Below are 100,236 nucleotides of genomic sequence, written 5' to 3'. Positions count from 1 at the left end.
ATGAATAAAACAGTAGGTGTAGTTATCCCAATCTATAATGTAGAAAAGTACTTAAAAGAATGTTTAGATAGTGTTATTAATCAAACTTATAAAAATTTACAAGTTATACTTGTAAATGATGGTAGCACAGATGAAAACTCATTTAATATAGCTAAAGAATACACTTTAAAAGATGAAAGATTTATACTTTTTGATAAAAAAAATGGTGGCTTAAGCAGTGCTAGAAATGTCGGCATAGAATATTTTAGTGGAGAATATATACTTAAAAATAAAACTCAAATTTTAGAAACAAATTCTTTAATAGAATTTAATATAGAAGGTAATAATCCCTATGAAATTTATACAGTATATAAAAGCTATAAAGCTTTTCATACTACTAAAGATTTAGCTGATTTTATTTATCCTAGTATAGACTATATTATCTTTTTGGATTCTGATGATTATTGGGAGCTTGATTGTATAGAAGAGTGTGCAAAAAGAATGAATGGGGTTGATGTGGTATGGTTTAATTCAAATTTAATATTGGATGGCGTAAATAAAACCGAATATAGAACTCGTATGTCTTGGAGTGGCTATGACAATTATTTGGAGTGTGTTATTTCAAGAGAAGATTGGATGCAACATCATTTAAAAAATAAAATTACAGCTTTTTGGTTTGGATGGGAGGGTATGATAAAGTTTGAATTTTTACAGAAAATTAATCTTAGATTTACAAATGGTATGTTATTTGAAGATAATTTCTTTGGAATTGCTTTATTTTGCCAATTGAATTATATTTATATTTTACCAAAAAAAATACATAATTATCGTATTCGTCCCAATAGTATTTTAACAAATCAACAAACTAAAAATTTAAATGTAAAGTATCACTATGATGCAAGTTGGGTGCAAGTGTGTATCGATTTGGCAAATTTTGCCAAACAGCAAAATAATGCATATTTTTATAATTTTTTTAAAAAAGCTGGCTTTATAAATCATTATTACTATCATCATGATGGTAGTAATTTAATTTATTATTCTAAAGATCCTTTAAATCTTATCCCTCAGTTAAATTTGTTGAAACCTTATTTTGAAGATATTGCATTTTATTATGGTGCAAAAAAAAGAATGAGAAATGAATTATTTTATTTGCTAGGAAATATATTATTAGAAACCAAAAGTTTTGTAAAATTTATTCAGCTACCTAGAAATATAGTTAAAACAGTTAAAATTTATAAGCAAGGAGTTCGAAATTATAATATTAGAATAAAACAATATCCTTTTATTGCTTTGCCGGATATAAGAAAGTATGCTGATTATGACGAAGCTTTGAATGATATTCAGAAACATCTTACTTATAAATTAGGTCAAGCTATCAAACAAACAATGAATTTTTGGTTTTTAGGGGCTGTATTTATATTACCATTTTGGATTTTATATATTATATTAAAACATAAGTATATTAAAAATAATAAAAAAACGGACAATAATGAATTATTGAAAATTGTTCTGCAGCAGAATTGCAGTTTAGTTGAATTGAAAAAACAAACTGAGAATAAAGATTCTTTTGATTATTTAATTAATAACATCAAAATCAAAGAGGAATATAAATTTATATTTTATAAAATTTTAAATATGAAAAATAAAGTTATTATTGATGGAACCAAAAGTTGTTTAGATTTAGCAAAATTTAGTTATTTTGATCAAAATACTTATTTTTATGGATTTGAGGTTAATCCCACTAGTTTTGCGTTATTAAAAAAAGAAATGAAGATAAATAATAAAATTCGAATCATGCATTATTATCCATATGTTAAGAATACGATGTTTAGAGTGTTGCATAATGCAAATGATAGCTCTAAGTTAAATTTGCATTTAATGCCAGATATAGATATTCCCAACTCTGAAAAAATTAGAGCTATAAATTTTATAAAATTTTTATTTAATATTTTTAATAAACATGATTTTATTACTCTTTTAATTTTGGATATTAATAGAGATAATTATGAATTAATTTTGAATATTATTAATAATGAAATTTATCAAAAAATAGCTTATATTGTTTGTAAAATGGATGATATAATAATAGATTCTCAGGGGAATTATCAAAAATTGTATAATTTAATAAAATCTAAAAATATTAATAATATATTTTTAGATTTTAACACACAAGAAGGTTAGTTATAAAAAAAGGATTTGTGATGCAAAATAGAAATACTATAAAAATTTTAGTTGGATATCATAAACCCGGCGTATTGTTAAAGGATGAAATTTTCACTCCTATACATTTAGGAAGAGTTTTAGCTACTGAATTTTCTAAAGATGGAGAAATATCTCGAGAAGATTTTGAATGGATGTGTGAGAATATGATAGGAGATGATACGGGTGAAAATATTTCTTGTCTTAATAGATATTTCAATGAACTAACCGGAATATATTGGGCATGGAAAAATTATGAGAAATTAGGCAATCCTGACTATATAGGATTTGTACACTACAGAAGACATTTTATATTTGATCAAAATATAAAATTAGGATCTTTAAAGAAACATTGGACAGGTTACTCTTATTTGTTTCAATATTTTAATGATGATTATAAAAATATAATTAATCCTAAATTATTGGATAATATCACTTTATATGACATTATTGCTCCGCAAAAGCTTACATTTGAACAAGATGTAGTTTGGACAAATAAAAAAGTTAAAATGCTAAAAGAATGTTTTTTATCTTATAATGAGGATGATAGTATACTTGAAGAAATTCAAAAATTAATTTACGATTTAAAACCAGAATATAAAGATCTGGCTCTCCATTTTAAAGAGCAGTTATTTTACCATCCAGCAAATATGTTTATAATGAAAAGAGAGTTGTTTTTTGAAATGTGTAATTTTGTATTCACAATCTCTTTACCTTTGTACGATAAATTAAAAGATAGACTAGAAAATGGAATTTTATGGTCTAGAAGATATCTTGCTTGGGGTACTGAATATTTAATTTCTTTATTTATTCAAAAAAAAGATTTAGAAAATAAAAAAATTAAAGAATTCCCGATTTCTTTTATAGATGATACCAGTAATATAGATGGTATAAGATGTGAAATAGATTCTTTTACCGTTGTTTTCTCTGCCAATAATGATGAGATTTATAGCTTAGCTGTTTCAATTCAATCATTGATTAGTAATATAAATGCAAAAAACAATTATCAAATTTATATTTTATATCAGGAATTATCTCATGTTTTTCAAAAAAAACTTAAGTATCTAGTTCAAGAATTTCATAATGTGAGTATATTTTTTATAGATATCGGTTGTTATATTAATCACTTTGATATATTGCAATGGAAGAATCAATTTGCAACATCAGATTACTCTAAATTATTGATACCGCATATTTTTCATCATTTTTCTTATGTTGTTTATTGTAGTTGCGAAATGATTTTTTTCGATGATATTTCTAAAATTTTTTTAAACACAAATATGGATTTTAGCATTGGAGCTGTAAGACATGTAAAAGCAATAGATACTTTTTTTAGAGAGAAAGTTTGGTCTCAAGATAAGAGTAAATATCAAATTGACAAAGAAGAACAAGTAGTTAAGTTATTTAGTACTAATATTTTGCTATATGATATTTCTAAAGCTTTTAATAAACTAAATATCAATATTTTTTATAGTTTATACAATCAAATTAATAAAGATGATATATATAAATGCTCATATTTTGATTTTATTTTTAATAAAATTTTTGAAAATGATGTTATGTATTTAGATTTATCTTGGAGTTTGGATTGGTATATTAGCTCTTATTTGGGTGACATATATGGTTTATTTTTACCTAATCAATTAGCAATAAAATATTATGAGAGTAATGTTAAATTTAATGCTATTTATTTTAATGGCAATGAAAAACCTTGGATAGCTCCGCATATACTTAAGGCAGATATATGGTGGTATTATGCAAGAAAAACTTCAATATATGAGGAAATGATATGTAGTTTTGGAAATAGGAATGATCGAAATAATATCTTAAATGGATCTAGTGAAAGAGTTAAAAATTATTTAGCCTATCAATTAGGAAATGAATTATTAAAGACTATAAAAGGAAAAAATATTCTTAAAGTATTATTATTACCATTTAAGCTGTTGATTATTATTCGAAGATATAAGTATAATCATAAAGTATTTAATGCAATTACACAAGTAAATCCGAATTTAGCTTTGCCGGATATAGAAAAATACGGTGATTATGAGGAAGCTATAAAAATAAAAAGACATCTTTCCTATAGACTTGGGGTAGCTTTGGTTAAACATCCTTTTACGTTTGTTTTTAAAGCAAGTGATATTTATAGACAGTGGAGTAAAGGAGAGTAAAATATGATTTGGAAGGATATAGATCTAGTTGATATTAAAAAAAAATATATTAAAGAAGAAGACTATGAAGAATATAAAGTATTTTCTTTAAAAATAAAAGTTAAACCCGAAATTATTAAATTTTATTGCAAATTTAATATGGTATTAAAAGAAGAGCCAAAAATAGAAATATCTAAAGATCGAGAAAATTGGTTTACTTGTAAGGATTTTTTTTTATCGGATAACATGTTAGAGTTATATTTTTATGGAAAAAAAGATGTGCAATTTATAAGAATTGATAGAGAGATATTTAAAAATGCGGAGATTACAATTTTTGTGCGCAAATATTTAGGTATTTTTATGATGCAATCTTGTTGTGGATGGGGCGATAGAATGCTGGCGTTATTAAATGCCATGTATTTGGCTCAAGAAACAGGTTTTAAATTTGGTTTTACTTGGGATCAAATGACATTAAATATAAAAAATAAGCAAATTCATTCTGGGCAAATACCATATGAACAAGAGTTGTTTGATGAGCAGTTTTTACGAGATTATTCATATACAAATAATTATACAGCGCCAGATAAGGAAAAATTCCTTAATAATCAGTGGATAGATAACTACGTTGTTTATGTTAATAAAATCGAGGATTATAATAATATTGAAATGCAATATTATTGGGGATTTAATACAAATCATAGTAATCTTATATGGACTGTGAAAGAAATAAATAAAGAATACTGTAAAAATTTCCCAGATTTATGGAAAAAAATACAATTTACAGATCTGGTTAAACATATTTTTTTAGAGGTTGATCGCCAAATAAATAAAATTATGGACAATCAGGTTGATGTTTTGGCAATTCATATGAGAAGCGGTGATATTGTTTATCCTGAGGATAAAGGTTATATTTATAATGGAACGGGTCATGATTATTTATGGCAAAAAGCCATGCCCGTGGAAATTCTTATGGAGTTAATACAAACTCAATATAAGCATAATAAAATTATATTATTTGGAGAGGATGTTCCTACTTTAAAAAAAATTATTTCATATTTTATGAAAAAAAATATTTTTTTATATATGGCAGATGATTTAGTACCTTTTGAATATAAATATGGATGGCAAAGAGATATGTTTGATTTAATTTTAATGTCAAAAGCTAATAAAATTATTGGAGGAACTTCAGGTTTTTGTCGTCTTGCAAGTTTAATTGGTAATGGTAGGGAGCCATTTTTTTGGAATGATTTGTTTAACGAAGAGGCTAGGTATAAAATTTTTAAAAAGTATTACGGAGTTGTGGAGGTTCATCCTTTGCAAAATGCTTTTTCTCTTCAGCATATGTACATGGGGTGTTACTTAAAAAGAGATTTTATAAGAATGAAAGAATTGGTTTTAAATGCTATAAACATTGATCAGGTTAGAGAATTTCATCATATTGCATTGATTTATTGTTATTTGGAGCTTAAGGAATATAATCAAGCTAATATATATTTAGAACATATATTAAAAACAAGAAAAGAAAAATTTACTTATATTATTTTAAGATGTATTTTCAATTTAAAGCTGAAAGATCTTTTATTGTCTCATTTGGAATGCTTGGAATATCCGAATATTGCTTATTTGTTTATACAATTTACAAAGGAAGATGTAATAGATTTTTTTAACAAAAAAACAGATGTAATTTCATATTATTATGATGATACGGCAATTTTTCGCGTTAAAAATTCGTTATCCTATAAATTAGGAAATACCATTTTAAAAGTAAAAATATCTGAAGTTTTGTTTTTGCCTCTAATAATATGTAAAATTGTTTTTCATTTTAAGATTCAGCAAATTATTTATAGATATGTTGTTAAACAGAATCCGAAATTAAAATTAAAATCTTTAGAACAATATGATGATTATATGGAATCTTTAAAAATTAGAGAGCATTTATCTTATAAGCTAGGAAATGCTTTTATCAAGCACCCTTTTAGTTTTATATTTAGAATTAATGCAATTTATAAGCAATGGAGAAATAAGGAGATTGAATGATAGAATTTGATATACAAGAATCAAAAATTTTAAAAGGAGTGTATATCATAACTCCTAACAAATTTAGAGATTTAAGAGGTGAAATTTGGACAGCTTTTACAAGTGAAGCTATAGATAAACTCTTGCCAAATGGATTAAAATTTATACACGATAAATTCATACATTCTAAACATAATGTTATCCGCGGTATCCATGGCGATGTAAAAACTTATAAGCTTGCAACTTGTGTTTATGGGGAAATTCATCAAGTTGTGGTAGATTGTAGAAAAGATTCTCCAACTTATTTAAAGTATGAAAAATTCATCATAAATCAAGATAATCAGCAAATCATCTTAGTGCCAGCAGGTTTTGGAAATGCTCATTATATTAGTAGTGAAAGTGCAGTCTATTATTATAAATGTGCATATAAAGGAGATTATGCGGATGCACCTGATCAATTTACTTATGCATGGAATGATGAAAGAATTGGTATAGATTGGCCAACAAATTCTCCTATCCTTTCAGAGCGTGATATTTTAGCGATGATCAAGGATAAATGATGCAAAAAGATTCTAAAATTTATATAGCAGGGCATGGTGGTACTTTAGGAAAAACTCTTTGTAGTACACTTAGAGATGAGGGTTTTAATAATATTATCATAAAAACAAGAAAAGAATTGGATTTAGTAGATCAAAAAGCTGTGGCTGATTTTTTTGCAAAAGAAAAACCAGAATATGTTTTTTTATGTGCTGCTAAGCTTGATACTTTAGGGCTTTTTACTCCAGCTGATGTAATCTATGAAAATAGTGTACTTCAAGCAAATATTATTCATTCATCTTATCAAAATAATGTTAAAAAGCTTATTTTTTATGGTTCTGCTTGGGCTTACCCTCAAAAAGCTATAAATCCTATTAAAGAAGAGAATTTATTAGATGGAAAGTTAGATTTAAAAGCTGTTGCATATGGTTTGCCAAAAATTATAGGAACAAAAATGTGCGAAAGTTATAATTTGCAATATGGAACAAATTTTATCACTTTATATCTTGCAAATTTATATGGAGAAACAACCGAGTTTGATTTGCAAAAAGCAAAAGTTTTACCAGCTTTGTTGCGTAAATTTCATTTAGCAAAACTTTTAAATGAAAATAAAATTGATGAGGTTTTAAAGGATTTGCAAATGAATTCCTTAGAACAAGCAATGGAATATTTGCAAAAATTTGGTGTAAGTAAAGATAGTGTAGAAATTTGGGGTGGTGGTAGAGTAATTAGGGAATTTATTCATGCAAAAGATTTAGTTGACGCTTCTATTTATGTGATGAAAAATATAAATTTTAAAGATATTGCTTCATCTGATGAACCGCATCTTAATGTAGGAAGTGGGGAATTTTTAAGCATAAAAGAACTTGCCTTTTTGATAAAAAATATTGTTGGATTTAAGGGTGAAATTGTGTTTAACAATTCAAAACCAGATTCTACAATGGATAGAATGTTAGATAGTTCAAGGTTGCAAAATTTAGGCTGGAAACATGAAATTGATTTAGAAAAAGGAATTCAAATGATGTACGAATGGTATAAAAATAACAATAGGGGGGGGGTATTAAACTTTGAATACTTCATCTTTACAAATATCAAGTCTCTTTTTACAAATAATATTCGTAGTTTTGCAAATTCTACAAAAAGGGTTTGCAATGCTTAAAGATTCTAAAATTTATATAGCAGGGCATAGAGGGTTAACAGGTTCGGCAATTGTAAAAAATTTACAAAATAAAGGTTATAGTAATTTAATTTTTAGAACTCATTCAGAGCTTGATTTAACAAATCAAAAAGCTGTGGCTGATTTTTTTGTAAAAGAAAAACCAGAATATGTTTTTTTATCCGCAGCAAAAGTTGGTGGAATTGGAGCAAATAATACCTATAGAGCGGATTTTATTTACCAAAATTTAATGATACAAAACAATGTTATTCATCAATCTTATTTAAATGGAGTTAAAAAGTTATTATTTTTAGGGACTGCTTGTATTTATCCTAGAGAATGTCCGCAACCCATAAAAGAAGAATATCTTTTAACAAGTAAATTAGAATACACAAATGAACCTTATGCCATAGCTAAAATAGCAGGTCTTAAAATGTGTGAAAGTTATAATTTACAGTATAAGACTAATTTTATTTCAGTTATGCCTTGTAGTTTATATGGAGCAAATGATAATTTCAATTTAGAAACATCACATGTTTTACCAGCCTTTATAAGAAAAATGCACTTAGCTAAAGTATTGCAAGAAGAAGGCGTTACTAAAGTGCAATATTTATTAAATCTCAATGATGAAAGTGAAGTTAAAAATTACTTAAATAGATTTGGTATTACAGAAAATTCAGTTGAAATTTGGGGTAGCGGAAAGGCTATGAGAGAATTTTTACACGCTGATGATATAGCTGATGCTTGTGTGTATGTTATGGAAAAAGTAAATTTCAGTGATTTATATGAAAACAATGAAGTTGAAATTAGAAATACGCATATAAATATAGGTTCAGGCAAAGATATAAGTATTAAAGAGTTAGCAGAACTTGTTAAACGCATTATCGAATATCGTGGTAATTTAGTTTTTAATACAAATAAACCAGATGGAACAATGAAAAAATTAGGAAGTTGCAAGAAGATTAATTCTCTAGGCTGGAAGGCAAAAATCAAGCTTGAAGATGGCATTAAGATGATGTATGAATGGTATTTAAAAGAGCAAAATATAAGACAATAGGAAAAATTATGAAAAAAACAGCGTTAATTACAGGATTTACAGGGCAAGTTGGCTCGCAAATGGCAGATTTTTTGCTAGAAAACACAGATTATGAAGTTATAGGAATGATGCGTTGGCAAGAGCCTATGGACAATATCTATCATTTAAGCGACAGGATAAATAAAAAAGATAGAATAAGTATTTTTTATGCAGATTTAAATGATTATTCTAGTATTCAAAAACTTTTTGAAAGCAAAAGACCTGATGTAATCTTTCATCTAGCAGCTCAGTCTTATCCAAAAACTTCTTTTGAAATTCCTATTGAAACCTTGCAAACTAACATAATAGGCACGGCAAATATCCTAGAAAACATTAGAATTTTAAAGGCAAAAGATGGCTATGAGCCTGTAGTGCATATTTGCTCTTCAAGTGAAGTTTATGGCAAGGCAAAAGTAGGCATTAAACTTAATGAAGAAACAGCCTTTCACGGTGCAAGTCCTTATAGCATAAGCAAAATCGGCACTGATTATTTAGGAAGATTTTATGGTGAAGCTTATAATATTCGCACCTTTGTTACAAGAATGGGAACGCATAGTGGCCCAAGAAGAAGTGATGTGTTTTTTGAAAGCACGGTGGCAAAACAAATTACACTCATTGAAGCGGGTTATCAAGAGCCTATTATTAAGGTTGGAAATCTCTCAAGCATAAGAACTTTTCAAGATGCCAGAGATGCCATAAGGGCTTATTATCTACTTTCATTGGAAAGTCAAAAAGGTAATATTCCTTGCGGGGAAGCTTTTAATATAGCAGGAGAAGAGGCTTTTAAGCTCCCTGAAGTTATAGAAATTCTTTTATCATTTTCTACAAGAAAAGATATAAAAATAGAGCAAGATGAGCAAAGACTGCGCCCAATTGATGCGGATTATCAAATGTTTGACAACACAAAAATCAAAAGTTTTATTGACTGGAAACCCCAAATTCCAGCTAGAAAAATGTTTGAGGATCTATTAAATCATTGGAGAGATGAGATAAAAAAAGGAAGGATACCATTAAATAGATGAAAACCATACGCACACAAACTCCTCTGCGTCTTGGTTTAGCAGGTGGTGGAACTGATATTAATTTGTATTGTGATAAATACACAGGTTATGTTTTAAATGCGACTATATCTTTATATATACATTGCACTTTGATCGAAAGAGAAGATAGAAAAATCATTTTTGATTCTCCTGATACAAATTCTTACTCTGAGTACGAAAGTAAAGAATTCTTAGAAAATGATGGAAAGTTAGACATCTTTAAAAGTATTTATAATCGCATTGTAAAAGATTTTACAAAAAAACCTTTGAGTTTTTCTTTGCATACTTATTCGGATGTACCAAGTGGTAGTGGACTAGGTGGAAGTTCAACTCTTGTTGTAGGCATCATAAAAGCCTTTGCAGAATGGCTTAATCTACCTTTAGGAGAATATGAAATCGCTAAACTTGCTTATGAGATAGAAAGAGAAGATTTAGGCATAGTAGGCGGAGCACAAGATCAATACGCCGCAACTTTTGGTGGTTTTAATTTTATGGAATTTTATAACAATAAAAGAGTTATTGTTAATCCTTTGCGTATTAAAAACTGGATAGCTAGTGAGCTTGAAGCTAGAACTGTGCTTTATTTTACAAATATTACAAGAGAAGCAAAAGATATAGAAGAGCATAAAAAAGGAAAGCTTGGAGATGAAAAGTCTTTAGAGGCAATGCATGCTATAAAGCAAGATGCTATAAAGATGAAAGAAGCTTTATTTAGAGCTGATTTTGATACTTTGGCGCAAATTTTAGGTAAGTCTTGGCAGTCAAAAAAAATCATCTCAGAAATCGTTAGCAACGATGAGCTTGAAAGAATTTATAAACTCGCCATAGATAATGGAGCTTATAGTGGCAAAACTAGTGGAGCAGGAGCAGGTGGATTTATGTTTTTCTTCGTAGATCCTACTAAAAAATATAATTTAATCAAAGCTTTAAGTAAAGAGCAAGGTTATGTACAAGATTTTTCATTTACCAAAGAGGGGGTTAAATCATGGAGAATTTAAATTCCTATATAAAAGAACATTTTCAAGAATCGATTTTGGTAAAAGAGCAAATTTTAAAAGATGAGAATTTGATAAATCTTATTAAAAATGCTTCATTAGAAGTCATAAAAGCTTATAAAAATGGTAACAAAACTTTATTAGCAGGAAACGGTGGTAGTGCAGCAGATGCACAGCATATCGCAGGAGAATTTGTAAGTAAGTTTTATTTTGATAGACCAGGGATCGCAAGTATTGCACTTTCAACGGACACGAGTATATTAACTGCTATTGGCAATGATTATGGTTATGAAAATTTATTTGCTAGACAAGTACAAGCTCAAGGAGTTAAGGGAGATGTTTTTATAGGTATTTCTACAAGTGGAAATAGTAAAAATATCTTAAAAGCTCTAGATCTTTGCAAGCAACAAGGAATCATAAGTATAGGCTTAAGCGGAGCTAGTGGCGGAGCTATGAATGAACTTTGTGATTATTGTATAAAAGTGCCTTCAACTTGCACTCCAAGAATTCAAGAAGCACATATTTTAATAGGGCATATTATTTGTGCTATCATCGAAGAAGAGCTTTTTGGCAAAGGTTTTTCTTGCAAGCAATAATACTTTGCGGTGGCTTAGGAACAAGGCTTAAAAGTGTTATAAAAGACATTCCAAAGCCTATGGCACCCATAAATGATAAGCCTTTTTTAGAATTTATTTTTGAATATCTTAAAAAGCAAGGCATAAAAGAAGTTATCTTAGCAGTATCATACAAATATGAAGTGATAAAAGAGTATTTTAAAGATGAGTTTTTAGGTATAAAAATAAAATACAGCATCGAAAAAGAGCCTCTAGGAACAGGTGGAGCTATAAAAGAGGCTTTGAAATTTATAAAAAATGAAGCTTATGTTTTAAACGGCGATACTTTTTTTGATATAGATTTAAGTAAATTAAAGCTAAATGAAAGTAAAATTTGCCTCGCTTTAAAACAAATGAATGATTTTGATAGATATGGCACAGTAAATGTTAATGAGCAAGGTTTTGTGATTTCTTTTGAGGAAAAAATATTCAAAAATCAGGGTTTAATCAATGGTGGAATTTATCTTTTAACTAAAGATATTTTTAATGAATTTGATTTAGAGAAAAAATTTTCTTTTGAAGAGTTTTTACAAGAAAATTGTGAAAAATTAAAGGCTAGAGCTGAAATTTTTGATGATTATTTTATAGATATCGGCGTGCCTGAGGATTATTATAATTTTACAACCAACCAAAGCCATTTTTAAAGGAGAAACCCTATGTATAACCCAAACTCAGCTATAGAAAGAGTAAAAAATCATCTTGCTTATAAACTAGGTCAAGCTATGATTGACTTTACAAACAATGGGGGGGGGTATATAGCATTATTTAAAAAACTCTATAAAATTAAAAAACAACACAAAAAAGAACAAAAAATTTATCAACAAACTATACAAATCTTTCCTCAACTCAAATATCCAAGTTTAGAAACATGCAGTAATTATGAGCAAGCTTTAAGATATAAATTTCATTTGTCCTATATGCTAGGTGAAGTTTTAATCAAAGCTGATAAAACTTGGTATAAAGGAAGTGGATTTAAATTAAAAAATGATATTAAAAAAGCTAAAAAAGAATTTCAAATTTTTAGAGAAATTTTTAAAGAATTTGATCAGATTAACTCTAGTATTCTTCAGGGATTGATAAATAATAAACAACTATTCCTAAAAGAATTTCCGAGAATAAAAAATATATTAAAAATTCATCAAGATTATCAACCTATATTAGATAATATTTTTCATAATTTTAATTATTTCATACAAAATTTTGATCTTATAGAAGAATGGTTATTATCAGATGATTTTAAAGAAAGATACAAAAAAGAAAATCATCCTTATCCTTCATTGCTTGATCCTAAAAAATTAAATGATGAAAATGAAAAAATTAATTACCATAACATACCTGCTGAACTTGCTTGGGAGATGAATTTACCTTTACCTGAGAATAAATATAAATTTTTTCTAATAACTTTTGGAGCCAGTGCGCATTATACTTATATTGATTTTTTTAAAAGATATTTAAAATTAAATATATGTGAATTACATTTTAATTTTTTTGATTCTATTGATTTTGATAATTTATATAGATGTTGTGAAAAAAGAGACATATTAGTATTATGTATTTGGTTTTTGACTTATAATGCAAGTGAATTATATAAATATAAGATATTTTATATAATGCAAAATATTTCTTTTATTATTGTTACTCGGGATCCTATATCAAGACTTAAAACAATGATTAATCATGGTGGTAGCAATGAAAGCAATAAATTGAAAATTTATGAAAATTATATTCATTGTGTCCATAGAAAGAAGTTCCCATATTTAAACAATGGAGTGATTTGTTATAAAAATGTTCCAGATATTACCGCAGCTGAAATATTTATTAATGGTAGTAAATATGTTAATTATGATTATTCAAAGATTGCTAATATTTGTAGAAATAATACATACTATTTTGATGCTTCAGAAATAGATCCAGATAATGTTTTTCAAAGTATGATAAAATTTTCTTCCTTTTTTGATAAGGAAATAGATAAGAAAGTTTTAATAGAAGAAATGGAATATTTAAGAGAAAAAAAACATACAGACTTATATGCAATATTACCAATTATTATAACTTTTAATAATGAATTTGAAATTATTATTGATATTAATTACATTACAGAGTATCACCCTTATAATATAACTTATGAATTGTTTGATAATAATATATCTCGAGATTTTAAAATTTGTACAAATAATTATGATTACTTTTATGAAAATATATTACATAACTCATCTTTATTAAAAAATATAAAAGATTATTTATCTTTAGTTATAAAAGAAATTGAATTGGTAAAAAATAATATTTTGGAACATAAGATTTTAGAAAACAATATTTTAAATTATTTTCGATCACATCGAAATATATACTGTGTGTTCAAGAGTATTTTGGATATTGGATTATCTCATATTAAACAACATCGTCCAGATATAGTAGCATCTTGGAAATACTATCAAGAATTTGAAAAAATGTGCAAAGAGTTGGATGACGATATTCAGAAGAAAGATTTGTAAATTAATAAAAAAAAAGATATAATTGTGTTTAAAATTAGAGAAAGGAATTAATATGAAACAAGGAGATTTTACAGAAGTTGCAAAACATTATCATAATAGACCTGCTTATAGTCTATTTTTACTTGAAAAACTTGTATCTTGTATCAATGATAAAAATAAAAATTTAAAAGATTTAAATATTGTTGAAGTAGGAGCTGGAACTGGAAAACTTACTAAGATGCTGGGAGAAATGTTTGGATGCCAAATTAGTGCTGTGGAACCAAACGATAATATGCGTGAAGAAGGGCAAAAATTTACACAAAATTTATCAAATATTTCTTGGCACAAAGGAAGTGGTGAAGAAACCTGCATGAGCAATAATCAAGCTGATTGGGTCATCATGGCTAGTTCTTTTCATTGGACAGATCCTAAAAAATCTCTCCCAGAATTTAATCGTATATTGACAGGGGGGGGGTATTTCACTGCGATTTGGAATCCTCGCCACATTGTAGAGGGTTCGGTTTTTGATGAAATCGAAAAGGAGATTAAACATATTGTTCCAGAGCTTGCTCGTGTAAGCAGCGGCACTCAAAATGTTAAAAAATGGGAAGAAATTCTTGTTTCAACAGGAGATTTCACAGATTGCTTTTTTATGGAGTGCGACTATAAAGAGTTTTGGGATAAAGAGCGTTATCTTGGAGCTTGGCATTCTGTAAATGATATACAAGCACAAGCAGGTGAAAAAAGATGGAAGGAAATTTTAGAGATGATAGAAGCTAAAATTTCTCATATGCAAAGTATAGAGATTCCTTATAAAATAAGAGCATGGACAGCTAGAAAAGCATAAAATACCTCCTTTTTTTCATCAAGCTTGTCAAAGATGAAAAAAGGAAATAAAATGCAAAAACTAGTAGAACAAGTGTGGGATTATACCAAGCATGCTAAATTTTATAGCTATAGACCAAATTATGCTCCAAAAACTATAGATATGTTAATTAGTCTTATTGGAAAAAAAGATATCAAGGTGGCTGATATCGGTGCAGGAACTGGAAATCTAAGCATTATGCTTTTAGAAAGAGGATGTAAGGTAGTATCTGTAGAACCAAATGATGCGATGCGTGAGATTGGGATAGAAAGAACTAAAGGTGAGAAGATTGACTGGGTTAGAGCAACAGGCTTAAACTCAACACTTCAAAATAGTGAATTTGATTGGGTAACTTTTGGTAGTAGTTTTAATGTAATGGATAGAAATGAAGCCTTAGAAGAGGCACATCGCTTATTAAAATCAGAGGGATATTTTTCTTGTATGTGGAATCACAGGGATTTAAACGATCCTGTACAAAAAATAGCTGAAGATACTATTGTAGAATTTGTACCAAATTATACAAGGGGAACAAGAAGAGAAGATCAAAGACCAATTATAGAGAGTCGAAAGGATCTTTTTGATAATATTGTTTATATTGAAGAGGATTTTTATTTTCGTCAAAGCATTGAAAATTATATTAATGCATGGAAAAGCGTTAAAAATCCTTACTGGGATTTGGAGACTGATGAAGGAAATGAACTTTTTAATAAAATTAGTGATAAAATTTCACAAAGACTTCCTAAGGAATTTAGCATAAAATATACCACTCGTTGTTGGAGTGCTAAAAAAATATAAAACTAAGGAAAAACATGGCGGAGTTAAAATTTAAAACCAAAGCACAAAATTTAAAAAATTTACAAACAAAATTAAAAAAAGCAAAAGTTCTACCTTTGGTTTTAACTTCGCTTGAAGAATTAATATCAAATGAAGATAAAGTTTTACAGGGCATTCAAACTTTAAAGGCTAATAGACTCATTATAAGAAGTTCTTCTTTAAGTGAAGATAGTATGAAAAACTCCAATGCAGGCGCTTTTCTTTCTTTGGCAAATATTAAAGCTGATTCTAAAGATGAGTTATTAAAAGCTTTATATGAAGTTGCCAATTCTATGCCATCAAAAAGCGATGAAATTTTAGCTCAACCTATGCTTGAAAACATTATTCTTTGCGGTGTTGGTTTTAGTGTTGATAAGGATAATTTTTCCCCTTATTTTTGTCTTCAATATGATGAAAATGGTTCAAATAGCTCTATTACAGATGGAAGTAGCAAGAGTGCAAAAACTTACTATCATTACAGAGATTATTTAGAATTTAAAGATATTAGACTTCAAAAAATTATAGAACTTATAAAAGAATTAGAAGTTTTATATGATTATCATTTTTTAGATGTTGAATTTGCATTTGCTATTCAAGATAATAAGGAAGAACTTTTTTGCTTGCAAGTGCGTCCTTTGGTTATGCATGAAAAAAATAATTTATTTCATTCTTTACCAAAAGAAGCTTTATATAGATTTTATAAACGTTTTGAGTCTTTAAAAGAATCAAGATCTAGAGTTTTGGGAGATAAAGCCATTTTTGGGGTAATGCCTGATTGGAACCCAGCTGAAATCATAGGGTTAAGACCTAAGCGTTTAGCTTTTAGTTTATATAAAGAAATCATTACGGATAATATCTGGGCGTATCAAAGAGATAATTATGGTTATAGAGATTTAAGATCCCATCCTTTAATACATTCTTTTTTAGGCATTCCTTATGTGGATGTAAGATTATCTTTTAATTCTTTTATACCAAAAAAATTAGATGAAAATATCGCGCAAAAACTTGTCAATTTTTACTTAGATAAGCTTAATAAAAATCATGAATTGCACGATAAGATTGAATTTAATATTGTTTATTCTTGTTATGACTTTAATAGTTCTAAAAAATTACAAGAACTTTTAAATCATGGTTTTAATGAAAATGAAATCAAAAGATTAGAATTTTCATTATTAGAACTTACAAATAAGATTATTAATCCTAGATCAGGGCTTTATTTAAAAGACATACAAAAAGCTTATAAGCTAAAAGAAAGATATGATGGCATTATTAATTCTAATTTTTCTTTAATTGATAAAATTTATTGGCTTATTGAAGAATGCAAGCGTTATGGAACATTGCCTTTTGCGGGAGTGGCTAGGGCTGCATTTGTAGCAATGCAACTTTTAAATTCTTTAGTTGAGATTGATTTTATAACTAAAGAGGAAAAAGATGATTTTTTAAATTCACTCAATACAGTGAGTAAAAATTTAAGCAAACAAACAAACCATCTTAATTTTCACAACAAGGATCAATTTTTGAAAGATTTTGGACACTTAAGAGCAGGAACTTATAATATTTTATCTCCAAGATATGATGAAGATTTTGAACTTTATTTTGATGTGGATCAAAAAGATAGTAAAGTTTATTTACAAGATAAAGCTTTTGTTTTTTCAGAAGAAAAGACAAAAGCTTTAAATGCCTTACTTAGAGAACATGGACTAGAGATTAATGCTTGTGAATTTTTTGATTTTTTAAAGCAGGCTATCGAGGGTAGAGAGCTCGTTAAATTTGAATTCACTAGATTGCTTTCTAAGGCTATAGTTTATATAGAAGAATTAGGCAAATATTATGGTATTGAAAAAGAAGATTTGGCTCATCTTGATATAAAAAGCATTTTAAATCTTTATTCTAGTCTTTATTCTATAAATCCAAAAGAGCAGTTTGTAGAAGAAATTAATCGCAATAAAAAAGAATATGAACTTACACAAGCTATAAAACTTCCTTCTTTACTTTGCAATGCCGATGAAATTTTTTCTTTTTATAATCATAGTATTATTCCAAATTTCATTACACAAAAGAACATCACTGCATTTACGGCGAAGGAAAATGATAAAGATTTAGAAGGAAAGATTGTTTTAATTTATGCAGCAGATCCTGGATATGATTATTTATTTACAAAAAATATAGCAGGACTTATTACATGTTATGGGGGTGCTAATTCACATATGGCCATTCGTGCCTCAGAACTTGGAATGCCTGCTGTTATAGGAGTTGGAGAAGAAAATTTTGAAAAATATTTAAAAGCTAAAAAAATAAATATAGAATGTGAAAGTGAGCAAATATTTTGTTTATAGGTATTACTCAAAGGCTTATTTGCAACGAAAGTTATCATGAAGAAAGAGAATGTTTGGCTTTGGATTGGGGAAAATTATTTAATAAAGATTTATTTAAAAATTTTACTCCTCTTCCTCTTAGCTATGAAATAGATTTTTCTCATTATAAACATCTAATAAAAGCTGTGATATTAAGCGGTGGCAATGATTTAAGTTTTTATAGTCCTAATGTTTTATCTAAAAAGAGGGATTTATATGAAAAGCAAGTTATAGAAATTTGTTTAGAAGAAAAAATACCACTTTTAGGAATTTGCAGAGGGGCTCAGATGATAGCTCATTATTTTAACAGCCATATAAGTCCTTGTGAAAATCATATAGGCAAACATGAAGTATTTTTCTCAAAAGAAAAATTTATAAGCAATTCTTTTCATAATTTTGCTATTGAAAAATTAGGCGAAGATCTTGTAGAACTTTGCTTAGCAGAAGATAATACCATAGAAGCTTTTAAACATAAGTATGAAAATATTTTTGGTATAATGTGGCATATTGAAAGAGAAAATGGGCTTAATAATATTCAAATTTTAAGAGAGTGGTTTAGTTTAATCAAGGAATAATATGAATGCAATTATCTTAGCAGCAGGTTTTGGATCAAGGCTGATGCCTTTAACAAAAGATCAACCAAAGTGTATGGTTGAGTATAAGAATAAAAAAATCATAGATTATGAAATCGAAGCTTTAAAATCAGCAGGTATAAATGAAATAGCTGTTGTGGGTGGATATTTAAACGAAGTGCTAAAAAATTATCTTAATAAATATGATATCGAGCATTTTTTTATTAATTCAAAATATGATAAAACCAATATGGTTCATACTTTTTTTTGCGCTAAAGATTTTATATTAAAATGCATCGAAGAAAAACAAGATTTGATTATTTCTTATGCGGATATTGTTTATTTTCAAGATTGCGTGCAAAAGCTTATAAATGCCAAAGAAGAACTTGCTATAGTAGTTGATAAGTCTTGGCGTAAGCTTTGGAGCAAACGCTTTGCAAATCCTTTAGAAGATGCTGAAACATTAAAGATGACAAATGGTTATATTATAGAACTTGGAAAAAAAGCTAATGCCTATGATGAGATAGAAGCTCAATATATAGGACTTTTTAAATTTTCTTATCAATTTCTTTCCGAAGTTATTGCTTTTTATGAAATGCTTGATCGAGATATTTTATATGATAATAAAAATTTTGAAAATATGTACATGACAAGTTTTTTGCAAGCTTTAATTGAAAAATACAACAACGCAAAAGCAGTGGAAATTGATGGCAATTGGTGTGAAATTGATTTTATGAGTGATTTAGAGGTGCAAATTGATAAATAGTCCTTATATTATTTGGCTTACTGGTTTAGCTGGAAGTGGAAAAACAACTATAGGTCAAGCTTTGTATGAGAAATTAAAACTAAAATATAAAAATCTTATTTATCTCGATGGAGATGAGTTAAGAGAAATATTAGGACATTATGCATACGATAAACAAGGTCGCATAGATATGGCTTTGAAAAGAGCTAAATTTGCAAAATTTTTAAACGATCAAGGTATGATAGTTATTGTCACTACGATTTCAATGTTTAATGAGATTTATGATTACAATAGAAAGCAATTAAAAAATTATTATGAAATTTATATAGAATGCGATATGCATGAATTAATGCAAAGAGATCAAAAAGGGCTTTATACTAAGGCTTTAAATAAAGAAATTAATAATGTAGTTGGTGTTGATATAGAATTTGATAAACCAGAGGCTGATTTAGTGATTGATAATTCTTGTCGAAATAATTTAGAAGAAAAAGTTGAACTTATAATAAAGAAATTGGCATTGTGAAGTATTACTCAGCATCAAAAAAACTTATTGCTAATGCTAGAAATTTTTATACTATTTCTTTGTATAAGAAAAATTTAAAAATCAAAAAAGATGATCTTTTCTTTGGTTGGGGACGCAAAAAATCAGGTTTAAAAGCTATGAATTTAGCTAAAAAATATAAGGCTAAATTCATACTTTTAGAAGATGGATTTATCCGCTCATTAAACTTAGGGGTTGAAAATAGCCCAAGTTTTTCTATGGTTAAAGATGATATAGGCATTTATTATGATGCAACAATGCCTTCAAAGCTTGAAAATCTTTTAAATACTTGTGAATTTAAAGATGAAGAAATCAAGCAAGCTAAAAAAGCTATAGAGCTTATCAAAAAATATAAAATTAGCAAGTATAATAACAATCTCGATATTCCAGATAATTATTTTCAAAAAGATGAAAAACGCGTTTTAATCATCACTCAAACGGCCAATGATGCCTCTCTTGAATTTGGGCTTGCTAAAGATTTTAAAACTCTTGATATGATAAAAGATGCCATAAAAGAAAATCCTAAATCTACAATTTATATAAAAATCCATCCAGATGTTTTAAGTGGTAAAAAACAAAGTGATTTAGATTTAAATTCCTTACCTAAAGAATGTATTTTAATCACTGAAAATTTTAATCCCATAGCCTTGCTTGAGTTTTTTGATAAGGTTTATACCAAAACTTCTGGTATGGGTTTTGAAGCTTTGATGCAAGAATGTGAGTGTATTTGTTATGGCATGCCTTTTTATGCGGGCTGGGGTCTAACAAAAGATAAATTAGAGTGTAAAAGAAGGATGCAAAAAAGAAGTTTAGAAGAAGTTTTCTATGCTGCTTATATACTTTATGCTGAGTATTTTAATCCTTATTTAAATCAAAAAAGTAATATTTTTGATACTATTCAAACTTTAGCAAAATATAAAGATATAGAAAAGGTAAATTCTAACAAGCTTTTTATGCTAGGCTTTACCCTATGGAAAAGGCATTTTATCAAGCCTTTTTTTAAGGCTAAAGATAATGAAATTATTTTTTTAAATTCTTTAAAATCTTTAGCTAGATATAAACTTAAAGAAAATGATAAATTTTTCATTTGGGGTAAAAGGATAGATTATAACGCTCTTAAAACTACTCTTATAAAAAAAGCGCAAGATGAGAATTTGCTCCATTTTACTCCCAAAATTTCTTTAGTTGAAGATGGATTTATTCGCTCAATCTCTTTAGGTTCTGATCTTACGCGCCCTTTTTCTTTAATTGTTGATGATAAAGGACTTTACATAGATCCAAATAAAGCAAGTAAATTAGAAGAGCTTTTGCAAAACGAAATTTTTGATGAAAATATGCTAAATAGGGCAAAAAATATTATAAAAATCTTACTTGAGAACCGCTTTTCAAAATACAATGGCTTAAAGCATGAAGACTTAAAAATCAATGCCAAAATAGGACAAAAGATTATTTTAATCCCTGCTCAAGTTGAAGATGATGCTTCGATGATTTTAGGGGGTTTTGGCTTATCTACTCTTGATTTGCTTAAGGAGGTGCGTGCTAAAAATCAAGATGCTTATATCATCTTTAAACCCCATCCTGATGTGTTAAGCGGTAACCGTGTAGGTTTAAAAGATGAAACACTCATCTTGGAATTTTGTGATGAGATTGTAAAAGATTGCAGTATTGATAGCGCTATAAAAATTGCTGATGAAATTCACACTATTACTTCTACAAGTGGTTTTGATGCTCTTTTAAGGGCTAAAAAAGTTTTTACTTATGGTATGCCTTTTTATGCGGGCTGGGGTTTAACAAAAGATAAATATAGATGTGAAAGAAGAATAAGAAAACTAAGCCTAGAAGAGCTTGTAGCAGGTGCTTTAATCATATATCCAAGATATATAAATCCTAAAACAAAAACTTTATGTGAAATTGAAGTTTGTTTAGATATAATGCTAAATTTACAAAAAGCTTATTTTTCAAAAAAATATATAAAATTGGCAATAGATTTTAAAACTTTTATGCTTAGAAAAATAAGAAGATTTTATGAATTTTTAGCAAAGAAATGAGATTTAGCACTAAAATTAAAAAAGAATTTAGCGGTAAAAATGTTTTACTCTTGCAAGGGCCTGTGGGAAATTTTTTTCATCATCTTGCAGTGAAAATGAGAAAAAACCAAACCAAAGTTTTTAAACTCAATTTTAACGGCGGAGATTTTTTTTTCTATCCTAGCGGAACGAGGTGTAAGTGTGATGAAAAAGATCTTGAAAATTTCTATAGAGATTTTTTTCAAAATAAAAAAATCGATGCTATTTTAATGTATAATGATTGTCGCATTATACATGCTAAGGCTATTAAAGTGGCTAAAGAATTAGGAATTGAAATATGGATTTTTGAAGAAGGATATTTAAGGCCTTATTGTATTACTTTGGAAAAAGATGGGGTGAATGCAAATTCTTCTTTACCGCGTGATAAAAATTTTTATCTTTCTCAAAATATTTTTACCAAAGAAAGCATAAAAGAAATTCCAGGTGGATTTAAATTTATGGCTTTTGATGCTTTTTTGTATTGGTTGTTTGCTTTTATTTTGGCTCCATTTTTTAACAACAAACTTCATCATCGCACTTTATATCCTTTTGAATTTTTATTTTGGTTTAGATCATTGTATAGAAAGTATCTTTATAAGATTACAGAAAAAAAACTAAATGAAAAGATTTATAATTTAGAAAAAAAGTACTTTTTGGCGATTTTACAAGTTTATAGCGATACGCAAATTAAATATCATTACAAAAAAAGCATAGAGCACTTTATAGAGGAAACCATACTTTCTTTTGCAAACCATGCAAGAGCTAAATCTTATCTAGTTTTTAAACACCATCCCATGGATAGGGGCTATAAGAATTATTTTAAACTTATAAATGATTTAAGTCGAAAATATCATGTAGAAGGAAGGGTTTTATATGTTCATGATACCCACTTGCCAGTTCTTTTAAGAAAGGCTTTAGGTTGTATTACTATAAATTCAACAGTAGGCCTTAGTGCTATTTTAGAAGGCTGTCCGACTAAGGTTTGTGGCAATGCTTTTTATAATTTTGAAGGCTTATCTTATCCAAAAAAACTTCAATTTTTTTGGCGTGAAGCTCATGCTTATAAACCCAATCCTGTTTTGGTATGTAATTTTAAAAAATATCTTTTACAAACTAATCAATTCAACGGCAATTTTTATAAAAATTTCTTTTTAGACAAATAAGACTAAAAAGCTTTGATTAAGAGAGCTTTTAAAGCAAAGTTGTTATAATTAAAAGCAAAAAGAAATATTGTATGGATAGGGAAGTATTTTATATAGCAGGATATGATCCTAAAAGTTATAGATTTTATTATGATTTATTTAAAAAAAACCTAAAAGATTATTCTCATACTTTTAATATTAAAGCTGATTTAAGTAAAATTGAAAAAAATGAGCAATTTCCTTTTTTTAAAATTTCTTGCGAGGGAGTGCAAACTAAATATCATTTTTTAACATGGAATGATATTGTTAAGAAAAATTGGTCGGAAAATTACAAAGATGCCTTAGCGGATTGTTATAGTTTTTTTAGAATTTATACTATCACAGGACTTTTTATCAAATTTGGTAAAGAGTCGATTTATCAACTTATCACAGGTTATTATCCTTTTTTTTATGTGTTATTTTCTTTACTATTTTCTTTGGTTTTAGCTTTTGGAAGTTTTGCTTTTTTGCAAAATTATATGCATTTTTCTTTAGCTATCATCATAGGATGTTTTTTAGGATTTTTGCTAAATCATTTTTTATTTAAATTAGGTAAGAAATTAGCTGTATTTTGGATAGCAAGAATTTGTGCTTTTTGTGCTACTTGGCAAGATAAAAAAACAGGCACTATGCAAGAAAGAATCAAGCTTTTTGCAAATACCATAGTAGATAAGCTAAAACAAAATGAAAATAAACAAGATTATGAACTTGTTTTAGTAGCACATAGTGTTGGAACTATAGTTTGTATAGAAGTTTTGGAGTGTATTTTAAGACAAAATTTAGATTTATCTTTACTTCATAAGTTAAAAATTCTTACTCTAGGAGAATGCATTCCTTTAGTGAGTTATCAAAAAAAAGCGGATGAATTTAGAAAGAAGCTTGAATTTGTTTCAAGGTTTGATTTAAAATGGTATGATTACACATCGATTATTGATGGAGCATGTTTTCCTCAAGTGGATTTTTTCCGCACGAGTGGCGTAAATGCTAAATTTACACCTCCATTTTTAAGTGCTAAATTTCACACTTTATATGAAAAACATGAGTATAAAAAAATAAAAAGAGATAAAAACAAAGCGCACTTTTTATATCTTTATAGTATTAGTGTTAAAGGTGATTATGATTTTTTTTCTTTCATCATAATGCCTAAATTTTTAGAAGAAAAGGTAAAAATATGAGTGAATGCCCCTTTTTTCCAAAACCTTATAAAAATAAAGCTTCTACGCTCTTAACTTTTTTGTTAAAGCGTAGATCTTGGCTTGACGGGCTTTATGAGCGTAGTTATAAAATGCAAACAGGCTATGTGAAGATGCCAAATTTTGATCTTTATGTCATAAATGATACTAAAGAAGTTAAAAGAATGATGGTTGATGAGGTTAGAGAATTTCCTAAAAGTGCATTTTTACATGAGCTTTTAAGTCCGCTTTTAGGGGAGAGTATTTTTACTACAAATGGTGAAGTTTGGAAAAAACAAAGAGAACTTTTGCGTCCAAGTTTTGAAATGACTCGTATCAATAAAGTGTTTAATCTCATGAGTGAAGCTGTGGCAGATATGATGGATCGTTTTAGCAAGTATCCAAATCATGCTGTTATCGAAGTAGATGAAGCTATGACTTTTATTACCGCTGATGTTATTTTTCGTACCATTATGTCTTCAAAACTCAATGAGGAAAAAGGTAAAAAAATCTTAAATGCCTTTGTGACTTTTCAAGAGCAAAGTGTGCATACAGCCATGCGTCGTATGTTTCGTTTTCCAAAATGGCTTTCTTATGTATTAGGAGATCGTAAGCGTGCTAAGGCCGGAGATGTGATTAGGCAGGTTTTAAGTGACATCATAAAACCAAGATATGATATGGCAGATAATGCAGAATTTGAAGATATTTTAGGATCTTTGCTTTTAGTAGTGGATGCGGATACGAATAAGCGTTTTTCTTTTGAGGAAATTTTAGATCAAGTAGCTATGCTTTTTTTAGCAGGACATGAAACCACAGCAAGTTCTTTGACATGGACGCTTTATTTGCTTAGTCTTTATCCTAAGGAGCAAGAAAAAGCTTATGAGGAGATTACTCAGGTTTTACAGGGTGGAGCCATTGAAATTTCGCATCTAAGACAGTTTAAATACTTAATAAATATTTTTAAAGAATCTTTAAGGCTTTATCCTCCTGTTGGATTTTTTGCAAGAGAGGCAAAAAAAGATACCCAAGTTAGAGATAAGCTTATTAAAAAAGGTTCTGGGGTGGTGATTGCTCCTTGGTTGATACACAGACATGAAGAATTTTGGACAAATCCGCATGGATTTAATCCTTCTCGTTTTGAAGGAGAATACAAAAAAGATGCTTATTTGCCTTTTGGGGTAGGGGAGAGAATTTGTATAGGACAAGGTTTTGCTATGCAAGAAGCGATTTTGATTTTGGCTAATATTTTAAAAACTTACAAACTAGAACTTGAAGAAGGTTTTGTACCTGATGTAGTAGGGCGTTTAACAGTGCGTTCGGCTAATGGTATGAGGATAAAATTTAGCAAAAGAGAGCTATGAAAAGAGTTAGAACTAAAATTCGTGCCAATTTTCGTCGTCGTGTAAAACGCACCTTAAAAGGAAGCTTAAAAGAAAAATTAGCAGGGACTATCCTGCTTTGTGCAATAGTACCTTTAGCAGTTTTAGGATATCTTTTTATCGTGATTATAGGAACTTTTTTTAATACCGCACGAGCAAGACAGGGTGTTAGAGCCTTAGATCATTTTGTAAATGCAAGCTTGTTTAATGGCTATGCTTGGGAGAGCGTTTCTTCTCATGCGTGGCGTGAAAGAAATCGCAAAAAATGGGCAAGGATTGTTATAAAAATCACAGATTTTTTTCAAAAAGATCATTGTAAAAGAGCAAATAAAAGAGAACAACCTGTGGTGGATTTCATACTTTCAAGAAATTTAGACAAGCAAACTATAGGAAAATAATCAAACTATAGCCACTATGGCTATAGCAAAACCATTATCATGAGAAATACTTAGGGAAGTTTGAGTGATATTAAAATCTTTTGTAATTTTTTGAGAATATTTTAATTTAGGCGCGTTTTTTTCATCTTTTGATATTTCAATATCAAAAAAACTGCATAATTCACAAATTCCAACACCTAAAGCCTTGCTAGCGGCTTCTTTAGCAGCCCAAAGACCTGCCAGAGTTGCTGGATTTTTAATGAGTATTTGTTCTTTTGGGCTTAGAAATTTATCCAAAAAATTTTTGCCATGTCTAGAATGAATTTTTTCTATCCTAGAAATGGCGATGATATCACAGCCTACACGCATTAAGAAACTACAAAATCCGTAAAATAAACATTTTTAATAAAGCCATCGGTTAAAATTTCATTGATTTTTCCAACTAGCTCATCTTTTAAACGTTCTTTGCCTTTTTGTGTGCTTACTTCTTCAAAAGTTTTAGCTGTTAATGTACGAATAATAATATCACGGATCACTGGAACTTTTTTGTCAAGTTCAGGTTTTAAAAGCTCGCTATTTTGTTCTAGTTCTATAGTGCATTTTACATATCTTGAACCACTATCGCTAAGTAAATTTAGGGTAAAAGGATCAAGTGGATACATAGGACCTATATTAGCAAAATCACTACCTCGCTGAGTAGGAGCTGAAACTTTAGGTTTATCGGCTTTTGCCTCTTCTTTTGGAGCTTCTTTGACTTCACTTTCATCACTTGAACTGCTTGAAATAAGCCAAGCAATCACTCCCATAATACTAAGAAGTAAAACAAAAAGTAAAATAACAATAATAATTACAAGTGAACCACCTTTTTTCTTTTTCGTTTCTTCGTTTTCTAATTCTTCATCCATAAATTTTCCTTCATTTAGTGAAATTAATGTAAAATTGTAGCAAAAATTTCTTTTCTATCCAAATTTGCTTTAGAAAAACGATAAATTTAGGTTAAAGAAGAGATGAATTTGAAGGAAAATAATGTTAGATGTGATTTTTAGAGAATATGATATAAGAGGACTTTATGGCAAAGAACTGAATGAAAAAAGTGTTAAGGCTATAGGTTTTTGCTTAGGACAAACCATGCTAAATAAAGGCTGTAAAAATGTAAGTGTGGGTTATGATGCAAGATATAGTGCAAATGAGCTTTTTAATTATCTGGTGAGTGGACTTAACAAAGCGGGAATAAAAATCTATGATATAGGGCTTGTGCCAACTCCATTGGGGTATTTTAGTCTTTATGAGGGCTTGAAATTTGATGCAAATGTTATGATAACAGGCTCTCATAACCCAAAAGATTATAATGGTTTTAAAATCACTATCAATAAAGAAAGTTTTTTTGGCGTAGAGTTAAAAGAGTTTTCAAAAGAAGTTTATAAGTATTTAGATGATGATATTGAAGAAAATTTAGAAGTAGAAAAATACGATATTTTAAACCTTTATGTGAAATTTATGTGCGAGCAATTTAGCTTTTTAAAGGATTTTAATTATAAATTTGGTGTTGATTGCACAAATGGTGCGGCTGGAGTAGTGATAGAGCCTTTAATTAAAGCTTTAAATTTAAAAGCTCATGTAATGTTTGCAGAGCCTGATGGACAGTTTCCAAACCATGCTCCAGATCCTACAGAAGAAGAAAACTTAAGTGCGATTAGAGAATTTTTAAATCAAAATCAAGATTATTCTTTAGCTTTTGCTTTTGATGGGGATGCTGATAGAATGGTTGCTTTGAGTAAAACTCATGTATTTTGTGGGGATGAGCTTTGTTATTTGTTTGCTAAAGATATCCCTAATCCACGCATTTTAGGTGAGGTAAAATGTTCTAAAAATCTTTTTGATGAAGTGGCTAAATTTGGAACTATTTTTATGGGAAAAACAGGACATTCTAATATCAAAAAAATGATGAAAGAAAAAGATATTGATTTAGCTGCTGAAGTGAGTGGGCATATTTTCTTTAAACATAGATATTTTGGTTATGATGATGGAATTTATGCATTTTTAAGAGCCTTGGAGCTTGTTTATAAAGGTTTTGATCTAGAAAGTATGATTAAAGCTTTACCAAAACTTTATACTACACCTGAAATTAAAATTCCTGTAAATGAAGAAGAAAAATTCAAACTTGTGGAAGAATTTCAAAAAGAGATTGAAAAAGGAGCTTTAAAAGGTGTTAAAAGTCTTTGTGAAATTGATGGAGCTAGGATAGATTTTGGCGATGGATGGGCTTTACTTCGTGCATCTAATACCAGCCCTTATCTTATCACACGCTTTGAGGCAACATCTTTAGAAAGAGCAAAAGAGCTTGAAAGTATGGTATTTACTTTGTTTAATGATATAAAAGCTAGATTTAAGAATTGATGAGATAATATTTCGCGATTTAAATTTATCTTAAAAAGGAATAAAAAATGAAAAAAATACTTGTTCTACTTACGCTATGTGCTTTTGCTTTTGGTGCAAGTGAATGCGATAAAAAAATTGATCGTATTAATAAAGAAATCAGTTTTTCTAAAGCACATAATGACACAGCTAGAACTTTAAGTTTAGAACTTGCTTTAAAGCAAGTGCAAAATGATTGTACTAAAGATCCTATGTTTTATGATAAAAAACTAGAAGCTAAAAAACTTAAAGAACAAGAAGTGGAAAAAATCGAAAAAGAACTCGATGCTTTACATGATCAAAAAGACTATATGAGCAAGGTTGAGTATAAGGCTAAGAAAAAAGCTTTAAAAGAGCAAAAAGAGAAAATTAAAAAAGAGATTGAAGAATATATCGATAATCTCTAAAAATTAAAAAGGCTAATTAAATTTTAGCCTTTTTAAACCCTGCCTTTTTTAAGGTTTTCTAGTAATTCTTCTATATTATAAATTCCTCTGTGTTCTGGTGTTAAAAGATGGATTAAAATATCGCCAAGATCAATCACGCTCCATTCTTCGCTACTATCTATGTTTAAAAATTCCTCACCTTTGGCTTTAAGTTGTGTTTTAAGCTCATCGATCAAGGATAGAGCGTGTCTTTCTCCTAAAGTAGCTGCAATAATGACATATTTTACAAAGTATTCTTGCTCGCTCATGTCAATGGTTTTGATATTTTCAGCTTTTTTTTCATCTAAAATTTTAACGATTAAATCTATTCTTTCTTGCATTATTGTCCTTTAATTTTTGAAATTGTATCAATTTTTTTGTAATTTTTCATAATATTTTTTTACTTCATCTTTAATTTCTTCACAAACCTCATTTGTATTTAAAGTGTCGCGTATGAAAGAAGAAGCGATTTTTTTATTGGTTTTTAAATCTTTGAAATTCTTAGGAATTCCTATATCATTGCGATTGGCAATAACAAATTCTACTAAAGAATTGAGTTTTTCAAAATCATGCCAAAGATGAAGTTTTTCTAAATGATCTGCGCCAATTAAAAGATAAAATTTACTAGGATTATAAAGCTTATAAAGATACTTAATACTTTCTATGCTAGGAACAGGGCGTTTTTGCCTGATTTCAAAATCGCAAATTTCAACTTTTGGTAAATGTCCCCAAAGTTTTTTAACCCATAAAAATCTTTGCTTTTCATCAGCACTAAAACTTTTTTTAAAAGGATTGATATAAGTAGGCATAATAATAAGTTTATCAATATCTAATTTTTCCAAAGCCTCTAAAACAACGCTATTATGTCCATTATGTGGTGGATCAAAACTGCCACCAAAAAGTGCTATCTTCATTAAAATTTTAACCTTTTTTTTGTAGAATATTAACATTATATTTTGCAAAAGGAAATTAAATGGCTGTAAAAGTTGCTATAAATGGTTTTGGACGCATAGGCAGATGTGTTGCAAGAATCATCTTAGAAAGAAATGATATTGAGCTTGTGGCGATAAATGATACTACGGATATTGAACTTACAAAATACCTTTTTAAATACGATACAGTACATGGTGAATTTAAAGGCAGTGTTGATAGTGAAGGCGATGATTTAGTGGTAAATGGTAAAAAAATCAAAGTATTTAAAAGTCGCAATGTAAAAGATCTTGACTTTGCAAAACACGGCGCACAAATTGTTTTAGAGTGTACAGGAGCGCATTTAACTATGGCAAAATGTCAAGAATTTATAGATATGGGAGTGCAAAAAGTGATCATGAGTGCTCCTGCAAAAGATGATACACCTACTTATGTTTTAGGAGTAAATTCAGAACTTTACAAGGGTGAAAGCATTATTTCTAATGCAAGTTGTACAACAAATTGTTTAGGTCCTGTTTGTCGTGTTTTACAAGATAATTTTGGTATAGAAAAAGGACTTATGACAACAATACATGCTTATACAAATGGACAAAGTATTATTGATGCTAAGGCCAAAGATAAACGCCGTTCTCGTGCTGCAGCGCAAAATATCATTCCAACTTCTACAGGCGCAGCAAAAGCTATGAAACTTGTTATGCCTGAACTTAATGGCAAGCTTCACGGACAAAGTATGCGTGTGCCAGTGATTGATGTATCAAGCGTGGATTTAACTGCGCAGCTAAGCCGTAAAGTCAGCAAAGATGAAATCAATGAAGCTTTTAGAAAAGCTGCAGCTACAAATTTAAAAGGCATTTTAATGGTGGATGATGATGAAAGAGTTTCAAGCGATTTTATCACTTGTTCTTATGGAGCTATTGTAGCAAGTGATTTAACTCAAGTGATTGCGGATGATTTTATCAAGGTGATTGCTTGGTATGATAATGAATGGGGTTATTCAAGTCGTCTAGTAGATATGGCAGTATATATTGCAAATAAGGCTTAATCATGAGTGATATTATTTCTATAAAAGACATTGATTTAGCTAAGAAAAAAGTTTTTATAAGATGTGATTTTAATGTTCCTCAAGATGATTTTTTAAATATCACTGATGATAGACGCATAAGATCAGCTATTCCTACGATAAGATATTGTTTGGATAATGGATGTAGTGTGATTTTAGCCTCTCATTTAGGGCGTCCAAAAGAAATTAGCTCCAAGTATTCTTTAGAACCTGTTGCTAAGCGTCTTGCTAGACTTTTAGATAAAGAAATTGTTATGGCAAAAGATGTTATCGGCGAAGATGCAAAAACCAAAGCTATGAATTTAAAAGTGGGTGAAATTTTACTTCTTGAAAATTTGCGTTTTGAAAAAGGCGAAACTAAAAATGATGAAAATTTAGCCAAAGAACTTGCTTCTATGGTTCAAGTTTATATCAATGATGCTTTTGGAGTATGCCATAGAGCACATTCTAGCGTGGAGGCTATTACTAAATTTTTTGATGAAAAACACAAAGGTGCAGGATTTTTACTCCAAAAAGAAATTGATTTTGCAAGCAATCTTATCAAACATCCAGCACGTCCTTTTGTCGCTGTTGTTGGAGGTTCAAAGGTAAGTGGAAAACTTCAAGCATTGACAAATTTATTACCAAAGGTAGATAAATTAATCATAGGCGGAGGTATGGCATTTACTTTTTTAAAAGCCTTAGGTTATGATATAGGAAATTCACTTTTAGAAGAAGAACTTTTAGAAGAAGCTAATAAAATTCTTACTAAAGGTAAAAATTTAGGAGTGAAAATTTATCTTCCAGTAGACGTTGTAGCCGCTCCTGCGTGCTCACAAGATGTGCCGATGAAATTTGTTCCAGCACAAGAAATTCCAAATGGTTGGATGGGTTTAGATATAGGACCTGCGAGTGTGAGACTTTTTAAGGAGGTGATTTCTGATGCGCAAACGATTTGGTGGAATGGACCTATGGGTGTTTTTGAAATTGATAAATTTTCAAAAGGTAGCATTAAAATGAGTCATTATATCAGCGAAGGACATGCAACTTCTGTTGTTGGAGGCGGTGATACGGCTGATGTGGTTGCGCGCGCAGGTGATGCAGATGAAATGACTTTTATTTCCACTGGAGGTGGCGCTTCTCTTGAACTTATAGAAGGTAAAGAACTTCCAGGCGTAAAAGCTTTAAGATCTAAGGAAAATGAATGATCTTTGCTGCAAATTTAAAATGCAATCACACAAGAGCAAGTTTTAAAATTTATGCTGAAATTTTAAATAAAACTATAGGGGTAAAATGCGATGATATTATCGTTTTCCCACCTAGTGTAGCATTTTTAGAAAAAGAAAATAACTTCATACAAGGAGCCCAAAATTTTTATCCTTGTGTTAATGGTGCTTTTACAGGCGAGCTTGGAAAAGAACATTTGGACGAATTTGGGATCAAATGCGTTTTAATCGGGCATTCTGAAAGAAGAGCTTTAGGAGATGAAGAATTTATTAAGGCTAAATTTGATTTTGCTAAAGAGCATGGTTATAAAATTGTTTTTTGTATAGGTGAAAATTTAGATACAAAAAATTCAGGCAAGACTTTAGAGTTTTTAAAAAAACAACTTGAAATTATTGATTTAAATTATGAAAAACTCATTATCGCTTATGAGCCTATTTATTCTATAGGAACGGGAGTGAGTGCACAAAGTACAGATATCGCTAAAGTGCTTGAATTTTTAGCGAGTTTAACCAAGGCACCTTTGCTTTATGGTGGAAGTGTGAATGAAAATAATATCAAAGAAATTTTAAGTGTAAATCATTGTGGTGGAGTTTTGATAGGCTCTGCAGCTTTAAAAGTAGAAAATTTTATAAAATTAATCAAAGGATAAAAGATGATTATGAAGGGTAAAAAAGGCCTTATTGTAGGGGTTGCAAATAATAAATCTATCGCTTATGGCATAGCAAAAGCATGTTTTGATCAAGGAGCCGAGCTTGCTTTTACTTTTTTAAATGATGCTTTAAAAAAACGTGTAGAACCTATAGCACAAGAGTTTAATTCTAATTTTGTTTATGAGCTTGATGTAAATAATAACGAGCATTTAGATTCTATCGCTGAAAAAATCAAAAAAGATTTAGGTGAGATTGATTTTGTAGTACATGCGGTTGCTTTTGCTCCAAAAGAAGCTTTAGAAAATTCTTTTTTAGAAACTTCAAAAGAAGCTTTTGATATAGCTATGCAAACTTCTGTGTATTCTTTACTTTCTTTAACACGTGCGGTTTTACCTATTTTAAAAGATAAGGGTTCGATTTTGACTTTAAGTTATCTTGGTGGGGTTAAATATGTACCTCATTATAATGTTATGGGTGTAGCAAAAGCCGCACTTGAAAGTTCTGTGCGTTATTTAGCAAGAGATCTAGGAGTAAAAGGAATTCGTGTTAATGCTATTTCAGCAGGTCCTATTAAAACTTTGGCAGCAAGTGGAATAGGGGATTTTAGAATGATTTTAAAATACAATGAAATCAATTCTCCTTTAAAACGCAATGTTAGTATAGAAGATGTAGGCAATTCGGCTATGTATTTACTTAGCGATTTAGCAAATGGTGTTACAGGTGAAATACATTATGTTGATGCAGGATATAACATCATGGGTATGGGCGATGTTGAAAAAAATGAAGAAGGGCAAACTGTTCTTTGTTGGGATAATCAAAAAGGATAAAAAATGGCAAAGCTTAGCAATGAAGAATTAAAAAATATACTTGAAGATCGCATTAAAAAACTTGAGAATTCTACTTTAAAAGAGGATAAGGTTATCAATGAAGAAAGTGTAAAAATTCTTGCTAGGCATTTATCTTTAGGCAATGAAATTCCAGCTCTTGCTCAAAGATTTTTTCAAATCGCACCTAAAACAAAGTTAGTATGGCTTCATCTTTGTGAATGTACAGGGTGTAGCGAGAGTTTGTTGCGTTCTGAGTTGCCAAGTTTTGATGAGCTTATTTTTGATTTTTTTTCTTTAGAATATCATGAAACTTTAATGGCGGCAAATGGCACTAAGGCTGAAGAGCTTTTAGAGTATGTTTTAGAAGAAGATTTTATTTTAGCGGTTGAAGGTGGTGTTGCAGCCATTGATACCTTTTTTCTTACTATAGGAGCGCAAGGAGAGAGTGGCTATGAAATTTTAGAAAAACTAGCCGCTAAAGCCAAGGCTATCTTTGCAGTGGGTACTTGTTCAAGTTATGGTGGTATTCAGGCTGCTTATCCAAATCCTAGTAAAACTTGTGGTATTAGCGAAGTTTTAAGTCAGAAAGTAGTAAATATTCCAGGTTGTCCTCCAAGTGATATAAATATCATTGCGACTTTAAGTTTTTTTGCTTTATTTGGAGTTTTGCCTGAACTTGATGAGCAAAATCGTCCTGTGTGGGCTTATGGTAAATGTTTGCATGATATGTGTGAAAGAAAGGCGAAATTTGAAAGTGGGATTTTTGCTGAACATTTTGACGATGAGGCTGCAAAGAATGGGGCTTGTTTATTTAAGATAGGTTGTAAAGGACCTTATACTTACAACAACTGTCCTAAAGTGAAATTCAATGCTAAAACTTCTTGGCCAGTGGCTGCAGGACATGGTTGTATAGCCTGTAGTGAGAAAAATTTTTGGGATGAGTTTGGGAATTATGAAAAGCCTATGGCAAATATTTTTTCTTACGCTAAACTTTGTAATGAAGAGTTAAAACAAGAATTTTTTCTAGAAGAGCAAATTAAAATTTTAGAACAAATAGATTTTGAATTTGAAAGCAATATAAAACTTATTTTACAAAATATAGCTAAAAATAAATTAGGTACTTTGCTTGTAGAAAATTATAAAAAATCTTTTGAAAAAAACTATGCTTTTATAGAACAAAATTTTGATGAAAATCCTATGCCTTCAAAAGATTTTTGGAAATATCTTGAGATAAGCTTTATTTTAGTTAAAGGCGAGTTTTTAAAAGATAAGAATGATTTTTTAATTGCGGCAAAAAATTACGCTTTTAAACATGCAAGTCCTTATGATTTTAAGTTAAATATGAACGCTGAAAAACCAAAGCTTGATGTGAGTAAATCTTTTCGTATGACTTTAATCTATCTTTGCGGCGGACTTGATTTTGAAGGTGTTGCTTATAGCATTTTAAAAGCTTTTGAAGATAATATCGCTAAAATTTCATCATTAAAAGCAAGTTAATTTAATAAAATTTTAGCAATATGAAGTCCTATAAAAGCTACTATATAAGCACTTGTACAGGTAAAAAGAAAGAGAAAGAGAGTGTATTTTAGCTTTCCACTTTCTTTTGAAAAAACTATAGTTGCTGCAAAGCAAGGATTATAAATCATTACAAATAAAATAAAAGCCACTGCACTTGGTATAGGTATATTTTTGGCAATAATTCCTTTTAAATCATTATTTGTTTCATCTACATCTTTTCCTAGTGAATAAAGTACTCCCATAGTTGAGATCATCACTTCTTTAGCAGCCAAACCACTGATTAAAGATACGCTTAATTTCCAATCTAACTCAAGGGGTTTAAAAATAGGTTCTATGCCTTTGCCAAATTGTCCTAAATAACTTTGTTCTATAGCTCTTTCTTGAGCATTAAAATCATTTAAATTTTCTTCACTTTTTGGAAAATTACTAGCAAACCATATAAGCAAAGAGGCCAAAAGTATGAAAGTTCCTGCTTTTTTAAGATACATTTTGGCTTTATTATAAACCATAAACCAAATTAAATGCCAATTTGGCATACGATATTTTGGCATTTCCATAACAAAAGGTTCATCAAGTCCACGAAATGCTGTCATTCTTAAAAATTTTGCAGCAAAAAGTCCTAAAATCGCACCTAAAATATAAATTCCAAAAAGATAATTTCCTGCTTTTTCACTTGGAAAAAAAGCACCGATAAAAAGCACATATACAGGAAGTCTTGCCCCGCAACTCATAAAATTGATCACAAAAAGAGTTAAAAGTCTATCTCTTTTGTTCTTAAGAGTGCGTGTAGCCATAAAAGCAGGTACCGAACAACCAAAACCAGTGATTAGCGGAATAAAGCTTTTACCATGCAAACCAAATTTATGTAAAATCCCATCAAGTAAAAAAGCTACTCTTGACATATAGCCTGTGGTTTCTAAAAGAGCTATGCCTAAAAATAAAATCATTATATTAGGCAAAAAAAGTATCACAGCACTAACACCTGCGATAATCCCATCAGCCAAAGCTGAAGCGATAAAGGTATTAGAAATATTGTTTTTAACAAATTCACCTAAGGCATTAAAGCCTGATTCTATATAATCCATAGGAATTTGTCCTAAGCTAAAGGTGAGTTGAAATAAAAGCCACATTAAAAATAAAAATATAGGTAAGCCAAAGAATTTATGGATAAGTAAGGCATCGATTTTTTTGGTTAAATTTCTTTCTTCTTTTTTGTGCGTGATAATTTTTTTTGAAAGTTCATTAATAAAATATAATAAATCTTCTTTTTCTGGACTTTTTTCGCAAAGCGGAGTGTAAAATTGGGATCTTGGAATAAATTTACTTTCAAATAAAATAATAATTTTTTGCAGCAAAAGTTCTAAATTTTCTTTTGTTTTTGCTGAAATTTCAACAACTTGACTTTGAAATTCTTGGCTTAAAATAGAAGTGTCAAGCTCTATGCCTTCTTTTTTGGCTTCATCGCACATATTTAAAGCTAAAAGCATTTTTTTATTAAGGCTTAAAAGTTCTGCACTAAGGATAAGATTGCGTTCTAAATTGGTAGAATCTAAAACATTAATAATAACATCATAGTCATTTTGATTTAAAAAATGACGTGTGATTTTTTCTTCTTCGCTATATCCATCTAAAGAATAAGTTCCTGGTAAATCAATGACTTCAAATTCATAGTTTTTGTAAAAAGTTTTTGCACTTGCTTTTTCTATAGTAACTCCGCTAAAATTTCCTACTTTCATATTGGCTTTGCAAAGCGCATTAATAAGAAGACTTTTGCCTACATTAGGCTGACCTACAAGGGCTATTTTGATTTTTTTCATATAAGATTCACTTCTATGGTTTTAGCTTCATCAGATCTTAGGATAACACAACTTGTATCAAGTTCTACCATTATGGTGGCATTTTTTAAAGAGGAGTGAATTTTTTTCAAGTTTTTATTTTTAATAAATCCAAAGCTTAAAAGTCTATTTTTGAGTTCTTTGTGAGCGTTTAAATTGACAATAATAGCCTTTTGTCCATCTTTTAACTCGTTTAAAGTCATTGTAATTCCTAAATTAATAATAAATATTATAATAAAAAAGTGTAATGAAATTATCCTTCTTGTAAAAAGAAGGATAAATATTTAAAAAGAAAAGTGGTTTAAATTTTCTAGATTGATGATTTGATCTAGAATTTTGTTAGCTTTAGCATTATCAAGGTAAATTTGTGCATTGGCTAAAAATTTAGCTTTTAATTCTTCAAAACTTAGTGGATTATCAAAATTACCTTTATTGATAAAAACATCTTTTTGGATTATGTGTCCATCTTGCAAACTGGCTTCTAAATGCCCTGGAAAATATTTTGGAAAGCCTTGAGATTTCCTTTTTTCGTAACTGATTTTTTTAGCAAATTCTAGTACTTCTTCACGCTTTAAATTTTCATAAGAATTAAGAGTGATTTTGCCATCAAAGAATCCTAGAGCCATTAAAAAAGGCATGGAAAATTTAGCTTCATAAGCACTATTTGGAGTGTATTTTGCTTCCAAAGGATCACAGATAAAAGAAATAGGAACTTCATCTACAAAACAATGAATACTTTTAATTTCATCAGCTTTTAAACCATCATTTTTTAAAGCAATAGCACAATCAATAAGCCCATGAGCAAAATGACAACTTGGATAAGGCTTGATTGAAACTTGCATAGTTTGCCAAATTTCTCCTAAGGCTTTGTTAAGTTCTGTTTTATCGCATTCTTCTTCTATGCCAAAACATTTAAAGATATTATCCCTACCTTCAAAAATACTCAAAGGTCCACTCATATTGTTTTTAGCAAAATGAGCTACCATAATGCCGTTTTTAATAGCATTGGCAATATGTAAAACTTTTGAATTGGATCCATTGGATAAAAACTCATTAACCCCACTTGCAAAACTTCCTGCAAGTCCTAAAGCATTGATGATTTGTTCTTTGTTAAGATCTAGTAAGATTGCACTTGCACTCACGCTTCCAAAAATTCCTGCAATAGCAGTAGTATGAAAACCACGCTTATGAAAAGTACCTTTGCTTGCAATGCCTACTCTAGCTGCAATTTCCCAGCCTATTATAAAAGCTTTGATGATTTTTTTCGCATCTTTGCTAACATGAAAACCATAACTTAAACAAAGTGGAGTTAAAATCGCACTTGCATGCAAAATCGCTTCTGTATGCGTATCGTCAAAATCTAACGCATGAGAAGCAATGCCATCTAGCATGGCTGCGTATATAGGATCTAATTTTTGATCATTTATCCAAATAGGAGTATTTTTTTCTGTGCTTAAATTTTCAAAAGCTTTAAAAGCATTTAAAACACATTCTTCTTTGCTTGCTGCTATAGCTGTTCCAAGGCTATCAAGCATAAGCTCTTTAGCCCTTTGAACAACTGCATTAGGGATATTTTCATATTTAAGATTGAAAATAAAATCCGCTAAAATTTCACTATAGAACATGATTTTTCCTATTTTAAGATAGCGCTATTTTTGATTTTTGCCAAAAATTCATCTACAAGTTTTGGTGCATATCCTACATAACTTGTTGCATCAAGTAAAGCATCGATTTCTTTTTCTTTCAATACCTTAGATACTCTTTTATCTGCAAGTAAAACTTCTTTAAAAGTTTTTTGTTTTTCTATACCTAGCATAGCATTTTCATAAACAATTTCATGGGCATGTTGTTTTCCATAATGATCGCTTAATGCAAACATAACACGCTCTGCTAAAACAAAACCATTAAGAGTATTTAAATTTTTAAGCATTTTATCTTTTTTTACTTCTAAATCGCTAAGAGCGAATTTCATATTTGCTAAAACCACAGAAAGCATTAAAAACATTTCAGGTAAAAGCTTCCATTCCATTTTCCAAACTTGACCATCTCTTTCATGTTCATGTCTTTCAATATCACTTAAAATGGCTAAATTTGCTTTAAAAGCATTGCTTACTGTAACTGCATTTTCACTTACTGCAGGATTTCTTTTGTGTGGCATAGTGCTTGATCCTACTTGTCCTTTGCCAAAAGGTTCAGCAACTTCATCAATTTCATTATGCGAAAGGATTAAAATTTCATGAGCGATTTTGTTAAAGGTTGTGTTGATATTACCTAGTACAAAACCAAGTTCTATAAAGCGATCACGTGCAGGTTGCCAAGAAATATTAGGCACATCAAGTCCTAAATTTTCTAAAGTGAGTTTTTCTACTTCATTGCACTCATCACTTAAACTTGCTTTAGTTCCTACAGCGCCTACTATACTACCTACATAAAGTCTTTTTTCAAGTTCAAGTATTCTTTCAAAATGACGCTCAAGTTCGCTTAACCAAATAGCCACTTTATGTCCAAAAGTAATAGGCAAAGCTTGAAGTGCTAAAGTTCTTCCCATCATAGCAGTATTTTTATGGGTTTTAGCTAGTTTTGCTAGGGCTTTTGCGATAGCTTTTAATTCGCTTTTTATAAGAGTCATTGCTTCTTTAAATTGTAAAACCAGTCCTGTATCGATGATATCCTGAGTGGTTACTCCAAAATGTACATATTCGCCTAAATTATTATCGCAAGCTTTTTCTAATCCTCTTACAGTAGGAACTAAAGGGTGTTTGGTCTTTTTAAATTCAGCAAAGATAAAGTCCATATCCATAAATTTATAATGAGCTTTTTTTGCGATCTCATCAGCTGCTTTTTTAGGGATAATTTTAAGTTTTGCTTGTGCTTTTGCTAAAGCTGCTTCAACATCGAGCCATTTTTGTATGCGGTTTTGTTCGCAAAAAATAGCACGCATTTCCTGCGTGCTCCATGAGTCTGCTAGTAATCTATGATCAAATACGCTAATTCCTGTCATCTTATCTCCTTATTTTTTAATACTATCAAAAGCTTGTGTTAAATCAGCAATTAAATCTTTAGTATCTTCAAGACCTATATGAAATCTTACAAATGGTCCTCTTGCACTCCAATCTGTTGCAGTTCTAGGTGGAGTAGTTACGGTGGCTAAGCTTTCATATCCACCCCAGCTAGCACCAATTGAAAAGTATTCTAGTTTATCTACAAATTTAATAGCATCATCTTTGCTATAACCTTCTGCAAATTCTATGGTAATCATACCATTTGCACCTTTATGATCACGCATGAAAATTTCATGATTTGGGTGGGATTTGAGTTTTGGATAGAAAATTGTTTTAATTTCTTTTCTACTTTGTAAAAACTCTACAATTTCATCAGCACTTTTTTCATGGGCTTTCATTCTTACATCTAGTGTTCTCATACCACGAAGTACTAAGTAAGCATCATCAGGACTTGTTGTAAAGCCTAAAGCTTCTGGAAGTTTGTCAAAATTTTTCCATTCTTTTTCGTTGATTACTACTATACCCATGGTTACATCAGAGTGTCCGCTAAGATATTTTGTAGCGGCGATAACTGAAATATCCACTCCAAGTTCTAAAGGATTTAGAAAATATCCACTAGAATAAGTATTGTCAATAGCTACAGGGATATTATGTGCATGGGCAATTTTGCAAAGTTTTGGTAAATCTATGATTTCATAAAGTATAGAACCTGGACTTTCACATAAGATAAGCTTGGTATTAGGTTTGATTTTTTCTTCTACATCACTTGCATCAGCTTTTAAAAAATCAATTTCAACTCCCATTTTGTCTAAAAATAATTCGCAAATCGTTCTTACAGGCCCATAAATTGCATCGGTGATTAAAAAATGTGCATCTTTGCTTGCATAGTTTAAAAGCACCATAGCTAATGCTGCAAGTCCTGTTGGGAAAAGTTGTGCTCTATAACCACCCTCTAGAGTGCAAATAAGTTTTTCAAGTTCAAAATTGGTTGTTGTTCCTCTAGCTCCATAACTTAAAACACGATCTGTTTTTCTTAATTCTCTGTATTTTTGCCAAGTTGCGTGATCTTTAAAAAGTATGGTTGATGCACGCATAAGTGTAGGATTAACTGATCTTACTTCAGCGCCTTGATCGCCTCTGCCACAATGAATAAGTTTAGTTTTTGAGTTCATTTTTTCTCCTTTTTAAAGATAGATATAAGTCATAATAACATTTACAATAGCCGCTACAAGCATAGGAATAGCTGTTCTTTTAACCACGGCAAAAGGACTTACTTTTGTAATAGCTGAGATAGCTAAAATCGCTGGTGCAATAGGACTAACACATCTTCCAAAGCCTGTCATAATTTGAATTGGTGCTATTATGGTGATAGTTTCAACTCCAAAGTGTTTTGCTATATTTGGGATAAGTGGAGCAAAGCTAAAAAATGCCGCATTTCCTGAACCCATTAAGAAAGCACAAACCGCAAGCAAGATTGAAACGGCGATAATAATAGCCAAAACTCCAAATCCTGCATTTTTGCAAAATTCTATTAAAGTATCTACAAAACCTACAGATAAAAGACCACTTGCAAATACTTGACCACAAACGATGAGTGAAACTGTGATAACAAATAAATGTCCCATTCCTTTAAAGAAAATCATAATAGAATTAAGAGTTTCTACTATACTTTTATAGCGTATCATTTCAAAAATAATAGCCACAAAAGTTGAAATCACCATTGCTACTGGAACATTCATTTTAATTGCAGTGCTAGCAGCTGCTTTAACTTCTTCAGCACTACTTATTCCCATTAAAACCAAGATGCTATCAAGCACGGAACTAAATCCTAGGATTAAAACCAAAGGAATTATAGGTAAAATCGCATAAATTCTAGGAGGCTTTTTAAGTTCTTTTTCTTTACCTTCATTTTCATTTAGTTCTTTTTCAATTTCTTGTGCATTGAAGACAAAATTATCTTTTTTGTCAAAAAATTTATTGCAAAGATATATGGCAATACCTACAGCTATAATGATAGGCAAGGTTGTAGGGAGTTGATAATGAACAAAATAAATTGCAGGATCAACTTCAGCTACTTTTGATGCCATAATCACATTTCCACTTCCAGGTCCATGATCGATATATTGACAAATCGCAATCACACTTAAGGCAGAAAGTTTTGAAACACCAGAACGTACAAGTATAGGATACATAGTAACCATAAGTAAAAGTGCCAAGCCTGCGTGAGAAGGGATGAAAAGAACTAAAAATTGCACGATAAAATAAGCAACTATGAGTAAAACATAAGGAGATTTTACGGCTTTTAAAGGTTTTTCAAAAACTTTAAAAAGTGCATAAGAAGCCCCTACATGATCCATATAAGCAGAAAAACCTGCTATAGTCATAAGTGTAAGTCCAAGCCCTGCTAATGTACTTGACATGGTTTGATTGAAAACTTGAAAAATATCAAAAAAACCTAAATTTAAAGAACCTTTAGCGACAATGTGTGGAGAAAGTCCAAAAATAGCAGCTAAGGAAAGTAAAAGTAAACCACTTAAAAGTAATGCCATGTGAGCATTGATTTTTTTATAAAGCATAAAAACAAGTAAAAAAACACTAAATAAAGAAAAAACAATACCTAGCATGTTTTATCCTTTTTGAGCGATGATCTCTATCTCTACTTTAGCTTTTTTTGGCAGATCTTTTATTGCAAAAGCACTTCTTGCTGGATAAGGAGCTTTAAAAAATTCAGCATAAATTTCATTAAATGCTATAAAATCATTAATATCAGCTAAAAAGCAAGTGGTTTTAATCACTTTATCATAACTGATACCATTTTCTTCTAAGATAGCACCGATATTTTTTAAAGATTGTTTGGTTTGTTCTTTGATATCAGAGCTTTCTATTTCTCCTGAAGCAGGGTTGATAGGAAGTTGTCCTGATATAAATAAAAGTCCATTTGCTTCCCTATAAGCTGAGTATGGACCAATGGCCTTTGGATAGTTTGACATGAATTCTCCTTTGTTAAATATAGATTAAACAGAATGCATTTTATCACTACAATAATAATTTGTCAATAGTTTATTATCATAATAATAAAATTTTATTTTTAAGAAATGTTTTAAAGTATAAAGAGTAGAATTTAATATTATATTAATTTTTTATTGAAGGTAGTTTTATGGATGAGGGACAAAAACAACAATTTATAAAGTTGACATATTTTTTAGGAGAAGTTTTAGGTGAGCAATATGAGATAGTTTTTCATGTAATTACTGAAGATGGGGCTTATATTGCGGCAATTGCTAACAATCACATTAGTGGGAGAAGTTTAGATTCCCCCTTGACTGCTTTTGCAAGTGAGCTTATGCAAAATAAAAAATATTTAGAAAAAGATTTTTTATGTGATTATAAGGCTCTTGTTGGAAAATCAAAATTAATTAGAGGATCTACTTTTTTTATTAAAAATCATGACAAATTAGTAGGTATTTTGTGTATCAATCATGATACTAGCATTATGAGAGATTTAATATGCAAGATGATTGATTTAGAAAAAATTGGAGATATGGGTGATATTTTAGGAAATATTAGTTTTTCTCAAAATGATTCAAGTATAGAAACATTAAGTCACTCGATAGAGGATATTTTAGTTCAAAGCGTAGATTCTAGTTATTTAAATTCTGATTATCAATTAAGCATTACTCAAAAAGAAGAAATTGCTGAAAAGCTATATGAAAAAGGTATTTTTAATATAAAAGGGGCGGTTCCTATCGTAGCAAAATTTTTAAAAATTTCAGAACCTAGTGTCTATAGGTATCTGAAGAAATTTAAAAAATAACTAAAATTTTTTGATAAATTTTAGTATTTTTAGGCTTATTTTCTTTAAAAAATTATTTTTAGATTTTTTGAGTAAAAATTCTGCCACATCTTTGCGTCCAAACATAATAGCAAAAGTATAAGGTGTCATTCCTAAACCATTGTTTTCATCAATATTTGCTCCATATTTAACTAAAAGTTCACACATAGGTAAGTATCCTTTAAAACAAACTCCCGCTAATGGGGTTTGTCCACGATCGTTTTTTTCATCTACTTTTGCACCTTTTTCTAAAAGCATTTTAGCGCTTTCATAAGAATTATTATAAGCTGCAAGCATAAGCAAGCTATCGCCTTTATGAGTTTTTAAATTTACATTTAAACCTGCTTCTATCATGATTTTAAGATTTTCACATTCATTATTTCTTGCAAAATTAAAAGCCATTTTGCAAAGCTCTTCAAATCTTTTTTCTTCTTCTAAACTAAGAGTTGTCATTGTTTTTCCTTAATTATTATAATCTTTAGTTTGCCACCAAAAGTGGCAAGTAAAAATTATTTTTCTAAAGCTTTTTTAATTCCTTTTGCATAATCAGGTGAAATTTTTTCAAAATGTTCTAAAGCTCTAGTGATAATTTTTTCATCAACTCCCTCCATAGAAGCGGCGATATTATGAAAAAGTTGAGTTTTTTGATCATCATTCATAAGATTAAATAAAGCTCTTGGTTGAGTATAAAAGTCATTATCTAGTGGAGCATATCTTTGTGCTACGCCTTCTAAGACTAAATCAGGTTCAAGATAGCTTTTGTCTTCTTTTGGGCTATTATCATAGCTGTTTGGTTCATAATAAGCAGCATCATTTTTATAACTATCAAAATTCATAGCACCAGCGACATTGTAAGTATTCACTTCGCTTTTTGCACGATTTACTGGTAAAAGATGATAATTAGTTCCTATTCTATATCTTTGTGCATCAGGATATGAAAAAATTCTAGCTTGCAACATTTTATCAGGGCTAAAGCCAATTCCAGGAACGATATTGCTTGGACTAAAGGCAGCTTGTTCAACTTCATTAAAATAATTTTGAGGATTTTTGTTTAGAATCATTTCGCCTATATCCATCAAAGGTACAAAACTATGAGGCCAAATTTTTGTTAAATCAAAAGGATTAAATCCAAGTTTTTCTATATCTTTTTCAGCAAGAATTTGAACTTGAACTTTCCATTTTGGAAAATCTTTATTTTCTATAGCATTATAGAGATCTCTTTGATGACTTTCTCTATCTTTTGCTATAAGCTCGGCAGCTTCTTGGTTGGTAAGATTTTTAATCCCTTGTTGGGTTTTAAAATGGAATTTCACCCAAAATCTTTCATTTTTATCATTAATAAAACTATAAGTATGGCTTCCAAATCCATGCATATGACGATAACTTGCAGGAATTCCTCTATCGCTCATAAGAATGGTTACTTGATGTAAACTTTCAGGACATAAACTCCAAAAATCCCAAGCAGCATTATTACTTCTTAGATGAGTTCTTGGATCTCTTTTTTGAGTATGGATGAAATCAGGGAATTTATAAGCATCGCGGATGAAGAATGTCGGAGTGTTATTTCCTACCAAGTCCCAGTTTCCTTCTTTAGTGTAAAATTTAATAGCAAAACCTCTCACATCGCGTTCAGCATCTGCTGCACCTGCTTCACCTGCTACTGTTGAAAAGCGTAAAAATAATGGAGTAACTTCGCCTTTTTGAAAAATTTTAGCTTTGGTATAAGCACTTAAGTCTGCTGTAATTTTTATTTCGCCATAAGCTCCACTTCCCTTAGCATGAACGGTTCTTTCTGGAATTCTTTCTCTATTTTGATGAGCAAGTTTTTCAAGCAAAAGATAATCTTGCATAAGTAAAGGTCCTTTTGCGCCTGCGCTTAATGAATTTTGGTTATCAGCTATAATGTTTCCAAAATCGTTAGTCAATTTTTTCATTGTTTTCTCCTAAATAATAAATTTTATTAATTAGTAAATTATATCTATTAAAAATTAAAATTAACTGAATAATTGCATTTTATTGATAATAAATTTCAAAATAAATTTAGTTTTTTTATATTATAATAATAATTATCAAAATATATTTTAAAAATCACAAAGGAGAATTTATGTCAGTTTTGGTTATTGGTGCAGATGAAATCACTCCTATTAGAGCTGTTTTACATGATTTAGGTGCTAAAAAAATAGAACACTGGGATGCACGTAATGAAAATAGAGTTAATCGCAAGCCGATTCCTTGTGATACAGAATGTATAGTAATGTTAACAAGCTTTTTAAATCATAATACTATGAAAAAAATCAAAAATGAAGCTAAAAAGCGTAAAATTCCATTAGTTTGTGCAAAAAGAAGTGTAAGTTGTGTGTATTGTGAATATTGTAAAATTTTTAATCTTAATAAAGAATTTTCTTGCTATAAAGGTTAAAGATGTTATTTGGATTTGATGATAAGCAAGAATTTATACCGCAAATTTATCGCTATTTAAACAATCAAGAGCTTATGTTGACTTTTTTAACTCAATATAATGCGAGCGTTGATAGTGCTCTAAAAATTCCTCTTTTATATGCAAAAAATACCAAGAGTTTAAAAATGATATTTGGAAATTTTTTGCATAATATAATGCATGTTTCATTTGGTAAGATTCAAAATATAAATATCAAGCTTAATACATACGCTTTTTACTTTCAAAAAAGAAAAAGCTTGATTTTTAATACTAAAATATCTAAGAATGTCGATCTTTTAAGACTTTTAAGAATTTATCTTTATGGCATTTGTTTTGATGCGCAAATTTTATTTAGCTCCTATGTTTATGATAAGGTTTCTTTTCAAAATAATGGAAAAAATATAGATCAAGATGGTGATCTTATTATAATAGATAAGAAATTTGCAATTTTGCCACTTTGCAAAGAGATTAATACACATAATTTAGAAATTGAAAATGAAATTTATGAATTATTGAATTTAATAAAAGAAAATAATTTTGAAAAATTTTATATTGTTTGTCCGCGTAACAAAAATTTCACACATTTTATTGAAATAAAACATTTTTTGTGTGATTTAAACAAAACTATGTTAAAATTAGTTCCGTATAAAATATCAAATCAAATTATAAGGAGAAAATAATGTCAGTAGCAGTAATCTATGGTAGTGCTATGGGAAATACAGAAGGAGCGGCTAATACAATTGCTTCAAAACTTGGAATTAGTGATGTTTTTAATATCTCAGATATTGATGCAGCTAAAATGAATTCTTACGATAAATTAATTTGTGGAACTTCAACTTGGGGAAGTGGTGATTTACAAGATGATTGGGATGGTTTTGATTTTTCAGGGCTTAGTCTTGGTGGAAAAACTGTAGCTGTATTTGGTATGGGTGATAGTGAAAGTTATTCTGACACTTTTTGTGGCGGCATGGGTAAATTAGCTCAAAATTTAAAAGATGCAGGTGCAAATTTGGTAGGAGAAGTTTCAACTGATGGTTATACATTTGAAGCAAGCGATGCGGTTGTAGATGGTAAATTTGTTGGACTTGCTCTTGACAATGATAATCAAGAAGATCAAACTGAATCAAGAATTGATGCTTGGGTAGAACAAATCAAACCTTATTTTGCTTAATAATTCTTAAAATCAAGAGTTTTTATACTCTTGATTGTCTTTTCTTAAAAATAAAAAAACTCACTATTTGATTTATAATTTTATTTTCTAAAGATAATTGACAGCGTTCTTTATTTCCAAGATAAGCTGTTCTTGCAAGAAGACTTGTTTTTTGAGAATTGTGATTTTTAGAGTTGATTTGTAAATTAACTTGCATAGTATAGTAGTTTTCTACCATCCATTCTCCATCACTTTCCAAAGGATCAAAATCATAAAAAAATCTTGCTGAAGTTGTGATTTTTTGAGCATAAGAATGCTTTTTCATATCTACAAGATTGATTAAAATTTCATAATCTGCATTCTCTTTTACTTCTTTTAAGCCTAAATTTTTAAGTTTTAAAGCCAAATCTCTATCCAAAGTAGTTCGAAGTTGACTAGGATTTTGAAAGGAAATTTTAAAACTTTGTTGTTTTTGCGATCTGATAAAAATGCCTTCATTGCTTGTTTGAATAAAGCTTTGTATGAAAGTTGCATTGGTGCAAGCACTCATAAAGAGTGCTATAAAAAAGCTTAAAATTAAAGCAAATTTAGACATTAGGTTTATTTAATAATAGTTGGAGTAGCGCTAAGACCTAATGAGCGATATTTTTCATATAAGGAAAAAACTTCTTTTAATTCTGCATCACTTACTTTTGGATAATTTTTGATATTTGCATCATAGTATTTGTTTAAAATTGCGATTTTTTCTTTATCATTTTTTGCTTTTTTTGCTTCTTTGTAGATTAGAGCGGATTTTTCAAAAGCAGATTTTCCATGTACTGGAGTTAAAATATAATTAACTTGATAGTTTTTAAGTTCATCATCAATTTGAGCTAAATGTTCTCTACAATAAGGGCATTCAGGATCCGAAAAAACATAAATTGCAGGTTTATTTTTATCTCCCAAAGCTATTACCATGGTTTCTTTTTGTGCTACAGCTTTAGCATTTTTTGTAAAATTTTCTCTTGCTTCTTGAAATTTTTTCATTTCATATTCTTGAGCATAAGAAATTCCCGTTTTCAAGTCGATAAGATCAGGGGTAATAAGACTATCTTTTGTAAAAAGAATGTTTTCTTGTTTTTGTCCATTTAATTCAACGCTTACAATAACACTTTCAAAACCCGTATTACCAACCTTTTGACGATTTGATACACTAACGGTAGCATTTGGAAATTGTGCTTTAATGCTTTTTGAATAAAAATCACTAATTTCTGAATTACTTGCAGCAAACAAAGATGCTGAACAGGCAAGAATTAAACTTAATTTTTTCATAGTTTATAAATCCTTTAAATAAATTATGTTTAATTCTATAATGATTTTCTAAATATTTGTTAAAAATCTTTTTTCAGCTTCTTTGCTTACTTGAGGAAATTTGTCTAAGTATTCTAAATAAGCAATAGCATATTTTCTTGAAAGATTGAAATATTCTTTCATACTTTGCACATCAAGACTTTGATTTTTTAATAAATTTAAACATTCTTGCATAAGTTTTTCAAGAGCTTGTTTTTCTATAAAAAGATTGTGTGAAAGTCTTACAACCAAGCCTTTTTGGGTAAGTTTTTTGAGTATATTATCTCCGCTTTTTCTATCAAGTTCTAAAAAATCATAAAGATTATAAGGAGCTTCGGGTTTAATACCTTGTTTTTTTAAAATTTCATACATTTGGTTATTATTTTTTTCTTGAAGTTTTTCAAAATCTATGCCTTTTTTAAAATAAATTCCATTTTGAAAATCCAATAAATTTGACATTTCTTTAAGTCCGAGTTCGCAAAAATTTTCACTTGCCCAAGTAATCCTTAAAGCTAAAGAATGTGCTGAAAGCATGGCATAAGGATTTTTTTCAAGTATGAATTTGATGAAATTTTTAATTTCTTCTAGACTTTGTAAATGATATACATTAAGATTTTTTTCATCGACAAATACTTGATTTAATTCTTTCGCTAATTTCAATGCTTTTTGATGAGAGAGTTTAAATCTCTGATAGCTTGAAAGCAAACCAAAGCCGTATTTATGTGCGTCTTTTAAGAAAGAAAAAGCTGCTTTAAAATCTTTATTTTTCAAAAACATTAAAAATTTATTTTTTTGTTCTTTTTTTAAAGGTTCGCTTAAAGGATTTAAAACCTTACCACCGCCTATAACACGATTATTTTGTAATAAAATAAAAGCCTCATCAAAACTTAAAAATACATTTTTATCAAAACTAAAATGCACAAAAAATTCATCATTTTCTAGTTTTTTTAATATATTTATTTTGCATTCTATTTGTCTTGAACCTACACAAAAAATCATTTTGCTATTTTGTAAATTTTTTGCTTTAACTAAAGCATCGCATTCTTTAAAGGCTTTAAAACAACCTTTTTTACTTAGCAAATAACCTTTTTTCAACTCTTTATAATCACAATTTAAACTTAAAGCCACACGGTTACAAGCTTTGATTTGCTCTAAATTAGTATCGTGGTTTTGTATATTTTTAACAATGAGTTCTTTTTGAGTGTCTAAACAGATGATTTTTTCATTTAAAGTGATGCTTCCTTCATTAAGACTGCCTGTAACGACAGTTCCTATGCCTTTTAGAGAAAAAACTCTATCGATATAATAATGAAAAATCAGTTCTTCATCGTTTTCTTTGTTTTCTATGGTATAAAGATAATTTTTTAATTCTTCTATGCCTTGATTATTTTTTATACTGGTGTGAAATACTTTTAAAATGGGATAATCTAAATTTTTTAACTCTTCTAAAATTTCTACACTTTTTTGCTCTATATTTTCACAAAGATCACATTTGCTAAGCACTAAAATGATATTTTTAATATCAAGAATTTTTAAAATTTCTAAATGTTCTAAACTTTGTTCTTTTAAACCTTCGTTAATATCTACGACAAATAAACAAACACTAAAGCCAAAAGCTCCACTTACCATAGTTTTAACCAAATCTTTATGTCCTGGAACATCGATAAAAGAAATGTTTTTATCTTTTAATTTAAGATTTGAAAAACTTAAATTAATGGTGATTTGTCTTTCTTGTTCTTCTTTTAAACTATCGCCTTCAAAACCATTTAAAGCTTTAATGAGTGAAGTTTTTCCATGATCAATATGTCCTGCGGTTCCTATAATAACAGATTTCATAAGTTTTCCATTTGATTGATTGTAAGAATAAGTTTTTGAAGTTCATTTTCTCGTATAGTTCTAAAATCAAGAACAAATTCATCATTTTCAATGCGTCCTATGATATTTTCTTTTCTAAATCGAGTTTGTAGTTTTAAAGCATCTCCTTGAAAAGTTAGTATATAAGTATCTAAACTTTTATCAGGCATAGAACCTCCTCCTACTAAACTTTTGCTTTTTTTAAGCTGGGTTTGAAATTTTAATTCTTTTTGCACTCTTAAAGCTTTTTTCTCTATAAAGGATAAGTCATCATTTAAAAGTTTTAAGGTAATAATTTTTTCATAATCTTTTTGTAAATAAGCTTTTAAGCTTTCGTTTAAAAAAGATAGGGTTAATTTATCCACTCTTAGCATTCTTAAAAGTTGATTTTGTTTAAGTTTTTCTATGAGTTCTTTTTTTCCAAGTATAATGCCCGCTTGTACGCTGCCAAAAAGTTTATCTCCGCTAAAACTTAAAATATCACATTCTTGCACGAGTTTTCTGATTTTAGGTTCATTCTTAATCAGCTTTTCATTTAAATTTTCACACCAGCCAGAACCTAGATCATAATAACTCAAAAGCTCTTTTTCTTTTGCTAGTTCATGTAGATCTTTTATATTTACTTCACTGTGAAAACCCATAAGAGCGAAATTAGACTTGTGGGTTTTTAAAATTAGAGCGGTATTTTCATTGATAGCTTGTTCATAGTCTTTTAAGTGTGTTTTATTACTAGTTCCAACTTCGCAAAGCTTTACACCTGCAGCTTTTATCACTTCAGGCACACGAAAACTTCCGCCAATTTCTACAAGTTCTCCTCTTGAGCTTATGACTTCTTTATCATAACAAAGAGAATTAAGCACTAAAAAAACTGCCGCAGCGTTGTTATTGACCACTAAAGCATCTTCACATTCAAAAAGCATTTTAAGTTTTTCTAGTACCAAAGCATAGCGAGAGCCTCTTTTTCCATTTTCTAAATCAAACTCTACATTAGAATAATTACAAATGATATCTTTACACGCTTCATAAAGTTCTTCATGGATTACACTTCTACCAAGGTTTGTGTGTATAACCACTCCGCTTGCATTAATCACACTTTGTAAATCTTTGCGGTAAAAAGTTTTGATTTCTTTTTTGATTTCTAAAAGTAGTTTATCTTTAGAAATTTCATCTTGGAAAAAATTTTCTTTTAGTTTTGCGACAACTTTTTTACAAAAAAATGCTTTGATATAAAAAGGATAGGATTTTAAACTCTCATCTTCAATAAGAGTGTTAATTTGTGGAAAAGTTCTAAATTTGTTCATCTTAAGCCTTAAGAAAATATTTGGTTATTTTAACATAGAATTTATAAAATGATGTTTTAAAGAGATTAAGGAAGACAATGCAAGATTTTGTTTATATAAAAAATGATGTTTTAATCCCTTTGCCTGATGCTATTGAAATTTTAGATCAGGCAAATGATAAAGAAGCATTAATTTGCAATGATAAAAATCAAAAAGCACAAATTTATGCCCCTGAGATTAATTTTTATCTTAAAAATTCTCAAGATGAAATTTTAGAGCAAAGTAAAAATGTTTTAACGCTTTATGAAGCAAGAGCTAGCGTTTATGATTTGGGGCTTGATTTAGAACAAAGCAAAGAAGTGCAAAATCGTTTGATTGTCGCAGATGGTGACGCTCAAACTGTAGAGTTTTTAAAAGAACATGAATTTAAGGTTATTGCTTTAAGCAGTGCAGAAATTTTAGCTGTTTTTGGAAGTGTAGGGGAGCTTTGTGCTGTGGTTAAAAATCAAGGCGAAGAAGTGGAAATAGATTTTGATTTTTTACTTTTTAAAGCTGAGGATTTAAGCGTTGTGCGTAAAGATTTTACAAGACAAAGTGGATGTTATAATCTTTTAAATTTTGAAAATCTTGAAGTATTGCTTGAGTTTTTGCAAAGCAAAAGTCCAAAATATCATTATAAAACTTATATTAGCTATAATGCTAGTGTGTGTCAATACCACGAAAGACGCAGTGAGCATTGTGCAAAATGTGCTGAAATTTGTCCTACTGTGGCGATTTTAAAAGATGATGAAAACAAACATTTGGAATTTTCTCAAGTGGATTGTTTGGGTTGTGGAGGATGTATTAGCGTGTGTCCTAGCGGATCGCTTGATTATGCTCCTATGCCAAGAGAAAGTTTCTTTACCCTTTGTGAGTTTTATAAAGATAAAAAAATTTTAATCATTCCTAAAAAAATGTCTTTAGAAAATTTAAATCTTGCTTTACCAAAAGATGTTTTACCCTTTATGATAGAGGGTGAAAAATGGCTTTCTTCTATGCATTTTTTAACGCTTTTGCAAAATAGTGGAGCAAATTTGGTTTTTTATACGGATTTTGTATCTCGTGGTAGCAACGAGGCTATTGTACTTTTAAATACTTTTTTTGAGAGAAAATTTCAAAAAAAAGCTATTTTTGTTGCTAAAGATGAAAAAGAATTGCAAAATGTTTTAAAAGAGCAAGAATTCATACAAGATTTAAAATATGATTTTCATAATAACACCTTAACTACAAGAGAAAATTTTGCCAAAAGAATGCAGGAAATGATAAAAAATGAAGATTTTGGCAGTATGGAAAGTGGCGAATGGTTGCGTTATGGTAAGGTAGAAATCAATCCTAACACCTGTACGCTTTGTCTTTCTTGTGTGGGTGCCTGTAATGTAGGAGCTTTAATCGCTGATAAACAAGAAAATGCTTTGAAATTTAATGCTTCTCTTTGTACGACTTGTGGGTATTGTGAGTTAAGTTGTGCTGAAAAAGATACTTTAAAATTATTTCGTAGTGGAATGGAGTTTAGAGCTTCTTATTTTGAATATCAAACCATGGCAAAAGATGAGCTTTTTGCCTGTATAGAATGTGGTAAAGAATTTGCTACCAAAAAAGCTGTAGAAAAAATAGCCAATTTAATGAAACCTAAATTTGGTAATGATGAGAATAAAATCAAAACACTTTATTGCTGTGCAGATTGCAAGGCAAAAGTGATGATAAAAGCAATGATTAATTAAGATCAAGAAGCTTTTTCATCCACAGCATAGCTTTAGATATGACACTTCCATGAGTTTCATTTTTAAAAAGTTTAAAATGAGTTTTACAATTAGTTTCTTTGGATATTTTTTCGCTAAGTTTTTGAGCATTGAGCTTAGCTACACCTTTGATAATACTTGAATTTGTTTCCAATGAACCTAATCCGATGTAAATTTTAGGGCAAGTTTGTAATTTTATGATATTAGGTAAAAACTCACTATTATCCCACCATAAAGAAGGTGAAATAATAAAATAATGACTAAAAATCTTACTATCATAAAGAAGTGTATCAATGGCAAAAAGTCCTCCAAAAGAATGTCCAAAGAGAATTTGATGGCTAAAATCAATAGGATACATTTTGTTGATATAAGGGATGAGTTGGGTTGTTAAGAAATTTCTAAATTCTTTACTACCTCCACCTTGTTTATTTAAATTTGTTGTAGGCGTATAATCTTTAGTGCGTTTTTGTGTATCAAAAGCTAAATTATTATCATAACCTATTCCAATAATTAAAAGATTTTCTTTGACAGGAGTGTTGAAAAGATTTAAAAAAAGAGGAAAAAAGGCATTTCCATCGAGTAAATAAATGATTTTATATTTATAATTTGAGTTTTCATTCTTGTTTTTAGCTATAAAAATTTTATATATTGTGCCATTATAATTAAATTTGACATTTTCTAAAATAAAGTTTTGTTTTGCTTGTTTTGAGAGCTTGGGTATCTCTAGACTTGGTTTTGCAAAAGCTAGAAAAAAAGAACAGAATAAAAATAATATTTTTTTCATAATTTGCCTTCTAATTCTTCTTTACTTGTAAGTTTGCTATCAAATTTAACAACAAGATTTTTAGAGTTTTTATAAATATCTACAACCCCTAAATTTTCACCAAAAGTACTGAAATTTAAAGGCGTTTCTAAAGGTAGATAAAGGTTTTTAAAATCAGCTGGATTTTTTAAGAAAAATAATGCCACAAGCCAAATTAGAGCTAAAATTACTAAAATAATAGCTAAAAGATTTAAGGCATCTAGATGCAAAAATATCCCCCCGATAATACCACCTGTAAAACTTCCGCCATATCCAAAAGCATTAAACAATCCTAATGCTGCGCCTTTTTCATGAACTTTACAAAATTTTGATGCACAACTTTGCATAATAGGTTCGTGTAAATTAAAACCTATAAAAAAAATCACAACTGCTGTAATAAAAAAATCCATAGAATTACTAAAAGCAAAGAAAAGATAAGAAAGTATGAAAAAAACAATTCCTAAGAGTAAAATTTGTTTAGCTAAACCTCTTTTTTCGCCTAAACTTCCAGCAAAGCCCATAGCGATAAAACCTGCTACCATAGAAGCGCTATAAACAATCCAAAGTTTATCAGAAGCAAAGCCTAAATGTTTTACTAGGATGATAGGAATACTTAAAAATGCTATACTCATAAGCATTTTTTGCATGAAATTAGTAAGATTCATAAGGGCTAAATTTTTTTGTTTAATAAGATGAAAAAAAGGAGTTTTTTCATTTTCATGAGTGATTTTATTTTCTTTAGGTACAACGGTATAAAGTAAAATTATACATAAAAGAGACAAAGCCGCACTAAGATCAAAAAGGCTAGATAAACCCCATTTTGCACTCATTAAAGGAGAAATTACCATAGAAGCTGCAAAACTAAGTCCTATAAAAGAACCCATTACCGCCATGGCTTTACCACGATTTTCTTCTGTGATAAAATCACTTATCATTGCCGTAGCTACTGCTCCAATAGCTCCTGCACCTTGGAGCATTCTCCCTAAAAGCATGGTGTAAATATTTTCTGCAAAAGAGCAGATTAAAGAGCCTATTATAAAAATAATCAGTCCAATGAGCATGGTTTTTTTACGACCAATTTTATCACTTAAAATCCCAAAAGGCATTTGTAAAATCATTTGGGTTAAGGCGTAAACACCAACTAAAAGTCCCACTAAAAATTCATTAGCACCTTCAAGTTTTAAAGCATAAAGGCTTAAAACTGGCAAAACTATAAAAAGCCCAAAAAATCTTGTTCCAACTATGAAAGATAAGGGTAAGACATTATTTAGCATTATCAATTTCCTATTAAATTTGAAATTTAAATTAGGATAATTTTACTATGAAATGGATTAAGCATTGATTAACATCGTTTTACCATTTTGTATTTAAAAGCTACGCACAAGGATAAATTTTATAAAATCATATTTTTGTTTTTGATATTATTTTGGAGCTTTTGTTATGAAGATTATCCTAGCTACGAGCAATAAACATAAAGTTTTAGAACTTAAAGAAATTTTAAAAGATTTTGAAATTTATGCTTTTGATGAAGTTTTAATGCCTTTTGAGATTGAAGAAAATGGAAAAACTTTTAAAGAAAACGCCTTGATTAAAGCAAGAGCGGTTTTTAATGCTTTGGATGAAAAGCAAAAAAAAGATTTTATCGCTTTAAGTGATGATAGTGGCATTTGTGTAGATGTTTTAGAAGGAAATCCAGGAATTTATTCTGCTCGATTTAGCGGTAAGGGCGATGATAAAAGTAACCGTGATAAACTTGTCAATGAAATGATAAAAAAAGGTTTTAAACAAAGTAAGGCATATTATGTTGCTGCTATTGCTATGGTAGGTTTGATGGGGGAATTTAGTACGCATGGAACCATGCATGGAAAAGTAATAGATACAGAAAAAGGTGAAAATGGTTTTGGTTATGATAGCCTTTTTATTCCAAAGGGTTTTGATAAAACCTTAGCCCAGCTTAGCGTGGATGAGAAGAATAATATCTCTCATCGTTTTAAAGCTTTAGAGCTTGCAAAAATCATTTTAAAGATTTTAAATAAAGGATAAAAATGAAAAATTTTTTAAAATATATAGCTATTATTGTTTTAATATATGCTCTTTATGTTGGTTTGGAAACTTGGTTTTCTTAGAATAAATAGTGATTAAAAAGCTTGGTAATAAGAACAAACTTCCACTTAAAAGCAAAATCATTACAAAAACGGTTAAAATTCCAAAATAAATTGTTGGAATGAAATTACTACTCATCATAACACTAAAACCTAAAACTATGCTAATGGTAGTATAATAAAGTGCCGAACCTATACTAAGGTGAGAAATCATAATGGCTTCTTCTAGGCTTTTGTTTTTAATTTCTTCCCTAAAACGATAAATATAATGTATAGCATCATCAACGCCTATACCTATAGCAATAGCAGCTATAGTAATACTCATCATATCCAAAGGAATACCTAAAAGCCCCATAAGAGCAAAAACCACACTTAAAGGAATAACATTTACCAATATAGCCGCAACTGAAAATTTTAAATCTCTAAAAACAATGATAAAAAGTATAAAAATAGCTAAAATTACAAATATAAGAGTATCAAATTGCGATGAAAAAAGACTTTGGAGCATATTATTATAAAGTACCATTATACCTGTGATTTGAACTTCTACTCCATCATTTTTTACAAGCTCGTTGAGCTGTTTTTTAAGATCTATTAAAAATTCATTACGTCTTAAATTCGGATCAGAATCAACAATACGCATACTAAATCTTAACTCGTTATTCTCTATACTTACAAAAGGTGAAAGCAAGTCTTGTTTAAATTTAGCAGGTAAATTCTCATTTAAAAACGCAAGAGCAAAATCATCTAACTCTTTTCCATCGTTGATATTTTTCCCTAGGGTTAAAAGACTATTAAGACTTAAAATCGAGCCTACAAATTCTTTGTTTTCTAAAAATTCATGAACTTTTTTTGCAATACGTGTTTTTTTAGAGTCAAACCAATAAGTTTCTTGTGTGGCTAAATTTTCAAATTCACTTTCAAAACTATCAAGAGTATCGCTTGTATTTTGATCGTTTTTATTATTTGGAAAACGAATGATCACTTCTAAAGGCAAGGTTCCACCTAGATTTTTATCAATAACCAAAAGTCCTTTTTTGATTTCACTACCATCTTTGAAATAATTGACAAAAGAATTTTCAACCCTGAGTTTTGAAATACCTATTAAAGCTAAGATTATAGCAAGAACTGAAATTCCATAAATCATGCGACGTTTTTTAGGATCAAGAGCGGTTTTAGCGCAAAAGGCTAAAAGATTAAATTTAAACTCTTTTTTATGATAATTTTTTGGTTTTAAAAGAACCAAGATACTTGCTAAAAATAAATAACTAAAGATAAGAGCTAAACCTATACCCATACTCATCATAATACCAAGTTTTATGATAGGTTCGATATTTGAAAAGATTAAAGAAAAAAATCCTATCATCGTTGTAACAATGGCATAAAGGCTAGGATTTGCTTTGGCTAGTAAGGTTTCAAGCACTATGCGCTCAACTTTAGCTTTGGGATGATTTTGAGTGCTTTCGATAAAATGCGTGATTAAATGAACAACTACACTTAAGGTGATAATTAAAACCAAAGCAACGTAATTTGATGAAATAACCGTGATTTGAAAATTTAAAAGTGCAAAAACTCCACTAGCTGCACTTAAGCTTATAAAACAAATAAAAAGAGGTAAAAAAACAAAGCGCCATGAACGGAAAAAATAATAAAGTGCAAGTCCTAGTAAAAATACAAGAGAAACACCATAAAGTACAAGATCAGATTTTATATAAGCTATCATATCATCAGCGATCATGCTTACGCCACCAAGGTAGAGCGTATCTTTATTTTTTTCATAATTTCGAACTATGCTTTTAATAGTATCTAGACTTTGTTTCGTGATAACTTTTTGCTTGTCTTGATGTTTTTTTATAGCAAGACGAATTTGATCTTTTTCTTTTTCATCGGTAGCAAGATCGCGTTTTTCTACAAGATCATTATAAACTGTATCAGGCTTTAAGTAAATAATAAGCCCTGTTACTTTTCCATCTTTTGAGATGATATTATTTTTATAAAAGGGACTATTTAAAATTTCGTTTCGGGCTTTTGTGCGGTTTATATCTTGGCTTTCTATGTTTGGGATATTTTTTAACAGTTCTTTTAAATCCGTATTTTGTGAACTTTGAAGCAAAGGGGCATTGATGATGCTAAAAACGCGCTCTACTAAAGGGGCCTTTTCTAATTCTTCATGAAGTTTTTTTAATTTGGCTAAATTTTCATTTGAAAAAGGTTTTTCATCATAGGGTTTGAAGGCTAAAAGTAAAAAATTATCACTTTTATAATGTTTTGAAATTTCTCTAAAAGTTTTTAAATCTGTATCATCTTCTAAAAGTAAACTTTCAGCACTTGCATCTACGCTAAGCTTAAAAGCAAAAAAGCTTAAAAACAGGCATATAAACAAGGTTCCAAAAAAAGTACTTTTTGGACGAGAAATAAAAAACTTTAAAAGCTTTGCAAACATTATTCTATGACAATACTCTCAAGTTTTTGAAGTAGGGCATCAAAGCCTTGGTTGGCTAAAATATCTCTAAATTGTGATCTATAAGTTTGTACTATACTCACACCTAAAACATCTACATCATAAATAAGCCAGTTATTATTATCATTGTAAAATTTAAAAATGATATTTTTTTCTTCCCCATCTACTACCATAGAAGTAGTTAAAAAATAGCGTTTTTCATTTTTTAACTCACCATTTTTGACCTTTAAAACTTGATCTTTATAAAGACTGAGTTTATCGGTAAAACTTTTTTTAAGACTTGCTTCAAAGGCTGTGGTAAATTTTTCTTGTTCTTTTGGATTTAATTTAGAATAATTTTTCGAAAGACTGAGTTTTGCCATGAGTTTATAATCTATTATGCTATCAAAAAGTTTAAAAATTCCATCAGCAGCTTGTTTTTTGTCTTCTTTGCTATCTTGTAAAAGTTTTAAGCTTGCATCAATGTTTTTTTGCATAGTACTAGAAATTTCATCTAGCTGCAAGGCAAAAGCATTAAAAAATAAAGCCAAGATTAAAAATATTTTTTTCATTATTTTCCTTTATTTGCTAAGTTCATTGCGTCTTTGCTCGTAAGCATCACGCAAGAATGGATATAAATTAGGCGTGTTGTGATAAATTTCATCAATTTCATCAAGTCTAAAACTAAGTTCATTACCAAATCCATAAGCACTTATAGCTATACTTGCCCAAGTAGGATCAATGTAAGCGGTAAAACTTGCATACCAAGTTGCAGGTAAAGCAAGAGTATCTCTAAGATTACTAGGGCCGAGTATAGGTAAGACAATATGAAAACCGCTTCCTACACCCCAGTGAGCTAAAACGGTTCCTAAGTCCGCGGGATGTTTTTTAAGACTCATTTTTGATGCCACATCCATAAGTCCACCAAAGCCCATAATGGTATTGGCGGTAAATCTTTTAAATTCTTCTCCCGCTTCTTCAAATTTAAACTGCAAAACATTGCCTACAAAACGCAAAGGAGCAAGTAAATTATCAAAGAAATTTCTTACCCCTAATCTTATAAATTCAGGAGTGATAGCGTTATAGCCCTTAAGAACGGGACGCAAACCATAATCATACAAAGCCACATTAAAGCTTGTCATAGCTTTGTTATATCCTGAAAGTGGATCGTTTACTTGATAGTTTTGGTATTCTTGTTCAAAATCATCTGAATTTTGTTCTTTAGCAAAAGCAAAAATAGCAAAAAAAATTAAAATAAAAGATATAAATTTTATTTTCAAGCAAAAACTCCTAAAAATTTTAAAAGTAAAATTATAGCAAATTTTTAATCAAGATTTATATCCCAGTAAAAATCTACCCATTCAGTAGCTTCTTTTACTTTAAAATCAGGTTCTAAAAGAGCAGTTTTTTTATAAAAAATGGTCGCAATTTTAAGTTCGATATGAGGAAATTTTTCAAGCACAACTTTTTTTATTTCTGCTAAACTTTCTCCACTATCTACTATATCATCAATGAGTAGAATTTTTTTGTACTTGCTTAAATCAGGAATGTTAAAAATTTCAATAGTATCAAGTTTTTTTGTATCATCGTAATGAATTGAGTTTAAAGCAAAAAGCTGACGCGTTTTTAAAGCCACTGCTAAAGAGTGTCCTAAACTCATCCCTCCTCTTGCTATAGCTAAAAGTGCATCGGGGTTAAAATCTTTTTTAATTTCTTTAGCAAGAATTTTTACATCTTCTTTAAATTCTTCATAGGAGTAAAATATCATTATATATCCTTATTTATTGTAGTGCCATAAGTAAAAAATTACCCAAAGATAATAAACTTAAAACTATAATACCAAGGTTGATTTTATCCCATTCGCGTTTAAAAATTCTTACAAGTAAATAAGAAAGAAAACCAAAAGCAAAACCTGTGGTGATGGAGTAAGTAAAAGGCATCATGATAATAGTAAAAAAGCTTGCTACGGCTATAGCACTATCTTTAAAATCTATATTTTTAACTTCCATAAACATTAAAATTCCAACCATTACAAGTACGGGGTATATTGCGTTTGCAGGAATGGCTTTAAAAAGTGGCAGTAAAAAAAGTGTAAAAGCAAAACAAATAGCTACAACTAAAGCTGTAAGCCCCGTTCTTCCTCCACTTTCAACCCCTGTAGTGCTTTCAACAAAGGCTGTAACTGTAGAAGTGCCTGTCATAGCTCCTAAGGCTGATCCTGTTGCATCTGCCATTAAGGTTTTGCTTAGTTTTTTTTCTCCATTTTTGGGATCATCAAAAATCTTTCCTCTTTCACCCACACCTGTGATAGTTCCTATGCTATCAAAAAGTTGAGTGATAAAAAAAGTAAGAATTATAGGTATCATAGTAATATTTAAGGCGCTTTTGATATCAAGTTGTAAAAAGATGGCTCTTAAACCATTTTCCATGCTAAAATTTGGCCAAGAAAAGATTTGCACAGGAAAACTTGCATTGTCTAAATGGAAAATCCAAGCAATAATAGAGCTTACTAATACCCCCAAAATAAAAGCTCCGCGAAGTTTTATAGCCCAAAAAAAGATGATTAAAGCTAGAGTGAAAATTCCAAAAAGCACATGAGGGCTTTTGAAATTTCCTATGCTGACTAAAGTATCTTTATTATGCATTATCACACCCATTTGACTTAAGCCTAAAAATGCTATAAAGCATCCTATACCAGCACAAATAGCAAGGCGTAAATCTTTAGGGATATTGCGTATGATCCAAAGACGAAAATTTGTAAAAGAAAGAATTAAAAAAATCAAGCCTGATAAAAACACCGCCCCCAAAGCACTCTGCCAAGGAATTTGCTGTGCTATACAGACTGAAAAAGTGAAATAAGCGTTCATTCCCATACCCACACTCATCGCCACAGGGGTGTTTGCAAAAAGTCCGTTAAGTGCGCTTGCAATGATAGTGATTAAAGCAGTAGCTGTAATCAAAGCCTCCAAAGGCATACCTGTGTTACTCACAATGTGAGAATTAACAGGGACAATATAAATCATCGTCAAAAAGGTCGTAATGCCTGCTAAAACTTCTGTTTTTATATTTGTCCCATTTTCCTTAAGCTTAAAAATACTCATTGATAATCCTTACATAAACTACACATCAATTTTGACATCAAAAGACTTAAAAATAAAAACCAAATTGACCCAAAACATTAATATTATATTGATCGCTAGCAAATTCATTAACTACATTAAATCCATAAAAAAACGAATTAGGATAAATAAAATACGAAGTTAGCCCCCAAGTGATAAGATTAGAGTTAAGACGATGATATTGCACGAAATCTTGATTAGGAAAATCTTTGAAACGCACATTATTTTCAATCGTTTTCCCACTTAATTTATATTCATAAATAAAAAAACTTCCAAGTTTTGTTTGCATCGCTTCTCGGTCAAAAAGATAGGATAAATTCAATCCACCAGCTAAAGAAGTGGTATGATGATTGATCGCATCGTAAGATTTAGCAAAGACAAGATTGCCATTTTCACTAAAAGCATCTTGCTTGATAAAATTATAATTAAAATACGCCAAAGGCGTCAAAGTCAAATTATTAAAAACTTGAAAGTCCTTAGCTAGTCCTAATTGTAAGGAGCTAAGTAGATTGTCATAATTTGAGCTTAAAGAGCCATTTTGTCCTATAATTGTTCTTGTCATATCATTACTTGCTCTTGCTAAACTCGCACTGCTTAGAATTTTAAAATTTTGCAAATCTAAAATGTGATTAAATGAAAAATTAAAATATTTATTTTTCAAATTTGCATTTTCAAAATCAAGCCTAGTATCACTCACATCTAACCCAAAACTTAATAGGGAATTTTCATTAAGCTCTCCGCCTATGGTAAGATTTAAGCCCGTGCTTCGTCCGTCAAAATTATCGCCGTTAATTTTTTTATAATTAGGGCTAAGATTCCAAATATAACGCTTATCCATTTTATCTAATAAGCCCAAATCCATAAAAACATCACTCTCAATACTAGCTGTTAATAAAGGATCTTTTTCTAAACTTGCCATTAAATTCCCGGAAGTAAAGCTTGGATTAAGAGCGTTCATTATATTTCTTTGTGCCAAAATGTGCTGCTGATAATAAAGTCCGGAAGCACTTTGCATATAGCTATTAGCCTCCAAACTTTCTAAAGTTTTCTCCATAGTTTTCGTATCTGTATTATCCAAAAAGGCAAAATAGTCCTTATATCTATCTTGTAAATTATGCATAGAGCGAATGCTTCTTAAGGATCGCCCCATAGTGCTATTCGCACTCTCATATGCGTCTTTTTTAATAACTGGCTTAACGATGATATGATTAGGTGGTGGCGTGGTCGTTGGTGGAGTAGTTGTTGGCGGTGGTGTAATTGGGCTTGGCTGGGTTACTGGAGGCTGAGGGTTTGTAATGTCTGGTTGCGGAGTTGGCTGGGGTTGTGGAGCCGGTTGGGGCATTTTATCTTTATTAATGCTTGTTTTATCACTATCTAAAACAGCTACAAAATCCACAGCATTATTGCTTACTACCTCAACCGCTCCAAAACTACTTAAACACGTTCCTAAATCTCCCAAATCAATGCTAACATAATGCCCACTTGTAAAAAAATTCGGCAAAGGGATATATTCTAATTTTCCGCCTTTAATCTCATAAGAATTTGCGATAAGCTTGGAATTTTTATGGCTGCCAAAATCAAGTTGCAATTTAGAATTTTGCCCCTCTTGTGTGTATTTACCCTCAATGATCAAATCACTCAAATCTTCATTTCCCGGTCTTACAATGCCTTTATTTTCGAGGTTTTTACCCACTTCGCCATTACCGCTAAATAAGCCTCCCTCTAAAACTTTCACATTACCTGCTATTCTAGCTTTTTCATTTTCACTTTTATTATTTAAAGCTAAGCTACCTTTTTTAATAATGGTCACCCCCTCATAGCTATTATTCCCCGTTAAGATGAGCTTACCGCTACCTTCTTTGATAAATCCTACATTAAGATTTGCTAAATTTGTTGGCAAATTGATTGCGTCTTTTTTATGTAAGCTTCCGTCCCACTTTTTCTGGCTAATGTTATTGCTAAAAATTGCCTCATATCCTTGTGTATCGATTGTGTAATACGCCTCATTTTGCCCAGCGTAAGTGTTTGAAACATCACTATTATTAAGGCGATTTGCGTCCAAAGTCGCCAAGCCTTTCATAGCCTTAGTTACATCTAAAATTCCCTGCCCAAAAAGACTTTCTTTGCTGACTTTTTGGATAGAGGCATATTTGCTTTCGTCCACTCCGTGATATTCTGTGATGGGAGTATAAAATCTAGAATAACCCGCTTGAGAAAGGTCTCGTTTAACTTGCTCTTTATCCACACTGCCGTCTGCTTTTTTAGGGATATCTGTATCAATGTAAAAAATAGTATGAAAGGTTTTTTCCATAAGTATAGGTCTTTTACCAAGATATTCTACAACTTTCAATTTCGTCTCTTTTACCGTGAGTTTAGGAGCTATATAGTCCTTATTTGCCGTACTTAAAAGCACATCGGCGATTTGTTTGCCATTTAAAAAAGGAAAGCGTTGTGCCACCAAAGCCGCCGCCCCACTAACCATAGGCGCTGCCATTGAAGTCCCACTTTGTGTGCGGTATAAATCTTTATCTACACGCCCAAAACTAGATTTTTGCATATAAGCAGCATTAACATTTTTAATATTAGAACCCGGTGCTACCAAGCTAAAATTTTCCGCTCCTAAAAGTCCATTACTAAAACCAGACAAACCTCTACCATTAACCACTAGTTTGCCATCTTGATTTTTTGTAATTTGCGAAGAATCCACAGAACCCACTGCTAAAAAAGAACGCAATTCCTCATTATAAAGAGGGCTTAAAGCCATAATGCCCGGACTTATAATACCCTCATTACCCGCCGCAAAGACAACGAGAGTTTTATTTTCTTTTGTGAGTTGATTGAGTTGCTTGGCTGTAGAGTTTTGCTGAATTTGCTCAAAAAGCTCGTTAGAAGACTTATTTTTATAGGCATCAAGATAAAGCCCTGTTTGAGTCATACTTACAACAGGATAGGTGGTTGAATTCCAGCTATTATTGATGATTTTGACATCTTTATCTTTAAAATAATCATAAACATTAGGGGCATTAAAGCTTCCACTACCCTTATTATTGCCAAAAATTTGCACCCCATAAAGTTTAGCATTATAGGCTACGCCGTGAGGCTTATTCTCATCAATATACTTAGCCCCTATAATGCCTGCGACATGGCTTCCGTGCGTATCTACTGAGTAATCAGGCGTGTAAGTCTTGCCATTAACCGTAGAAAAAGTTTGCTCTAAAACCTTACCTTTTAAGCTAGGATGCTCACCATTGATCGCCGAGTCTATAACTCCAACATTAATCCCATCTCCGGTAATCGTTAGCTTATAAGCCTCTTTCGAGCCGATAAGCTCTTGATCGCTAAGGGCATAGCCATTAAAAACTATTATAAAAGATAAAAAAATACTTTTTTTCATTATTTCATTATATCCTTAAGATTAAAGACACGAATTTTAACTAAAAAACTTATATTATGTTTTAATAAATTTTAAGCTCATTATACAAACTATCCCTTTCCACAGGGATTAAATTTGAGGTTTTAATCAGCTCAATGAAAGTTTGCAAACTTGTTCCGCGAGCGGACTTTGCACCTCCTGCACTCTGTATGCTTTCTTTTTCTATCGTGCCATCTAGATCATTTGCTCCAAATTCCTGTGCTACCATAGCTAATTTTAAACTCATAGTCGCCCAATAAGCCTTAATATTTTTGATATTATCAAGCACTAAACGCGAAATGGCTATAGTTTTAAGAATCTCTTCGCTATCAAGCTGTTCTTTAACATCTAAAAAGCTATTATCCTTTTGCCATACAAGTGGGATAAAGGCGTTAAAACCACCCGTTTCATCTTGCAAGGCTCTAAGCCTTAGCATATGATCGATTCTATGTTCTCTTTTTTCTATATGCCCATAAAGCATAGTGGCGTTACTTTGTCTAGCTTTTTGATGCCAAATTTTGTGAATTTTAAGCCAATTTTCACTGCTAACCTTACCCTTACAAATTTTAGCACGTATCTCTTCATCAAAAATTTCAGCCCCGCCGCCTGGCATGGAATCAACGCCGTATTCAAGCATTTTTTCTATCACTTCTTCATAACTCATTTTAAAACGACGATGTAAAAAATTAATCTCAGCAGCAGTCATAGCTTTTACATGAAGATTAGGATATTTTTCTTTTATCATTTTAAAAATTTCTAAATACCATTGCCAAGTTGTATCTTTGTTGTGAGCTGAAACGATGTGCACTTCTTTGGTTTCTCGTTTTACGGTTTCATCAACAATTTTCATGATTTCTTCATGAGTCATCAAATAAGGATTAGGATTTTTTCTATGGGCTGAAAAGGCACAAAATTTACAGGTATCCGCACAAATATTTGTAGGATTTATATGGCGATTGATATTAAAATAAACTTTTTTTCCATGAAGTTTGGTGCGTTTTTTATGGGCGTATTTGCCTAGGATAAAAAGATCTAGATCCCAAAGTGCATTGGCTTCTTCTTGGTTTAATCTTTCTTCATTTTCTAGTTTGGTAATTAAATTTTTCATTTTAATTTTACTCTTTTGCTGTTTTTAAATAAAGCATTATAATTTTTGCTTACTGAAAAAGAGTTTATAGAAAAAGCCAAAATAAAAGATATTTTTGTTAAGATTATTATTAAGATATTAAAATTTTAAAGAGAGTAGAAATTTTGTTAAATAAAGAATTAGAAATTTTTAAAAAAAATCTTAGTTCCTATACCCAAAGTTGTAGAAAATTTTTTCTTAAGCAAGGGGCGTTTAGCTTATATCATTCTAAAAATATGGATAATTTCATAAAAAAAGCTTATGATATAGTTCTTAAAGATTATTTTGATGATTTTTCACCTCCAAGTGATAATATCCCTTTTTGTGTTTTAGCAAGCAAAGCATATGCAAATAATAGTCTTTGTTTTAATGAAAGTATTTCTTTGATTTTTGTTTATAAAGATATTAAGGCTTTTCATTTAAAACCTATGATTAAGGCTTTTATCGAAATTTTAAATGATGCGCATTTGCAAATTGATTCGGTTATCTTAGAATTTAATGGACTTTATAATGCTAGCAATGAGCTTAAGACTTCTATAATACAAACTCGTTTCATATGTGGTTCTAGGATTTTATTTAAAGGGATTAAGACAAAATTTGAGAGTATTTTAAAAGAAAATAAAAATGATTTTGCCAAGCTTTTGCTAGAAAATTTTAAAGAATTTGACATTCCATTTATAAAGCAAGAATTTAATATCTTAAAAGATTTTGGCGGATTAAATCATTTAAGATCCTTAGAGAGTTTGCTTGTTCTTTTTAAGACTTCTCCAAAAAATTATGCTTTAAATTTTATAGATGAAAAAAAATTAAGCGAGTTGCGTTTAGCTGGAGATTTTTTACTTTCTTTAAAATCAGCGATGAATTTATTAAGTGCTAAAGATGAGGATGAATTTTTACTTATTAATGTTCATGATTTGAGTGAATTAATGTATAAAAAAGCTAAAAAACATTTTGGAGCAAATGAGTTGTTGGTTCAAAAGGCTTTGCAAAGTATGCATACTATAGGTTTTTATACACACTTTTTAGCAAAGCAAATTCAAGATGGATTAAATCATACTCTTAAACAAGAATATAAATTTAAAACTCTTGTGGAAGTTTTAGAATACTTATTAAAACTTGAAGATAAACATGTTATTTTCGATCTTAACTTGGTTTTTGCCCTAGGAAGATTGAAATACGGTAAAAAAGATATAGAAAAAGCTTTAATACTTTTTGAGAAAATTTTTTATAAAAGGCATAGTTTTTGTGTTTTAAAACTTTTGCTTGATAGTGGAATTTTAAAAGATTTATGTAAGCCTTTTTGGACAGTTCGTTTTTTAAGCGATGAAGAAGGAAATTATAGTTTTGATGAGCAAGTTTTTCTTATGTTAAGTGAATTTGAAAAATACGAAGATGAGCTTGAGATACTCCAAAAACTTAAAACCGATGAAAAAATGATTTTAAAGCTTGTGATACTTTTAAGCGCTATAGAAAGTGAAAATGAAATTTCTTTAGCAGGCATATATAGAGCGTATTGCTCCAAATTTGATTTAAAGAATGAAATTTTAGAATGGGGTCTTAAGATATTTAAAAACAATAATGCCTTAAAAGATCTTGTAGAAAAAGAAGATATATACAATCCTATTGTTGTAAGTAGCTTGGTTTCTAAGCTAGAAAATTTAGAAAATTTAGAGCTTTTATACACTTTAACTTGGCTAAAGGCTAAGGCTTTAAATTATAATGCTTTTTATTTTAGAGTTCTTGATAAACTTTTAGAAAATGCAAAACAAGGTTTTGAAGATGAAAATCTACTTGAAGAAAGCGCAAGAAGAGTAAAAAAAGAATTAACACTTAAAAGAAGTAAGATTTTTTTAGAGCAAGATGAAATTTTGCAAGATAAAATCATACATATCAAATCAAATCTTTTTATTATAAAAAATACTTTTGAAGATATTGTTATGATTTCTAAATTAGCCAAAGAAAATGATTTTAAATTTTGGTTTAGCAATGAAACAAATCTTAGTTTGCAAATTGTTGCACCACTTCATTTTAATATTGCCATTATTTTAAGTTCTTTAACAAATTTAAATCTTATTTTCATGAATTTTTTTGAACTTTTTGATGATAAAATTTATTTAAGATTTGAATATGATAATATTATCAGTGATGAGCAAAAACTAAAACTTTGCGAGCTTTTAAATTCAAATCTTTCTGGTTTTAATTTGAAAAAAATTAAAAAGCCAATCATTAAAAAAGATGAGTTAAAATTAGACTTAAATTATTCTAAAATGTATGCCAAATTAGGTCTTAATACTAAAGATCAGCAGGGTTTAATGGCGTATTTGATGAATGTTTTTAATGAACTTGAACTTGTTTTATGTGCAGCAAAAATTCAAACCATAAGACAAAGGACGCGTAATATTTTTATTTTTCAAAAGAATGAAAAATTAGAACATAGCGAGCAAAAGTTAGTTAATTTATTAATAAGTGAGTAAAAAAATGTGTGGAATCGTAGGCTATATAGGAAATAATGAAAAAAAACAAATTATACTAAATGGACTTAAAGAATTAGAATATCGTGGCTATGATAGTGCGGGTATGGCAGTGATGCAAGAAGGAGAGCTTAGTTTTTTTAAAGCTGTAGGAAAACTTGAAAATTTGGCGAATAAATGCACGGATTTTGAAAGTCAAGGTTATGGTTTTGCTATAGGTCATACAAGATGGGCAACTCATGGTAAGCCTACTGAAATCAACGCACATCCTCATTTAGGACAGTATTCTTGTGTGATTCACAATGGTATTATAGAAAATTATAAAGAAATCAAAGATAAACTTGAAAAAGAAGGCGTGAGTTTTTTAAGTCAAACCGATACAGAAGTTATTGTCCAGCTTTTTGAATTTTATGCAAGAAATTTGGGAGTTTTTGAAGCTTGGCAAAAAACCATCAAAGAACTTCGCGGTGCTTTTGCTACTTTGTTGGTAACAAAAAAAGATCCCAATCATGTGTATTTTGCAAAAAATGCTGCTCCTTTGATTATAGGTAAAAATGCAAATAAAGAATGGTATTTTTCTTCAGGTGATGCGCCTTTGATAGGAAGTTGTGATGAGGTAATGTATCTTGAAGATTTAAGCTTGGGATACGCGAGTAAAGATGAGCTTGTCGTTTATGAAAATGATATTTTAAAATCACTTTGTTTTTCTAAGCTTTCAGGCGATAAGGCTTATGCAAAAAAAGACGGCTTTCGTTTTTTTATGGAAAAAGAAATTTATGAACAAAGTCGCGTGATGAGTGAAGTTTTAATGGGGCGTATTCAAGGCGATGAAGTCGTTTTTGATGAGCTAAACAATGAAGATTTAAGTCAAGCAGATGAAATCACGCTTTGTGCTTGTGGAACAAGCTATCATGCTGCAATGGCAAGTGCTTATTTGTTTGAAAGAATTGCTAAAGTTAAAGCTAAAGTAGAAATTGCAAGTGAATTTCGATACCGTGAAGCAATTATAAAAAAAGATTCTTTATTTATCGTTATTTCTCAAAGTGGAGAAACAGCAGACACTTTAGAGGCTTTAAAGATTGCAAAAGAGCAGGGTGCTAAGACTTTTGCAATTTGCAATGTGGATAATTCTAATATAGTGCGTTTAGCACATCTAAGTCTTTTAACTCGTGCGGGCATAGAAAAAGGAGTTGCTTCAACTAAAGCTTTTGCTACTCAGGTTTTAACACTTTGGATGCTTGCTATTTTTATGGCACAAAAAAGAAATTTAAATGTTTCTGCTGAAATTAAAGCACTTTTGCATACTCCAAATTGCGTGAGTGTAAAACAGGCTTTACATGAAAAAATTCATCGTTTATCCAAGCGTTATTTAGATGGACATGGCTTTTTCTTTATAGGCAGAGATGTGTTTTATCCTTTGGCTTTAGAAGGAGCTTTGAAACTTAAAGAATTATCTTATCTTCACGCTGAGGGTTATCCTGCAGGAGAGATGAAACATGGCCCTATTGCTTTGGCTGATTCTAAGCTTTATACTATAGCTTTAATGCCAAAGCACATGCTTTATGAAAAAACAAAATCAAATGTTGAAGAGCTTATTGCTAGGGATTCTACAGTGCTTAGCATTTCACCTTTAGAATTTGATTTAAGTGATGATTTTATAAAAACCAATGAGCAAGATCATTATATGTGTGAATTTTTTGAAATGATGGTCATTACTCAACTTTTGGCGATGGAAATTTCCATAAGACTTGGCAATGATGTGGATATGCCAAGAAATTTGGCTAAAAGCGTAACGGTAGAATAGAAATGAAAAAATTTTTTTGTTTAACTTTAGTTTGTAAACTTTTTGCTTTAAGCGAATTTGAACTTCATCATATTGATAAAGTACATAAGCTAGGGTATAGCGGAGATACTATTATAATAGGTGTAGCCGATGATGCTTTTAATCAAGATCATATTAGTTTAAAGGATAAGATTTTAAAGTCTACTTATCCTACTGATACAGCTGGGAAACAGCTTATACCTGATTTGAAAAAATCAACACACGGAAGTCATGTAGCAGGTATAGCTGTTGGAGCAAAGATAGGCGATAGCAAACCTTATGGAGTGGCTTATGGGGCAAAATTTTATGGAGCTGGGGTGTTTCCAAATGGCTCTTACACTCAAATTCCTGATATTTATAATTTTTTCAAAGATGTGAGTATTATTAATAATAGCTGGGGTATTAATTTTTATCCTTATTTTAATCTTAAGGCTTCAAATTCTGGATTAGTAGATTGTACTCAAACTAATCAAGGGACAAGCTATAATATCTGTAATACTCCTTTGGAATATGTTATGAAAGCAGATAAGGTTGCTAATGATATGATGAGGCTTAGCAAGGACAAGGGAGTATTAAATGTATTTGCTGCTGGTAATGAAGGAATTCTTAGCCCTGCTTTGCATGCGATTTTACCAAGTTATGATGAATCTTTAAGAGCTTGGTTGGCTGTTGGAGCTTTGGATGCAAATGAGATTACTTTAGAATCAGATGGGACTTTAATAATTAAAAGTCAAGGTTTGGCTGATTTTAGTAATGGTTTTAAGGGAGCTACGAATTTTTCTTTAGTTGCTGCTGGAGTAAATATTAATAATGTTGATTCAAGCACTAATGATAAGTTTACAAAAAAAAGTGGAACTTCTATGGCAGCACCTATGGTAAGTGGAACAGCGGCACTGGTCAAGCAAAATTTCCCCTTTTTGGATGGTAAGCAAATTGCTGATATACTATTAAGTACAGCAAATAAAAATTATAAGGCTCCAAAATTTACTGTTAAACAAGTAACCGATGGAACAAATCAACCTAAATTTCTTATTGTGTATATTTCGCAAGATCCACCTGGGATAGAAGATGAAATAAAACGGGATTTAAAACAGCTTTACAATGGAATACAAGTTCAAGTTAATGGACAATGGATTGATTATAGTGATTATATTTGGGATAATAGAGATAGTGCGCAGTCACAAAAACTTAATACTTCCACTATTAGTTCTATTAATGGAGTAGTTAGAGTTGAGAAAGAAGAATTATTTGGACAAGGAATTTTAGATGCACAAAAGGCGTTAAAAGGACTGAGTATTTTAGATGCAAACAGACTCAGTGATCAGGATGTATTAAAATATGAGCAAGAACCTAATACAGCTTATTATACTATAAACACTGCAGGTTATGATGCTGAATTTTCTAATGATATTAGTCAAAGAAAATGGGATGAAAGTACTCATTTATCAAGTGCTATTAATAAACCTACACATTTAGCTAATCTTAACATAGGGTTATCTAAAGAAGGTGAAGGTATTTTGATTATCAGTGGTCAAAATACTTATGAGGGTGCAACTTTAATCAAACAAGGAGAATTAAAGCTTAAAGGAAAAGTTAAAAATAATGCTTATGTAGAACAAAAAGCAATATTAAGCGGTAATGGTATTGTAGGGCAAAATTTAAACAATAAAGGCATAGTTAGACCTGGAAATGAAGATTTGAATGATTTAACCGTGCAAGGAACTTATACTCAAGAAGGAGTTGATTCTAAATTGCAACTTGATTTTGGTAATTATAAAAATTCTAAACTGATTGCAAAAACTTATGATATTAAGAGCGGGAATTTAGAATATATTCCTTTACCTAAATACTATATCTTAAATAAGCCAGTGAAAATTAATTTGGGAGATTTGGAAAAAAGTTTATCATCTTTTAATCATGTTTTGATACAAAATACCTATGCTTTAAATTTTGATTTTGTTTTAAGTGATGATTTAGTGAGTATTAATAAAACCTTAATAAAACCTAATTTAAAGCCAAATGCTTACGAAATTCCTAATACAAGCTTGGGAAATGCTTTAAGACAATTGCGATCTAGGGCAGACTTGAGTCAGACTTATCAGGAATTTTTTGCTTCTTTAGATAATGGAATAGATGTAAAGACTAAATTAAATAGAATAGAAGGTTCAGGGTATTTAAGCACTTTTAGTAATCATAATCAATCTAATTTAATGCAAAATAATATGTTATTTACCCTTCATCCTCTTAATATTAATAATTTTGCACAAAACAATAATATCTTACTTGCTAGTACTTATTTACCTAGAATTTTTAGCAATGAAGAATATTTTTGGCATCTTACTCCAAGTTATAAATACTATAAAGATAAAGATTTTTCAGGTCAAAAAACAGGTGCTAATATCTCTTTAGGAGAAAATTTCTCATCAGGCTTTTTAGCTTATGCTTTATCTCTTTCTAGCGCTAAATTTAATTTTAATAATGGTAGTGATTTGAAGAGTTATAACATGGATTTATTGCTTAATTATAACCATGATTTAGATTTTATAAAAATATTAAGTGGATTAGGTATAGGTGTAGGATTTAATACTCTTAATCGTTTTGTAGTAGAGCAGCCAATTGAAGGCAAATATAAAACATTGCAAACTTCAGCCCAGCTTGGTGTAACTAAAGATATTATTTTAGGTCAAGATTTTATTTTTAATCCTTTAATGTATTTTACACATAGTTTTTTTTATCAAGAAGATTTTAAAGAAAATAAAAGTCCTTTTGCTAAAAATTATGAAAGTTTAAAACATCATAGCATAAATGCAAATTTAGGTTTTAATCTTGCTAAAAATATAGAGCAAGATGATTATCAAGCTTCTTTTTCTACTTTTGTAATTTTTGAAAAAAGAATTTATGGAAGAACTTTAGAAAATAAGGCTAGTTTTGTTGATTTTCCTATTGCTTTTATTCAAAAATATAAATTAAAAGATAATATTTTAAGTCAAGGTTTTAATTCAGAATTTTTATATAAAAACAATGTATTTTGGCAGTTTATGTTAATGAATAGATTTTCTCATAATGCCTATGAATTGCATTTAATGAGTTCAGTGGGAAAACGTTTTTGAAAGTATTTATTTTTTTAGCTTATAATAAATAAAATTTTAATCAAAGGAAAAAATTATGGAATACAGAGTTGAACATGATACCATGGGTGAAGTTAAGGTTCCAAATGACAAATATTGGGGAGCTCAAACTGAAAGAAGTTTTGAAAATTTCAAAATCGGTTGTGAGAAAATGCCAAAGGTTTTAATCTATGCTTTTGCAAATCTTAAAAAATCTTTAGCTTTGGTCAATAACAAACTTGGCAAACTTGATGATGCTAAGAAAAATGCTATAGTTCAAGCTTGCGATGAGATTATCGCAGGTAAATTTGATGATAATTTTCCACTTGCGATTTGGCAAACAGGTTCAGGCACACAAAGCAATATGAATATGAATGAAGTTATTGCAAATCGTGCCACTGAAATCATGGGCGGGGATTTTCGCAAAGAAAAGCTTGTACATCCAAATGATCATGTTAATATGAGTCAAAGTTCAAATGATACTTTTCCAACAGCTATGAGTATCGTTGCGGTTGAGCAAGTAGAGAAAAAGCTTATCCCTGCGCTTGATGAGCTTATTGCAACTTTTGAAAAAAAAGTAAAAGAATTTGATGGTATTATCAAGATAGGACGCACGCATTTACAAGATGCTACTCCACTTACTCTAGCGCAAGAATTTAGTGGATATCTTTCTATGCTTTTACATTCAAAAGAGCAAATCATCGCTTCTTTACCAACTTTAAGAGAACTTGCCATAGGAGGAACCGCAGTGGGAACAGGGCTTAATGCACATCCAGAATTAAGCCAAAAAGTAAGTGAAGAGCTAACTCAACTTATAGGTACAAAATTTATTTCAAGTCCAAATAAATTTCATGCTTTAACAAGTCATGATGCGATTAATTTTACTCATGGAGCTATGAAAGGTTTGGCTGCAAATTTAATGAAAATTGCAAATGATATAAGATGGTTAGCTTCAGGCCCAAGATGCGGTCTTGGTGAGCTTATCATCCCTGAAAATGAGCCAGGAAGTTCGATTATGCCAGGTAAGGTAAATCCTACCCAGTGTGAAGCTGTTACTATGGTTGCTGTACAAGTGATGGGAAATGATGCAGCTATCGGATTTGCAGCAAGTCAAGGAAATTTTGAACTTAATGTGTTTAAGCCTGTGATTATTTATAATTTCTTGCAAAGTCTTGATTTGTTGGCTGATTCTATGCATTCATTCAATATCCATTGTGCTGTAGGCATAGAACCAAATCGTGCAAAAATCGATCATAATCTTCATAATTCTTTAATGCTAGTTACCGCTCTAAATCCACACATAGGTTATGAAAACGCTGCTAAAGTAGCCAAAAATGCCCATAAAAAAGGTATTTCTTTAAAAGAAAGCGCAATGGAGCTTGGTTTGGTTAGCGAAGAAGATTTCAATAAATTTGTTGATCCTACTAAAATGATAGGCCCAAAAGCCTAGAACATCAAACTTGCCTTTTTTAAGGCAAGTTAAATTAAATTCTTATCTTTTAAAATCACATACATTCTTAAAGTTGATACAAAAAAGGTTAAAATCGCAGGACCTAATATAATACCCCAAAAACCAAAGGTAGAAATTCCTGCTATCATAGCCAAGAAAATTAAAAGTTCATTGATTTTAGTAGGGGTTTTTACAAGTTTTTTGTTGATCCATTTGATGATTAAAGGTTTGATTAAAGTATCTGCTATAAAAGAAATTACAATTACAGAATAAATAAAAATAACAAGAGCTGAGTTAAGATTGTTTGAGGCAAATTCATAAAGACTTACAGGCATATAAATTAAAGCACCTCCTATAGCAGGTATGAGAGAACTTACAGCAAAAATTACTCCCATTAAAATTCCATCATAACCATAAAATATTGTGATTAAACCAAAAAGCGCACCTTGAAATATCGCTACAATCACCATAGAGTAAAGTACAACAGCCATAACATTACCCACCTCGCTTAAAACATCATCAAGTTCTTTTTTATCAATAGGAATGATGGATTTAAGATAGATAACAAGTTCTGTTCCATATAGATTTGCAAAGAAATAAAATACGCAAATTAAAACCATATCTATAAGAAATTTAGCTCCTGATTTTGTAAAACTTGAAGCATAACTTAGAATTTGTTTAGAAATACTATTTAAATCTATAGATGCTAAAAATTCTTTGATTTTAGGTTCTAAAAAATTAAAGCTTTCAGGCAAGGTAAATTGATAATTTTTGACATAATCAAGAGTTTGTGTGACTAAATTAATATCAAAATTTTTTAAAGCTTTGGCAAGTTCTATCATAGCATAAACAAAAGGTGCAAAGAAAAGCAAAACCATACAAGTTGTTGTAAGAATGGAAGCTAAAAATTTATGCCCTTTAGTAAGATTTAAAAATTTCGCATTGATATTTGAGGTAGCTACCGCCATTAAACTAGCTATGATAATTACAAGTAAAAAACCTTTAAAAAGGTAAAGCAAAAGAAATAAAATGACTAAAATAAAGCTTATAAGAAAGAATTTTCCATTTTGCAAAATTTACTCCTCAAATAAAGTTTTTTCATAGTTTAGTTTTAAAGCACTATAACTTTTTGCACTTGCTATACGCCCTTTTGCAGTGCGTTCTATATAGCCATTAGCTAATAAATAAGGCTCGATTACATCTTCTATGGTATTTTCATCTTCACTTAAAGCCGCAGCAATACTTGCAAGCCCGATAGGTTTTTGCTTAGCAGCGGTTAAAAGTTCAAGATATCTTAAATCCATCGCATCAAAACCAAGCTCATTAACCCCTAAAGAATTTAAGGCCTCATTAGTCCTTTTTTCTGTGATAATCTCTTCATCATTAACATCGGCAAAATCTCTAACTCTTTTTAAAAGCCTTAGAGCTATTCTAGGGGTTGAACGACTTCTTTTAGCGATCTCAAGTGCGGCTTTTTCTTCGCAAGTTTTATTAAGTTTTAAAGCTGCTTTTTGCAAGATGAGGGCAAGTTCGCTATCTTTGTAAAATTCTAATCTAAATTGCATACCAAAACGATCACGCAAAGGATTGCTAAGCATACCTGCACGCGTTGTAGCCCCTATAAGAGTAAATTTTGGTAAATCGATTTTTATGGTTTGAGCAGCTGGACCACTACCTATGATAATATCAAGGCGGTAATCCTCCATTGCAGGGTAAAGCACTTCTTCGATAGCAGGACTTAAGCGATGAATTTCATCGATAAAAAGTATATCCCCTTCGCTAAGATTGGTTAAAATAGCGGCTAAATCTCCGCTTTTTTCTATCATAGGAGCGGCGGTTGTTTTGATATTTGCACTCATTTCATAGGAGATGATATTAGCTAGTGTTGTTTTTCCAAGTCCTGCAGGACCACTAAAAAGTATATGATCTAAACATTCATTGCGTTTTTTGGCTGCAGCTATAAAGACATTTAAATTTTTTTTAATGCTTTCTTGACCTATATAACCATCAAAATTTGAAGGACGCAACGAAGTTTCGTAAGTTTCATCAAAGGAGTATTTTTCTATTTCTACTATTCTATCCATATCTTTGCTTATATTTTGGAAAAATTAAAATAAGATTTTAGCTAAAATTTGCTAGAATTTACATTAAACTTTAATGATTATGGTTTAAAAATGGGAATTTTAACAAAATTAGAATTAGATTATGAAATTGACGATATAGAAAAATTTTTACAATTTTTTAGAACCATGTGCGATAGGTTTGAACCTTTAATCATCAAGCTTGGAAGCGATAGTGTGCGTTATAAAGAAGCCATAAAAGAGCTTGAAACTTTAGCACACAATACCGCTTGGGCAGCAAGACGCTTAAATCTTGAAGAAGTGACTGATTTTTGTGTATTTTGTGAAGAGATGATGGCGCAAGCAAATCGCTTTAATGGGCCTGCTAGTGATGAATTTACGGATTGGATGCTTTTGATGAGTGATCAGTTTGAAAAATATTGTCGTTCATATGAAAATGATGATTCTGTTTTAGCGGTTTTTAATCCTTTAATTGTTAATGTTCCAAATATTATTTCTAAATAAGGGAGCGACTTGGCTTCGACAGGAGTAAGTCTGCTTAGATGGCATGTCGCTTTGGGCAAAGCGTAAAAAGCCCAAATAAAATTAAACGCAAACAACGTTAAATTCGCTCCTGCTTACGCTAAAGCTGCGTAAGTTCAGTTGAGCCTGAAATTTAAGTCATACTATCTAGCTTAATTTTCGGTCATTTTTGATAGTGTAGCCTTGCGTTTGACAAGCGTTGAGGTGAAATAAAGTCTTAGCCTTGCTTTTGAGTTTTGGAAGATGAGCGAAGTAGGGTGAAGTAGTCATCTTTGCTAAGCATGTAGAGGTCTTTGTGGGATTATTTTTGGACAGGGGTTCGATTCCCCTCGCTTCCACCAGTTTTAAATCAATGTTTATTGAAATTTGAAGATTAATAAAAATTCATAGTTTAAAGTTTTTAAGGTGTAAAACCCTAAAAACTTTTAGTTTTCCTTAAAAAGTTTGGAAGCTAAGTGCGTTGCACGACTTTGATCTGTATCTTTTTTAAGTGTTTTATAAATTTTACTTACATATTCTTCTAAGGTTTGTTGAGAATCTATGATTTTTTCAGAAGAAGGAATTTTTTCATACTCTCCATTGTTTTTAAGCTCATAAGCTAAAACATTATCACTAAGTTGCAAGCGTAAAAATTGAGCTAATTTAGCTTTACTTCTTTCATCATATATAGGAGTCATAAGTTCTAAGCGACGCTCTAAATTTCTTGGCATCCAATCTGCACTCGATATAAAATAATTTGGCTCACTATGTTTAAAATAAAATACTCTAGCATGTTCTAAGTATTTTCCTATGATGCTTCTAACGCGTATGTTTTTGCTGTATTCTTCATCAGGTTTTAAGCAACAAATTCCGCGTATGATAAGATCGATTTGCACTCCTTCCATACTTGCTTCATAAAGCGCTTGTATGATATCACTATCTACAAGAGAATTCATTTTAGCTACAATCACACCTTCATTTTTCTTGCTTGTTTCAATGCGTATCATTTCTAAAACTTTTTCTTTGATTTGATTTGGGCTCATTGAAAGAGTTTGAAGGCGACGATTTTTGCTAAAGCCCGATAAGATGTGAAAAAAGCTTGTCGTATCTCTTGCAAATTCTGCTTTGCTTGTAAAATAACTCACATCAGTATAGATTTTAGCACTGCTTGCATTATAATTTCCCGTACTTAAATGCATATAAAATTTAAGTTTATCTCCTTGTTTGCGTATGACTTGAGAAACCTTAGCGTGGACTTTAAAACCTGTAATGCCATAAATAACATGAGCTCCGGCATTTTCTAAAGCTTTTGCCCAATGAAGATTGTTTTCTTCATCAAAGCGTGCTTTTAATTCTACCATCACAGTTACTTGTTTTCCATCGCTTGCAGCATCAATTAAAGCTTGAACTATATTGGAATTTTTTTCAACTCTATAAAGTGTCATTCTTATGGAAATTACTTCAGGATCTTTGCTTGCTTCTTTGATAAATTTATAAACTGGATCAAAACTTTCAAAAGGTTGTATAATGAGTATATCTTCTTTTTCTACAGCATCAAAAATAGATAAATTCTCATCAAAAGGTGGTAAAGTTTTAGGCGTGTAAAGTGGGCTTAAAAGATGCGTAAAGGTTTTATTTCCTGCGATTTGCCAAAGGCTAGGGAGATTGAGTAAAATAGAATATTCATAAACATCTTTATGAAAAATTTTCATGTGAGTATTAAGAAATTCTACGATTTGCTCATCTGCATCTTTTTGAATTTGCAATCTTACAAAAGCTCCTTTTCTGCGAAGCTTCAAGCCTTGTTCTAAAATCATCATAAAATCATCAGCTTCTTCCTCTTCTATTACCATATCTGCATTTCTAGTCACTCTAAATGCTGCTGAAGCTAAGAGTTTATAGCCTGGAAAAATTTCTTCTGCGTGTTGATGGACTATACTTTCTATAGGAACATAAATATTTGCACTTACTTCATAAAAACGAGGTAAAACTCTTGGAATTCTAATCATTCCAAATTTTACAAGTTCAGGATGCGCTTTATCGCAAATTTTAACCGCTAGTGAAAAAGATAAGTTGTTTAAATGCGGAAAAGGGTGAGTAGCATCAACAGCTATTGGAACAATAACAGGAAAAATATTAGAGAAAAAATACTCATCACATTTTTGTTTTAAATTTTCATCTAAATTCTCATAATGTTTTATGAAAAGATTTTCTTTTTCTAATTCACTTGTGATTTCATTAAAATAACGCTCCAAAAGTTCTTTTTCTTGGTGTAAATATTTGCGTATGGCTTTTAATTGTTGTAACGGGGTCATTTCATCGCTACTGCTTGCATTAACTCCAGCTGAAAAAAGTTGTTTTAAGCCTGCGACGCGTATCATATAAAATTCATCTAAATTAGTGCAATATATAGCTATAAATTTTAATTTTTCTAACAAGGGTAAATTTTTAGAACATTGGTCTAAAACACGAGAATTAAAGCGAAGCCAAGAAAGTTCGCGATTGATAAACATATCAGGACTTGTTTGCATTAATTTTTCCTTTTTTAGTTGTATTTTATCATTTATTTTGAAATTATTGAATAAAAGTTTTAAATTTTTTAGGTTAATTAAGAGTAAATATATCTTTAAAATTATATTAAATTCATCTATGTTAGAATCACAAAATTTATTTCTGGGAAATTCTGTGACATTGTTGTTTCATTGAAGATTTTAAGAAATGATAATTTTAAGGAGGAAAATTTTGAAGAAAACTTCGAATCTTTTTACTATTTTTCTTGTTTTGCTTTTTGTTTTCTTTGCGGTTGGGTTTTATACCTTTTATAACGCTAAGGGCACATCTTATTTAAGCAATGCAAGTGAATCTTGTAATAACTGCCATATTATGAATGAAGTTTATAACGAATACATGGCAGGGCCGCACTCTCAAAAAGTCAAAGGCGAACCAAGAGCAACTTGCGTGGATTGCCATTTGCCACATAATTTTGTAGCTAAGTGGATAGCTAAGGCTCAAAGTGGTTTAGGGCATGCTTATGCTTTTACTTTTAAACTTGATGAGTTGCCTACAAATTTGAGTGCGACTGAAAAAAGCAGAAAAATGGTGCAAGAAAACTGCATACGCTGTCATGCAGATTTTGCTCAAACGGCTATCAATGCTACAACAAATCCACATGCAGACAAGTCATTAAATTGTGCTTCTTGTCATAAAGATGTTGGACATAAACACGGAATTTAATAAGGAGAAGATGAATGAAAAAAAATATTTTACGCTTAGGTATTGTCGTTTTGGTTTTACTTATAGCGGGAGTTTTATGGCTAAACAATGATATCAATCAAAAAAAAGAAGATGAAGCAAATAAAAATGCCATTGCAGCAAATGCTGATTTTTCTTTGCTTAGTGATGATGATCCAAATTTTGAAAAATGGGGTAAGGTTTTTCCAGAACAACTAAAAATGTATTTAACGGTTGAAAAAGAAGAGCCTAAGACTACTGAATTTGGTGGTAATTTAGCTTATTCAAAATTGATTCGCTTTCCTCAATTAACCATACTTTGGGCAGGATATCCTTTTAGCCTTGATTTCAATGAAGAAAGAGGGCATTTTTGGGTTCAAGTAGATCAAATGAAAACAGCAAGAAACAACAAAGATTTTCTTAATGCCCATGGACTTGCTGCTTTTAAAGGTCAACCTGCAGCTTGTATGAATTGTCATAGTGGATGGACTCCATGGCTTATAAAAAATGTTGCTAAAGGGGATTTTACTGCTTTTAACTCTACAAATTATTGGACTATGATTAAAAATATCCCAGCTGTTGATGGTATAGTAGAAAATTCACCTGAACATGCAGGCCCACATGGTGGTAAAAGAATGGGTGTAACTTGTGCAGATTGTCACAATCCAAATGATATGAGTTTAAGACTTACTCGTCCAGCAGCTATTAATGCTTTAGTTTCTAGAGGATATGAAAAAGATCCAGTACAAGGCGTAAAAGCTACAAGAGAAGAAATGAGAACTTTAGTTTGCTCTCAATGCCATGTTGAATACTATTTTAAACCAACAGGGAAAAAAGTAAAAGTAATGGGTGAAACTATTGTAGATGATAGTTCTAAAAAATGGTGGAATGGAACTCAGAAAAATTATGATGAGTATGAGTTTTGGAGAGATGGTAATAAAGCTAAAGAGATTGAAACCGATGGTATAGTTTTAACTTTTCCTTGGAGTGAATGGAAAAAAGGACAACCATTTAGAATTGAAATGCTAGATGATTATTATGATAAAGTTCGTGGAGTATTTGGAGCTGATTTTACTCATAAATTAACAGGAGCGCAAATTATTAAAATTCAACATCCAGAAAGTGAACTTTATAGTGGCGGTGTGCATGCTGCAAATGGGGTAAGTTGCGTGGATTGTCATATGCCTTATGTTAGAGAAGGAGCTAAAAAGGTTACTCAACACAACATCACTTCTCCTTTAAGAGATATTAACTCTGCTTGTAAGTCTTGTCATAAACAAAGCGAAGATTATTTAAAAGCTCAAGTGCTTGACATACAAAATAGCGTTGCGCATGATCAAAGAACTGCAGAGTACGCAATTGTTAGTTTGATTATGGATACTAAAAAACTACGCGATGAGCTAGGTAATATGGAAAAATTCCAAAGCGATGGAAAAGCTGATGCGAAAAAAATTAGTGAAGAGCTAAAAGAAGTTTTAGAACTTCATCGTAAAGCTCAAATGAGAGCGGATTTTGTTAATGCTGAAAACTCAACTGGTTTCCATAATCCTCGCGAAGCTTCAAGAATGTTATTGCAAGCTGTTGATATGGCAAGAATGGGACAAACTAAACTTGTAGAAATTGCAGCGGCAAATGGAATTAAAGATTTTAAAACTTCAAATTTAGGTTTTGAAGATATTCAAAAATTTAATCCAGGAGAGCTTTATTATAAAGTAGATGTTAATAATCATAAAGCTGGAGAGCGTTACTATGCAGATGAAAAAGATGTTAATGGCAATCCTCCAAAAGAACTTTTAGAGCATGATAAAGAGCTTGCTCCTTATAATTATCAAGTGATTGATAAAAAATAATTCTTAAGCCCTATAATCATAGGGCTTTTTCTTTTCTTTGTTTTAAAAAATATAAACTTTTTATTTAAAATTCACTTTTGCTTCACTTTGTTTTGTCAAAATATCACAAATTTTGATAATCAAAAAGGAGTTAAAATGATCAATAAAAATAAATTGTTTAGACAGGTTCATATCTATCTTAGTTTGTTCTTTTTGCCTTGTGCTTTGCTTTTTGCTTTAACGGGTATAGCATATATTTTTGGTATTAATCAAGATGTGGGCTTAAAAGTTGAGCAGTATCAATTGTCAAAAGTTATAGAAAGTGGTAAAGAAAGAGAAGCTTTAATAGAGTATTTAAAAACAAATGGTTTAAAAGTACCATCTAATACAAATATAATTAAAAGTAAAGATAAAGGTATAACAATAGGTGGAACTCATTATAGTGCTAATATAACTCAAAATTCTACTAATGAATACAATATTACCTTAAAAACAAGATCTTTACTTGGAGATATGATTATGCTTCATAAAGATAAGGGTGCTTGGTATTTTTCTGTGCTTAGCGTAGGCTTTGGTATTACTTTATTTATGCTTTATATTTCAGGGCTTATGATTACTTTGTTTGCAAATAAAAAAGATAGAAGTAAACAATTTGCAGTTCTTGGAGCAGGGGTTGTTGTAACTTTGCTTTTGGCTTATCTTAGCCTTTGATTTTTCCTAGCTTTTTAAGCTAGGTATTATTTATTTTTTTGTATAATCACACTTTACTTTATTGGACAGATGGGTGAGCGGCTGAAACCACACCCCTGCTAAGGGTGCAGATCTTAACGGGTCTCGAGGGTTCAAATCCCTCTCTGTCCGCCACTAAAACTTTATTGAAAATTCCAAGTATTTATATATCAACATTATATATTTGAAAAAAGAATAATCTAGAACTATAATAAATAAATATTATTCTAAAATTGGAAAATAATCCATTAGAAAATAAGATATTTTGGAATTATTTAAGAAATTAGATGAAAAAGAATGCTAATATGGAAGTAAGAATTCTAAAAAAATAAAATATAAAATCAATCCCAAAGATTACTTTTATATATGCCTAAAATCACAATTTCATTTTTACTTTTATCGATAAGATAAGGGATAATATAACCTTTAAAAATCAAATCTCTTATATTTTCATTATCAAAAGACAAAGATTTTCTATTTTTATAAGGCATAAAAGAAAGATTTCTACAAATTGGATAAATATCATTAAGAAATTCTTTAGCATAAAAAGAACTATCTAAGTTTATAAAATTAACAATATGCCTAAGCTCATTTTTAAATTTAGGAGTTGGAACAATTTTCATTTATTCTAAATCTTTTCTAATATCATTAAAAGTTTCATCAAAATCTAAAGTCTTTAATTTACCTTGCTTATAAAGTTCTATATCCTTTTTATAACCATCAATTCTTATTTTATGTTCTAAATAACTTAAAGCAAGTTCTAAAACTTCTTTTTCACTTAAATTGTTATCTTTACAATAATTAGTTAAAAAATGTTGTGTTTCTTTTGAAAATTCTAAGTTCATTTTTTACTCCTTTTTAAAGATTTATTATAACATAAAAATATTTTTATTTAAAAAAAGGTTCAAATCCCTCTCTGTCCGCCACTAAAACTTTCTTGAAAATCCCAAATATTTTATTAAGTATTAAAGCAAGAGACTAGCCCTTGCGAGGTTGTATTATTTTACAGCGTTTTTGATTTCTAAAATCATAGTTTTTAAAGACTCTAGTCCATTTCCACTTGCTAAATACCAGTATTCTGGATCAAGATAGATAATTTTTTTGTTTTGTGCTGCTTTGGTTTTAGCGACAAGCGCATTATCGAGTATGCCTTGCGCTCGTTCTTTGTTGCCTACAATGATATTTCTATCAATAACAAAAATATAATCAGGATTTTTTTCTAATATAAATTCAGAATTGATACTTTTACCGTGAGTGCCTACTTTTATATTCTCATCTACTGCGTTAATCCCTAAAACATCGTGAATAATCCCAAAGCGAGATTGAGGACCAAAGGCTGAAATTTTGTTAGAATTTGTAAGAATAATAAGAGCTTTTTTATCTTCATCAACTATACTTTTGGCTTTTTCAATTTCATTTTTAATATCTGAAATTTTTTCCAAAGCTTCTTTTTCCAAACCATAAAGTTTTGCAACGCTTAAGACATTGTTTTCAAAAGAGCTTAAAAAATTTGCATTATCAAGACCTACAAATAAAGTTGGAGCTATTTCTTTTAATTTATCATAAAATTTACTTTGTCGTCCGGAAATGATGATAAGATCAGGTTTTAAAGCATTAATGGCTTCAAAATCAACTTGCTGTACTCCACCTACACTAGGTTTGTTTTTAAATTGTTGTAGGTATTTTGGTAAATTTTTAGCAGGAACGCCTGCGACTCTATCGTTTAATTTTAAAGCATCAAAAGTATCTAAAATTCCAAGATCTAAGATCACTACCTTAGAAGGATTTTTAGGGATTTTATTTTCTCCTAGACTATCCTTCACTAAAAAACTATCACCCTCATCACTCATGCTGATAGGTAAAACTTTCACCGTAGCAGTGTTGGTTTTTGTTGTAGAACTTGCGTTGTTTTCATTTGAGTTTGAATTACAAGCTGTTAAGATTAGACTTAAAAAAAATGCAAAAAATGCAAAAACTAAAGATTTTTTCATATTTTCTCCTTTTTAAAAATAAATACAAATTTTCTTACCATCAATTTGACTTACGGGTATATCCATATCATAAATTTGTTTTAAATTTTCTTGATTGATGATTTCATCTTTTGAACCTTGTTTTAAAAGCTTCCCATCTTTTAAGGCTATGATTTCATCAGAATAAATCGAAGCAAAATTAATATCATGCAATACAACAGCTATACTTTTGTTAAAGTCTTTGACTAAATTTTTCATTAGTTGCATGATTTGTACGCTATGCTTCATATCAAGATTGTTTAAAGGCTCATCAAATATTATAAATTCAGTATCTTGAGCGATAATCATGGCTATAAAAGCTCTTTGTTTTTGTCCGCCGCTTAATGCATCTAAAAATTCATTTCTTAAGTTGCTAAGTCCCATGTATTCTAAAGCTTCATTGATTTTGATTTTATCGTTTGCATTAAGTCTTCCTTGAGAATGCGGAAAACGCCCAAAAGCGACTAATTCTTCAACTTTTAATCTTAAATTGATATTGTTTTGTTGTTTGAGAATGGAAATTTTTTGTGCTAAGATTTGCTCTTTATAGTCTTTTAAATTCATTCCATCGATATAAATTTCTCCACTACTAGGTTTTATCAAACGACTTGCTAGAGCTAAAAGAGTGGATTTTCCAGCGCCATTGGCTCCTATTATAGAAGTGATTTTGCCTTTATGAAAATCAAGGCTAAGATCTGAAATAATGGCTTTATTATCATAAAATTTGGTGATATTTTTTAGTTTAATCATAATTTATTACCCTTTAATACAAGATAGATAAAATATATCCCACCTAAGAAATTAATAACCACGCTTATAGTGGCATTATAATCAAAAACTCTAGAGACAAAAAATACCCCTCCAAGCAAAGCTAAAATGCTAATGAGTATGCAAGCGCTTAGTAAAATACTATGCTTTGCAGTTTTAAATAGCTCGTAAGTGATATTTACCACCAAAAGCCCCAAAAAGGTTATAGGACCTACAAGTGCGGTGCTAATAGAAGTTAAAATAGCTATGATAATCATCAATTGTTTTGAAATTTTTTGATAATTTATCCCTAAATTTATCGCTAAATCTTTGCCTAAATTTAAAGGATCTAAAAATTTCATGTAGCGAAAAATCCATATAAAACTTAAAAAGCTAATGATATAAGCAAGAATTAAAACATCAAAAGCAATATTATCAAAACTAGCAAACATTCTTCCTTGTATTACCATGAATTCATCAGGGTCGATTAATACTTCAAAAAAAGAGCTTAAAGTGCTAAAAAGTGTCCCAAAAACTAAGCCTAAAAGCATGATAAGATAAATACTTCTATCGCTACTAAATAAAATTTTATAAAGTCCTAGTGAAAAAACCACCATACAAACTAGAGTGATTAAAAAATTGATATCGTTTTTATAAACACTTAAATTAGCTGCACCAAAAGAAAAGATAAGAGCACTTTGAAGTAACATATATAAAGAATCTAATCCTATGATGGCAGGGGTTAGAATTTTGTTATTGCATAAAGTTTGAAAGATTACTGTTGAAACAGCGATACAAATAGCTACTATGATAATAGCTGCAATTTGTAAAAAACGACTTTTTAAGGCATACTCATCAAAGCCATTTAAACCCACAAGTATAAAAATCCCTATCATACCAAGTGTTAAAAAGCTTAAAATCAGCATTTTTTTACGCATAAGCTTTCCTTTTTAGCAAAAGAAAGATAAAGATTAAAGATCCTAAAACACCTGTAGTGATACTTAAAGGCATTTCAAAAGGAAAGATGACAAGTCTTGAAATGATATCGCAAACAAGTAAAAACAAAGCTCCACAAAGTGCTATATAGATAAGATTTTTTCTAAGATTATCACCTAGATAAAGAGCTACTAAATTTGGGATAATTAGCCCTAAAAAAGGGATAATTCCAACGCTTACAATCACTAAGCTAGTGATAATGCTTACAATCATCAAGCCTAAAAATAATATCCCATTATAAGAAATTCCAAGATTTAAAGCTATATCTTCGCCCATGCCAACTATGGTGATTTTATGAGCTAAAAAATAAGCAAGTATAAAAAGTGGTAAAGAAATGTAAAGCAATTCATAATTTCCCTGCATAACATTTGCCATACTGCCTTGTAACCAGCCTTGGATATTTTGTATATAATTTAAAGCATAGGCAAAAAAAGTAGTTATAGCACTAATAATGCCTCCAAACATCAAGCCTATCAAAGGTACAAAAATCACATCTTTGAGTTTGATTTTTCTTAAAATTTGGATAAATATAAAAGAACCCAAAAGTGCAAATACAGAAGCAATGATAGCTTGGGTGAAAAAAGACGCTCCAGCAAAAAATATTAAAGAAATAAGTATGCCAAATTTAGCACAATCCATAGTCCCTGCCGTAGTTGGAGAAACGAATTTATTTTGCGTGAGTTGTTGCATGATAAGCCCGCATATACTAAGACTCATTCCCGTGAGTAAAATTGCTATAAGTCTAGGAATTCTTGTGAGGGTTATGATTTCTAGTTGAGTGGAGTTAAGATTAAGAATATCTTTTACATTGATACTGATAACTCCTATAAATAAACTTATCATTCCAAAGAATAAAAGTAAAGCTATAAGCACTTTTAAACTCAATATATGCTTAAAAAACAAATCTTTCCTTATAGTAATAATAATTATCAAAAATGAAATTGTAATGAAATTTGTTTTAAGAAATGATAAAACAACTACAAAGGATATTTTAGTAAGAAATCAAAAATCCAGTGGAAAGTCTTTGCAAGTGTTTGTTATAGTCTATAAGGCTTTCTCCATAGCCATTAAAGTATTGTAAATACCAATAAATTCCGTTATTAAAAATATCATATCCTAGATCAACTTGTATAGCACCTTTGTTATCGTGGAATTTAAGATTGTTTCTTAGCATGAGATTGATAAAATAATCATCGCCCAAATACGCTAAATTCACATCAAAATTTCCCATATAATGCAAGATAGCAGGATTATCATCATCTTTTTTGCTTTCAGGAATTCTATACCAAAGGCGTGGAACAAATAAAAATTTATTATATAAAATAGCCGTAGATACATAAATTCTATTCCATGAGCGAGATTGTAAATTCTCATCTCCCTTGCCATTGCTTTCATGCAATATACCTACGCGTAGATTGTTAAAAAATTCATAATCTTTAAGATACAAAGGAAAATCTATAAAAAATTCTGGTTGATAGTTGGTTTCTCTAAAAGGAGAAGAATGCTCATAAATTTGCCACCAAGAAGTTTGAGTATAGGCTATATAATATTTTTCATCTAGTCCTAGTAAATTTTCAAAAAGTCTTTTTTTAACACTAAGTTGAAATTTCGCCTCACTCTTATTATTATTTGTTCCTAAAGAATTAAAACTATAAGCAAAAGGTAAAAAATAATTCATCTTATAAGAGCTAATGCCAAGGGGATTAAAGCTTTCATTTTCACCAAGATAATTAGCCAAAGCTAAGCGAGAAAAGTCTTGTTTTTCTTCTTTTTTTATAGTGATAGAATTTTGCGTTTGTGTTGTTTGGCTTGAGTTGTTTTGTTCTTGAGAAATCAAAACAGATGAATTTTTTAAAGCGAGTTTTTTGTAAATTTCCATAGCTTTTTTATAATCGCCTTGTTTTTCATACTCTAAAGCTTGCTGTAAATCACTAGCCCATATAAAAACGCATAAGTTTAAAAATAAAGCAATTTTTCTCATTTTAACTCGCTTTTAAATTTTTCATATTCTTCATAAAAATTAAGATTTAAAAAAGCATCTTCATCTTCAAATTCTACAAATTTGGTTTTAATCTCAGAAAATAAAAGTCCTATTTTTTGTTCATTTTTTTCTAAGAAATTTTTACAAGTTTGAGCTAAAGAGCTGTGATAAAAGCCACATAAGGGATGTTTATGCAAAGGGGTTTTTGCTATGATTATTTTATAGTTTTGTTCTAAAAAAGGAAGCATTTTTAAAAGCTCATTTTCACCTACTTTAGGACTATCTACACTTAAAACAAAAACAAATTCATTTTTAAAATTTGAAAGTATAGAGTAAAGCGCAAGCATAGGAGAGTAAACTTCAAATTCTAAAGAATCTTTTATCAAGCTAAAATGGTTTTCAAATTTGTCTTCTTTCGCACTCACATAGACATTTTTAAAAATTTTAGAAAATTTATTTACTTGAAATTGAGTTAAATTTTGATTTTTAAGAATCAATTTGCTTTTATCTTGTCCCATACGACTAGATTTACCACCACATAAAATCACGCAATTTAGCTCATTAAGCTGCACAAATTTCCTTTTTTAATGTAATTCTACCACAAATTCGCCAAAATATTTTATAATTTCTTTTATGAAATACACAGAACTTTTACAATTGCAAACTTTTTTTTCTCAGTTTAAAAAAATCGATTTTATCAAGCGTATCAATGATAATATTTTGGAATTAAGCTTTGATAGAGAAAGATTTATTTTTGATCTCACTCGTGCAATGAGTGTGATTTATACAGCTAAATTTAATGCAAAAAATTATAATGCACCTTTTGATTTTATGCTTAAAAAGTATTTTAGCAATGCTTTTATAAAGGAAGTTAAAGTCCTTGAAGGCAATCGTATTTTATGTTTTAGTGTAAAAGCTAATAAGGCTTATAAAAGCTATGAGAGCAAAATTTATTTTGAATTTACGGGTAAAAATACCAATGTTATTCTTACAGATGAAAAAGATTTGATCATAGAGGCTTTAAGGCACATTGATAAAAGTTATCGTGTCATAAAACCTAATGTGATTTTAGAGTCTTTAAAGCCTTATAAAATGGATGAAAATTTTGAAGAAATTAAAGACTTTGCAGATTATTTTTCTCGCAAATTTACAAGCATTTATGAGAGTAAAATCAAACAAATAAAAAATTTAAAACTTGCACAAGTGGATAAAAAAATACAAAATTTACAAGAACTTTTTTCTAGTTTAGATGAAGAAAATTCTTTACTCTTAAAAGCTTTAGAATACAGAAAAAGGGCTGATGTATTGTTTGCAAATTTGAGTGTTTTAAAAGATTATGAAAGGGAATTTAAGCTTGATGATTTTGAAGGCAAAGAGCTTGAATTTAAGCTTGAATTTAGTCCTAAGCAAAGTGCTAATTTATATTATAAAAATGCTAAAAAATTAGAACAAAAAGCTAAAAATTTAAACATACAAAGACAAAATTTAAAAGAAAAGTTAGATTTTACCTTGAGTTTGAAAGAATTATTGCTTCAAGCTAAGAGTGAGATAGAGCTTGAAATTTTACTACCTAAGAAAAATAGCAAAAAAAATCAAGATCATAAACAAGAAGATCTTGTGGCAAATTTTTATTTTAACGAGTTTAAAATTTGCGTGGGTAAAAATGAAAAAGGCAATGAATTTTTACTTAAAAATGCTAAAAAAGATGATTTGTGGCTTCATGTAAGGAATATTCCTAGTGCGCATACTTTGATTATATCAAACAAGCAAAAAATCAGCCTTGATGTGATAGAATTTGCTGCAAGGCTTTGTGTAAGCTTTTCTAAGTTAAAGAAAGGTTCGTATTGGGTCGATTATACCTTAAAAAATTTTGTTAAGGTTCAGCAAAAGGCGTTTGTAAATTATACAAATTTTAAAAGTATTAATATCACAAAGGATTAAAATGCCAGTTAGCCCATTAGGAAATGTCAATTATATAAATCAAAATATGGCTTATCCAGCTACACAAGCAAGCAATGAGCTTGCAAAAGAAGGTTTTGCAGCTACGCTAAATATGGCTGAATTTAATGAAAAAGAAAAAACTTTGAACAAGCTTGAAAAAGTCAATGAGACTCATGAAATCAAAGAAGAGATCAAAGAAAAAGCCGAACAAGAAGAAAAAAAGAAAAAACACAATCAAGAAGCTAAAACCAGCGATGATGAGAAAAATGAAGAAGATGAGTCTAAAGATCCAAATTTTAAAGACGCACAAAGCATTCATCGCTTAGATATTAGTATATAAGGAAAAATATGTTTAATACAACTAGAATTATTTCAGCTCTTGTGATGATAGGGGCTATTATTATTATCGCGTTGATTGATCAATTTTTTATCAATTTTATCGTTTTTGCGGTTTTATTGTATTTATCTTTTAGTGAAGCAAAAAAACTTTTTGCTTTAGAAAATATTTCTATTATCCCTTTGGCTATAGCTTTTATTTTGGGAAGTTTATCGCATAAAGCTTTGCTTTTTGGGATTTTAGCTTTGTTATTAGTCGTTGGATCTTTGGTTTATAAAAAGGCTTCCTTAAAACCAGCTCTTATTTATATTTATCCTAGTTTGCCTATTTTAGCACTTTGGCAAGTGTATTTAGATCAGGGTATGTTTGCGCTTTTTTGGCTTATCATTATCGTTGCAGCTTGTGATAGTGGGGCGTATTTTATCGGAAAACTTATGGGTAAAACTCCTTTTTCTCCAACAAGTCCAAACAAAACCTTAGAAGGTGTTATAGGTGGCTTGATTTGTGCGAGTGTTATTGGAACTATTTTGGGAGTTTTTGTTTATAGTTTTTGGCTTTCTTTACTTTGTTCGTTTTTTGTAGCGATTTTTGCAGTGATTGGAGATTTGCTTGAGAGTTATTTTAAAAGAGAAGCAGGTGTAAAAGATAGTGGAGATCTTATCCCTGGTCATGGAGGTGTGCTTGATAGGATTGATGCAGTGATCATTGCTGCTTTTGTGATGGTTGCTTTTTTATGATACTTTTTGGAAGCACGGGCAGCATAGGAGTAAACGCTCTTAAACTTGCTGCTTTAAAAAACATTCGTATTTCTGCTTTAGCTTGCGGGGATAACATCGCTCTTTTAAATGAGCAAATCGCAAGGTTTAAACCCAAATTTGTTGCCATAAAAGATTCAAAAAATAAGCATTTAGTTAAACACAATAGAGTTTTTATAGGGCAAGAAGGTTTAGAGCAAATTTTAACAGAATGTCAAGACAAACTTTTACTCAATGCCATTGTAGGTTTTGCAGGACTTAAAAGCACTTTAAAGGCTAAAGAGCTTGGCAAAAACATAGCTTTAGCTAACAAAGAAAGTCTTGTAGTAGCTGGGAGTTTTTTGAAAGGGGCTAAATTTTTACCCGTTGATAGTGAGCATGCAGCTTTAAAATTTTTACTCGAAGGTAAAAAAAATATAGCAAAACTTTATATCACAGCAAGCGGCGGAGCTTTTTATAAGTATAAAATCAAAGATTTAAATCAAGTCAGTCTCAAAGATGCTTTAAAACATCCTAATTGGAACATGGGAGCAAAGATCACTATAGATAGTGCGACTATGGCAAATAAGCTTTTTGAGATTATAGAGGCTTATCATTTATATGATTTTAAAGAAATTGATGCTTTAATAGAACCAAGATCTTTAGTGCATGCAATGTGTGAATTTAAAAATGGAGCTAGCACGGCGTATTTTTCAAAAGCAGATATGAAACTAGCTATTTCAGATGCTATATTTGAAAAACAAGATACGCCTATTTTAGAGGCTATTGATTTTAGCAAAATACCTGCTTTAAAATTTCATCCAATCAGCACAAAAAAATATCCTATTTTTAAGCTTAAAAATACATTTTTAAAAGAGCCAAATTTAGGTGTTATCATCAATGCTGCTAATGAAGTTGGTGTTTATAATTTTTTAGAAAATAAAAGTGGATTTTTAGATATCGCTAAATGCATTTTTAAAGCCCTTGATCATTTTGGAGTGCCTAAAATTTCAAGTATAGAAGAGGTTTTTGAGTATGATTTTAAAACAAGAGAGTATTTAAGGAGTTAAAATGAAAATTTTTTTAACAATTTTATTTTTTATAACAAGCATTTTTGCTTTAGATCTAGACTTTAGCGTAGGAGAAAATGGAAAAAGTCTAGATGATAATAATACAGTTTTAATTTTTGGTGGAATTCAAGGTGATGAGCCTGGTGGATTTCATGCGGCAAGTTTGCTTTTGAGTGATTATAATATCACCAAGGGTAAGATTATAGTGGCTCCAAATTTAGCTTTTGATAGCATTATCAAGCGTTCGCGTGGGAATAATGGGGATTTAAACCGTAAATTTGCAAGCATTAGCCCAAAGGATCCTGATTATAAAACCGTGCAACGCATTAAAGAGCTTATTTTACTTCCTGAAGTTAGTATGGTGATCAATCTTCACGATGGTTGGGGTTTTTATAAACCTACTTATATCGATGCGATGCAAAATCCTAAGCGTTGGGGAAATTCAAGCGTGATTGACACAAGTGAAATCAATGCAAGCAAATACCCTGATCTTGAAAATATCGCCACTCAAACCGTAAATAGTGTCAATTCTTCACTTGCTGATCCAAAGCATGCTTATCATCTGAAAAACACCAAAACCCAAGAGCTTGGCGATATGGAAATGCTTAAAGCTTTGACTTATTTTGTGATTTCAAATCACAAAGCCGCTTTTGCAAATGAAGCAAGTAAAAATCTGCCTGTAAATTTAAGAGCTTATTATCATCTTTTGGCAATTGAAAATTATTTAAAAACTGCAGGAATTGAATTTAGCAGAGATTTTGAACTCACTCCACAAGGGGTTGATAAAGCCATAAATAAAGAGCTTGAAGTAAAGCTTTTTAATGATAGAATTTTACTTTCTTTAAAAAATCCAAGAAAGGTTATCAACTATGTGCCTTTTCCGGTAAATAAAGAGTTAAATTATAACACAAGCAATGAACTTACCGCTGTTATCGCAGAAGGAAATTCCTTTTATATCCAGTATGGCAATCGTTTTCAAACAAGATTATATCCTGAGTATTTAGAATTTAGCGATGCTTTTAATGAAGTAACTTTTCAAGTTGATGGCAATGAAACCACCGTTCCTTTTGGAACCAAAGTAAAAGTCAAAGAGAATTTTCTTATTCCAAAGATAGCTAATGTGCGCGTAAATATCATAGGCTTTGATCATGGAAAAGATGAAAGTGGTATTTTAGTTCATAAAAAAAATATGCAAACACAATACTCTTTAGACATGGCAGGTAAAATTTATAGAGTGGAATTTTATGAGTTAAGAGGAGCGAATTTGCAACAACTTTTAGAGGCAAATACCAATAGCAAGTTGATCAAAAATGCTAAAAATTTGGATTTAAACACTCTTAAAATGGCAAGATCAAAAGATAAATTCTTAGGTTCTATTTTAGTGGAATTTGAATGAAAAATCTTATCCTAGCTATAGAAAGTTCTTGTGATGATAGTTCTATAGCTATCATTGATAAAAACACATTAGAATGTAAATTTCATAAAAAAATTTCTCAAGAATTAGATCATAGTATCTATGGGGGAGTGGTGCCTGAACTTGCTGCAAGACTTCATAGCGAGGCTTTGCCAAAGATACTTAAGCAATGCAATGGGCATTTTAAAAATCTTTGTGCCATAGCTGTGACAAATGAGCCTGGGCTTAGCGTTTCTTTGCTCAGTGGAATTTCTATGGCAAAAACCTTAGCAAGTGCTCTAAATTTACCCTTAATCCCTATAAACCATCTTAAAGGTCATATTTATAGTCTTTTTTTGGAAGAAAAAATTTCTTTAGATATGGGAATTTTGCTTGTTAGTGGTGGGCATACTATGGTGCTATATCTTAAAGATGATGCAAACTTAGAGCTTTTAGCAAGCACAAATGATGATAGCTTTGGAGAAAGTTTTGATAAAGTGGCTAAAATGATGAATTTAGGTTACCCTGGTGGGGTCATCATAGAAAATTTAGCAAAAAATGCCAAACTTAAAAATATCTCTTTTAACATACCTTTAAAGCATTCTAAAGAACTCGCTTATAGTTTTTCAGGGCTTAAAAATGCAGTGCGTTTGGAAATTTTAAAGCATGAAAATTTAAGCGATGATATAAAAGCAGAAATAGCTTATGCCTTCGAAAATACGGCTTGTGATCATATCATGGATAAATTAGAAAAAATTTTTAATCTTTATAAATTTAAAAATTTTGGCGTTGTAGGCGGAGCTAGTGCAAACCTTAACTTGCGTTCGCGTTTGCAAAATTTATGTCAAAAATATAATGCAAATTTAAAACTAGCTCCTTTAAAATTCTGCTCCGATAATGCTTTGATGATAGCAAGAGCCGCAGTTGATGCTTATGAAAAAAAGGAATTTGTAAGCGTAGAAGAAGATATTTTAAGCCCTAAAAATAAAAATTTTTCAAGGATATAGATGAGAAAAGCTTTTACTATATTAGAACTTGTTTTTGTGATTGTTATTTTAGGAATTTTAGCCGCTATTGCTTTACCAAAAATGAGTTCAAGCAAGGATGAAGCTGAAGTTAGCAAGTCTTTAAACAACATTAAAACTTTGATCAACGATATAAGCATTTATACTTTAAAAAATGATCATTTAAGCTCTATAAAAACGATGAGTAATGTAAGTGGGGTTGAAAATGTCGATCTTGGCAATTTCAATGGCACAAAAGAAGTAAATTTTCGCGTAGGCGATGATAAAGAATGCTTAAAACTTGTTTTTATAAATAAAGCTGATTTTATACTCATGGGAATTTCAAGCAATGAAGCAAGCAAAAATGCTATCATCAACGCAGCCAATCAAAGCCATGAAGATTTAGAAAATATAGACTTTACAAGCTCTTCTAGTAACAAAGCTTGCGTGATCTTAAGTAAGAATGAAAATTTTAAAAACCTAGCGAGTAAAACTTATCTTTTAATAGGGGGAATGTAATGATAGTGAGTAAAACTTATGAGATTGACTCTTGTGATGATGTAGAACTTGGTATAAAAAGAGAATCAAAGCTTGAATTTAAGCTTTGTTTTGATGATGAAAAAGAAGTAAAAGCTTTAGTGTTTATTATCCCTGGGCTTGGTGGAGATGCGGATGAAAATTACCGTGAACACTTAGCTGAATTTGTAGCAGGCGAATTTAATGTGGCTGTAGTGAGTGCAAATTACCATTGTATAGGTAATCGTCCTCAAACAGGTGCGACTTTTTATCTAGATGATATAGATAAGCTTATTTTAAAAACAAGTTGTGAAGCCGCGGATATCAAGCTTCCTTATGATGTTGATAAAATTCAAGACTACAAACAAATGAGTGAAATTTTTCATTTTGTAAATAATCAAATAGTTGAAGGCAAGCAAAAAGGTAATTTTACACCAAATTATTTTTTAAATTTGCATGTGAGTTTGCAACCGACAAAAAACGAGTATCAAAATTTTGGGATCATGCAAGCTCAAGATCTTTTAAATGTCGCACTTTACCTTAAAAAACACGCTCCTTTTGATACTATGGGGGGGGGTATACCAGTTATTATGATAGGTAGTTCTCATGGAGGGTATTTAGCACATTTAGCCGCTAAAATTGCTCCTTGGCTTGTAGATGGAGTAATAGATAATTCAAGTTATGCTAAATTTCTTTGGAAGCTTGTTGGGTTTGGTAAAGAAGTTGATTTTATGGAATATTCAGAGTTTGGTACTTTTGATTTTTTTCAAAATATTAGAGTTTGTTGTTCTAGCAAAACTTTTTGGACAAGTAATTCAAGCTCAAATAATTTTTTTTCAATGCCAAGAAGAATGATAAGATATATCTTAGAACCAAAGCATCTTGAAATTCAAGCAAATTATCCAAAACCATGCTATACAAGCTATCATTCTTTTTATGATAAAGAAATAGCTCCACCTGATGAAAAATTAGAACTTTACAAATATTTAGAACAATTTGGGTTTGATGCAGATCTTTATATGATAAAAAATCCAGATCAAGTTGATGGTAGATTTATCAAAAGTTTAGAACATGGCATGGGAATGTCTATAAAAACTTTAATTTCCAAAGAACTTCCTTTAATGTTAGAAAAAATAAAACAAAATCTAAAAAAAGATTGCAAAGAAAAATATATCTCTTATCCTTGTGAGGATTTGTTGTATCAATTTAGCGAAAAAGATGACAAAATATTGTTAAAGATAGATAAAATTTAAGGAAAACTTTCATGACCATACTAGAAAAAAACATACAAGCTTTATTAAGCGGAGTAAATGAACCCTTAGGAAATAAACTTTTAAATTTCATACAAAATAAAACTTGTTCTCGTTTTAACATAGATGAAAATTTAAATATCTTTGATAAAACTCATAATGTTTTCATGTATGAAAACTTAGAAGAAGAAATAAATTTTTTCTATCAAAGTATTTTAGAAAAAACTCCTAGATATCCTTTTATATGTATTTATGGTATAGGCAATGCTTTACTGATTAAAAATTTAGCTAAACACTATAAACATCTTTTTGTATTTGAAAGCGAAATAGAACTTTTTATCCTAGCTTTAAGCATGATAGATTTGAGTGAGGAGCTTTGTAGTGGAAAAATTTATCTTGTGGATATCAAAGAAGAAAGAGTAAATTTACAACTTAGGATACTTTTTGATCAAAATGATATGTTTTTATGGTTAAATATTTATGAAATGTTTATTAATCATAAATTTTATGAAAAATATTATTATGAAGAAATTCTAAATACAGATAAAATTATATATGAAAATATTAATCTTGTAATAAGAAATTTAGATCCTGACTCTAAAATTTCTTTGTCTTGTTATGAGAATTTTTACAAAAATATACCTTTAATGTTGAAAAATATACCTTTTAAAAGAATTATTGACGAAAGAAAAGGACTTTTTGAAAGTTGTATAGTTGTATGTGCTGGTCCTAGCCTTCAAAAGCAAATTCCATTATTAAAACAATATCAAGAAAATTTTGTGATTTTTTGTGTTGATGGAGCTTATCCTTTGCTTGTAAAACACGATATAACTCCTGATTATGTGTTAAATCTTGATTTTGAAGAATATCCGCTTAAATTTTTCAAAGAAGTTAATCCAGAAAATAAAACCTTATTTATATTATCGGCAAGTACTCATCCTAGTGTGGTTGATTATCTTTATAAAAAACAAATTCCTTTATCTATAGCATTAAACGACAATCTTCCTTATCAAAATCTCCATATTGATGAATTTGGCTATCTTGAATTTGGAACCCATGTTGGACATGCTTGTTATGCTTTAGCGATTGCTTTAAAATTTAAAAATATAATTATTATTGGACAAGATTTATCTTATGATAAACAAGGAAATTCTCATTTTGATAGTTTTGATTTGGGAAGTGATATAGATGCAACCTTAAATATTCCTACATTAAAAACAATTGCCTATGGAGGCTTAGGAGAAGTTTTAACACATTTAGCTTGGGATGATTATAAAAGAAAATTGGAAGATTTATTTGCAAGAAATTTAGAATTAAATTTTTTTAATGCTACAGAAGGTGGAGCTAGAATAGAATTTGCAAAAGAGCTTGACTTCAAGTCGTGTTGTAAGAAATTTGCAAATTTAAATAATAAATCAAATAAATATTTACCAAAAACTTTAACAACCAATCGTGGTGCTAAAATTTTAAATAAAATTTTAGCAACTTTCAAAAGGGAAAAACAAAATACTTTAATTTGCTTAGAACATGCTATAAGGTTAAATGATGTATTGAAAATAATTTTAGCTAGCGATAGAAAATTCCCTATAGATTTTTTAAAAAATACATATGAAAGTATTGCAAAATTTGAAATTTTTTTGGAAGAAAATTCTTTTTTAAATGATGGTGTTTTAAAAGGAGTTATTTTTCATAAAGGTAAATTATTGAGTGAAGTTATTGTTAGTAAAATTGAAGATGAAAGAGAGTATTTATTAATATACTTGACATTTTATAAACAGTGGCTTGAAATTTTTATTTGCAGATTCCAATTAAAATGCGATATTTATAATTTTTTAGTTTAAGGTATAAATTTTTAAAAAAAAGTAACGATATAGCATTTAACAAGCTCATGGATGAGTTTGAAATTATTTAAAAGGATTTAAAATGGGATTTCGTATTAACACAAATGTTGCAGCATTGAATGCAAAAGCAAACTCTGATCTTAATGCTAAAAGTTTAGATGCTTCTTTAAGCAGACTTAGTTCAGGTCTTAGAATTAACTCAGCAGCAGATGATGCTTCAGGGATGGCGATAGCAGATAGCTTAAGATCTCAAGCAAATACTTTAGGTCAAGCTATATCAAATGGTAATGATGCTTTAGGTATCTTACAAACTGCAGATAAAGCTATGGATGAGCAATTAAAAATTCTTGATACTATCAAGACTAAAGCT

The 100,236-nt window shown here is 30.1% G+C and carries 87 protein-coding genes, 1 tRNA gene, 1 other RNA gene and 3 pseudogenes; 55 read left to right on the top strand and 37 right to left on the bottom strand.

Annotation, left to right across the window (positions count from 1 at the left end):
- From AJN56_RS08980 to AJN56_RS05150, 22 genes and pseudogenes are all read left to right on the top strand, one after another.
- Window positions 1-556, top strand: a pseudogene (locus AJN56_RS08980) (glycosyltransferase family 2 protein); the annotation flags it as partial.
- A gap of 1,624 nt (window positions 557-2,180) precedes the next feature.
- Window positions 2,181-4,349, top strand: a complete 2,169-nt coding sequence (locus tag AJN56_RS05250) for a DUF4422 domain-containing protein (RefSeq protein ID WP_070246347.1) — start codon at window positions 2,181-2,183, stop codon at window positions 4,347-4,349.
- Window positions 4,350-4,352: 3 nt separating this feature from the next.
- Entirely contained in the window at window positions 4,353-6,365 is a 2,013-nt protein-coding gene (locus tag AJN56_RS05245) for a hypothetical protein (RefSeq protein WP_070246346.1), read from the top strand.
- Entirely contained in the window at window positions 6,362-6,904 is a 543-nt protein-coding gene (locus tag AJN56_RS05240) for a dTDP-4-dehydrorhamnose 3,5-epimerase family protein (RefSeq protein ID WP_070246344.1), read from the top strand. The genes AJN56_RS05245 and AJN56_RS05240 overlap by 4 nt, the downstream gene beginning before the upstream one ends.
- Window positions 6,904-8,040: an NAD-dependent epimerase/dehydratase family protein gene (locus tag AJN56_RS05235; protein ID WP_070246342.1), complete on the top strand. Its 1,137-nt coding sequence runs from the start codon at window positions 6,904-6,906 to the stop codon at window positions 8,038-8,040. The genes AJN56_RS05240 and AJN56_RS05235 overlap by 1 nt, the downstream gene beginning before the upstream one ends.
- Complete coding sequence (locus tag AJN56_RS05230) at window positions 8,033-9,094, top strand: GDP-L-fucose synthase family protein (protein WP_070246340.1); 1,062 nt, start codon at window positions 8,033-8,035, stop codon at window positions 9,092-9,094. The genes AJN56_RS05235 and AJN56_RS05230 overlap by 8 nt, the downstream gene beginning before the upstream one ends.
- A gap of 8 nt (window positions 9,095-9,102) precedes the next feature.
- Complete coding sequence (locus tag AJN56_RS05225) at window positions 9,103-10,134, top strand: GDP-mannose 4,6-dehydratase (protein ID WP_070246338.1); 1,032 nt, start codon at window positions 9,103-9,105, stop codon at window positions 10,132-10,134.
- Window positions 10,131-11,150 (top strand): D-glycero-D-manno-heptose 7-phosphate kinase, encoded by a 1,020-nt coding sequence (hddA, locus tag AJN56_RS05220; RefSeq protein ID WP_070246336.1) that lies wholly within the window; start codon window positions 10,131-10,133, stop codon window positions 11,148-11,150. Before AJN56_RS05225 ends, hddA begins: the two co-directional genes overlap by 4 nt.
- Window positions 11,138-11,743 (top strand): D-sedoheptulose 7-phosphate isomerase, encoded by a 606-nt coding sequence (gene gmhA2, locus AJN56_RS05215; protein ID WP_070246334.1) that lies wholly within the window; start codon window positions 11,138-11,140, stop codon window positions 11,741-11,743. The genes hddA and gmhA2 overlap by 13 nt, the downstream gene beginning before the upstream one ends.
- Window positions 11,731-12,405, top strand: a complete 675-nt coding sequence (locus tag AJN56_RS05210) for a nucleotidyltransferase family protein (RefSeq protein ID WP_070246332.1) — start codon at window positions 11,731-11,733, stop codon at window positions 12,403-12,405. The genes gmhA2 and AJN56_RS05210 overlap by 13 nt, the downstream gene beginning before the upstream one ends.
- Before the next feature lie 12 nt (window positions 12,406-12,417).
- A complete protein-coding gene (locus AJN56_RS05205) occupies window positions 12,418-14,253 on the top strand; it encodes a DUF2972 domain-containing protein (protein ID WP_070246330.1) in 1,836 nt (611 codons plus the stop codon).
- 52 nt (window positions 14,254-14,305) lie between these two features.
- Window positions 14,306-15,079 (top strand): class I SAM-dependent methyltransferase, encoded by a 774-nt coding sequence (locus AJN56_RS05200; protein ID WP_070246328.1) that lies wholly within the window; start codon window positions 14,306-14,308, stop codon window positions 15,077-15,079.
- 51 nt (window positions 15,080-15,130) lie between these two features.
- Entirely contained in the window at window positions 15,131-15,892 is a 762-nt protein-coding gene (locus AJN56_RS05195) for a class I SAM-dependent methyltransferase (RefSeq protein ID WP_070246326.1), read from the top strand.
- Window positions 15,893-15,906: 14 nt separating this feature from the next.
- On the top strand, window positions 15,907-18,246 hold the full coding sequence (locus tag AJN56_RS05190) for a PEP-utilizing enzyme (protein ID WP_070246324.1): 2,340 nt from the start codon (window positions 15,907-15,909) through the stop codon (window positions 18,244-18,246).
- Window positions 18,237-18,839, top strand: a complete 603-nt coding sequence (locus tag AJN56_RS05185; protein ID WP_002859688.1) for a gamma-glutamyl-CDP-amidate hydrolase — start codon at window positions 18,237-18,239, stop codon at window positions 18,837-18,839. Before AJN56_RS05190 ends, AJN56_RS05185 begins: the two co-directional genes overlap by 10 nt.
- 1 nt (window position 18,840) lies before the next feature.
- On the top strand, window positions 18,841-19,602 hold the full coding sequence (locus tag AJN56_RS05180; RefSeq protein ID WP_002825812.1) for a CTP:phosphoglutamine cytidylyltransferase: 762 nt from the start codon (window positions 18,841-18,843) through the stop codon (window positions 19,600-19,602).
- A complete protein-coding gene (locus tag AJN56_RS05175) occupies window positions 19,592-20,104 on the top strand; it encodes a cytidine diphosphoramidate kinase (protein WP_002868493.1) in 513 nt (170 codons plus the stop codon). Before AJN56_RS05180 ends, AJN56_RS05175 begins: the two co-directional genes overlap by 11 nt.
- Window positions 20,101-22,170, top strand: coding sequence for a capsular polysaccharide biosynthesis protein (locus AJN56_RS05170; RefSeq protein ID WP_002878886.1), 2,070 nt, complete (start codon window positions 20,101-20,103; stop codon window positions 22,168-22,170). The genes AJN56_RS05175 and AJN56_RS05170 overlap by 4 nt, the downstream gene beginning before the upstream one ends.
- Window positions 22,167-23,351 (top strand): capsule polysaccharide modification protein KpsS, encoded by a 1,185-nt coding sequence (gene kpsS, locus AJN56_RS05165; protein ID WP_002857981.1) that lies wholly within the window; start codon window positions 22,167-22,169, stop codon window positions 23,349-23,351. Before AJN56_RS05170 ends, kpsS begins: the two co-directional genes overlap by 4 nt.
- Window positions 23,352-23,422: 71 nt before the next feature.
- Window positions 23,423-24,544: a membrane protein gene (locus tag AJN56_RS05160; RefSeq protein WP_002869134.1), complete on the top strand. Its 1,122-nt coding sequence runs from the start codon at window positions 23,423-23,425 to the stop codon at window positions 24,542-24,544.
- Window positions 24,541-25,902: a cytochrome P450 gene (locus AJN56_RS05155; RefSeq protein WP_002869133.1), complete on the top strand. Its 1,362-nt coding sequence runs from the start codon at window positions 24,541-24,543 to the stop codon at window positions 25,900-25,902. Before AJN56_RS05160 ends, AJN56_RS05155 begins: the two co-directional genes overlap by 4 nt.
- Window positions 25,899-26,318: a hypothetical protein gene (locus tag AJN56_RS05150; protein WP_002862076.1), complete on the top strand. Its 420-nt coding sequence runs from the start codon at window positions 25,899-25,901 to the stop codon at window positions 26,316-26,318. Before AJN56_RS05155 ends, AJN56_RS05150 begins: the two co-directional genes overlap by 4 nt.
- On the opposite strand, the gene acpS is transcribed toward AJN56_RS05150, so the two are convergent.
- Together acpS and fliL are read right to left on the bottom strand one after the other, a co-directional pair.
- Window positions 26,319-26,666, bottom strand: a complete 348-nt coding sequence (gene acpS, locus AJN56_RS05145) for a holo-ACP synthase (RefSeq protein WP_002825806.1) — start codon at window positions 26,664-26,666, stop codon at window positions 26,319-26,321. It abuts the gene before it with no gap.
- Window positions 26,666-27,202 (bottom strand): flagellar basal body-associated protein FliL, encoded by a 537-nt coding sequence (gene fliL / locus AJN56_RS05140; protein ID WP_002855429.1) that lies wholly within the window; start codon window positions 27,200-27,202, stop codon window positions 26,666-26,668. Before fliL ends, acpS begins: the two co-directional genes overlap by 1 nt.
- Before the next feature lie 102 nt (window positions 27,203-27,304).
- Between fliL and pgmL the strand changes: the two are divergent.
- Together pgmL and AJN56_RS05130 are read left to right on the top strand one after the other, a co-directional pair.
- Window positions 27,305-28,694: pseudogene (gene pgmL, locus AJN56_RS05135) on the top strand (phosphoglucosamine mutase PgmL).
- Window positions 28,695-28,741: 47 nt separating this feature from the next.
- Window positions 28,742-29,119 (top strand): DUF1090 domain-containing protein, encoded by a 378-nt coding sequence (locus tag AJN56_RS05130; protein WP_002875241.1) that lies wholly within the window; start codon window positions 28,742-28,744, stop codon window positions 29,117-29,119.
- Between the two features lie 32 nt (window positions 29,120-29,151).
- Here the strand turns inward: AJN56_RS05130 and rsfS are convergent, their stop codons facing one another.
- Window positions 29,152-29,478: a ribosome silencing factor gene (rsfS, locus tag AJN56_RS05125; RefSeq protein ID WP_002825802.1), complete on the bottom strand. Its 327-nt coding sequence runs from the start codon at window positions 29,476-29,478 to the stop codon at window positions 29,152-29,154.
- Between the two features lie 27 nt (window positions 29,479-29,505).
- The gene (nadD, locus tag AJN56_RS05120) at window positions 29,506-30,051 is read right to left on the bottom strand and encodes a nicotinate (nicotinamide) nucleotide adenylyltransferase (protein WP_070246322.1); all 546 of its coding nucleotides are present in this window, start codon (window positions 30,049-30,051) and stop codon (window positions 29,506-29,508) included.
- Between the two features lie 59 nt (window positions 30,052-30,110).
- Between nadD and gap the strand changes: the two genes are divergently transcribed.
- The 5 genes from gap to AJN56_RS05095 are packed head-to-tail and all read left to right on the top strand — an operon-like array spanning window position 30,111 to window position 35,307.
- Window positions 30,111-31,109 carry a type I glyceraldehyde-3-phosphate dehydrogenase gene (gap, locus tag AJN56_RS05115; protein WP_002780453.1) on the top strand — a complete coding sequence of 333 codons (999 nt, stop codon included), beginning with the start codon at window positions 30,111-30,113 and terminating at the stop codon, window positions 31,107-31,109.
- A 2-nt stretch (window positions 31,110-31,111) separates the two neighbouring features.
- Window positions 31,112-32,314, top strand: coding sequence for a phosphoglycerate kinase (locus AJN56_RS05110; protein WP_002871986.1), 1,203 nt, complete (start codon window positions 31,112-31,114; stop codon window positions 32,312-32,314).
- Window positions 32,311-32,982, top strand: a complete 672-nt coding sequence (locus AJN56_RS05105) for a triose-phosphate isomerase (protein ID WP_002871985.1) — start codon at window positions 32,311-32,313, stop codon at window positions 32,980-32,982. The genes AJN56_RS05110 and AJN56_RS05105 overlap by 4 nt, the downstream gene beginning before the upstream one ends.
- Window positions 32,983-32,985: 3 nt before the next feature.
- Window positions 32,986-33,810 (top strand): enoyl-ACP reductase FabI, encoded by an 825-nt coding sequence (gene fabI / locus AJN56_RS05100; protein ID WP_002780456.1) that lies wholly within the window; start codon window positions 32,986-32,988, stop codon window positions 33,808-33,810.
- A gap of 3 nt (window positions 33,811-33,813) precedes the next feature.
- Window positions 33,814-35,307, top strand: coding sequence for a hydrogenase small subunit (locus tag AJN56_RS05095; RefSeq protein WP_002875245.1), 1,494 nt, complete (start codon window positions 33,814-33,816; stop codon window positions 35,305-35,307).
- On the opposite strand, the gene feoB is transcribed toward AJN56_RS05095, so the two are convergent.
- The 7 genes from feoB to AJN56_RS05060 all read right to left on the bottom strand — a co-directional run bounded on the left by feoB (window position 35,304) and on the right by AJN56_RS05060 (window position 43,155).
- A complete protein-coding gene (feoB, locus tag AJN56_RS05090) occupies window positions 35,304-37,145 on the bottom strand; it encodes a ferrous iron transport protein B (RefSeq protein ID WP_070246320.1) in 1,842 nt (613 codons plus the stop codon). The two genes, AJN56_RS05095 and feoB, sit on opposite strands and share 4 nt — an antisense overlap.
- Window positions 37,142-37,366 carry a ferrous iron transport protein A gene (locus AJN56_RS05085; RefSeq protein WP_002779147.1) on the bottom strand — a complete coding sequence of 75 codons (225 nt, stop codon included), beginning with the start codon at window positions 37,364-37,366 and terminating at the stop codon, window positions 37,142-37,144. The genes feoB and AJN56_RS05085 overlap by 4 nt, the downstream gene beginning before the upstream one ends.
- Before the next feature lie 81 nt (window positions 37,367-37,447).
- The gene (locus AJN56_RS05080) at window positions 37,448-38,788 is read right to left on the bottom strand and encodes an MmgE/PrpD family protein (RefSeq protein ID WP_002855354.1); all 1,341 of its coding nucleotides are present in this window, start codon (window positions 38,786-38,788) and stop codon (window positions 37,448-37,450) included.
- Window positions 38,789-38,796: 8 nt separating this feature from the next.
- Window positions 38,797-40,164, bottom strand: a complete 1,368-nt coding sequence (gene purB, locus AJN56_RS05075; protein ID WP_002869130.1) for an adenylosuccinate lyase — start codon at window positions 40,162-40,164, stop codon at window positions 38,797-38,799.
- A 9-nt stretch (window positions 40,165-40,173) separates the two neighbouring features.
- Window positions 40,174-41,337, bottom strand: coding sequence for a trans-sulfuration enzyme family protein (locus tag AJN56_RS05070; RefSeq protein WP_002871981.1), 1,164 nt, complete (start codon window positions 41,335-41,337; stop codon window positions 40,174-40,176).
- 12 nt (window positions 41,338-41,349) lie between these two features.
- Window positions 41,350-42,789 (bottom strand): C4-dicarboxylate transporter DcuC, encoded by a 1,440-nt coding sequence (gene dcuC, locus AJN56_RS05065; protein WP_002875246.1) that lies wholly within the window; start codon window positions 42,787-42,789, stop codon window positions 41,350-41,352.
- Between the two features lie 3 nt (window positions 42,790-42,792).
- The gene (locus tag AJN56_RS05060; RefSeq protein WP_002875247.1) at window positions 42,793-43,155 is read right to left on the bottom strand and encodes a Rid family detoxifying hydrolase; all 363 of its coding nucleotides are present in this window, start codon (window positions 43,153-43,155) and stop codon (window positions 42,793-42,795) included.
- 167 nt (window positions 43,156-43,322) lie between these two features.
- Between AJN56_RS05060 and AJN56_RS05055 the strand changes: the two genes are divergently transcribed.
- On the top strand, window positions 43,323-43,979 hold the full coding sequence (locus AJN56_RS05055) for a transcriptional regulator (protein ID WP_002859670.1): 657 nt from the start codon (window positions 43,323-43,325) through the stop codon (window positions 43,977-43,979).
- Here AJN56_RS05055 and AJN56_RS05050 read toward each other — a convergent pair whose 3' ends face one another.
- Both AJN56_RS05050 and AJN56_RS05045 read right to left on the bottom strand, forming a co-directional pair.
- The gene (locus AJN56_RS05050; protein WP_002858381.1) at window positions 43,980-44,450 is read right to left on the bottom strand and encodes a Cj1386 family hemin-binding protein; all 471 of its coding nucleotides are present in this window, start codon (window positions 44,448-44,450) and stop codon (window positions 43,980-43,982) included.
- Window positions 44,451-44,506: 56 nt separating this feature from the next.
- Window positions 44,507-45,931, bottom strand: coding sequence for a catalase (locus AJN56_RS05045; protein ID WP_052858256.1), 1,425 nt, complete (start codon window positions 45,929-45,931; stop codon window positions 44,507-44,509).
- 170 nt (window positions 45,932-46,101) lie between these two features.
- On the opposite strand from AJN56_RS05045, the gene AJN56_RS05040 reads away from it, so the two are divergent.
- The 3 genes from AJN56_RS05040 to fldA are packed head-to-tail and all read left to right on the top strand — an operon-like array spanning window position 46,102 to window position 47,605.
- A complete protein-coding gene (locus AJN56_RS05040) occupies window positions 46,102-46,416 on the top strand; it encodes a DUF2325 domain-containing protein (protein ID WP_002855637.1) in 315 nt (104 codons plus the stop codon).
- 2 nt (window positions 46,417-46,418) lie between these two features.
- Window positions 46,419-47,114, top strand: a complete 696-nt coding sequence (locus AJN56_RS05035) for a hypothetical protein (protein ID WP_002855633.1) — start codon at window positions 46,419-46,421, stop codon at window positions 47,112-47,114.
- Window positions 47,114-47,605: a flavodoxin FldA gene (fldA, locus tag AJN56_RS05030; protein WP_002855629.1), complete on the top strand. Its 492-nt coding sequence runs from the start codon at window positions 47,114-47,116 to the stop codon at window positions 47,603-47,605. The genes AJN56_RS05035 and fldA overlap by 1 nt, the downstream gene beginning before the upstream one ends.
- A 22-nt stretch (window positions 47,606-47,627) precedes the next feature.
- On the opposite strand, the gene AJN56_RS05025 is transcribed toward fldA, so the two are convergent.
- From AJN56_RS05025 to selA, 4 genes are read right to left on the bottom strand one after another with little or no spacing between them, the layout of a single operon-like run.
- A complete protein-coding gene (locus AJN56_RS05025) occupies window positions 47,628-48,179 on the bottom strand; it encodes a hypothetical protein (RefSeq protein ID WP_002869378.1) in 552 nt (183 codons plus the stop codon).
- 5 nt (window positions 48,180-48,184) lie between these two features.
- Complete coding sequence (locus AJN56_RS05020) at window positions 48,185-48,895, bottom strand: thioredoxin fold domain-containing protein (protein ID WP_002855861.1); 711 nt, start codon at window positions 48,893-48,895, stop codon at window positions 48,185-48,187.
- 48 nt (window positions 48,896-48,943) lie between these two features.
- Window positions 48,944-50,749: a selenocysteine-specific translation elongation factor gene (selB, locus tag AJN56_RS05015; protein ID WP_002869377.1), complete on the bottom strand. Its 1,806-nt coding sequence runs from the start codon at window positions 50,747-50,749 to the stop codon at window positions 48,944-48,946.
- Window positions 50,746-52,068 (bottom strand): L-seryl-tRNA(Sec) selenium transferase, encoded by a 1,323-nt coding sequence (gene selA / locus AJN56_RS05010; protein ID WP_002858009.1) that lies wholly within the window; start codon window positions 52,066-52,068, stop codon window positions 50,746-50,748. The genes selB and selA overlap by 4 nt, the downstream gene beginning before the upstream one ends.
- A gap of 77 nt (window positions 52,069-52,145) precedes the next feature.
- Between selA and AJN56_RS05005 the strand changes: the two genes are divergently transcribed.
- The gene (locus AJN56_RS05005) at window positions 52,146-53,807 is read left to right on the top strand and encodes a 4Fe-4S dicluster domain-containing protein (RefSeq protein WP_002911026.1); all 1,662 of its coding nucleotides are present in this window, start codon (window positions 52,146-52,148) and stop codon (window positions 53,805-53,807) included.
- On the opposite strand, the gene AJN56_RS05000 is transcribed toward AJN56_RS05005, so the two are convergent.
- Together AJN56_RS05000 and AJN56_RS04995 are read right to left on the bottom strand one after the other, a co-directional pair.
- On the bottom strand, window positions 53,800-54,609 hold the full coding sequence (locus tag AJN56_RS05000) for an alpha/beta hydrolase (protein WP_002854148.1): 810 nt from the start codon (window positions 54,607-54,609) through the stop codon (window positions 53,800-53,802). The two genes, AJN56_RS05005 and AJN56_RS05000, sit on opposite strands and share 8 nt — an antisense overlap.
- Entirely contained in the window at window positions 54,606-55,901 is a 1,296-nt protein-coding gene (locus AJN56_RS04995) for an MFS transporter (protein ID WP_070246318.1), read from the bottom strand. Before AJN56_RS04995 ends, AJN56_RS05000 begins: the two co-directional genes overlap by 4 nt.
- A gap of 166 nt (window positions 55,902-56,067) precedes the next feature.
- On the opposite strand from AJN56_RS04995, the gene rdgB reads away from it, so the two are divergent.
- The gene (rdgB, locus tag AJN56_RS04990) at window positions 56,068-56,670 is read left to right on the top strand and encodes an RdgB/HAM1 family non-canonical purine NTP pyrophosphatase (protein ID WP_002853680.1); all 603 of its coding nucleotides are present in this window, start codon (window positions 56,068-56,070) and stop codon (window positions 56,668-56,670) included.
- Between the two features lie 30 nt (window positions 56,671-56,700).
- Here the strand turns inward: rdgB and AJN56_RS04985 are convergent, their stop codons facing one another.
- From AJN56_RS04985 to mqnE, 7 genes are all read right to left on the bottom strand, one after another.
- A complete protein-coding gene (locus AJN56_RS04985) occupies window positions 56,701-59,172 on the bottom strand; it encodes an efflux RND transporter permease subunit (protein ID WP_009882916.1) in 2,472 nt (823 codons plus the stop codon).
- Window positions 59,172-59,741 carry an ABC transporter substrate-binding protein gene (locus tag AJN56_RS04980; RefSeq protein ID WP_002869336.1) on the bottom strand — a complete coding sequence of 190 codons (570 nt, stop codon included), beginning with the start codon at window positions 59,739-59,741 and terminating at the stop codon, window positions 59,172-59,174. The genes AJN56_RS04985 and AJN56_RS04980 overlap by 1 nt, the downstream gene beginning before the upstream one ends.
- Window positions 59,742-59,750: 9 nt before the next feature.
- A complete protein-coding gene (locus AJN56_RS04975) occupies window positions 59,751-60,449 on the bottom strand; it encodes a VacJ family lipoprotein (protein WP_002869335.1) in 699 nt (232 codons plus the stop codon).
- A 44-nt stretch (window positions 60,450-60,493) separates the two neighbouring features.
- Window positions 60,494-60,937, bottom strand: coding sequence for a phosphoribosyltransferase (locus AJN56_RS04970; protein ID WP_002869334.1), 444 nt, complete (start codon window positions 60,935-60,937; stop codon window positions 60,494-60,496).
- 13 nt (window positions 60,938-60,950) lie between these two features.
- Window positions 60,951-62,270 carry an NCS2 family permease gene (locus AJN56_RS04965; RefSeq protein WP_002869333.1) on the bottom strand — a complete coding sequence of 440 codons (1,320 nt, stop codon included), beginning with the start codon at window positions 62,268-62,270 and terminating at the stop codon, window positions 60,951-60,953.
- A gap of 46 nt (window positions 62,271-62,316) precedes the next feature.
- On the bottom strand, window positions 62,317-65,682 hold the full coding sequence (locus AJN56_RS04960; RefSeq protein ID WP_011812791.1) for a S8 family serine peptidase: 3,366 nt from the start codon (window positions 65,680-65,682) through the stop codon (window positions 62,317-62,319).
- A gap of 61 nt (window positions 65,683-65,743) precedes the next feature.
- The gene (gene mqnE / locus AJN56_RS04955) at window positions 65,744-66,808 is read right to left on the bottom strand and encodes an aminofutalosine synthase MqnE (protein WP_002869146.1); all 1,065 of its coding nucleotides are present in this window, start codon (window positions 66,806-66,808) and stop codon (window positions 65,744-65,746) included.
- A gap of 143 nt (window positions 66,809-66,951) precedes the next feature.
- Here mqnE and AJN56_RS04950 point away from each other — a divergent pair, with 143 nt between their 5' ends.
- From AJN56_RS04950 to fumC, 4 genes are read left to right on the top strand one after another with little or no spacing between them, the layout of a single operon-like run.
- Entirely contained in the window at window positions 66,952-69,300 is a 2,349-nt protein-coding gene (locus AJN56_RS04950; RefSeq protein ID WP_002869147.1) for a hypothetical protein, read from the top strand.
- Between the two features lie 4 nt (window positions 69,301-69,304).
- Window positions 69,305-71,101: a glutamine--fructose-6-phosphate transaminase (isomerizing) gene (gene glmS / locus AJN56_RS04945; protein WP_002869148.1), complete on the top strand. Its 1,797-nt coding sequence runs from the start codon at window positions 69,305-69,307 to the stop codon at window positions 71,099-71,101.
- A gap of 2 nt (window positions 71,102-71,103) precedes the next feature.
- Window positions 71,104-74,229, top strand: a complete 3,126-nt coding sequence (locus AJN56_RS04940; protein WP_002858452.1) for a S8 family serine peptidase — start codon at window positions 71,104-71,106, stop codon at window positions 74,227-74,229.
- Between the two features lie 55 nt (window positions 74,230-74,284).
- Complete coding sequence (gene fumC / locus AJN56_RS04935; RefSeq protein ID WP_002856014.1) at window positions 74,285-75,676, top strand: class II fumarate hydratase; 1,392 nt, start codon at window positions 74,285-74,287, stop codon at window positions 75,674-75,676.
- Window positions 75,677-75,705: 29 nt separating this feature from the next.
- Here the strand turns inward: fumC and AJN56_RS04930 are convergent, their stop codons facing one another.
- Both AJN56_RS04930 and ruvB read right to left on the bottom strand, forming a co-directional pair.
- Window positions 75,706-76,749: an AI-2E family transporter gene (locus AJN56_RS04930; protein ID WP_002856044.1), complete on the bottom strand. Its 1,044-nt coding sequence runs from the start codon at window positions 76,747-76,749 to the stop codon at window positions 75,706-75,708.
- Between the two features lie 3 nt (window positions 76,750-76,752).
- The gene (ruvB, locus tag AJN56_RS04925; RefSeq protein WP_057040997.1) at window positions 76,753-77,760 is read right to left on the bottom strand and encodes a Holliday junction branch migration DNA helicase RuvB; all 1,008 of its coding nucleotides are present in this window, start codon (window positions 77,758-77,760) and stop codon (window positions 76,753-76,755) included.
- Between the two features lie 90 nt (window positions 77,761-77,850).
- Between ruvB and AJN56_RS04920 the strand changes: the two genes are divergently transcribed.
- Window positions 77,851-78,261: a hypothetical protein gene (locus AJN56_RS04920; protein WP_002783915.1), complete on the top strand. Its 411-nt coding sequence runs from the start codon at window positions 77,851-77,853 to the stop codon at window positions 78,259-78,261.
- Window positions 78,262-78,620: a transfer-messenger RNA gene (gene ssrA, locus AJN56_RS04915) on the top strand. It begins immediately after the preceding gene.
- An 84-nt stretch (window positions 78,621-78,704) separates the two neighbouring features.
- On the opposite strand, the gene AJN56_RS04910 is transcribed toward ssrA, so the two are convergent.
- Window positions 78,705-80,789 carry an RNA degradosome polyphosphate kinase gene (locus AJN56_RS04910; protein WP_002860421.1) on the bottom strand — a complete coding sequence of 695 codons (2,085 nt, stop codon included), beginning with the start codon at window positions 80,787-80,789 and terminating at the stop codon, window positions 78,705-78,707.
- Between the two features lie 187 nt (window positions 80,790-80,976).
- On the opposite strand from AJN56_RS04910, the gene nrfH reads away from it, so the two are divergent.
- The 4 genes from nrfH to AJN56_RS04890 all read left to right on the top strand — a co-directional run bounded on the left by nrfH (window position 80,977) and on the right by AJN56_RS04890 (window position 84,182).
- Window positions 80,977-81,492: a cytochrome c nitrite reductase small subunit gene (gene nrfH / locus AJN56_RS04905; protein WP_010891930.1), complete on the top strand. Its 516-nt coding sequence runs from the start codon at window positions 80,977-80,979 to the stop codon at window positions 81,490-81,492.
- Between the two features lie 14 nt (window positions 81,493-81,506).
- Complete coding sequence (locus tag AJN56_RS04900) at window positions 81,507-83,339, top strand: ammonia-forming cytochrome c nitrite reductase subunit c552 (protein ID WP_002869320.1); 1,833 nt, start codon at window positions 81,507-81,509, stop codon at window positions 83,337-83,339.
- Window positions 83,340-83,474: 135 nt separating this feature from the next.
- Complete coding sequence (locus AJN56_RS04895) at window positions 83,475-84,029, top strand: hypothetical protein (RefSeq protein WP_070246316.1); 555 nt, start codon at window positions 83,475-83,477, stop codon at window positions 84,027-84,029.
- 63 nt (window positions 84,030-84,092) lie between these two features.
- Window positions 84,093-84,182: transfer RNA gene (locus tag AJN56_RS04890), tRNA-Ser, on the top strand.
- A 206-nt stretch (window positions 84,183-84,388) separates the two neighbouring features.
- Here AJN56_RS04890 and AJN56_RS04885 read toward each other — a convergent pair.
- From AJN56_RS04885 to AJN56_RS04850, 8 genes are all read right to left on the bottom strand, one after another.
- Window positions 84,389-84,670, bottom strand: a complete 282-nt coding sequence (locus tag AJN56_RS04885; RefSeq protein WP_009882907.1) for a type II toxin-antitoxin system RelE/ParE family toxin — start codon at window positions 84,668-84,670, stop codon at window positions 84,389-84,391.
- Entirely contained in the window at window positions 84,671-84,892 is a 222-nt protein-coding gene (locus tag AJN56_RS04880; protein ID WP_002856036.1) for a hypothetical protein, read from the bottom strand.
- Between the two features lie 153 nt (window positions 84,893-85,045).
- Window positions 85,046-86,038: an enterochelin ABC transporter substrate-binding protein CeuB gene (gene ceuB, locus AJN56_RS04875; RefSeq protein WP_002856494.1), complete on the bottom strand. Its 993-nt coding sequence runs from the start codon at window positions 86,036-86,038 to the stop codon at window positions 85,046-85,048.
- Between the two features lie 12 nt (window positions 86,039-86,050).
- A complete protein-coding gene (locus tag AJN56_RS04870; protein WP_070246313.1) occupies window positions 86,051-86,806 on the bottom strand; it encodes an ABC transporter ATP-binding protein in 756 nt (251 codons plus the stop codon).
- Window positions 86,803-87,741, bottom strand: coding sequence for an iron chelate uptake ABC transporter family permease subunit (locus tag AJN56_RS04865; RefSeq protein WP_002867309.1), 939 nt, complete (start codon window positions 87,739-87,741; stop codon window positions 86,803-86,805). Before AJN56_RS04865 ends, AJN56_RS04870 begins: the two co-directional genes overlap by 4 nt.
- Window positions 87,734-88,702: an ABC transporter permease gene (locus tag AJN56_RS04860; protein WP_002869322.1), complete on the bottom strand. Its 969-nt coding sequence runs from the start codon at window positions 88,700-88,702 to the stop codon at window positions 87,734-87,736. The genes AJN56_RS04865 and AJN56_RS04860 overlap by 8 nt, the downstream gene beginning before the upstream one ends.
- Window positions 88,703-88,790: 88 nt before the next feature.
- Window positions 88,791-89,780 carry a phospholipase A gene (locus tag AJN56_RS04855; RefSeq protein ID WP_002855844.1) on the bottom strand — a complete coding sequence of 330 codons (990 nt, stop codon included), beginning with the start codon at window positions 89,778-89,780 and terminating at the stop codon, window positions 88,791-88,793.
- The gene (locus tag AJN56_RS04850; RefSeq protein ID WP_002855734.1) at window positions 89,777-90,352 is read right to left on the bottom strand and encodes a molybdenum cofactor guanylyltransferase; all 576 of its coding nucleotides are present in this window, start codon (window positions 90,350-90,352) and stop codon (window positions 89,777-89,779) included. Before AJN56_RS04850 ends, AJN56_RS04855 begins: the two co-directional genes overlap by 4 nt.
- Window positions 90,353-90,413: 61 nt before the next feature.
- On the opposite strand from AJN56_RS04850, the gene AJN56_RS04845 reads away from it, so the two are divergent.
- The 10 genes and pseudogenes from AJN56_RS04845 to AJN56_RS04800 form a co-directional block, all read left to right on the top strand.
- The gene (locus tag AJN56_RS04845) at window positions 90,414-91,721 is read left to right on the top strand and encodes an NFACT RNA binding domain-containing protein (protein ID WP_002856257.1); all 1,308 of its coding nucleotides are present in this window, start codon (window positions 90,414-90,416) and stop codon (window positions 91,719-91,721) included.
- A gap of 1 nt (window position 91,722) precedes the next feature.
- Entirely contained in the window at window positions 91,723-92,061 is a 339-nt protein-coding gene (locus AJN56_RS04840) for a hypothetical protein (protein ID WP_002855905.1), read from the top strand.
- A gap of 8 nt (window positions 92,062-92,069) precedes the next feature.
- Window positions 92,070-92,795: a phosphatidate cytidylyltransferase gene (locus AJN56_RS04835; protein WP_002869324.1), complete on the top strand. Its 726-nt coding sequence runs from the start codon at window positions 92,070-92,072 to the stop codon at window positions 92,793-92,795.
- Window positions 92,792-93,862, top strand: a complete 1,071-nt coding sequence (gene dxr, locus AJN56_RS04830) for a 1-deoxy-D-xylulose-5-phosphate reductoisomerase (RefSeq protein WP_070246311.1) — start codon at window positions 92,792-92,794, stop codon at window positions 93,860-93,862. Before AJN56_RS04835 ends, dxr begins: the two co-directional genes overlap by 4 nt.
- A 1-nt stretch (window position 93,863) precedes the next feature.
- Window positions 93,864-95,258, top strand: a complete 1,395-nt coding sequence (locus AJN56_RS04825) for a M99 family carboxypeptidase catalytic domain-containing protein (protein ID WP_002869326.1) — start codon at window positions 93,864-93,866, stop codon at window positions 95,256-95,258.
- A complete protein-coding gene (gene tsaD / locus AJN56_RS04820; RefSeq protein WP_002867317.1) occupies window positions 95,255-96,262 on the top strand; it encodes a tRNA (adenosine(37)-N6)-threonylcarbamoyltransferase complex transferase subunit TsaD in 1,008 nt (335 codons plus the stop codon). The genes AJN56_RS04825 and tsaD overlap by 4 nt, the downstream gene beginning before the upstream one ends.
- Window positions 96,263-96,778, top strand: coding sequence for a type II secretion system protein (locus tag AJN56_RS04815; protein ID WP_002893981.1), 516 nt, complete (start codon window positions 96,263-96,265; stop codon window positions 96,776-96,778).
- Window positions 96,778-98,028, top strand: coding sequence for a DUF2920 family protein (locus AJN56_RS04810; protein WP_057041484.1), 1,251 nt, complete (start codon window positions 96,778-96,780; stop codon window positions 98,026-98,028). The genes AJN56_RS04815 and AJN56_RS04810 overlap by 1 nt, the downstream gene beginning before the upstream one ends.
- 11 nt (window positions 98,029-98,039) lie before the next feature.
- Window positions 98,040-99,866 (top strand): motility associated factor glycosyltransferase family protein, encoded by a 1,827-nt coding sequence (locus tag AJN56_RS04805; protein ID WP_052806428.1) that lies wholly within the window; start codon window positions 98,040-98,042, stop codon window positions 99,864-99,866.
- Window positions 99,867-99,948: 82 nt separating this feature from the next.
- A pseudogene (locus tag AJN56_RS04800) lies at window positions 99,949-100,236 on the top strand (flagellin); the annotation flags it as partial.

The sequence above is a fragment of the Campylobacter sp. BCW_4319 genome (assembly GCF_001764435.1).
In the GTDB taxonomy this organism is placed as follows: Bacteria; Campylobacterota; Campylobacteria; order Campylobacterales; family Campylobacteraceae; genus Campylobacter_D; species Campylobacter_D jejuni.
The sequence above is the reverse complement of the archived record's forward strand: the minus strand, read 5'-3'. Positions and strand labels throughout refer to the sequence as shown.

Bases quoted from the DNA above. Each gene is read 5' to 3' on its own strand.
- AJN56_RS04900 (WP_002869320.1), top strand. From the start codon at position 81,507: ATGAAAAAAAATATTTTACGCTTAGGTATTGTCGTTTTGGTTTTACTT.
- AJN56_RS05240 (WP_070246344.1), top strand. From the start codon at position 6,362: ATGATAGAATTTGATATACAAGAATCAAAAATTTTAAAAGGAGTGTAT.
- AJN56_RS04840 (WP_002855905.1), top strand. From the start codon at position 91,723: ATGCCAGTTAGCCCATTAGGAAATGTCAATTATATAAATCAAAATATG.
- AJN56_RS04995 (WP_070246318.1), bottom strand. From the start codon at position 55,901: ATGCTAAATAATGTCTTACCCTTATCTTTCATAGTTGGAACAAGATTT.
- AJN56_RS04920 (WP_002783915.1), top strand. From the start codon at position 77,851: ATGGGAATTTTAACAAAATTAGAATTAGATTATGAAATTGACGATATA.
- AJN56_RS05225 (WP_070246338.1), top strand. From the start codon at position 9,103: ATGAAAAAAACAGCGTTAATTACAGGATTTACAGGGCAAGTTGGCTCG.
- AJN56_RS05180 (WP_002825812.1), top strand. From the start codon at position 18,841: ATGAATGCAATTATCTTAGCAGCAGGTTTTGGATCAAGGCTGATGCCT.
- AJN56_RS04865 (WP_002867309.1), bottom strand. From the start codon at position 87,741: ATGCGTAAAAAAATGCTGATTTTAAGCTTTTTAACACTTGGTATGATA.
- feoB (WP_070246320.1), bottom strand. From the start codon at position 37,145: ATGAAAAAAATCAAAATAGCCCTTGTAGGTCAGCCTAATGTAGGCAAA.
- AJN56_RS04985 (WP_009882916.1), bottom strand. From the start codon at position 59,172: ATGTTTGCAAAGCTTTTAAAGTTTTTTATTTCTCGTCCAAAAAGTACT.
- AJN56_RS04805 (WP_052806428.1), top strand. From the start codon at position 98,040: ATGACCATACTAGAAAAAAACATACAAGCTTTATTAAGCGGAGTAAAT.
- AJN56_RS05095 (WP_002875245.1), top strand. From the start codon at position 33,814: ATGGCAAAGCTTAGCAATGAAGAATTAAAAAATATACTTGAAGATCGC.
- AJN56_RS04970 (WP_002869334.1), bottom strand. From the start codon at position 60,937: ATGATATTTTACTCCTATGAAGAATTTAAAGAAGATGTAAAAATTCTT.
- AJN56_RS05190 (WP_070246324.1), top strand. From the start codon at position 15,907: ATGGCGGAGTTAAAATTTAAAACCAAAGCACAAAATTTAAAAAATTTA.
- AJN56_RS04965 (WP_002869333.1), bottom strand. From the start codon at position 62,270: ATGAGTATTTTTAAGCTTAAGGAAAATGGGACAAATATAAAAACAGAA.
- tsaD (WP_002867317.1), top strand. From the start codon at position 95,255: ATGAAAAATCTTATCCTAGCTATAGAAAGTTCTTGTGATGATAGTTCT.
- AJN56_RS05105 (WP_002871985.1), top strand. From the start codon at position 32,311: ATGATCTTTGCTGCAAATTTAAAATGCAATCACACAAGAGCAAGTTTT.
- AJN56_RS05205 (WP_070246330.1), top strand. From the start codon at position 12,418: ATGTATAACCCAAACTCAGCTATAGAAAGAGTAAAAAATCATCTTGCT.
- rdgB (WP_002853680.1), top strand. From the start codon at position 56,068: ATGAAGATTATCCTAGCTACGAGCAATAAACATAAAGTTTTAGAACTT.
- mqnE (WP_002869146.1), bottom strand. From the start codon at position 66,808: ATGAAAAATTTAATTACCAAACTAGAAAATGAAGAAAGATTAAACCAA.
- AJN56_RS04835 (WP_002869324.1), top strand. From the start codon at position 92,070: ATGTTTAATACAACTAGAATTATTTCAGCTCTTGTGATGATAGGGGCT.
- dcuC (WP_002875246.1), bottom strand. From the start codon at position 42,789: ATGCTAGGTATTGTTTTTTCTTTATTTAGTGTTTTTTTACTTGTTTTT.
- AJN56_RS05020 (WP_002855861.1), bottom strand. From the start codon at position 48,895: ATGAAAAAATTAAGTTTAATTCTTGCCTGTTCAGCATCTTTGTTTGCT.
- AJN56_RS05235 (WP_070246342.1), top strand. From the start codon at position 6,904: ATGCAAAAAGATTCTAAAATTTATATAGCAGGGCATGGTGGTACTTTA.
- AJN56_RS04815 (WP_002893981.1), top strand. From the start codon at position 96,263: ATGAGAAAAGCTTTTACTATATTAGAACTTGTTTTTGTGATTGTTATT.
- nrfH (WP_010891930.1), top strand. From the start codon at position 80,977: ATGATAATTTTAAGGAGGAAAATTTTGAAGAAAACTTCGAATCTTTTT.
- AJN56_RS04940 (WP_002858452.1), top strand. From the start codon at position 71,104: ATGAAAAAATTTTTTTGTTTAACTTTAGTTTGTAAACTTTTTGCTTTA.
- glmS (WP_002869148.1), top strand. From the start codon at position 69,305: ATGTGTGGAATCGTAGGCTATATAGGAAATAATGAAAAAAAACAAATT.
- AJN56_RS05050 (WP_002858381.1), bottom strand. From the start codon at position 44,450: ATGACAACTCTTAGTTTAGAAGAAGAAAAAAGATTTGAAGAGCTTTGC.
- selB (WP_002869377.1), bottom strand. From the start codon at position 50,749: ATGAAATCTGTTATTATAGGAACCGCAGGACATATTGATCATGGAAAA.
- nadD (WP_070246322.1), bottom strand. From the start codon at position 30,051: ATGAAGATAGCACTTTTTGGTGGCAGTTTTGATCCACCACATAATGGA.
- AJN56_RS04895 (WP_070246316.1), top strand. From the start codon at position 83,475: ATGATCAATAAAAATAAATTGTTTAGACAGGTTCATATCTATCTTAGT.
- fabI (WP_002780456.1), top strand. From the start codon at position 32,986: ATGATTATGAAGGGTAAAAAAGGCCTTATTGTAGGGGTTGCAAATAAT.
- AJN56_RS04960 (WP_011812791.1), bottom strand. From the start codon at position 65,682: ATGAAAAAAAGTATTTTTTTATCTTTTATAATAGTTTTTAATGGCTAT.
- AJN56_RS05045 (WP_052858256.1), bottom strand. From the start codon at position 45,931: ATGAAAAAATTGACTAACGATTTTGGAAACATTATAGCTGATAACCAA.
- AJN56_RS05060 (WP_002875247.1), bottom strand. From the start codon at position 43,155: ATGTCAAACTATCCAAAGGCCATTGGTCCATACTCAGCTTATAGGGAA.
- ceuB (WP_002856494.1), bottom strand. From the start codon at position 86,038: ATGAAAAAATCTTTAGTTTTTGCATTTTTTGCATTTTTTTTAAGTCTA.
- kpsS (WP_002857981.1), top strand. From the start codon at position 22,167: ATGAGATTTAGCACTAAAATTAAAAAAGAATTTAGCGGTAAAAATGTT.
- hddA (WP_070246336.1), top strand. From the start codon at position 10,131: ATGAAAACCATACGCACACAAACTCCTCTGCGTCTTGGTTTAGCAGGT.
- selA (WP_002858009.1), bottom strand. From the start codon at position 52,068: ATGAACAAATTTAGAACTTTTCCACAAATTAACACTCTTATTGAAGAT.
- AJN56_RS05000 (WP_002854148.1), bottom strand. From the start codon at position 54,609: ATGAAAAAAATATTATTTTTATTCTGTTCTTTTTTTCTAGCTTTTGCA.
- fumC (WP_002856014.1), top strand. From the start codon at position 74,285: ATGGAATACAGAGTTGAACATGATACCATGGGTGAAGTTAAGGTTCCA.
- AJN56_RS05055 (WP_002859670.1), top strand. From the start codon at position 43,323: ATGGATGAGGGACAAAAACAACAATTTATAAAGTTGACATATTTTTTA.
- gap (WP_002780453.1), top strand. From the start codon at position 30,111: ATGGCTGTAAAAGTTGCTATAAATGGTTTTGGACGCATAGGCAGATGT.
- AJN56_RS05200 (WP_070246328.1), top strand. From the start codon at position 14,306: ATGAAACAAGGAGATTTTACAGAAGTTGCAAAACATTATCATAATAGA.
- AJN56_RS05130 (WP_002875241.1), top strand. From the start codon at position 28,742: ATGAAAAAAATACTTGTTCTACTTACGCTATGTGCTTTTGCTTTTGGT.
- AJN56_RS05040 (WP_002855637.1), top strand. From the start codon at position 46,102: ATGTCAGTTTTGGTTATTGGTGCAGATGAAATCACTCCTATTAGAGCT.
- AJN56_RS04810 (WP_057041484.1), top strand. From the start codon at position 96,778: ATGATAGTGAGTAAAACTTATGAGATTGACTCTTGTGATGATGTAGAA.
- AJN56_RS04980 (WP_002869336.1), bottom strand. From the start codon at position 59,741: ATGAAAAAAATATTTTTAATCTTGGCTTTATTTTTTAATGCTTTTGCC.
- AJN56_RS05155 (WP_002869133.1), top strand. From the start codon at position 24,541: ATGAGTGAATGCCCCTTTTTTCCAAAACCTTATAAAAATAAAGCTTCT.
- gmhA2 (WP_070246334.1), top strand. From the start codon at position 11,138: ATGGAGAATTTAAATTCCTATATAAAAGAACATTTTCAAGAATCGATT.
- AJN56_RS04825 (WP_002869326.1), top strand. From the start codon at position 93,864: ATGAAAATTTTTTTAACAATTTTATTTTTTATAACAAGCATTTTTGCT.
- dxr (WP_070246311.1), top strand. From the start codon at position 92,792: ATGATACTTTTTGGAAGCACGGGCAGCATAGGAGTAAACGCTCTTAAA.
- AJN56_RS04855 (WP_002855844.1), bottom strand. From the start codon at position 89,780: ATGAGAAAAATTGCTTTATTTTTAAACTTATGCGTTTTTATATGGGCT.
- purB (WP_002869130.1), bottom strand. From the start codon at position 40,164: ATGACAGGAATTAGCGTATTTGATCATAGATTACTAGCAGACTCATGG.
- AJN56_RS05150 (WP_002862076.1), top strand. From the start codon at position 25,899: ATGAAAAGAGTTAGAACTAAAATTCGTGCCAATTTTCGTCGTCGTGTA.
- AJN56_RS05025 (WP_002869378.1), bottom strand. From the start codon at position 48,179: ATGTCTAAATTTGCTTTAATTTTAAGCTTTTTTATAGCACTCTTTATG.
- AJN56_RS04885 (WP_009882907.1), bottom strand. From the start codon at position 84,670: ATGAAAATTGTTCCAACTCCTAAATTTAAAAATGAGCTTAGGCATATT.
- AJN56_RS05070 (WP_002871981.1), bottom strand. From the start codon at position 41,337: ATGAACTCAAAAACTAAACTTATTCATTGTGGCAGAGGCGATCAAGGC.
- AJN56_RS05160 (WP_002869134.1), top strand. From the start codon at position 23,423: ATGGATAGGGAAGTATTTTATATAGCAGGATATGATCCTAAAAGTTAT.
- AJN56_RS05250 (WP_070246347.1), top strand. From the start codon at position 2,181: ATGCAAAATAGAAATACTATAAAAATTTTAGTTGGATATCATAAACCC.
- AJN56_RS05195 (WP_070246326.1), top strand. From the start codon at position 15,131: ATGCAAAAACTAGTAGAACAAGTGTGGGATTATACCAAGCATGCTAAA.
- AJN56_RS05035 (WP_002855633.1), top strand. From the start codon at position 46,419: ATGTTATTTGGATTTGATGATAAGCAAGAATTTATACCGCAAATTTAT.
- AJN56_RS05085 (WP_002779147.1), bottom strand. From the start codon at position 37,366: ATGACTTTAAACGAGTTAAAAGATGGACAAAAGGCTATTATTGTCAAT.
- AJN56_RS04845 (WP_002856257.1), top strand. From the start codon at position 90,414: ATGAAATACACAGAACTTTTACAATTGCAAACTTTTTTTTCTCAGTTT.
- ruvB (WP_057040997.1), bottom strand. From the start codon at position 77,760: ATGGATAGAATAGTAGAAATAGAAAAATACTCCTTTGATGAAACTTAC.
- fliL (WP_002855429.1), bottom strand. From the start codon at position 27,202: ATGGATGAAGAATTAGAAAACGAAGAAACGAAAAAGAAAAAAGGTGGT.
- acpS (WP_002825806.1), bottom strand. From the start codon at position 26,666: ATGCGTGTAGGCTGTGATATCATCGCCATTTCTAGGATAGAAAAAATT.
- fldA (WP_002855629.1), top strand. From the start codon at position 47,114: ATGTCAGTAGCAGTAATCTATGGTAGTGCTATGGGAAATACAGAAGGA.
- AJN56_RS04910 (WP_002860421.1), bottom strand. From the start codon at position 80,789: ATGCAAACAAGTCCTGATATGTTTATCAATCGCGAACTTTCTTGGCTT.
- AJN56_RS05110 (WP_002871986.1), top strand. From the start codon at position 31,112: ATGAGTGATATTATTTCTATAAAAGACATTGATTTAGCTAAGAAAAAA.
- AJN56_RS05230 (WP_070246340.1), top strand. From the start codon at position 8,033: ATGCTTAAAGATTCTAAAATTTATATAGCAGGGCATAGAGGGTTAACA.
- AJN56_RS04870 (WP_070246313.1), bottom strand. From the start codon at position 86,806: ATGATTAAACTAAAAAATATCACCAAATTTTATGATAATAAAGCCATT.
- AJN56_RS04880 (WP_002856036.1), bottom strand. From the start codon at position 84,892: ATGAACTTAGAATTTTCAAAAGAAACACAACATTTTTTAACTAATTAT.
- AJN56_RS05080 (WP_002855354.1), bottom strand. From the start codon at position 38,788: ATGTTCTATAGTGAAATTTTAGCGGATTTTATTTTCAATCTTAAATAT.
- rsfS (WP_002825802.1), bottom strand. From the start codon at position 29,478: ATGCAAGAAAGAATAGATTTAATCGTTAAAATTTTAGATGAAAAAAAA.
- AJN56_RS05245 (WP_070246346.1), top strand. From the start codon at position 4,353: ATGATTTGGAAGGATATAGATCTAGTTGATATTAAAAAAAAATATATT.
- AJN56_RS05005 (WP_002911026.1), top strand. From the start codon at position 52,146: ATGCAAGATTTTGTTTATATAAAAAATGATGTTTTAATCCCTTTGCCT.